This window comes from Legionella lytica (assembly GCF_023921225.1).
GTDB classification, from domain to species: Bacteria; Pseudomonadota; Gammaproteobacteria; order Legionellales; family Legionellaceae; genus Legionella; species Legionella lytica.
Window position 1 is genome coordinate 2980515 of the sequence record NZ_CP071527.1, and the last position, 115343, is coordinate 3095857.

Sequence of the window (115343 nt, forward strand, 5' to 3'; positions counted from 1 at the left end):
AAAATAACCAACAAAGAGCAAAAGATAATCGTTTGTTTCATTAGGGTATGTCCTAAAATAAATAGCGTTCGCTTATAACCAGATGAATTTAATCAAGTTTTGTTCTAAATATTTTTCCCGTTAAGAAAACTAAAATCACGGCGATTATAATAATTGGTAAAATATTTGGCACAATTTGGCCTATAGTATTGCCTTTCAATAAAATCCCCCGCGTTATGCGCGTAAAATAAGTCATCGGCATGCAGGACCCAATTACTTGAGCCCAGCCCGGCATGCCATAAAAAGAAAAAATATAACCCGACAAAAACATAGAGGGTAATTGATAAAAAACACTAAGCTGCATCGCTTGCATCGGTGTACTGGCAAGAGTGGAAAAAATCATCCCGACCATTAAGTTAGCAATAATAAAGGGCGCTGCAGCAATATAAAGTAATAAAATACTGCCTTCTGTAGGAATATTAATGAGCAACTTACCAAAAACTAAAATACTGGTTAACTGCAAATAACCTAAAACGATATAGGGTATCACCTTACCCAGAATAATCTCCGTTGGTTTTAACGGGGTACTCAACAGCATTTCCATTGTGCCTGCTTCTTTTTCCGAGGTAATGGCAGTGGAAGTCAGCATCACCATTGTTAGAGTAAGTAATACACCTATCAGACCTGGAACAATATTATAAGAACTAATATTGGCTTCATTATAAAGCCGATGGATGGTCAGATTCACACTTCTTGATGATTTTGTCGGTGAAGGAGAGCCTAAACCTTGTTTATTAAAAGAATCCAGCGTTTGATTCAGTATAGGCAATGCATTACCCAACGCGCCGGCACTACTTCCCGGATCAGAACCATCAATTTCCACCAATAATTGTGGGTTTTCATTACGAATGTATTTTCGGGTAAAATTAGGAGGGATGGTGAAAGCCAAACTGATTTTACTGTTGGCAAAATCTTGGTCTTTTTCATACTCACTAGATGCTTTGGTCTGCACCTTAAAGTAACCGGAGGCCTCAAGCCCACTCACATAACTTCGCGTTAGTGGCGTGTTGTCGTAACTAATAATGGTGGTCGGTAAATGCTTAGGATCAAATTCAATGGCAAAGCCAAAAAGAATGAGCAACATAATAGGTAAAATGACCAGCATCGCAATCGTGCCACGATCCCGAGTGATCAAAATAAACTCTTTGCGGATTAAGCCCGTCAGACGTGCTAGTGAAATACCTTGAAAATGCTTTAATTTCATCGCATTAGCCCAATAAATACCTCTTCAAAAGAGGGCGTTACTTCTTTAAAGGATACCTCAGAGTGCTCCTCGATAAGCTTCCGCAAGGACTCATAATTCCGGGAGGAGATGCGTAATTCATTATTAACAATTGAAACTAGAACGTTAGGATAACTGCCATTAATTTGCTCCATTAATGCATTTTGCTCTTGTCGTGTTATCTCCGGCACGTAGGTTTTAACATGGGATTGCGGAACCAAGTCGTTAGTGCGCCCGGCGTACAATAATTTCCCAATGTTGATGTAAGCTAAATCCGTACACTTTTCCGCCTCGTCCATATAATGGGTAGTCACCAAAATGGTGGTGCCATCGCGTGAGGAAATCTTATGTAAATAATCCCAAAACTCTTTGCGAGCTTTAGGGTCCACACCGGCTGTAGGCTCATCTAAAAAGAGCATTTGCGGTTTATGCAGTAAACTGCACGCCAAAGCCAGACGCTGCTTCCAACCACCAGATAAATTGCCAGCCTGTACTTTACGATAACGCTCCAGTTCCAAATCCTCGATCATTTCCTCAATTACTTGCTTTGAGTTTTTTACTTGGAAAATATCAGCGACAAAACGTAGATTTTCATAGACGGTTAACCCGGTATAAAAACTGAATTTTTGTGGCATATAGCCAGTGTGCTTTTTGATCTCATCGCTTTGCGTACGAATGTCATAGCCTAAGCAATACCCCGAACCATCAGTGGGGGATAATAAACCACAGATCATACGAATAGTCGTCGTCTTACCACTACCATTGGAACCAAGAAAGCCGAATATGGCCCCCTTCTCTACTTGTATCGAAATATGATCAACCGCCAGTTTTTTATCAAACTCTTTAGTTAAATTAGTTACATCAATGGCAAGATCATTCATCGGTTAATTCCAGCGTTACTGGCTGTCCAAGACGGATTTTTTCTAAATCGGGGGTATCAATTTTCACTTCGACTCTAAAGACTAAGCGCTGACGTTCCTCACGTGAATAAATAATAGGCGGCGTATATTCAGCAATGTTAGAAATATAGTAAATGTGACCAGTCGCAAAATTGTCATTGGCACTCGTTTTAATATTAATTTTTTGATTAAGCCGTACTCGGTTTAATTGAGTCTCTGGAACAAAAAAGATGGCCTTGATATTCTTGGTGGTAACCAGCGAAAGGACTGGGTAACCTGGCTGCACAAACTCTCCCCGGGTATAGTAGGTATCAAAGATAATTCCGCGCTCGGTAGCAAAATTTTCTTTACGGGCAACTTGCCATTTCTTATCGGCAGTATCTACCTGGCTACTTTTAATTCGCGCATCAATATCAGCCAATTGTTGTTTGGAAACATTTAAATCTCTTCGTGCTGCATCCAAATCATTTTGGCTCGCAGCATTTTGTTTGCGCATATCCACTATACGACGATAGTTCACTTCATTATAGTGAATTTGGCTTAAGGTTTGCTCACGTTGAGCTTGCAGTGATTTTTTGTTTAATTCACTCATGTCTACGCGATAAAGCTCGCTGGTTTGCTCCAGCCTAAATAAAAATTGATCCTTGGGGACCAACTGACCTCTGAGTACGGCAAGCTCGGTAAGTCGCCCTCCAAAGTCTGCGGATAAATAAACAAGATCGGCATCAACATAGCCGCTAAACAAGTTATCTTCCTTTTTGCAAGCCGTCAGTGATAGAAAAATCAGCCCTAAGAACCACAACTTACGCATATCACACCCGTCCTGAGTTTTATTACTTCACCGCAAATTTTAAGCTTTCTATCATATGCTTAAGAAGAATGCCTGTCAAAATAGAAGGTGTTCACAGCACTCATAATCTCCTGGTAGCAAGCAACCAGGCTACATTTAGAAGTAGTCTGGGGCAACGCAGCGAAATCCGGGAAGTCATGAGTACGGCGAATTCAGCTAGATGTTTTACGCTTTCCACTTAATATTGCAGCCGATACTTGGCTTTTGTTCAGCATTTACTGGTTTTCCTGCCAAAATACAATCCAACGCAGCGTGCAAGTGCTCCCCAGTTAGAGGCTTATTATTTCCAGGAGTCGAGTCGTCAAGACAGCCACGATAGACACATAACAAATCCTTATCAAACACATAAAAATCTGGGGTACACGCGGCCTGATAAGCCTTTGCTACCTCTTGGCTTTCATCGTACAAATAAGGGAAGCTGTACTGAGCATCCTGTGCTTCAAGATGCATTTTTTCTGGGCTATCCTCAGGATATTTTTCCACATCATTAGAGCTAATCGCAATAAAGCGTATCCCTTGGGGTTGATAGAGATTGGCTAATTCAACCAGTTTAGGTTGCACATGTTTTACATAAGGACAGTGATTACATAAGAACATAATTACAGTGGCAATGGAGGATTTGCCTTCCTGGAGGCTCAACATTTTATTGTTGCGGGTATCCATTAAATTAAAATCTGGTGCTTTGCTACCTAAAGGCAGCATTGTGGATGGTGTTGCAGCCATAAAAATTCCTCATTAATTAGCGAAAAGGTATAGTGCTCCTGTTTATTTATTAAGTAAAGGCCGTGAGTCCTTGACTTTATTCAAGCGAACAGTGTTATACTTAAACTAACCCGGTGGGGAGTGATTTTCGAACCAATGCTAACAGCATGGGAGACATCCTGCAGTCGGTGTTGTGCATGCCCACCTTGTAGTGGGAAGCCTGAGCCGATTCAATCGTCACCCACTTGAACCTCAGGGTTCAAAATCCATGCCTATCGGGCTACCTTTATACCTTCATACACGCGCTTGGCTTGATGCCATGCTCTTCATAAGACCGCTGCACAAAGTTCTTAAAAAAAGTATCCGCAGACACACCACAACGATTAAATAAATACTTTTTCGGTAAGGTGTGAGCGTAATCGTCCCCAATATTAACAACTGATGCTTCCATTTTGCGGTTTCGCGCCTTTTCCTTTGCCTCGTGCTTCGTCTTTTTTAACTTATTTAAAGTGTTTGCATCAATCAGCTCTTCATCTTCCCATTGACGAAGTTGTGAATCAATATCCCCCTTTATCTGCCTACGCTCCTCTCTTAAACCAAGATGCAAGGAACTTTCATGTGGTATAGCCAAATCATCTAGGGTTTCTGCAGTACGCGTAGCTCTAGAAGTACGTACCAGCATGTAATCCCGAAATTCCTCAGGAATATCCTGAAACAGTTCTGAAATAGAGACATACCATGCCGAATTGAAAATGATAAGCGCACAGAGAAAACCGAGTACTCCCCCCAGAATAGGTATGCTTTCAACATGACTCAAAACAAGTTTTAGACTTGAAGCGAAAGAACGGTCATTAAACAAATTAACTTTCTGACCCTGCTGATGAAAATACCAAGCAACACAGGTAGCAATGCCGCCGCCAATCGATAAGCCATTTAAAGTAATATTCTCGGGAGAAACACCCTGATCTAATAATCGTTGAACCTGAGCAATGCCATCGATAATTAAATGACACATAAACTGAAGTTGGCCTTGGCTTCGACCAACATTGCGATAGTTAAAACCAATAACATTCGTTTGCAAATCACGCGCATTGTCTTGCATCTCAATTAGCGATTGCTCATAAACTTTAAAATTGCAATTAAAGTTTATGATAAAGGTTTGATGTTGAGGCTCAAGTTCTTGTTGCGCTCTATGCCTTATTTCCAAAGTATCGAGTTGTGCCTCATCAAAGGTTACTATTGTATGGTGTTCATGCCGTAATACGTCATCATCGAATTGACTCGCCTCATTAATGAATAGGGCGCTAAAGTCTCCAGCTTGCGATGGTAGCGCATAGCGGCCTAAAAAAGAGTCCATCCAACCTGGAGCAGCCGTGAAATTAAATAGAGGATTATGCTCATGGGAGGAAGGTAATTTGCTGGGTTCTGGGGCATTATAAAGCACGATACAAACCTAAATCATATAGAGATAAGACCGCGATTATTCCTATTTTATATACCAGTTGTCAAACTTTAGTTCACTTGAACTGTAGCCGGGATGGAGACGCCGCCGCAATCCGGGAGCGAAGCATGATTCGAAAACCGAACCCAGATTACGGCGGCGCCTCCATCTCTCTTAAGTTGCATCGCCCTTAATCAATTGCTCTTTCAATAAAAGATACTGATCCCGAACCTTAGCCGCAGCCTCAAACTCCATATTTTTAGCATGCACATACATTTGCTTTTCTAAAGTATTTATATGTTTTACCAACTCTTGAGTAGACCAATGTAAATACTCAGGAGTCGGCTCAGCCACAGCCTCCTTGCGTTTACCAACATAGGCACCTTCCATAATATCGGTGATGGATTTATTAATCCCTTTAGGAGTAATCCCGTGTGCTTCGTTAAATGCCTTTTGTTTGTCACGACGCCGGCTCGTCTCATCCAAAGCGCGTTGCATGGAACCAGTAATCTTATCTGCATAAAGAATTGCACGTCCATTCACATTACGTGCCGCACGACCAATGGTTTGGATTAGGGAGCGATCCGAACGTAAAAAGCCCTCTTTATCCGCATCCAGAATGGCAACCAATGCCACCTCAGGCATATCCAAGCCCTCACGCAATAAGTTAATTCCCACCAAAACATCAAAAACACCTAAGCGTAAATCACGAATGATTTCCATACGCTCTACCGTGTCGATATCTGCATGCAAATAACGAACTTTTATCCCATGCTCGTTTAAATAGTCGGTCAAATCCTCGGCCATACGCTTCGTCAAGGTCGTTACTAATACCCGTGCCCCTTGCTGGATGACTTGACGTGCTTCGGACATTAAATCATCGACCTGAGTACGTACCGGCCGAATTTCTACCTCTGGGTCAATTAATCCAGTAGGACGTACCACCTGCTCGGCCACATTATCAGAGTTCTCTTTTTCATAAGATCCAGGAGTTGCCGAAATATAAATCGTTTGTGGTGAACGTCCTTCAAATTCTTCAAAACGTAAGGGACGGTTATCCAGCGCTGAAGGCAGGCGGAAACCATATTGCACTAAAGTTTCTTTGCGAGAACGATCCCCACGATACATCCCACCAATTTGCGGTACGGTTACGTGGGATTCATCAATAACCAACAATGCCTCTGCAGGCAAATAATCAAACAAGGTTGGCGGTGGTTCTCCGGCATTACGCCCCGATAAATAACGCGAATAGTTTTCAATCCCCGAACAATAACCCAATTCCAACATCATCTCGACATCAAAACAGGTGCGTTGTTCCAAGCGCTGCGCTTCCACCAATTTATTTTGTGCATTGTATTCCGCCAAGCGCTCTTGCAATTCGTCTTTTACCCAATCCACCGTTTGTAAAATACGCTCTCGCGGAGTCACGTAGTGGGTTTTAGGGAATATAGTAACCCGAGGTAATCGTTGAATAACCTCACCGGTCAAAGGATCAAATTGGGCAATATTTTCAACTTCATCGTCAAATAATTCAACGCGGATGGCAATCCGTTCCGAATCTGCCGGAAAAATATCAATTACATCGCCATGCACCCTAAATTGCCCCCGCTCTAGGGCCATATTCGTACGAGTATATTGCATTTCGGCAAGACGTTTTAAAATTTTACGTTGTTCAGATTGTTCTCCACGGGAAAGATGTAATACCATACGCAGATAAGAATCAGGGTCGCCCAAACCATATATTGCCGACACCGTAGCAACAATAATTGCATCTTTACGCTCAATTAGCGCTTTCGTCGCTGAAAGCCGCATTTGCTCGATGTGCTCATTAATGGACGAGTCTTTTTCTATAAACGTGTCAGAAGAAGGCACGTAGGCTTCAGGCTGGTAATAATCGTAGTAGGAAACAAAATACTCTACTGCATTATCAGGAAAATAGGCTTTAAACTCGCCATAAAGCTGTGCGGCCAAAGTTTTATTAGGCGCCATAATTAAGGTAGGACGTCGCATCGCCTGAATGACATGGGCAATGGTAAATGTTTTACCCGAGCCAGTAACCCCCAGGAGGGTTTGCTTGGCCAAACCGGATTTTAAGCCGTCAATTAACGAGGCAATCGCTGTGGGCTGATCACCTGCAGGCTGATAATTGGCATAAATTTTGAACAAATCTTTCATACGTATAAGTATATCTCATAGGAGTAATAAATGGATATCGTATTAGCAAATCGCGTGCAAAAAGTGAAGCCATCACCAACGTTAGCTGTAGCAGCTAAGGCTACTCAATTACGCGCACAAGGACATGATGTGATTAACTTAGGCACTGGTGAGCCTGATTTTGACACACCCACGTACATTAAGGAAGCCGCGATCAATGCGATTAACCAAGGGTTTACCAAATATACTGCGGTAGATGGTATTCCTGAATTAAAAGAAGCCATTAAAAACAAATTCAAAAAAGATAATGGCCTAGACTACCAATTAAATCAGATTTTAGTTTCCGTTGGTGGCAAGCAAAGTTGCTACAACCTTTGCCAGGCTTTATTAAATCCAGGCGATGAAGTAATCATTCCAGCCCCTTATTGGGTTTCCTATCCCGATATGGTGCTATTAGCTGATGGTGTGCCAGTAATTATCTCGACTACACCTGCGCAACGTTACAAAATTAATGCGCAGCAATTAGAAGAGGCGATTACGCCAAAGACCCGTTTATTGTTCTTAAACAGCCCATCCAATCCGTCTGGAGTAGCCTATACTTTAGATGAATTTAAAGCATTGGCAGAAGTACTGAAAAAACATCCACAAATTATCATTGCGACTGATGATATGTATGAACATATTATTTGGAGCCAATCCTTTGTAAATATCCTAAACGCCTGCCCTGAATTGTATGAGCGCACCGTAGTGTTAAATGGCGTATCCAAAGCTTATGCAATGACGGGCTGGCGCATCGGCTACGCAGCAGGTCCTCTCCCCTTAATGAATGCAATGAAAACCATTCAATCACAATCCACCTCAAACCCCTGCTCTATTGCGCAACGTGCCGCTGTAGCAGCCTTAAATGGTAGCAATGAAACTGTTTTATCTATGGTTGAAGCCTTCCGTCAACGACATGACTATGTTGCAGACCGCTTACAAAAGATTCCTGGGGTTGAGGTAATTCCCGCCGATGGCACTTTCTACATTTTTCCAAGCGTACAAGAAGTCATCAACAAACGCGGCTACGCCAATGATCTGGAGTTTTCCGAGAAATTATTAACCGAAGTAGGCGTTGCCTTAGTACCTGGTTCTGCATTTGGAAACGAAGGCTGCATCCGCCTCTCATTTGCAACCAGTATGGAAATACTCAAAGACGCGTTAGATAGACTAGAACGTTTTTGCAAATAATCTCTATAGGTTAACACTGAGCATCACGAAGCCCAACATCGGTGTAAAATTGAAGCCGGTGGTTGGGCTTCGTTGTACTCAGCATCAACCCACCATCACACAAAAAAACCTTAAATAGGGCCTTTGATTGCAAACAACTAGAGCATCCCCGCTTGCTCCCCCTCTGCAAAAGAACGATTTTTTTCCTTTTTGAAAAACAAAAAACCAAAAATAAAAATATCCATAAATTTATTACAATATATGCTTGACCAATGCACAGAATCGTTTTAAGATTCGCACATATTCCCCGGTAGCTCAGTCGGTAGAGCGGATGACTGTTAATCATTAGGTCACAAGTTCGAGTCTTGTCCGGGGAGCCATATCAAATAGTTACAATTTTTCACTGAAGAAATCCCATATAAACGTAAATTTTAGGAATGCAGCGGAGATCTTTAGGCAGAGCAATTCTAGTTTTTCCAATATTCTATTTAACAGCAAATTTTAGTCAAAATGGTACATTACATCGAAGGAAAGGTGAAAATGCATAAGCGAATTAAGACTAAGCTGATTTCTTTGGTAGAGTTTTTTCTTTGTATGTGGATTCTCTGCGGCTCTTTTCTAATGCTGCTTTTAAATCAGCAGTATACAGTTTTCCCCACCCTCTACACTTTCTTCAACCAAAAACCAACATTCCAAATCGTCTATACGTTTATGTATTCACTTTTGTTTAAAACAAACATTTGGGGAGGCTAAGGTTGCTATGCTGTCGTTGCTCATTGCGTTATGGTATGCCTTAACAAACCTTTTATTGGGATTAGCCTGTCTGAGATTTTGTTCACCTGCCAGCATTAACAATCGAGCAATTTATTCAACTTCCTTTATGCTTGGTCAGGTCATTTTTGTTAATTTATGGTTGATTCTGGGTTTGACATCTCATTTCAAAATTAACTTAATCATGGGTTTATCTGCATTTATTTTTATAACCAGCCTTTATTTTACTAAAGATTGTTATAGACCATTAATACATACCCTACAAAATAGATATCAGAACATTGTTAGGCTTCGCTTGTTTTGGAAAATAATGCTTATTGCCCTACTTTGTGTATTGTGTCTTCTGGGTATGGCTTCTGTATCATATCCGCCAATTGGAGATGCTGAAGCTTTTTATATGGTTTTACCTAAGCTCATGGCTGCCACGCACCGGCTAAAACCAGTAAATAATTACTATGCTTTTTCACAAATTGGGCTTTTTGGAGAGTTGCATCACGCAGCCTTAATGGCGATGAATAGTGAGCAAGCCGCAAAATTTTTTGTCTGGCTCACAGGCTTTGCTGTCATAGGTTTTATTTTATCTCTTTGTACTGAGGCCGGAGTTCGAGCAAGAGGAAAAATTATTGCATTGATCCTATTAATGACCTCTACTACTTATACGGCCTATCTTTATGATGGTAAAGTAGATATTTTTGCCACGGCTTTAGGGCTAGCTGCTTGTTATTGGGCCCTTCAAACGAATAAAAACTCTGGGTTGCTGCCTTATATTTTAACGGGATTATTCGCGGGACTAGCTTGTATAGCTAAATTTTCTTACATACCGATGATGTTAACTGCTGTCTTTTTAATTGTCCTCTGGAATCATTGGAAGTCTTTGTTCCAACTAAAAACATTACGTTCTGTTGCAATACTAGGAGCTGTATTTTTGGTAGCTATGCTACCTCATTTTATTAAAAATGCTATTTTATTTAATGAGCCCTTCGCCCCTTTTTATTTCTTTAAATCAGCAGGAAGTAATTGGACAGATCAGATTTGGTATACTCCTGAGACGATACGTTATATTTTACTGACTTATCCCTTTGCTCTTACTTTTGGAAAATATTCTCTTCTAGGAGGAAATCTTTCACCGTTGGTTCTCTTATTTATTCCGCTGTTTCTTCTAGCCAAGAAAGAACAATGGAAATTAACAGAACCACTGGTCCAGATGATAGTGGTATCAATCAGCTGCTTGGTGATTTGGATGATTTGTAGACCCTCTGTACTTTGCCCGAGATGTATTTTACCTACATTACTACTCTTCATTCCGGTTTCTTCCTGGTGCGCCGAGAAGGTAATTCTTACGAAGAATTATAATTCATTAAAAATAGCTATTTTTTTCAGTCTCATTATAGCGCTATACACCTGTCTACCTGCTGGAGTTTTGCCAGTTCAAACTCTCGCAGCAAAATTCTCTGACTGTTTAAAAAGCAATTTTCATGATGCTAAATGTTCCAAAGTATATCCCCCTGAGAGCGAGTTACAAGAACTTGCAACGGGCATACAACATGTCAATCAAATTGCAAAGAAAGGAGATCGAGTTTTTGTGATGGGGTGGTATACCTACCATTTGCGTGAAGATTTATTACAATGCATTAACGGTGCAGGCAGAAAAGACTCGACGGTTTACTCTGCTGAGAATAAACGCTGGATTCATTTATTCGAAAATGGTTTTAAATTTCTCGTAGTTCAAGATAACAAGACGTTTGAAGTAGGCGAAATTCCTCCTTGGTTGACAATAAATGAAGTGTACAAAGATCAGAGAACAAAGGTATACGCTATTCTCGCCAAAGATTCTTTACATAAACCTAAATACTCTAGCCGCCTGAAAAATCATGCCCCAGAATGGGAGATAGTCCCATTAACTTAAAAAAAATACTGCCGTTATCTGGTTTTGTTTTAGCCCCATTATTTTTGTTCTATACCTGTTGGCATATGGATTGGAACGAATTTATCTCCATTTTAAAGAATATCGAGACTAAATGGGCCCTGGCAATGATGTTTGCTCTTTTGGCTTCTATGTTTTTAAGAAGCTTACGTTGGCAAATCATTGCAGCCTTACCATGGAGCGATACAGGCAATGTTTGGAAAGCTTCTTGTGCAGGCTATTTTGGCTCGGCCGTTTATCCAGCGAAGGCTGGCGAAGTTTTAAAAATTGTCCGCATACAACAGCTTACGGGTATAAGAGGCGGAGAAGCCGTTGTAAGCGCGTTATTTGATAGAATGATTGATGCGGCAACTCTTTTTCTCTTACTTGTAATTATGGTGGGCACAAAAAGTGGGTATTTTAATATATCACCTACCACAGAAATTGCCGTCTCCGGTTTCGCTGTACTCGTTACAGGGGGAATTCTTTACTGCATAGGTGGCCACCGCTTGGAAGTATTTTTCCAATGGATTGCATCTAAAAACAAAGTGGGCAATTGGCTATGTAAGATGTATCAAGAATTTTTAGTAGGCATGCAATTATTAAAATTAAAGCGCTTTATAGTGCCGTGCCTAATACTCCAAATTATAATCACATTTTTGGATGTTTTTGCTTGTTGGCTTCTTTTTTACGCTCTTGGGTGGACGGAGCTACCTATCATTGCAGCAGTGACCGTGTTGGTTTACTTGGCCGCCGTTTTTTGCGTCCCAGCGACCCCAGGATACATCGGAGTTTATCAAATCGCGGCTATATTTGCTTTGGCTAGTTTTGGCATTAATAAATCAGAAGCAGTAGTCTATGGCACCGTATTTCAAATCATCGCTTTTCTTCTAGCTGTAGGAGTAGAGATGGAGAGAAAACTTAATCAATTTTTACTTAAATTTTTTTAAAGAAGGGATTGTAATGAAAGAACAATTAGCTGTATTTGGAGGAACGCCCGTGCGCGAAACATTGCTTCCTTACGCGCGTCAATCCATAGATGAAGCAGATAAGGAAGCCGTAAACACGGTCTTAAACGGAGATTGGCTGACAACAGGCCCTATGGTAAAAAAATTTGAGGAGACTGTTTGCACGTATACAGGTGCAAAAGAAGCTATTGCAGTTAACACGGGAACTGCCGCACTACATGCGGCTGTTTCTGCCGCAAACATTGGCCCAGGAGATGAGGTGATTGTTCCTGCAATCTCTTTCGTAGCCACCTCTAACTGCGTTTTATATAGTGGTGCCACTCCTGTTTTTGCTGATCTATCCCCTGACACTCTAAATATCGATCCAATTGATGTTGAAAGAAAAATTACATCAAAAACTAAAGCCATTATTGCTGTAGATTTTGCCGGTCATCCCTGTGATCATGATAGCCTGCGTGCCATTGCTCAAAAACATAATCTATTAATCATAGAGGATGCCGCTCATTCACTTGGAGCCGTATATAAAAATCAAAAAGTAGGAAGTCTACAAGATATGACCATCCTTAGTTTCCATCCAGTCAAACATATCACGACTGGAGAGGGAGGCATGGTTTTGACGCAAGATCCCTTGCTTGCTAAAGGCATGCGGTCCTTTCGTCATCATGGTATAGATTTAGAGATCCATAACCGTAACTCCAACCAGTCTTGGAAATATGATGTGGTTAGCCTGGGATATAATTACAGAATTCCTGATATTAATTGCGCATTAGGTGTTAGTCAGATACAAAAATTGGATCAGTGGCTAGAACGCCGACGTTTTATTGCAACTGTTTATCAAGAGGCACTCGGTGACCTCACTGCATTGGAGCTACCATTCGAACGACAAGATTGCCAATCAGCCTGGCATCTTTTTGTAATCCGCCTGCGCCTTGAGCAATTACAGGCAAGCAGAGAGGAAATTTTTACCGCATTACGCGCCGAAGGCATAGGTGTTAATGTTCATTATATTCCTATTCCTTGGATGAGCTATTATACGCAGTTAGGATATAAGAAAGGCAATTGGCCGGTAGCTGAAGCAGAATATGAAAGAATAATAAGCCTCCCCATATTCCCTGCGATGAGTAATCAAGATATGGAGGATACTATCCAAGCAGTAAGAAAAGTACTCTCAGCTTACCAAGTGGCTTAGTATTTTATTATGATGGAATTACCTATTAAAATGCGCTGTGCCAATGAGGCAGATTGTTCTGACTTATTGTGCTGGCGTAATGATCCACTGACCAGAATGATGTCGCGCAATCAAGACCTAATAGAGCCTACTGTACATGAGAAATGGTATCAACGGGTGTTAGCTGATTCTAAATCTCTTTTGCTAATTGGTGAGTTATCAAGCCAATCGATAGGGATGGTGCGCTTTGATGGTTTGCAGGCAACAAAGTCCTGGGAAGTGAGTATCATGTTAGCACCAGCGCATAGAAACAAGGGGCTCAGTAAGCATCTATTACACGCAGCTATATACCACCTTCGCCTATTAAAGAATGAACAATTATTCAAAGAAAATGAATTAATTAATTTAATCGCAGAAATAAAACCGGATAATGCGGCAAGTAAAAAATTATTTGAAAATACGGGATTTAAATACATTTCAGAAAACACTGATATGCTTAAATATTTTTATTCAATAGCACCTTTAAATTAAGAGAAAATGATTTATGGATGAAATTAGCCCTCAACGGGTAGATAAGTATTTTAAAAATATCAAGTTTTTGTTTAAGGGGTTTTTAGGATACCTTGCATATGTTGCTGTTATTCCGCCCTGGCTTCCTGCGTGGATTCATAAGAGACGGGGAGTTAATATAGACAAATATCGCACAGTTTACATTGCACCTAATGTTCTTATTGACACCACGTTTCCAGAGCATGTCTACATAGAGGATAATGTGTACATTACTCGTGGAGCCAAAGTGATATCACATACAAGTTTCTCTCCACCCACTCAACTTGAAACAGGTGTGGAATATACCGTGGGAGATGTTGTGATCGAATATGGTGCCTATATAGGAGTAAATGCGATAGTGCTGCCTAGCGTACGAATTGGTCGTTGTGCTATTGTTGGAGCCGGAGCGGTAGTCACAAAAGATGTACCTCCTTACGCCATCGTTGGCGGAAATCCTGCGCGTCAGATAGGCGATGTACGCGACATCAAAAACAAAAACAAAGGAGATTCTCGTGAATAAAAATAATGTTCTGATCATTATTCCAGCTTATAACGAGGAAGAAAATTTAATCTCTCTTTTACAGGAAATACAGCTGTTAGGATATGATATAGTCGTTATTGACGATGCATCTCGTGATAGAACAGCGCAGGTTGCCAGGCAACAAGGTGTTAAAGTACTTTCCTTGTCAGCTAATCTTGGTATTGGTGGCGCGGTACAAACGGGCTTTAAATACGCCAGCAGGAACGGTTACAATATCGTTGTGCAAATAGATGGAGATGGCCAGCATAATCCAGCGTGGATAGCGTCCGTTATCAAGCCAATTTGCGATAACCAAGCAGATTGCGTGATTGGTTCTCGCTATGTTCCTAATTATCAAGATAAAGCCTATAAAACCTCTCTGCCAAGACGTATTGGCATGTATTTTTCAACCAGCATATTATACCTCGCCACAAGACTCTACATTTCTGATACCACTTCTGGTTTCCGTGCATTGAATCGCGAAGCCTTTGAGTATTTTGCAAAATTTTATCCAGTAGATCATCCGGAGGCAGAAGCTCTATTTATGCTACAGCGTAAAGGCTTTAGAATACTCGAAATACCTATCACCATGCGAGGACGTGTGCACGGCCAATCTCTATTTAATTTTACCAAGGCATTTTTGTACCCGTTTCGTGTTCTCATTGGTTTTATGGGACTTTTTCTAAAAACGAAAAATGATTTTTAAATAAAGAGGTTTCTATGACAGCAGGTTTATTAGGTTTAAGTTTAATTTTCTTCGTTTTTATATATACAGTTTCGCTGATCCGTTCGGGCAAGCTCAGTGCTCATATGGCGATAAGCTGGATAATTGTTGAAGTGGCTTTTTTAATCATTATGATAAGTGATAACCTACGTGGCACCATTCGCAGTTTCCTGGGAGAGCAAAATGCACCCTATAGCCTGTTTTTACTGGGGGCTATTGGAATGGTATTCCTCATGCTTGAAAGTCTTACCATCATCTCATCTCTTACTTCAAAACTTAAGCAAATTAATCAAGACCTAGCACTAGCGACAGAGAGAATAGAGTGCCTTGAAAAACAACGAGACTCGACACCCTAACTTCGAGAAGGCTCATCAGGATATAAATAGTAGGCCCTATTGCTACTGTTAGTTTTCAGATTATTAAATGTTTGTAGAAAGAAGTAGTTATGAAATTTTACATTGTCGTTGCGCCCATAAATCTCTTTGAGGAAGATAAAGGACCGATAGAAAAATGGCTCCCATCGTCGTTATTTTATGTTATTACTCCTTATCCTAAAATGAAACCAAGAGAAATTAATGCAAATTTAATGGAAGAACATTTAAGAGCAGCTCGTTGCTGGGAGCGCCGACGCTTTGACTCTCTCGAGGATGCAACAGTATATGCAAGACAAGTTTTTTGCAAAGATCATGAAGCGGTACCCATTTACTATTGTTCTATTCCGGTTGATCCACCATCCCTTGTAACGAATAAACCTAATGCATTACCCTTAAACACTGTTTTTCTTAGTTTTGATGAAATTGCAGTTGATAAGGTGCAACTGCACAATTATAAAAATGGATATCATTTAGACATTGATTTTGATTCAAACTCAACCTTCGGGTATCACAAATAATTAAGCAAGCATCGATTGGGCCCAGGGCCTGAGGTATCGACTCGTTTTAATTAAGAGGAGCATGTATTATACTCCTCTAAAATTATCTCCCAATGAGTCTCAACGTTTATTTTTTTCCTAATCAGTTGGCATCCCAGATAAAAGAAAGACAAGACCCTCCGATGTTTATAAGAGTTTGCTTGAAAATCATAATGTAATTTTAATTTCTCCGCGGAAGCCCCCGTAATCAGGCAATGAGGCTAGCAATGGCCGCGAGTAGTAACCAAACTGTATATCGTTCTGGTTTGAAGGTGATGTTGTTATCGAAGCTAAAGCCATAGCGAGTCGACTTAGTATCTCTAAAGTTTTCTTCAATGGTCATTCTTCGTGTGTATTTAATGCGAGCGAGATTAGGGTGCTCTTTAACTTCCTCTAAAGAGGTCACAAGGAACCAAGGTTCTCTCCATGAGGCACTGTATTTCCTAGAGTCCTTGCCTTGAGCAGGTTTTTTCGTTTTGGTCATTTGATAACGCCCTTTAGGCGTTCCTTTGTAAAGGACCACATGATGAAGGAGGACATTGGTTTTCGCGATAGCCCAAAATCCTAAGTAACGTGCTTTATTCGTGGCCTGGGAGAACACCGTTTTAATCGCATAAAATCCACCTCCTGCATCATACTGAGTGATTCCTCGTACACGTCCTACATAATCCCACCCCATAGCTAATACCGATTTAAACCACGGGTTTTTAAATCCGGCATCAGTAATAAGGCAGGGCTTGCTTTCTGGAGGCAATACCGATTTTAGATTGTTTAAGAAATTGCGATGGATGTGCGGATTGTTTTCTTTCGATTTAGGATGAATTTCTTCATAAAGAGTAATACCTCGACCTGGTGCAGGAAATACCGCGCGCAGTAGGCACTGCTCTTTACCCTCACAATAATATTGGCTATTTGGAATACTTGACCAATCCACAACTATATCAGGAGTTGCGGTATGTTTAAGAACTCGACTACATATACTTCGATAAATTAGGAGCGATTCACGCTGATAAAACTGATTACTTAGAAAACGGTCTATTAAACGAATACCGGAGCGCTCTTTCGCTTGCCCATTCAAACATCGGCCTAATTGACTTAATTGAAGCTTCTTACTCTTTATTACACCGTTTACTATCGTAATTAAGCTTTTTAATCGTGTTTTATGAATTGATGAAGAGAATAGTTCATGTAAAATAGTGCTTACTTGCATCGTATGGCCTCAATGAGGCTTTGGTCGGAATCAATGAGATCACGTTATACGATGCAAGTCCAGATTTTTAAAAACGAGTCGATACCTCAGGTTCCAACCCCTTTGATTCTTGGTTTGTGTGACGCTTTGCCATCCGGGGCAGGTTTCAACCAGCCAGCTTGTAATAGAACTCTTGTCACTGTGCGTTGATCAAAGCCTTTGCACAGTTCGTTTTTGTAGGCTTCAGTTAACACCATGTAAATTCGAAAGCCTTCGGCATCTATTTGATAAAATCCTGCTCGGTTGAGAATCTTATCGTTGTTAAGTGAGTTGGCATTATCAAAACGGCTGGCACCATGAGATTCAAAGAACACACGCACCTGCGCCATGATGGTGCGATCTTCGCGCTGACCATCACCCCCAAAAGCCTCCTGCCATGCAAGGAAACAAACCTTTGCTGCATGAAATGCCTCGCCTTTTTGCCATCCCGTCAGACCAAATTGACTGGCCAATTCTCCGGCAGCAGCAACCAGTACAAAGCGTCTGGCAACACGGATTATCTGACCCGTTGCATCGGGTTGAATGACTGCATCAACAAAGGTTTGAATGGTGTCGGTAATATATCGACTGATTGATTGCCGGCTGGCAACTACTTGACTCAGCCACGCTAGACCGATTGCGCCATGATATCGGCTGCTGTATTTCTTTAGTGATAAGGCCATGCTGGCTGGGCTTAGTTGAGCATGAATTATTTCAACGATCCCCATTCCACAACCTGCATCCACCTCAATATCAGCAAGCCTGATTTCCTGACCTGCGTTAATGCGCTGTCCTGATTTTGCCATGAGTGCTGTCAAAGACTCTTCACCAGCAGATAAGAAAAATAGCGACCATCGAGATGATTGCCTGACAGTGCCAGTTCGAGAGGCGCGTTTTTTTCCCTGGCCATTAGCCAGTAAATAAGCCGCCTCCCCTGCGTCTCTGGGAGCCATTTGACTAGGTTCATCAAGAATGAGCAAGCCATCATTGTGTAATGCAGCCAAGCCTTCAAGCCCATTGTTGGTGCTGCGCCATAAACGACAATAAGATTGTGGGTTTCCCCAAACAGAGGCAGCCAGACTCAATGCAGTGCTTTTCCTTGATGAAGATGCACCTCTGAAATGAAAACCGCCTGAGTCTTCACCCACAATCTTTGTCAGTACAGGTGCAAGAGCTACAGATATGGCAAATACCAGTCTTGAGTTGCCTGATGCCAGCCGACCTATTGAATCTCGCCATTCTTCAACACTCCCCTTAGCGGACGTTGCCGGTTCAATGGCATTGGTATTCTGGAAGACAATTTTCTTTGTTGATTGCCCGATACATTGGGTATGCTGTCATTCCTGTGAATAGAAAAAAAACCATGTTTCAGTTTCTTCATCATATAAACAGCGTATTTTATTTTCTTCAAAAACAGCTGGACTAATATCCATAAAATTTCTCCTGATAATTTTTATTATTAGGGTGGAGGCAATTTGCCCCCCTTTATTTGATCAATTTATTGTCACTCTTAGTTAGGAGCATTTTTTTTATGAAATCGGCACTACATTTTCTTGCAATAAATCTTCAACAAAATCCGCCCATTGATCCGATGCCTCTTTACGTTGCGATTGCATTTCATTTTTATTATACGTTGCCATAATGCGTGGCATTTTATGTCCCAGACATTTTTCAATAACTACAGGCTCAACTGTCACCGGTTCCGATTCTTGATCATTGATACACTTCGTAGTAAATAAGTTTCAGCCAACGTTGACTCTATTCATTAATGTTCCGATTTACCAACATTTTTAATGAAATGTGTCTTGATATAGAAACAAATAATTTCTCAAACAAAGGCGCGTGATTGACCAAGATCAAGGAGAAAAAAATGAATGTACAACCAATCATGATCTGCTGAGAAATTGTTTCATGCAAAAATATCACCCCCATGATAACTCCTGTTATTGTCATAAGGTAGGTAATCATTGACGCAAAAACTGCACCTGCATTTTGAATTAACGAACAATAGAGATACAAACAAAATCCTGATCCAATAACTCCTAACCATAACAAAGCGATTATTTGAGGTATATCCTGTGGCATTCCCCAGTAATTCAGTGAAGATTCCGTTGCACATTTAAACAGGAGCATGGTCATTGCAGAAACGAGTGCCGATACTGCTGATACAAGTATTGGATCTTTAGTACGGGCATAATATTTGAAATAATTAGCAGTAATACCGTATGAAATGGTTGTTGCTAAAAGAGCCATAAGTTCAACAGCCGAACCTTGATAAATACTCACGTCTGAATTAATAATAATGATTCCAATAAATCCAAGCACAATACTCAATAGATTCAATACACCTAATTTTTGTTTCGAAGAAAAAAACACCATACCCAATATTAAAGTACACAGTGGTGTAAGCCCATTAATCACAGAGGCTAATGAACTGGATACGGTGTTTACTGCAAAGGTGGTCAGATAAAATGGCAGCGTCATGTTGAATGTCCCAACTATTATTCCATCCAGAATCAACCCGCGAATATTATCCGTTTTTAATTTAAGTAGTTTCGCCAGGAGAAAGAGAGAGGCGGCACCAATGGCCATTCGATACAAAACAATTTCCGTTGGAGTTAAAGACACCAGTAATATTTTCATTAAATAGAGTGAAATACCCCATCCTAATGTTCCAAGAAACAAAAAACTAAATACATTTGCCATGATCGATACCTAATAATGTTTTTAACTGAATAAGTAACTGCGGGAATGACGAAAATCCTGCCGCTTCGTTGAGATGCCCACCTTGAGAAATGATAATTTTTCTGGCCTGTAGATTGTTTGCAATAAAGTCAAAGTTACTCTTTGATACATAAGGATCGTTAGACCCATGGTAACAAAAAAACTGTTTGGATTTATTGACTATCGAATGCCAATCAAACGAATGTTCAAAAAAACTCTCATTAATTTTATCGAATTTCTGTATTCCGACAGTTCCTATAAATGAACCAGCTAAAATGGTGTTCGATACAGACTGTTTGGCTTGCTCAAGCCACCTCAATAAGAATGCTGCGCCCAAGCTATGGCCGATTAAAATCGTATCAGGCGTAATCATTGGTGATACGGTAGAATTAAATACGTAAAGCCAGTTCTTTAATTCTTGGCCATTTGGCGTAGGCAGTTGTGGAACAAGACATTCAATACCTAGACTCTCTAATTCAGTCTTCATCCAGTTGAACCAATTTTCAAATGGATGACCATAGGCGCCATGAACAATGATAACATTAGATTGAGACACTCGATTCTCCCTTTTATTAGTTAAAATGAATGTCAGAATCAATATCATGAAGCATTTTAGAGAGCTTATTATAATCATCACTTTTAGCAATGACATGCCCCAAGCGACGTAAGGGTTTAGGAAACTCAGGAATTGCTTTATTCGCTTTATAGTAAATAGCAATATCTTCAATAGCCTGCAACTTCGCGGCATCCACACCTGTTACTGTTGTAAACATATCCGTATGCGGACGATAAAAAAAACGAATACCCGCATAATTATTTTTCATTTCACTCAAGGGCAGTTTTATACCCAGATAGGCCGCGTAAACATAATCAAAATAATTAATATCACGAGATAAACAAAGCAAATCGCCAATCTTATCACCTGCTAAACGGGCTGCAATTTCCATAAGGACTGGTTCCCCATCACGTCGTAATCGCACTTCAGCATGAAAGGGGCAATGGTCCGCACCAAGGACTTTTATCACCTGATCAATGTAACTTTGAATTTTTGTATGCAGCGGCTGTTCAATAGGTGCATTAACAATATGCCCTATTTCGATGAACTCAGATTGATCTGAAACAAATTTTTCTGTAGTACTAAAATGAACAACAACACCATTCTGTACTATTCCTTCCAAGCTGTATTCTTTGCCATCAATATACTCTTCTAATAGTAAAGAATTTGATAGTTTATGCCCCCAAAGAACATCATTGCCATTTAATATCCGGCTAGCCGCTTCGAGCAATTCTTTTTTATTTTTAACTTTCTTAACATGAACGCTTCCTGCGGCATCAATAGGCTTACAGATGGCCGGAAACCCAATATAATCTATGGCTTCATTAATATCATCCGGAGAAGTTACTAAGTAAGACCGTGGACTACTCAAACCCGCTTTATTTAAAGCAGTACGCATGAGGTCTTTTCTTCTAAGATTCAATACGTGCTTACAATCAATCCCAGGTACGTTCAATAAGGTACTGATCTTTGAAGCAATAGGAACAAAATATTCAAAACCAGGAATGACCGCATCTATAGACATATGCTGCTGTAATGTGTCGGAAAGCTCCAATACACTATTATTATTTGCAGTATCTATATTGATACTCAGTGCAACCTGATTTAAAAGCTCATCAGGTACCACTCTAAAATCACTGTTAGCTGTTAAAACAATAATATTATACTTTTTTTCAAGCCCTCTCTTTAGCAATGAAATAACAGCACCATAAGGCTCGATAAAAAGAATTGTTTTCTGGGTCAAGTCAAAATTTTTATATCTTTGTACGATTAATTTAACGAATTCTGGTGGTGTCGTGTAGTTAATTAAGTGAGTACTCATTTGTAATTTCCTTATATTATTTTTTACGCAATACATAAACGGGTTCGAACTGACAATACTCATGTTCATGTGGATAAAATAGTTCCTCAATGTGGAAATAGTGATTGAGCAAACGCTCAAATGCATCTTGGGGAGGGCAATAAAACTTGCTATTACATCGTCCAAATGTACCTACAAAATCAAAACTTGGCTTGAATTGATCCAGCTGATTGATTCCTAGCTGTTCAATAGTATTTTGCCACCCCATAGCATAGGAATTAGTGTCATAGCAGATAAAATTTAATCTACTGGCCAAGTCATATTGAGTTCTAATCATTTCCTCTTCATACTCACGTCTCACATCATCTATTGTATTCGTTATGAAGCATTCCGCAGGTTTCACTAACAAATGACAAATGAATAAACCATCACGCTTAAGAACACGATGAGCATTAGATAAGAACAAGTCAAATTGAGTCCACTCCACCATATTAATCGCGTCATCACCAATGAGGAGATCACATGAATCATCAGCAACACCCTCTAAATTAAGCCAATTGGTTACAATGAGCTCCTCATTTGCAGCAATAGGTGTCGCTGCGTTTGTTAAGTAGCCCATGGCATGAACGATTAACTCAGACTGATCCGTTAAGGTGACCTTTAAATTTGATTTCTGAAAGAGTGATCTGATTTCTGGTGTCCCACCATAAATTAAAAAAGATCCCTCATTAGAGTTAGATTGAATTAGCTCTTTATAATAAGCACAGGTACTAGGTAAAGGCCGCACCGTGTATCCTGCATATTTTTTCCATTCTTCTGCAATTACTTTTTCATTTGAATCAAGCATGTAACTCATCATCCACCTCACGCAGCTTTTTTCATGAGTAAGCTATTTAATAACTGATCATAATATTTTTTAGTCGAATCCAGTCGCATATAAAAACCCAACCAAAAATCCGGTGTTTTATAAGGTTTACGTGCTAACTCTGGTATGACGACATGATTAAGCCAGCCACTGGCATGTTCAACATCTACTAATTCATGTTCCGTGTAATAGGAATGATCGATATTATGAGAACTAAATATTCTCTTAATGCCTTTTATTAATTTGTTATAATGAGGAGGATCAAGCATCTCTGTTGCCGCAAGCATCCCAAAGTACTTGGTTTTATTAAAAGGATAAATAGAAAAGTAATTGAATAAATTAATTCCGGCCACGCCTTCCCAGGACATGTTCTCTAAAATTTGTTTTCGATCATAAGTTATCCCCAAATCATTCAAAAAATTTTGAAATAATACGGTATGAAACTTTTCAATACGACCTTGACCTGCTTCATCCCAAAGATTTGACATAATTTCGACCTTTGCTTGATCAGAAACTCCTATCACTGCCAATGCGAGATAATCAAAAAACTCCAAATTCATAATGGATTCGCTATAGGCAAATTGTTTGAGTTTCTCAAGGCTGGCATCATGCATTAAATAATCAAAGATAGGATGATTAAATACCTCATGTTTTTGTAACATGTCTCGAACAAGAGATTCATTTTTTACATCAACATTACAATCATAATGCGTTAAAAAATGATTCTTTTCACTTGCTATCCATGAAGACTCACATTTTTTAAATTCATGAAATAGTTTATTGTCTATCGGTTTTTTCCCAAATAATATTTGGTGATAGATTTCATTCATAAACAGGTGTATTTTTTTTAATTCATTTCCATTGTAATATTGGAAATTTTTTTCTTTTGGGGCTGCTATATAATATTCATTTTTTAACCTGTTCATAATTACTCCTTAATTCAACTAACAGTATTTAAATTTATTGTTTTGGATAGTTAATTCATGACGTTATCGCAGCATTCACACGGATTTTTTAATCTAAAATGTGATTTGATCTTGGTGTATTTGTTGTACCCTAGCCGTGCAATAAGATTGAGTTTGTTTATATCAATACGCTTATCTTGAGTTAAAATATTTGGATCAAGATGAATTCCTACAACTTCGCCAAGTACTATTCGATTAATTAAATGAGCATTATTTGACGTTGGTAATTGTATTGATTGATGATAAATACACTCTAAACTAATGGGCGACTCCTTAACTCGATGTGTTTGAATCAACTCTCCTGGCAAATGAGCCACTTCAGCCATATCAAATTCATTAATTCCGCGTGAAAAACCAATCGAAGTGATATTCATTGCTTCTCTACTGTTATAACTGACTAAATTCACAGTAAACTCTTTCGTTGTTTCCACATTTTTTAAGGTATCTTTAGCCCCACCACTCTGATGAGCTCCCGTTGTGGCAAACATAATCATTGGAGGATCTTCACAGACAATATTAAAATAGCTAAATGGTGATAAATTATGGTTGCCATCAATATCTTTCGAGCTAATCCAAGCGATGGGTCTTGGAATAACACAGGCTTTAAATAGTCCTTTAGGTAATTTTTTTGATGTGTTTAAAAACATAATGATCCGTCCTCAAATCCCATTTGTAATTTGTTATTTTTATTTGTCATCATCCAACTCCTTATTATTTACATCAATCCAAATACAATCTTAAATAATAATCGATCATTTAAGTTGCTATTAATTGTAACTTAAAATTACATAAATACAACTTAAAATAAATAAATCTTATTTGTTGTATAATTTATGGTTTATTGCTGACATGAAACTTTAAATGTATACTCACTAGCACCTATTTGCTGGAGATTAATTTTGGAGAGAGAACATTTTGTTCATGGTTTTGCGCGCAGGTTAACAATGCTCATGAAACAAGCCAATTTAATTTCATCTGCATCTAAGGCTGGCGTAAAAATTAGTGTCCTTGCAGAAGTTTGTGGGTGTTCACATCAGATGGCTCGGCGCTATGTATTAGGTGAAGCATTACCTGAAATAGATGTGACTTATAAGATAGCCAAATGGCTCAAAGTATCGCCAGGATGGTTGTTGTTTGGCGAAGATACAGAAGTTCCCAATAACATTAATCAAAATAATTTAATTCAGATTGAACCTGATTTATTTGAATATATTTTGACAAAAAGTAGTATGCTGTTTGAGCTGACCAAAGATACGAAGGAATTAGTACACTTTATTATGGATAGTGTGAACGACGCGACTCATATTAAGGCAGATAAAAAAGAGCTGATGAAAATCATCGATATTTCTGTAAGCTCTGCTATGCGTTTTAATGGAATTAAAAATGATAGAAAAACTAAAGTTAGTTAATAACAGCCAAGAGAACGAATACTCTATTACTCTGCATCCAGAGGTAACTGATATTCTATTCAAGCACAGACGTCATGTAAAAAATACCTTTTTGCAAATCAAAGGGCATTATGAAATTGCTTACTTTGGGATAAATATTATTAATCCGTCAAACGAGCTTGTTTCATTTTCATCAATGCCACATATTGAATACAATCTGATTAAAGAGCGATTATGGAAGTATGATCCTTGGTTTTTTTCAAAAACACTCCATAAGAATACATTGTTCTGGTGGGATGATATCAGTCTCGATACTCTATTTGCAGAGCAAATAAAGCAGATAAAATTGACCAGTAATCATTTTAGCGCTGGAATGACTTTGTGCAGAGAGATTAATGGTTTTTGTTTTCTATATTCTTATGCAACAGGATCAACTAAAAAAGATCTACACGAATACTATGCATCACAGATTTTTGGGTTAATTGATATTGGCGATTATTTCTGTAACTCTGTTTTGGATATATATTCGGAGTATTGCGGTAACCATTCATTACCTCAATTAAACCAATTAAATTCAAAGGCGACAGAGCTTAATACACGATCTATTCTTAAACTTATAGTGAATAATTCTTAATCGTAGGTGACTCTATGGATTCATATACAGTAATACAATTAGGCAATCCTTTGCTTAGAATGCTCTCGGAACCAATTACAAACGATCTTTTTGGTTCTGAAGAATTAAAAAATATGGAATCAATTCTTTTTAAAACCTTGGATGAAAAAAAAGGATTAGGGCTTGCTGCTCCTCAAATTGGTATTAACAAACGTATTATTATATTTGGGATGAAACAGCATCCAATACATACACATCTTGCTCCTATTCCATTCACGACTTTGCTTAATCCTTCATTTGAGCCACTGTCTGATATTATGGAAGAAGAATATGAAGGGTGTTTAAGTGTTGGGCAATTGCGAGGTAAAGTTCCTCGTTATAAATCGATAGGCTATCGTGGCTACGACATAGAAGGGAATTTAATCGAAAGAGAGGTATCTGACCTACACGCTCGTGTAGTACAACATGAATTGGATCATTTAGATGGGGTAATCTTTTTGGATAAAGTTACTGATTATGGCTCCCTAGGTTTTCATGAGGAATTAATCCGCTCTGGAGCATTGCCTTCCAAAAAGACTGATTAATTAATGGTTATTGTATCCAAAAAAACTATTATTGGTGGTGCTATTGGCAATGCCCTTGAAATGTATGATTATGTTATGTGGGGGCTATTCTCTGTTTATCTTTCTAAAGAGTTTCTTCCTCCTCAGTCTAAATTGTCAGATATTTTCTTTTTATTTCTAATTACATACATCTTACGTCCTATTGGTGGTTTGGTAGGAGGTATACTTGCAGATCAAGTGGGTAGGAAGAATATACTGACACTCAGTATTTTTTTAATGGGGATTTGTACCAGTATTGTTGGCATTTTACCTTCATATGGGAGTATAGGCGTTATTTCAGTTTTTCTTTTATTATTTATACGCCTCATTCAAGTTTTTGCAGTCGGAAGTGAATACATTAGTTCTATAGCTTTACTCATAGAGAGTTGTGACAAGAATAAACGAGGTTTTTTTGGTTCATGGGCTGCATTTGGCGTCAATGCAGGGGTATTAGCTTCTTCATTATTTGGGTCATTAATCCTATATCTCATAGATATAAAAGCGCTTCCCGATTGGGGATGGAGACTGGCGTTTATACTAGCATTAGTTACGATGCTCATAGGCTTTTGGATCAGAAACTCTCTGCCAGAAAGCCTTGAGTTTATTACTGAGAATGCTCGAAAAGAGAAAAAAACATTTTTTGAAGTACTGCACGAAGCTTTAAATGTCTTTAAATCGCAATCGTTTGATACTCTGCTTGTTTTTTCTTTAGTGTGTTTTGGTGTTTCTACAACTATATTGATATTTGTTTATGCACCAATACATATGACCACGGTAAATCATATACATGATACACAATCCTTCACAATTAATTCATCAAGTTTGGCATTGCTGACTCTGCTAATCCCCTTATTCGGCTTTATATCTGATTATTTTGGACGAACAAAACTGATTCTTATGGGAAGTGTAACTCTTATATTATTAAGCTTGCCCTATTTTAACCTGCTCTCCTCAGGAACTTTTTATCAAGTTCTATTAGCGCATACGTTAATGGCTATTCCTTGTGCTAGCCTTTTTGCAGTTACTCCAGTGTTAATTACGGAGATATTTCCTTTATCAATCAGGTGCTCTATCACTAATTTAATCTACTCTCTCGCTGCCTGTATTGGGGGCGGAATCACGCCATTAATCGCATTCAGATTGGAACACTATATCAACTATTTTCCTGGCTTAATTCTCATGATTTTAGGGACAATCAATATTCTGTTGCTTCAAATCTATATGAAAAGAAATAATCAACTACCATCTACTTTAATACTTGTTAAAGAATAAAGCGGTTTTTTGTTTGCGCAGTAAAGCAAGATATTTTTCTATACTTATCTCGTTCATAAATTCCCTACTATTTTTATATTAATACAAGTCTCTCCACTGCTGTGTGAATTTCTTCAGCTCTTTGAACTAAATGGCTGAGCAATAGAGAAGGCTCACAACTGTAGCGATACCTATCAAACTCTTTTGAAACAACATTGTCTTATCTGCTCGATGAGCGGTAAGGGCAATTGCTATGATAATGCGGTGATGGAAAGCTTCTATCACACATTGAAAACTGAATTGATTTATGGAGAGAAAATTAAAACCAGAGCAGAAACTCAATTACTTGTATTCGATTACATTGAGGTGTTTTATAATCGACAGCGACTACATTCTACTCTAGATTTTATCAGACCCCAGATGAATTTCAGTTAGCGGCATAAAGTTGGTGCCCGAATTTTCGAGGCAAGATCAGTTTTTATTAACTTTTGGAAAAAATTATATCGCTCATAGTGGGGAAAAAGCAGAACTTTATTGTGATGAATATGATCATCAATTTGAAAAGAGAATAGAAACCCATGCCTATCATGATTATTATTACATTAATGCAAATATTTTATCTCTTTTAACGCATCTTCCTTTTTTAAAAGCTAAAAAGAAACCTTTACTTATCAATGAAGCAATTTTAAATCCAAGTACAACTTCATCATTACAAAAATTATTAGCTCAGCACGATATTGATTATGTTATTGCCTCTGAATCTGATATTGGAAAGAAATTGGATGACGAATGTGCATCAGTACTAATAATAGATGATGCACTCGCTCATGAGCAATTTTTACAAACACTAAATCAAATCATACCATCCAATATAAAAGTAACACTGATTACGGACGCAGGTTTTCGCACACCTTGGTTTAGGCAAGTCATCGGTTATGGATGGGATGTTATTGGTCGTATCTATGATGGGTTTAGCTTTCAAAGAGAGGGAGAGAAAAACTGGTTTAGTCTAAAAGAGATTGATTTTGGTGGCAGGGGTAAAGCGCGTTTATTAGGTAAGGGGAAGATTAGAAAGAAAACAAAGCGTGTATCGGGGTACGTATATACTTATAAAGAAAAGCTTTCAGAACAACCTCATAAAAAAATCGCTACCCTACCCACGAAAGGCAACATAGCCACTCTTATCGAAATGGTTGGATTATATTCAGTACTATTGAAAAAAGCCCCCTTGCTCTCGTAAAGTATTATAAGAAAAGAATGCAAATTGAGCAGAATTTCAAAGACATCAAAAATCGAGAATCAGGTCTTGGGCTTAGGCAAAATAGATCCCAAACAAAAGAGCGAATGACGATGTTATGGTTTCTTGCCTGCCTCATTATCATTATCTCTTGGTGGGTAGGATTAATGGTGGAAACCACCAACAGACACAGAGGTTATCAAGCAAACACAGTCAAAAATAAACGGGTACGTTCCTTTATTCATCTTGCGAGAATGGTGTATCGGCATGAGCCTGAATTGTTAGATTGGATAAAGTTTACAGAAATCATTGCTCGCGTAAAAAACACATACCATACCTTCATTGAATTGGGTATGGTATGTTGAGTGAGCAAATATATGTCAGGATCACTGAGCGCGTAGCTTTATGGGGAAAATAACTTCTGAAGCCTATCACTTGGAGTGAAGTTAAACTATTTCGTTTAATTTGATGTAATATTTCACGTATTTCTTTTTTGAATTTTTTAACATCCGTTGTGGAATAGCCATACTTAAGTTCGTTTTTATTGCCTTTTTGCCCGCGGCTTCTTATAGAACCTCCGTGAATACGGCAGCTATTTTTTCCTCTGACAGCAGGTGAGCGGCAAGGACTACCATTATTACGCTTAGTTTTAGCCCCACAGTGGAGCGTTGTTAAAAGTATAGACAATTTTTAACTAGGATGAGTTATGCAAATGACGATTAAAGATCAAAATAAGTTAATAGTTATTTATGCACCGCTGCTTGTATTAATTGCCTGCTTTATTGTGATTGTCCTCTCAATTAGTCCATCTGGTTTTTCTACCACAGAAAATTCAGTAGTCATCTTTTAACCAAGCATGGTAAAGATAAGCTCTAAGTCTGTCATATGATCCCGTAAATTAGCGTTTTGATTTTGAAGGTAGGTTTTTATATTGCTTATACTCACTGGGTGTCATACCGAATGTTGCTTTAGAAATTTCCGACGTTAAAATGGCATAGTCTCTTTGACTGGTCATGCCACATTCTAAATAGCTATAAAAAGACAAATTGATGACTCTGCTTCAGTAGTGAATATGGCATGTGGTTGCCTATGTGAAATAACAGCTCCCACTAATAGCTAAAGAGCGCATATACATATCTGCTTCATGCAACTCCAATTCATTGAATACTTTAATTCCATTGTCATTTAATAATTGGGCTGTAACCCCAGATCCTGGAATAATTTTCCCACTAAAACTACCATCATATACTGTAGTGTTCCCGCAAGATGGGCTATCCTTTTTAAGGACAGCTATTTTTATATTAAACTTTTTTGCAAGTGAGAGTGCATTAAATGCACCTTTAATAAAGGCATCAGTCCTATCAATACCCTTGTGAGTAGATACTTTTGCTTTGCCCCTCAATACATCGTTTGCAGTTCCATAAATTATTTCACTAGAAGGCCTTGGAATAGGGAGCCCTGCTGATACCTCAGGACAAATAGATACAATCCTGCCTTCTTTGGCCCATCTATCAATTATTTGGCTATGGCATGGGGCATCACCTCCATGATATCGAACTTTTAGCCCAACTAAGCATCCACTAATCAAGACTTTCTCAATTTCCATACCAACTCCTGATTAAATTGAATGTTCAAATAAATTCTTTACGTACTGTATGGTTTAGGCGTCATGATATACCGGCATTCTAAATAAATATGATACTTTTTAAACTCATTAAGTTATAACAACTCCAAGTATCCTACGAGTTTGCCATAGTGAATATCATAATACACTTAATCATGAACTATTTCTTAGAGGAGAGCTGCAGATCATAGTTTCAAATTATCAATTAAATTTTCTACTGGCAATCCCTCGCATTTTCATTCAATTCTGATCCTGGCTGATATTTTTAAGATTCAGAATCGTTTGGCCAGCCATTAATTTTAATATTTAAATGATTCAACAACCCGATAACATCTGGAAATGAAAAACTAGCATTAGTTAATGTATTATGTTGGATATCATGTTGTAATTCACTGCATTCGTAAAAATCAGCTTGTTTTAGATTCGTATGCATGAACAAGCTATTTACTCAGAGTCAGGAATTGCATTGAGGCCATTACCTAACGACGCTCATAAGAAACATCAGGCCATGGGTTCCACCTACTATTGCTTAATCTAGTCAACACATCATAAAATTATTTAACCAATAGTAATAACATGTACGAGAATCAGCATGAGTTTTCTTTTTTCAGCTAAACGATACTTATTTCTAATTATGATGAGTCTCTTTTTCGTTATTAATGGATTTGCAGCAACCTCGACTGATCAAGCAATAGCTCTTCAAAAAAGATTAGCAGAACTTGAGGCTTCATCCAAAGGGCGAATAGGAGTTTATGCAATTAATACAGCAAACAATACCTCCATTGGCTATAGGGAAAATGAACGCTTTCCTACAGGTTGTACTTCCAAAGTAATCGGTGTGGCCGCTATTCTTCGTCAGAGTATGGATGAGCGTGCTTTGTTGTCGCAAAAAATAAACTACACAAAGAACGATTTAGTCAATTGGAATCCCATTACTGAAAAATATCTCTCCTCGGGCATGACCGTTAAGCAATTATGTGCTGCTTCCATTAGCTACAGCGACAATACCGCAATGAACCTTTTAGTTAAAAAAATGGGAGGATTAGAACAAATGACTCTCTTTGCTCACTCTATTGGCAATACGTCCTTTCGTCAAGATAATGGCTGGCCAGAAGAAGCCTATTCTGGCGGAAAGGGTAATTTAAAAGATAGTTCAACGCCCAAAGATATGGCTAAAAGTTTACACAAGTTGGCATTTTCTGGCGCGTTGGCAAAACCTCAAAAAGAGATGCTAATTTCCTGGTTGAAAGACAATACAACAGGTGATTTACGGATTAAGGCAGGCCTTCCGAAAGAATGGATTGTGGCAGATAAAACGGGAACTGGTGGCGCGTATGGTACCACCAATGATCTTGGAATTATCTGGCCGCCAAAATGTGCTCCAATTATCATGGCAATTTATTATACGAGCGATGCGAAAAATGCAGTAAAACGAGAGGATATTGTCGCCTCAGTTACACATTTATTAATCAATCAATTGGCCCAAAGTGATCGATGCATCAGAAAAAATATCGGGCAAATTAAGAAAGTTTAGCTCCCGACTACCTTTAAAACTCTCCCCAAATTACCGCGGCTTAACCGCGGTAATTCAGCTTTCCCTATAAGCTGCAAGATACATATTTTGGTCTAGCTAGAGCCATTAAGGCGTTATCCTACCAATAAAAGTCATGAGCTCAACCTATGCTGGTTTTTAGCAAACGCTCTTTTTATTTGATAAAAAACCCACACCATTGTACAATATACCCCCATTAAGTTAATTAGTTAAACTTAACGCGCAAAAGCACTTTTGCTCTTTGATTTAAGAGGATTGTTATATATGAAAAGACGTGTTTGGGTTATTCGAGTAGGCGATCACTGGTTTTTAAGACATGTTCGTGATCTTTATGAAACCTTAACATCCACGTATAGTTCTAGTGATCAGCCTCGAGGAATTTTATCTGTCTTTCCCAAAGAGATGCCATCCCCTTTTTGGTTTAGAAAACAGCAAAAAGGCGTAGATAATTTAGCATGTTATTTAAAGGATAGGGAATCTGAACGCTCATTTAGCGAAATACTCAATGAAGACACCGACTTAAAAATTTATATTGCCGGACATTGTTCGAAAGGTTCGTCTACACTTCAATCTCTGGAAACAGACATTAAATTAATTTTTGATGTTCAAGTGCAGACAATAGCAAGACAGTTGCATGAGTTATTTCTTAAGACTCAGGTTAATCCAACCGTAGCCAAGCCAATAAAAATAAGTTTAATTAGCTGCTATGCGGCAACACCAGGGGATGGAAAAGATTCCTTCGCGGTCCAATTACTAGAGCAGCTTCATCGCTTAGGCCATGAGCATATTTTAGTAAAAGCAAGAGAAGAAGCGGTTTCTGCTCCTATCTTTGGTAAAAAATACACCTCAGGGAAGAAAGAGCATTTCTACCTTGATACAGCAACCATTTACCAAGTAGAAAAAAAGAATGACTTACATAACTTAGTTTTAAAAACCCTTAAATCATGTCATTCAAAAACCAAAGTTTCCTCGAAAAGAGCTTATCTTGAATCATGCTTAGAGGAAATAGAGAAAATTGGATATCCGAGTAAAGAAGAACAAATTACCGCGTTAAAAACAATCATCGCGAAGGCCTCCAGTAATGCCGAAGTACAACAATACCAATATGGTACTGGGTGGTTTATGCGCTTATTTAACTTGCAGTCTAATACAGCGAAAACCTTAAAACATCTTGAAAATGAGTTAAATGACAGGGCTGATCTCTACTCTGAAATTAAAAAATTATAAGGTCGTAGGTCGGGCCCATGACCCGACACTGCCTATCACAAGTCAAATCGTTATCGTTCCCCAGAACCAAGTCGTATTATGCATTGAAGCCATTGTAGCTTGTTGTGAGCTAATGCACCAAAATATAGGGGTGTTGCTTCTTATCAAGCCAATGGAGCATCATTAATAAAGGTTTTTTATCCAACGCAACACATCCCGCTGTTGGCGTATTTGGCGAACGCCACAAATGAATAAAAATGGCGCTACCAGCTCCTGCGGTGGTTGGATTCATGTTGTAGTTAACGATGGCACCATAAGTGTATGGTTCTGTTAACATTGTTTCATAACTTTTCGCATCAGTTGGACCCAAAACCCATGCGTTATAGTCTTTATGATGGATATCATCGATGAATTTGTCATCTTTGGTGATGTATTTATAATCCATTTTCAGAGCTAAGGGATGCGTTCCAAATGCTTCACCAATCGGGTATAAACCTATAGGGGTTTTTAAATCGCCCTCTTTTTTCTCTCCAGGCAAAGCAATCCCATTTTTTCCAATAACAGCATGAAAGGATGTGCGGAACTTTGGCTTCCACAAAGCACCTTGTCGTTGGCATAAGGTCACCTTCGCGTTAACGCCCCCTAATGATTTAACCACAATAATTTGTGACGGGCGTGGCAGTATTTTTTTTACCTGTTGAGATGTGCTCAACATTTGGCAAGGAGCACTCGCCGCGATTGAAACCGTGCTGATTGACACTAAAATAGGAAAAATTACTAAGGATATCTGATACTTATAGCTCATTTACAATCACCAAAAACTGACCAACAAATTGACACATAGCTCATTTAACGGTATCCTGCAGCTCTTTTATTGTGAAGCAGAGTGTTATGAACTATAGCATGTTTAGTATGCGGCATTTAATGAAATTTATTCTTGCACCATTCTTATTCTTCAAATTTGCCTTAAGCTTTGCAATGGAAATACCCATTTATGATTTTCCCCTCACGGCATACTCTCAAAATGCTAATGACTATTTATCTCCAAATGACGAGAACTACAATAAAGCCCTATTAAACTCTGAATATCAAAATGCACAATTGAAACAGTTTTACGCGCATTATTACTCAACTGAGACTCAAGGATTGTCACCATGGAGTCAACAAATGGTAATGTCCACATTACCCTTGGTGAAAAAAATTGAATCCGAACTATTAGACGATTTTAACAATCAAACCAAAGCGAATGAAGACAAGCATTATGCTGAAAACTTCAAAGAGCACGACCAAGCTTGGTGGAGTAAAATTAGAGATAACATGGATTTATATGCTCTAGCCCTAAGTGAGTTCAAAGAAGAAAATAGAGCGATTGCCGTTGCAAATACTTATGCACGTGCCTTGCCTGATACCGCACCTGATTTTTTTCATGCCAGTCTACCTGGTCAAGGATTCCCTTTTGATAACTTGCAAGAGTCAGCAATTTGGGCTGGTACGCCACTCTACGTTTTTAGTGTATCGAAAGACAAAGCTTGGTCATTAGTTTTAACACCCGATGGCTATTTTTGCTGGGTTAAAACTAATGATATAGCCTATGCTTCTCCTGAGTTTATTAAGCATTGGCAAACTGCTGCACAACGCCAGCTGATTGCGGTCACCCAAACAGAAACAAGCATTGTTGATGCGCAACAGCAATTCCAATTCACTGGATATATTGGCGCGATATTCCCCATGCTTGAACAAAATAGTCAACAGACCACTATTTTAATTCCCGTCAAAAATCAACAGAATCAAGCCATAATAAAAATTGGCCTTATCAATACCAACGCATCCAGCCTAATGCCATTAACCGCCACTCCTAAAAACCTAGTCAAAATCATTAACCAATTACAAAATAGACCCTATGGCTGGGGTGGGGCCTTTTTCTTTAATGATTGCTCTCAAGAACTTAAAAGTATATTCACCCCTTTTGGTATTTGGCTTCCTAGAAATTCAGCGCAACAAGCTCGACTCAGTTCAACCCTAGACTTGTCAAAAAATACGGTTGATGAACGCATCCGCTTGCTCAAAGAAAAAGGGCATCCCCTGATGACCATTATTTATATTAATGGCCACGTAATGCTGTATCTTGGTACTAAAGATATAAATGAGAATAAAGCCACTGCCATTACCTATCAAAATGTATGGGGCTTGTCTCCTGAAAGTCGTGACAAGCGCTATGTCATTGGCCAGTCATTATTTTTCCCGCTGTTGAAGCAGTATCCAGAAACCCCAGATGCAGGCTCTCTCGCGAGCAAAGCTCATTTTAAATTAATTTATCTTGATGAACTTAATTTAAAGGCAAATTCACCCCAGGGTTTTGTGAGTAGTTTTTTAAAACAACGAACGGTTGCAAATTAAGTACCCAAGTTTATTAACGCCAGATGGGGAAAGCCTGGATTACGCCTGCGGCTGCATCAAGGCTACAGGTGACTAAGATGGAGAGTTGGAAATACGACTGGTTATGCATAAATTAGCTCACAAACTGTTTTTCTGCTTGTTCTGCGCACTAATTTCTTGTTATGAAATCCAGTCTTATGCAACAGCCCCCCTTTTCCAGCGATTATTCCCCTCTTGATGTCCTAAGCTACCGCTTAGGAATTTAAGTGCCGGAAGGAGTCCAAATATCACCTTGTAAATACAATTGACTGTATCCCGATAAAATAACTCGATCCTCATTTAATTCACACCAAAGCTCTCCCTGACGCTCCCCACCTTGGTAGGCATGAATTTTTTTCTTATTAAGACGAGCACACCAATAAGGAGCAATAACACAATGCGCAGAACCGGTCACCGGATCCTCAGGAACATCACAGCCTGGATAAAAACATCGTGAATACACATCCGCATCGGTTGCAGGAGCAGAAAAAATAATGCCTCGACATGCCATATTCGCTAATGCATTTAAATCAGGTTTTGCCTGTTTAACGAGTTCGGCATCATTAAAAATACATAAGGTATCAAATGTACTTTGATAAACCTCATTTGGGGCTATTTTTATGGCGTCTATGAGTTCAGGACTGGGCTCTATCTTCACCAAAGGTAGTGCCGGAAAATCCATCCGTAATAAGTTCCCATCGTTCCTTACGGTTAAAATGCCGCTTTTGCTTTTAAAACGGATTTCTTTTCCTTGATATCCTAACACCTCAAATAAGACAAAAGCGCTGGCTAAGGTCGCATGGCCACATAAGTCAACTTCGGTATTAGGCGTAAACCAGCGTATTTGATAATAGTCGCCATCAGGAACAATAAATGCCGTTTCAGACAAATTGTTTTCTCGAGCAATAAGCTGCATTAAACGGTCATCTAACCAAGATTCTAATGGACAAACAGCTGCGGGATTTCCCATATATAAGGTAGAGGTAAACGCGTCTACCTGAAAAATTGGTTGCTTAATCATTACAAACCTCTTAAGTAGTAAACCTAGATTAATCTTACATAGCTTGCTAATATATAGCAAGCTATGTAAATAATTATGAGAAAAAATGTATCCATCAACGTTAATCAAAAAGGCTAGTCGCCTATTAATAAAAAGAGCCAATGAACTGTTAAAACCACACGGCCTTACTGATGCCTATACTTATTTTTTAATGGCGCTTTATCAACACGATGGCTTAACTCAGTCTGAAATGTATAAGCAAATCGGCATCGAGCAGCCTACAGCAGTTAGAACGCTAGATCGCATGGAGCGTGATGGCCTGATTACAAGAACCCCGAGCACGACAGATAGACGAGCCATTGAAATTAGACTGACCACAAAGGGGCGAGATTGCCAACACATTATTGAGCAATGCGCTGATGAGCTAAATCAATTTGCTTTAAATGGTTTTAAAGAAGATGAAAAAAACACCATAAAACAGCTTTTAAAAAAGTTAAATGATAATTTTTAAGCATAAGCTTGATAAAGCAAGGCGCAATCAAAGTTTTCATTATCCAAGCCCGCCTAAGTGATACGACTTTGTCCGTGACCTAGGCGGGAAATAATGAGTACACTGTTCCCAATTAAAATTTAATTTCAACCGGTTTAATATCTGGAATAGGAACATCTTCAAGTACTAAGGGTTGGTGATATTGATGCATACGTGCGGCAACATTCGAGGCTCTCCTACTAATCCATTAGAGCTGTTTGCAATTATAGCCCGAAAAATGAGAAATAGTTTTATTTTGCTCTTGCAATAAAATTGTCTGAATGATAGCCTGAAAGACCACTATAAATACGTTAAATATTTTAAATGACCAATTCAGCTTTTAACAATAACATCGCTGTCTTGCCTTTGCAGGTACCTGGTCTTTTATTATCTATTTTTTTTGTGATCCTTCTCTACGAGTCGTTCGCCTGGTAGGAATTCCATCTGCGCCCTTCCAGGCGTAGATCTCTGTCAGATGAACAATTTTCTCGTTTTAATTTTTGAGGACAGGATCATGAAAGAAAAAACCGAACAAATAACCCCGTTCTTAGCAAAAATTGTTGAATCTCCCTGGATAAAAGGACCTGTTTTAGGAGCGGGGGTAATGGCACTGGTTACCCCTTTCTTAAAGTGGACAAACCATGTATACAAAAGTGAGAAAATGCCGCGCGGAAATTACTTCTCCGGTGCCGGTACTTACGCTTTATCAGCAGTACCTGGATATGCAACCACCTTTGCTTTTAAAGCATTGCTGAACCAAAAACCAGGCGAAACCTCCCAATGGTATGAGTTATTTAGTTCATTTGCCGCAGGGAGCCTGTCTGGGTTTGTATGTACGCCATTTGAGGCTTTGGCACAAAATAAACAATTAACCCATAGCGCATCAACAAAAGAAACCATCCAACAAATGCGTACCCATCATGGTTATAGCTCTTTCTTTCGTGGTGCAATGAGCGTGATGATGAGAGAAGGACTTTGGTCAACTGTTTATATGACCGCAATCCCAATGTTGTCCTTATCGTTGCAAAAACAAGATGTTGACAAGCAATACGCTCAACCTTTGGCAATGTTGATAATTGCGGGAGCCTATGGCTTGTTTAGTTCGCCCTTAAATCAATTGCGTTATCGTAAACAGGAAGGGTTAACTAATCCGGGGATAAACAAAAGTTATCTAGAACATGCCAAGGATATCTTTAATCAAGATCTGAAAGCCAGTAATTTGACTCGCATGGGATTTTTCTTTAGAGCAGCGGTCCCACGGGCAATTACAACCACTGTAGCAGCCGGTTTAATGGTAAAAGGAACAGAGTTCTATAATCAAGCTGTTGACTCCTGCAAACTGTAGCCTTTCTTGGGTCTGCTGGGGAAACCCAGTGGATCTTTTTTTGACAAGCCACCGATTTGCTTACCATTTAAGGAAAAACCTGGTTGCAAGCAACCAGGCTACATTATTTAGATGTTAAAACTGAGTTGCATGTCTTTATGAGGGATATTTGCATCGAGATATTCATCACTGCACACTACAAATCCTAGTTTCTCATAAAATGGAATAGCATAGGATTGTGCTCCAAGTTTTGCTTTTTTAACCCTTGGGTCTTTACGAATCGCTTCAATGATAAAGTTCATCAATGCATGCCCCAGCCCCTTGCCTTGATGCGCATCTAAAATAGCTACGCGCTCAATTTTAGCAAAATCATCGATGTAACGAACACGTGCAGTACCTGCAGGCTGTTGATCGAGAAATAAAAGGAAATGTTCACTTTGGGGATCAAGTCCATCGACCTCTTCGTGGGCCGGAACATTTTGTCCTTCCACAAAGACTTGATAACGGATCTCAAGGCACGTTTGGAGCTCGGTGGCCTCAGAAGTTTTCTTTACCGAAACATTCATTTTCTACATCTCCTGGAGTGTTGGGCCCCCATTATATACCTCTGACAAAGGCAAGCGTAGCCTTAATGCAGTCCTATTTTTTAGGATTCAAAATCGTCTGGCCAAGCAGTAATTTTAATATTTAAATGATTGAGCAAGCCGATGACATCAGGGAATGAAAAACGAGCGTCAGTTAAGGTATTATTTTGAATATCAATATCGTAATTTATTGCGTCTGTAAAATTAGCACGCTTTAAACTAGTATGCATAAATAAACTATTCTGTAAGTCTGTATTCACAAAGCTTGCGTGATTTAAATTAGCTTCCCTAAAATCAACATCATGAGCTTTGCATTCCTCTACAATTAAATCTGCAAGTTCTAAGTCATAAAAACTGGAATGGCTAATATTGCTGCTATAAAAATACAAGGAACTGGCAAGTTTCACTAAGGGCCAGCTCAATTCAGTCCAGTTGATTCCCACAAGCTTCGAATCGTTAAATGTAACCTCTGAAAATTTACAACCTGGGAATTTTGACAGCGAAAGATCACAGGAATCAAAATTGCAGTCAGTAAACTTTACTTTACTAAAAATGACCCCAGAAAATTTACATTGTTTGAATTGGCAATTTTGAAACTCAATCTGCTCCAATTGAGTTTCTTCTAAACTGAGATTAGTAAATGTTTTATCAACGTAGAGCTTAAGATCAAGAACAGACATAATTCGCATATTCCTTTCGGTTAATAAGGCATTATTGTCTCATAAATAGAGTAGCAACCTTTGACACTCAGGAAGAAAAACCTTGATTTCGCCTGCGGCTACATCAAGGCTACGCTATCCTATTCAAACTTGGGGATGACCGGTTGATCATATTCGGTATTAATATCTACACCATAAGTCGTTTGCCCAAAAGCCCTTAATGATTCCCAGGAACTAGGGAATTTATGAGGATCAAAATAGTGGAAAAAACGATACGATAAAGAACCGTAACTCACTACTTCGCCGTTAGCATCTCGATTAACGTCAAAATGAAGTTGCAATGGCTGCTTAAATTGCTCTACGCGCTCTAAAAAGTCTTGCAATGACTCCGCTTGTTTAACATAGTCCACCATTGCTTTTTTCAGCTCTTTCCAATCCTCATGGTCTTTAGATTCTCTTGCATCAAGTAATCTATTTTTAACCGTATTTGGATCAAGGCCTGATACAAAACCATCCTGTGAACCTTGGCTCTTTAAAGCTAATTGCTCCATTTTTCTTACATCCGGCAAACCGGAGTAAACCAATGGTTTTTCTCCAGATAAAACACGTTCCAAATTTCTAAATTGGTGAAATTGCTTGTGCAGCTTTATTTGTTCATTTCTACTTCTAATCTCAATATGTTGTAAAAACTCATTTTCATCGCGATACGTTTTAATCAAATACGCATCAGAATCGTGACTAATCACTTTATCTGCTATTTGTCTAAGATATTCGGCCGCGGTAAGCTCCCGACTTATTTTAACTTTTTTCGTCTCATAAGCTCCCTCCACTCGTTCGTTTTTAGTATAAGTAAAGGTTGCGGTTGCCTTAGGATCAATGCCATGCGCGATTAGAGCTTGAATTACTTCAAGGCGCTTATCGAGCAAAGGAAAAAAATCATCTCTATTATTATGTGTCAAATTATCTACATAAAAATGCAATAACGACATATGAGAAGCAAATATCTCTCTTCGCTCCCCATATAAACGATTATTAAAAGGATCTGCCGGGGAACTGTAATTAATAGTTTTATCAAATTCTAAACCTTTACTTTTAAGCTCGGGTAACAGTTTTAGAATATCTAAGTCCACTAATCTATTTTCATCGAAGAATTGAAAAAGTAAATAATTAGGTTTTGAGGTAGCCCGATGATTTAACGTGGCGGCATCCGCTGTTTCTAAAAATAAATCAAACACTGAGTGATAGCCCATACTCATCGCGGTCATCAATGGAGTACTACCATCATTAGGATTGGTCACATCTAGTCTTGCGTCATGTTCAAGAAGCCATTTCACCATATTAAATACAAGTTTTTCTTCCACCTTAGACTGGAGGAAAACTCGCTCCGTGAGCAATTGTATTATGGGCGGTAGTTTTAACCCATTCGATAGCTGAGTGCTTGCTCCTTCCCTCAACAAATACAGAAATATTTCTATAGCATTTTCCTTCCCTAAACACACTGCCCGAATCGCGGAGCTAAGAATACTCATCTGATTAATATCACCTGCGGCTTGCATGCTACCTGCAGCCTTTAGCACTTCTTGCACTAGGTCGAGACGACCTGCTTGAATAGCTACATGTATAGGTAACTCATCAATTTGCCACTCCCGAGGAACCAACCCTGCGGTTACAAACGCATTGAATAAGGACTCTTTTTCAGCTAACTTGCTCCAAGTAAATACAGGGCTTTCTTTATCCGTCATTAACCATTCAAATATTACTCGTTCCTCAACGTTACAATAGCCAGGAAAATACTTATAGGCTAAAAGATTGATTGGAGAGTCTCGTTCTGATTTTCCATTAAAAAAAGGATTCGCGCCAAGGCCCACTAATAATTTGAATACATCAGAAGAAACCATTGCAGCTTGTAAAAGATTAACTGGCAAAAAGGTTACAGGATCCCTATAAGCTAAATCGAGTGTATTATACTTTTTAATTACGTTCTCAGCCTTGCTTTTAATTTCCTTCAGCTTCTTTGTTTTGTTCTTGCTTCCGTGATATTCATTAATGGCGACAAATAAACTTTCTAAACTCTTAGACTGACCCATGAGGCTCTCCATTTTACTCTATATGTATATTTTATCACCATTTCTTGAGGCACTCAAATTCAGACCCTCCCTAGATTTGACAAATGAAACATCTTTTTTAATGCTTCTTAAATAACTTTGTGAAAAAATTGGTAAATTCTGCGGCTCGACACTAAGGGCCTATTCGATCCAATAAAGGTATAAAATATGTCTATTGATAAGATAGTTTGTGTAGGAAAAAATTACCTTGAGCATGCCAAGGAACTTGGTGAAGCAATGCCCGAAAAACCCGTTTTATTCTTAAAACCAGCCAGTGTTTTGCACCAAGCCACCCACTGGGGCGAGCAGTTAGTACTTGACTTCCCTGAGGAAGACAATGCAGTGCAGCCAGAATGTGAAATAGTACTACGCATAGCCCATGATGGATATCGCATGAATAATGAACAGGCTAAAAAGGCTATTTCCGCTCTTAGTCTTGGCCTGGATATGACCTTAAGATCTCGCCAATCTTTATTAAAAAAGAATGGACATCCCTGGACTACCGCAAAAGTATTTAAAGATGCCGCGATCATTGGCCCCTGGATTCCCTATCAGCAATTTACTGATTATATGGAAACAGCTTTTCAATTAAGCATTGATGGCTCACTACGGCAATGTGCTAAAGCGAGCGAAATGATGATGTGTCCCGAAGATTTATTAGTTTATATTAGTCAATTTTTCCCCTTAAAAGCTGGCGATGTTATTTATACAGGAACCCCAGCAGGAGTAACTTCGATATCAAAAGGCAGTCAGGCGGAGCTACGTTGGCGCGATTATTCCTACCTGGTTAAATGGGAGTAAAAAGATATGTGGTACCAACAAGATGGGAACCTAATTACCATTAATGTGTACGTCCAACCTGGTGCCAAGCACAGCGATATTGCGGGTCTTCATGGGGAGGCATTAAAAATTCGCTTGCAGGCCCCCCCAATAGAAGGGCGCGCCAACGAGGCCCTAATAAAATTTATTGCACACCTCTTTGATGTTCCAGCCCGGCAAGTACTTTTAAAGCGCGGTGAAAAATCACGGCACAAAACACTGATTATCACGGGAAGTAATCGCCCCCCCAGCTGTATCTATCCCTCATAGCGCTCATCTGGTAAAAAATCACCATTTAGAAATAATTTACACGGGTACTTCACTATTTATACAGGCTCATTATAATCAAGTGTACTAATGCAAAAAAAACACAGGGTTATCTTTGCTAGAAAATTGAGGATGTAAGAAATGCCGAGTGTAAAAAAACATCATGGACAACTTGCTCAAAATGAGTATGTTGAGTCAGAGACCATCTCATTGACCACGGTCAGCCCCACTCTGCAGAGGCGAACCTCTTTTTCTTTCCTTGTGGACACACCTCTCTCGTATAATAGACCATCTTCCCATGCATTAGAGTCCAAATTATTAAAAAGGAGTTCGTCAGCCCCTCCAATAGAATCTGATGATTTAGACCTTCCCGAAAACCAAGAAAGCACCTTTTTACCACCAATGTTTTCTTCCTCCTCTCAATATTCTCCTCAGGATTCGTCGATTACAATGATTCGCAACACAGGGGAAGTAAAAAAATTTTATCTGCGCTCCACTCTATCTCCTGAAGAACAAATAGCGTTACACGATGCCCATCCTTTAGTAGCAAAAAGAATTTTAGGCCCGATTATGGATACGGGCATGGCCCAGATCTCCCTGCTAGGCCAAGGCACCTTTTCGTCTGTAAGTTTAGCCACAGATGAACAAGGAGCGTTTTTTGCTGTGCGCGCCATATTAAGTAAGGAAGAGCTAATCCAAAGCATGCCGAATAAATCATTGCCGCGAGGCAAAGTATTATTCGATACCATGACTGAATTAGAAGCTCATGCCTTATTAAAAACTCAAAATCTTCATGATTCGGTCCTCTTAACAGAAGATGTAGCCATACTCAAAACGCTTAAAGGAATTCAACTTTATCAATTTTTACCTCTTGCCGATTTAGGCAATGGCAACAGCATAATAAATAAAATGGGTTTTTTAAATGATACCGAGAAAAAGCAATTATTTGACTACATCGCCCAGCAATTGCTCCAGGCATTAGAAAAAATTCATGCGCAAAATATTGCAATTAATGACATAAAACCGGCTAACATTTTATTTACTAGCGCAGGATTGGTCTTTTTTTCAGATCTTGGCGCCGTAAGCTACTTAGATGCACAACATAAACTAAAAAATGCCTCCCCCCTAAAAGATCAGCGCTATTTAGCCCCCTACCCCCCGCTTGCAGAAAATACATCTGATTATGAGCAGTTAAAAAAAAATCAACGCGCTGACTTATGGTCTTTAGCGTTAACATTATTGGAATTCTGGGATCAGTCCATGGTTACCGTATTTATTGATCGCGTTTTAACTCGCCGTTATTTCGAGCCAGCTCCATGGATTATTTCTGCTTCGACCTCCGTTGCTGGCGTAGGTTATTATGTGGAAGATCCTAAAATACAGCCCCCTATAACAAGGACTACAATAAGCCCTATGCCCTCGCCCTCGAGTCCACTTGCAGCAAAAACACCAGAAGAACTGCAGGATCTCTATCAAGAGGAATTAGAAACAAGCCTTTTTACCTCCGCTTCATTTGCAACCCTGCCTTTGTCCTATCAAATATTATTTAAAGCCATGTTGAATTTAGACCCTGCCCCAAACAATATGACCACCACCTTAGCTTCACTACGTAATGAACAGGATGGTGTATCAATAAACACCCCCAATATTTTACCCTCATTTGCAAAATTCTTAACAGTTCCTGATGATAAATTTAACGTCGACTTGCTAAAACATATCATCCAAAAAATTGATGAATTATTAAGCCAGCTTGCAGGAAACACGTTGGTTAGGAGCCAAATCATCAATAATTTAACCATCCATGCTCCCGCTGATTTCGCAACATTTGTTTTGCCGTTAATACAAAATCTTCACTTTGAAGCAACGAGTCCCAATCAATTTTTTTCTCTGCGTCCTAATCCTTACGAAAAGCCAAGCTCCCTCAAAGAATCGTTTATCAATATTATGGAGAAATTATGTAAGGGAGAGCTACCTCATTATATGATACTCAATAATTTATCAGCTCTTTTGTATAGGGATAGTCCACGCAACATAGCCCCATAAAAAATTGTAGATACTGTTTTTATTTAATCGAGGCCAAAGTAATCAATACTTATCTTAAATGGCTATTTTCAATTCATTTAAGGCATAGAATAGTATCTACTTGATGTCAAAGAGGCTGGCTTTTTATATCAGTTATCTCGCGAAGCCTCCTTTTTTATTCCACAGTTCTGACTTGAACAATGTGAAGTTCATAGGTCAGACTCCTTAAGTTACAGTTCCGTCAAATAGTGGCACTTTATAACCACCACGTACCCCATGCTTGGATAAAACAATTTGCCATAATTGCATGGAACGGGCGCGGAATCCCCCAGCGCAAGATAATAAATAATAACGCCACATGCGGTAAAAACTTTTGTCATACTGAGCGCTCAAAGAAGGCCAATGCTGTTCAAAATTTTCATGCCAAGCCATTAAGGTTTGATCATAATAGGCACCAAAATTAACCCAGTTTTCCATCACAAACAAACCTTCAACTGCTTTGCTGATTTGGCACATAGAAGGCAACATACCATTAGGAAAAATATATTTATTGATCCAAGGATCACAAAAGGAGGTAGTTAAGTTATTACCAATAGTATGCAATAAAAATAAACCATCATCTTGCAAACAATCAGCGGCCTTTTGCATGTAGGCTCGGTAATTCAAATAACCCACATGTTCAAACATACCTAAGGAAACAATGCGGTCGAATCGCTCGTGTATGTCTCGATAATCCTGAAAACGAATATCAACGGGAAGCCCCGCACAATTTTTTTGTGCATACTCCTGTTGTTCTTTAGAAATGGTAATGCCAACAACAGAAACACCATAATTTTCTGCTGCATATTTAGCGAAAGAACCAAAGCCACAGCCGATATCCAAAACCCGCATACCGGGTTTAAGCTTTAATTTCTGACAGCTCAACTCCAATTTATTGCGCTGTGCCATATCCAAATCAGTGGCATTATGCCAATAGGCGCAGGTATAATTCATGCGGCGATCGAGCATAGCCTCAAACAAATCATTACCCAAATCATAATGCTTTTGACCAACAATAAGTGCTCGTTTTTTCGATTGATGATTAATAAGTCGCAATAATAAGATCTTAGGCCATAACCACTGATTCAATTTCACTTTATTATCAATATCAGCAGTTAGGATACGATCAAAAAACTGATCCAATTGGCGGCAATCCCACCATCCTTCCATATAGGATTCGCCAAGCCCTAATGAACTATCATTAAGGACACGGACATAAAATTCTTCATTATGAATTTGCGGATCCCAAGGCTCTGTACCATTGGGAATAATCCCTGCTAAAAATAACAAATCATCAATAACTTTCTGAGCAGATTTAGAGTTCATAAGTAGCCTCTTGCTACTGTAGGTACTAAAGATTATGGCTCATAATTTTGAAATAGTGCAAATTTAATCAAGGATAGCCGATGGACGGTCATAGTTACCCTTGATTAGATATGTCATTCCCGCGGCACGGAGATGACAGGACGTTTTTGAGGTCTTAACGCGAACAGGACTGATGTCCGAGCTTAATAACGAATTAACGGAAACAACAGAAAAGAGAGGATTTATTTTCCGGGTTAACTTTATCTTCTCCACTAGCCTTGGCTGCTTTCTCTGCATCGCTAAATAAAGAGCATAATTCTTGTAAATTCTCCGGCTTAAATTCAAGGTCACTGATATCAGCACCATGAGCAATCAAACTAGTTTTTAACTTTTTTATAAAAGTATAAACTTCACCCTGCTTCTCATCAGAAAGCCCCTTTAGTGAAATATCTGCTGGCGCAAAAACACCATGAGCCATGTGAGGTAATTGAATCCCCTGCTTGAGAGCGACCATCTCTTTTCTTAGGCTTTTAAGTTCGTCTTTAGTATAAGGTGTAGTTTGTTTGGGTTCTTGCTTAGTATATGCCATTGTAAAATCTCCTTAGTTATATCCAGCGCGAATGATAGCATAAAATGCAGTCGAGCTCAAAATAAAACATTAAGATTCTTTTTAAATCAATAAGTTATCTTGCAGCAAGTTAGAAACAGCGGTATTGTTCCATTAATTCAGTGCAGGTGATTAAGGAAGAGGATTATGAAAATTTATCCATCTAATTCAATGCCTTCGTTAAAATTATGGTTGGCCAGGCATGGGGAAAGCAGTATTAATGCTGGAATATGGAGTACCAACCCGGCTGATGCGCGACTGACCCTTTTAGGCCAAGAGCAAGCGCAAACAGCAGCAGCGCACATTATCGAAACACCCGATTTAATTATTTGCTCCCCCTTTATTCGTGCCCAAGAAAGTGCCAACTACATCAGCCAAATTTGGCCTACGGTTCCACTGAATATCTGGCCAATTCAAGAATTAATCTATCTTTCACCGGCAAAAATGTTTCCCTTAAGCCCTGCAGAGCGAAAAGCACGAATAACAGATTATTGGCAAAAAGCGGATCCTTGCTACTGTGATGGTGACGATGCGGAATCATTTGCCAATTTTTTAGGGCGAGTACGCCTATTTCACACGAAAATAATTCAGCAACAAGGTTTCGTGGTTGTAGTAGGACATGGACTATTTTTCCAAGCCTTTCAACTAGGATTGACTCATGGATTTCAGCCAACAGCAGATTGGATACGCCTATTTCGTCAATCCGAAACCAGTCAACCAATAAAAAATAGTGAATGGCTAAAAATAATGCGCAATAGCGCGGGCAACTTGGAGATTATACCATCCACCCCATTTAAAGATTAATCATTCGCGTGCCTTGCTGTAAGACTCACATTGAGTTTTTCTGGGTCTTGCAGCAGCGCAACCTATGTCACTGCGAACGATTTAGCGTATGCTGAACCATCACCGTAAAATTGTTTACCGCCTTTTCGCTTTCCTGTTTAAAAAAAATAAATTTACTGTTTTGCGGCACATCCTTGACCCTCGTTTCGGTTTGCTTCAACGTATTAACTAATTGTGTCTTCAATATTTTAGTATCTGGTTCTTCGCTCGCTTTGGCCGTATCAATAAACTCATTAACTTGCTGTTCTAATTGTTCAGCTTCCAACACCAATAATATCGCGTCAAACATTAAGGGACGTAAAAATGAATGGCTCAATAATTCAGTGATCGGTTTTAAGACAGTCGAGAGTGAAAACTTTGCAAAACCGGTTGTATGTTCTATTTGATAAATGGCCAAACATTGTTTTAAGGTAAGCAAATGCTGTACTAAAGACAACTTATCAACCAGACCATTGACTTCGGTTGCACTCAATCGTTTAAAATCATTGGCACCAATTTGAGCATCTTGTTGTGGATTTAATGAGGAGGCAGAAGCAGCAATGATTTGCTCGGCATGCTGAATTAATAAGGTTTTGCGCTGCTCTAAAGTCGACGTAGGTGTTATGGCTGAAGTTAAATTATCCACCGCATTTGCAGCACTCGCGGCCAGTTTATTTACATAATGCGGAGTAAAATGCCCTACAATGGTCTGCGTTAGCGAGCTAAAAATTCCCACAGCAAAACGTGCCGCACTAATCACGGTACGTACCCCAGTAATACTCAATGCTTTTTTCTTACTGATCGAAGGAATAGATTCATTCAAAGCCAACCAATATTCCGCAAAATCTGGATAATTATTTTTTAAACTATTAGGCTCGGTTAAGTCATTAGGTAACAGTGTATCTTCATTCAATAATTCAATGAGTTTTTTATAGGCCGTAATTTCCTTTAATGTGGCAACCTTCCCCTCTAATAAATCACCTATTTTTGTAAACAGCGTGTTGATGTTTTCGCGCTCGGCATCAAACTGGCCTACTATTTTTCCGGTAGCCTGTTCCAGTTGTTTCAGTAATTTGTCTACCACAGGTTCTGTAGCAAACCATTGCTCTACTTGTGCTAATAAACCCGGTCCTTGCAGCAATGCTATTTCAGGCCATATCGTTTGGACGGCAACAATGTGTTCAGGAGCCAGGCAATACTCGTCGAGGCGTTTTTTTAATACATTTGCAGCATATTGAACACCCGGCTGTTCTTTAAGAATCTGAGCAAGAACTAAAGAATTACCTTGATCAATCGATTGATAACGCAGTAAATGATGATAATAAGTTAACGCAAATAATAATGATTCAGGAGAGCCAATACTGGGTAAATGCATCCGTTTCCCTGCCACTTCATTATAAAAAGGAGCTCCCAGTTTTTCTGAAGCAGTATTGATCTTGGCTGCGTAGTGTAATCCCCAAAGAAAATTAGTCTCGATCTGCGTTCCTTCGGCGATCATAGTCCGTGCAGCAACCCACGATTCGACCTGAGAATTGCTAACTTTGGACGCTAATCCATCAAGATCTGTGGCCCATGCTAACCACCATTCTGTCAGATTCATTTTGCCTTCCTTTAGGAAATCACCTTCAAGTTATTAGCCTAACAGCAGCCACTCATGAATATACGAATTTCATTACCACAAAATAAATAAGTATATACTAAGATACAAATGAATAAATGCCGAAAAATAAACCAAAGTGTCCTGGAAAAAGAAGTTATCTGCCTAAAGCGTCTTAGAGTTAAGCTACGTCACCCCACTTAAGATTCGGGATGACGTGCGTTTAATTACTTATTAATAACAACCCGAAGCGCTTGCAGCTGCAAAGCCGTGCTATCGATATAATGCTCACTGTCGTTAAGCTGCTGTTTGAAAAAGTCAATTTCATCCTGCCGAATTGCCGGATTAATCGCTTGTAATGCTTCAAGTCGTTCCACTTCATACTGAACACTTTTGCGCATCTGTACTTTTGCCTGCTCAACTACCTCAGCTAACTCTCCCTCAGCTACCAGCTTCGTCTTTGCCAAAATGCCTTCCACCACCTCATGTATCTGCGTAATGATGGGATAACCTAAATGACGTTTTACTGATTGGCACATCTGATTCAATTGAGTGTAATCCAATACTTTAGACAGGTTTTTACCGGAAACATCCATAAAGATTCTAATGGGGGTTAAAGGTAAAAAACGATCTAATTGCAAGTGTTTTGGTGATGCGCAATTGACCGTATAAAAAGACTCTAAAAATACGGTACCCGGCGCAATACTTTTAACCGAAATAGTTGCTAAAGTCGCATTCCCCATTTCCGAATCCAGAATCATCTCCATGCTTTCACTTACCATAGGATGCTCCCAACTCAAGAACTCCATATCTTCACGTTGTAGCCCCTTAGACCGAGCATAAGTAACCGTTATCCCTTCTTCCTTTAAGCCAGGGAAATGGCTGGTTTTCATATGATCCGTTGGGTGCAAAACCTCTGTGCCTTCAGAATGATATTCGTGATCAATGCCATATTCATGAAATACTTGGGCCATATAGTTTTCCAAATCCAAACAGTTCTCTTCTGCTTCGATATCCGCGATCAAGGCCTGAGCTTGGGGAACATTACATGAGTTCAACTCCAATAAACGATCGCGCCCTTCCTGTAGAGCTTGATTGATTTGTTCGGTACGGACTTGCGTATCCACAATAAGCTGGTCGAGCAGAGCATCATCAGTAGAACTCATGGCCTGATCTAAAATAGGCAATAAACGTTCCGCAAACTCTTCATAAAGTGAAAAACCAACTGAACAACTCTTAGTGAACAAATTAATCCCTTCATGATACCAGCGGAATAATTTTTCCTGGGCGGTATTCATTAAGTAGGGAACATGAATTTCAATGTCATGCTGCTGGCCTATGCGATCCAAACGACCAATACGTTGTTCTAATAGATCAGGGTTTATTGGCAAATCAAATAAAACCAAATGATGGGCGAATTGAAAGTTTCGTCCTTCACTACCAATTTCCGAGCAAATCATTACTTGTGCGCCCTCTTCTTCCTCCCCAAAATAGGCCGCGGCACGATCGCGCTCAATAATTGATAAGCCTTCATGAAACGCAGTGCTACGAATGCCTGCACTTAATTTAAAGTGCTGTTCCAAAGCAATTGCGGTTTTCGCTTTAGCACAAATCACCAATACCTTTTTCGGGAACAGTTCTTTGATCTTATTAACCAGCCAGTTAACGCGGGGATCTCGCCCTAACCAGAGCTCTCGATTCAAGAAATTTTCTGGCGATAAATTGGTAACCCCAGATTGCCCAGCAAGAGACGAATACAGTTCTGGCCGCTCCAAAGGATAAACATGTACATGGCGCTGCGGAAAACCTTGGATTGCTGCACGAGTGTTGCGAAACAATACCCGTCCAGTGCCGTGGCGATCCAATAGATTTTTAATCGCCTCCTGGATGTCTTCCCCTTTAATTGCGCCGAGGTAGGTATCCAACTGCTGCATTAATTGCGGTTGCAATTGGCTTAATGGGGTATTGGTATCGTAAGCTAATAATTCCTGAACCAGCTGATTAATTTGTTGATACCCTTCTTCTTCTTTCTTAAATGCGGCAAGATCATAAAATCGCGAAGGATCAAGTAAACGCAAGCGAGCAAAATGACTGGCAATCCCTGCTTGCTCAGGAGTTGCAGTTAATAATAATAATCCCTTACTTTGAGCAGATAAGGCTTCAACACATTCATACTCAGGGCTTGCATCTGTTTCAGACCAATGCAAATGATGCGCTTCATCAATAACCAACAAATCCCAGCCGCTTGCAATCGCTTGTTCCCGAGCCTCATCATGCTCCATTAGAAAATCCAAACTGCACAAAACCAAAGTTTCAGTTTCAAAAGGATTAGCCACATTGGGTGTTACATCCTTTTCATCCAACTCATCATCATAGTCGTAATCGTCTTCACCGTAAGGCTCTAGCGACTCTTTATAACGACCGGCATCGATGATGGAAAAATACAAATTAAAACGGCGGATCATTTCCACAAGCCATTGATGGATTAATGATTGCGGTACCACAATCAATACTCGCTTAGCACGTCCAGTAAACAATTGGTAATGCAAAATCATTCCGGCTTCAATGGTTTTACCCAGCCCCACTTCATCCGCAAGTAAAACACGCGGTGCATGACGTTGTGCTACTTCACTGGCAATATAAACCTGATGTGGCAAATGGCTGGTACGCGAGCCCAATAATCCACGAACTTTAGATTGCTGTAATCGACTGGCATGATTTAGGGTATCTATTCTTAAGCGGAAGGAACTTTGCTTATCCAACAAACCACTAAAGAGTCTTTGTTGAGGTGTATTCAAGTTAATAAAGCAATTTAACGAAACCTCGCTAATGTGAATCTCATCCCCTGATTCATCGATACCGCTATAAAAAAATAACCCCTGACGCTCTTCAATGCGAGTCAGCCGTATTTTTTGCTGCTTACTGGTGACAACTTCTTCGCCTTCCTTAAAAATAATGCGGCTCAACGGCGCATTATCCGTCGAATAAATACGCTCCTCACCCGCTGCCGGAAAGCTAATATTTACTTGCCTGCTACTTAAATCTGTAATAATTCCCAACCCCAATTGCGATTCGGTATTACTTATCCATCGTTGACCAATGCTAAATGCCATAAAAAATACTACCTTTTCTTAAAAACCAACTTGAATAAACACAACAAATCAGTATATCTCTTTTTAGAACATCTGTCCTAAAATTAGGGCACAAAATAATTAAAAAATACAAATAAGAAGTTCTTTAATCCGTAATTTTTGTGCTTTTTTGATAGCAAACCTATAAAAATCATTGTAAAAAGAAGGCAATATCCTGATAATGGCCGCCCTTATCATTGCAGCAAGCACTAAAGATGATCGAATTTTGAACTTAGTGCTTACATTGCCTATAATTTATTGAATTTTAATGAAAATTAATTACTTGTTTTATCGTATTTTTTGGTTAAAAATAAGAATTACAGGGAAATTCTTAGTCAAAGGATCTGAATATGGCTACCAGAGAAGATGAAGTAATAACACATGATGTGGAACAGGAAGCACTTATCCATGTAGAGACTGCGGAAGCTCCTCCAGAGATACTCGCTGGAGGAGAAAGGGAAGTAGTGGTAAAAATACCCCATGCGCCGTCGGCGACTCTCGATATTGAAGCGTTAATCCAAAAAGCCCAGGCTGATGAGAAAAACAATATAGAAAAATTACTCATCACTGAAGATGTTTTTAAAAAAATCAAAGAAAGTCTCATTATTACCATCAAAAGCATGGAAAAAAATCCCAGTCTTTTCTCGCAAGCGGCAGACTTCTGGGGAGAGCTGCCTCTATGGCAAAAAATTATGGGAGGACTCACAGTAACCGTACCCACTTTAATTTTAGGCTTGGTCGCTAATGTTGGTTTTTTACTTGCACTCTGTGGGATAACCACACTTGCTTATGCTGGTGGAGGTATTATTCTTGATGATCACCATAATCACACAGTAAGCATCACAGACAGTTTAACTAAAGGGGTGCTCGGGCTTGCCAATCTTTTAGAGTTAATGATTACTGCATTGGATAACATACGCCTAGGTTTAGCCGTAGAGGTGGAAAAATTTAGCTCTGAAAATGCCATCTTGCACAACAGCAACGAAAAACTAACCGAAGAATTAGAATCACTTGGCCAGCAGGTTCAGGCTGCTGCAAGATTAACGGAATCCCTCAAACAAACCAAGAAATCCCTTGAGGAAGCGGCCATCACGCTGAATGAGCAAATGCAGGAGAACGCTGAGTTATTACACTGCAACCAAGAAAGACTGGAGCAAGTCACCAAAGATTATCATACTAGCCAACAAGATCTGGCAGATAAAATAGTCCAGTTTTCGTTGGTAGAAAGCATGTTGGGGCTAGAACTTGAAAAAACAAAGAAAACCGTGCTGACCCTGCAAGATACTGTAACTCAACTGGTTGATACAGTTATTGTTGGAGAAAGACAACAACAAGAGTTTAAAGAATACATGAGTTCGTTTTTTGAAACTCAAGGAAAAAGATTTGATTCCATCGCTGAGCGTATCGGTGCAACAGAACAAAAACTTGCGGTGTCGGAAGTCAAATTAAAGCAAAACAATGAGGAATATCAATCACAACTCGTTGAACTACGCCAGCAAATAGAACGGCTTACTCTACTCGGAGACCGACGCCAACGGCAAATAGAAAACGTCAACTCATTACCAACAGAAGTATTAATCAACGTATTGCTGACAAGAGGCTTTTTTGCAATAAAAAATCCTCCGCAAGAAACACCAAACAATACTCTCGAGGCGCAAGCAAACGCCCCCGTAGCAACCTATTAATCCCCTCAAAATACGGTAGCCTGGTTGCTCGCAACCAGGACTTCCAGAAATGGCAACTAAATCAGATTCATAGGGCTTGAATTATTACCATCAAAGCCGCAGACTAACTCTAATGCTCCAAACTACTTAACAGAGGAAGATAATGCCAAAATCAATTGAAGAGCGCGTGAAGCAACTGCAAGAAACCATAGCGCAGCTGGTTGATGATATAAAACAAGGCAATTTCGGAAAAGAAGAACTACAACAAAAGAATGATGAGCTTCAAGCATTACTCACAGAATTAACCCAAACAATCCAGCAAGAACACCAAGAACGTGAACTTCGCATGGAGGCAGCGCTGAGTACTCTACCTGTTCCTGTTCATCATCTTGAGATAGAAAAAAAATTTACGCTAACAACAAATGCATTGAAACAAGTAAATGAGCAATACCAGGTACTTATTGCTAAACAGTATGAGCAAATAGATAAATTATCCAGGATTGTGGATAGAGTAGAAACAATTAAAACATTGAAAGAAAAAGGATTTTTTGCACAAGACACGACTTCAACCCAAGAAATCCAAGACAACAACCACAAAGCCCAACTATAATCTGTTTTGTAGCCTTGATTACGCTGCACTGCATCAAGGCTACTGACTACACATGACCTTATTGATTAGAAAAATAAGTTTCATAAAGCTTGAGATAACTACTATCTTGCTCCATTTGCAGTAACACTTTATTAATTCGCGTAATTAAATTCTCGTTCCTAGGCGTCGCCATAACCGCAAAGCCTTCACCTAACGTCACTACCGGCGCAATGGTCTTGAATGAATTGCTGACATTATGATTCCAATAATTAACATCTGAACGGTATAAGAAAACAGCCGCAATACTTTTATTGCTTAAAGCAGCAAACAAATCTTCTACAGAATTATACTGATTAATCTTGAATGTTCCCGGAAAGTTATTGATGATGTATGAATATAAAACACCCCCGCTTAATTCATCTTTGATAAGCCCTATGGTGGAACCTTTTAGCTCGGCCAAAGAATTAATTGTGCTTTTGTTTTAATGTTAAGAACTGACCTTGACTCAGCATATAGGGTAAACTAAAAATGAAATTCTTCTGGCGTGCTGAGGAAATAGTAATACCAGAGAGCGCCAAATCCACCTGACTATTTTTTAACGCCTCATAGACTTGTTGTGAATCTTTTAAAAAGACAAACTGGCACTCAAGCTGCAAATGCTTACAAAGCATATTCGCCAAATCAATATCAAAACCTTCATTGGGGGAAATAACAAAAGGAGGATCATAGGTCAAAAATGCAATTTTAGTATTACTAAAACTTATGTTGGTAAAAAAAAGACACAGAATACTATCGAAATAATCCTTATCCGCTTCATTTTTCACCCTCTTATCGTTTGAACCCCTTAAAATTCCAAGATTTAAAGTATAGCCCTCTTTTTAGGCTATGCTAAATAAGATAAAAGGAGAAATCATGAACATGACTAAAAAAGTCGCTATTCTAGGGAGCTCCCGTACCCCCTTTGTTAAATCGCAAACGCTTTATACCGGTAAATCAAACCAAGATTTATTAGGGGCTGCTGTTGCCGGCCTTATTAAAAAGAGCAAAATAGAGGGAGAGTGTTTAGGGGATGTTATTGCTGGCGCCGTTATCAATCACCCTTTTGACTGGAACCTATCCCGCGAAGTAGTGCTGGGAAGCAGCCTATCTCCAGAAACGCCCGGACTCACTATCCAACGCGCGTGCGGCACCGGACTTGAAGCCATCAATCTTGTAGCCCTCAAAATTGCCAACGGACAAATGAGCAGTGGTATTGGCGGTGGTACTGATACCAATTCGGATATACCGTTAATTGGCCAACGCCAATTAACACATTTTTTAATTGAATTTCAACAAGCGCAAGGCTGGAAAGAAAAACTGCGCACCTGTAAGAAATTTCGCTTCAGTATGCTGAAACCCTTGTTACCCACCGTACGTGAACCGCGTACCGGCTTATCGATGGGGGAACATTGCGAACTGATGGTAAAAGAATGGAAAATTAGCCGCGAAGCCCAAGATGAACTCGCCGTCAGATCACATCAGAATGCCGCCAAAGCTTATGATGAGGGGTTCTATGATGATTTAATTACCCCGATGGAGGACTTAACGCATGATACTATTACTCGCAAAGAAACAAGCCTGGAAAAATTAGCTAAATTAAAACCTGCCTTTGATAAATCAGCCACTGGAAGTTTAACCGCAGGTAATTCGACTCCGCTAACCGATGGGGCCTCTGCCGTCTTATTAGGTTCTCCCGAATGGGCCCAAGCACATCAGTTAGAGGTGTTAGCTTATTTTGTCGATTGCGAAGTAGCAGCTGTGGATTATGTCCATGGCGCAGGGCTTTTGATGGCACCAACAATTGCTGTAAGTCGTCTCTTAGAACGAAATAATTTAACCCTACAAGATTTTGATTTTTATGAAATTCATGAAGCCTTTGCCGGTCAAGTATTATGTACTCTAAAAGCCTGGGAGTCTGCCGAATATTGTCAAAAAGTGCTGCGCCGTGATAAGCCTTTAGGAAGCATTGACACGCAAAAAATGAACATTAAAGGTGGAAGTCTGGCGCTAGGACATCCTTTTGCGGCGACCGGCGGGCGTATTGTCGGCGCTGCCGCCAAAATACTGGCGCAAGCAGGCAAAGGACGAGCTCTTATAAGTATTTGTACCGCCGGGGGAATGGGAGTCGTTGCTATATTGGAACGATAACCTCCCCCGCAATTTCCTTCTTTTAGTCAACGACTCGGCTGTCTATATCCCGCGGACAAACCACGGGGTGTAGACAGATATATAATATATCAGTTTCAAGCAGCCACGCTACGCCCAATACCCCACGAACTTCTTGCTTAATTTTTCAGTTTAGTTGATGATAACAAAAGATAAATGGACCTTCTTCCCAACAATAAAATTAGGGTCAATCGATAAACAATATAACAAAGCTTGGATTTATGGACATTCATTCATTGATTTCGACCCCACGCGCTCGCTATAAAAAATAACCCCACCGCCAGCAAAGGTTAGTACAGATCACAGTGGCTCTTTTGTTCCTAGTACTCATATTGATTTACACCTTGATGCGAAATAGCCATAGCAAGCATCCAGACCATGTGCCAATGCTCGTTCGTGAAGGCAATCTCATCAAAATTCCTGAGCATTCACCACTTCGCTCACAATTAAATGTGCAAACCGTCAAAGCTTCTAACGCACCACACATTATTAAGCTTGCTGGAGTAATTGAAGCAGAACAAACACGTAATATACCCATTTTACCCCCATTAACAGGGCAACTGCTTAGCTTAAATACTCAACTTGGGGATGAGGTAAAAAAAGGTCAAGTTTTAGCGGTTATGCAATCCCCGGCCATGGCTCAGGCCTATGCCGATAAAATTAAAGCTCAAAGTGCATTAAAACAAGCGACGGAAGCCTGGGGCCGAGCACAAAAAGTCAACCGCGCCGGAGCAAACGCTGTTAAAGATGTAGAGCAAATAAAAAATACATACCTGCAAGCACAGGCAGAGATGCAACGTGCACAAGCAACGTTGGAAGCCTTAGGCCAAAATAAAGAGAATTTATTGCAAATAATGGCCCCTATTGACGGTAAGATCACTATTTTAAATTATGGTAGTGGCGCTTATATCACCGATCAAACCACACCTATTTTCAATCTCTCAAATATTCATGCGGTATGGGTTACTGCATGTGTCCCAGAACAAACCATTCCCTGGGTCAAAAAAGACCAAAAAGTAAAAATACATGTAGCAGCCTATCCGCAGCAACATTGGGATGGCACCATTACCTTTACCAATAATTTCCTGGATCCGGACACTCGTTGCAATAAATCACGGATTGCTCTGACTAATCCCGATGAGCGTTTACAGCCCAATATGTTTGCGACGGTCAATACCGAAATACCTCAGGATAAACAACCTATAATCCCGCTATCCGCTCTACTCATGCATAATGACACAACCTCCGTTTTTATTGAAACCGTCCCGTGGACCTTCACCCAACGTACCGTAGTACTCGGTCCTGAAGATAAAGAACATGTTCGTATTCGTTCAGGGCTAAAACCAGGCGATCGCATTGTGGCTGCGGGAGGGATACTTATCAATGATTGATAAGCTGATTGCGCTGTGCTTTCGACGTCGCCACATTGCTTGGGGCGCCGCCATTTTGATTGGTATTTATGGTTATATTTCTAGCACCCAGATGACCATTGAAGCCTATCCTGAGCTCGATGACGTACGTGTTTCCATTGTTACCCAATTACCCGGATTAGCAGCCGAAGAAATCGAACAACAAGTGACCGTTCCACTCGAGCGCGAGCTGGTTAGCGTACCCTACTTATCTGAATTACGCTCCAGCAGTACCTTTGCCCTCTCATTAATCACCATGATCTTCAAAGATGAAGCAAGTGAGTATTTTGCCCGTGCCCGCGTCTTAGAAGCCTTAAGCTCATTGAGCCTTCCTGCTGGTATTCAACCAACGATGAATCCCTTAACTGGCTCTGGCAGTGAAATCTACCGTTATACCTTAGAATCCAATACCAAAAATCTGATGGAATTATCTGAAATACAACGTTGGATTGTCATGCCCGCCCTCAAACAAGTACCCGGGGTTGCCGAAGTCAATAATTTTGGAGGATTTACCAAAGAATACCAACTCACCCTAGACCCCATGAAATTACGGCGTTTTAATTTAGCCCTAGCGGATGTCACCAATGCGATTAACAATAATTCTGCCTTTGCTGGAGGCGGCCGTGTTTCTCGAGGGGAACAAAGCTACATCATTCGTGGTATTGGACAAATTCGCACTCTAGACGAACTCGGTGCAGTAGTGGTTACCCAATATGAGGGAACTCCCATACTTATTCGTGATTTGGGACAGGTCGAGTTTGGGCATAAAGAGCGTGAAGGGATCCTCGGAAAAAACCACAATCCAGATACCATTGAAGGGATTGTCTTGATGCGTAAAGGACTAAATCCAGGAAAGGTTCTGGAAGGCTTACATGCAAAAATTGATTCCTTACAAGAGCGGCTAAAGCCAATGGGAGTATCCATTGTTCCTTATATTGATCGAGATGACTTAGTCCATTTAACAATTCATAAAATAACGCATACAGTTGTTGAAGGGATTGCCATCGTCTGCATTGTGCTTATGCTTTTTCTAGGAAGTTTCCGTAGCGCCATCGTCGTTACCGTGGCCATTCCCGCAGCTCTCGTATCCGTGTTCATTTTTATGAATTTAACGCGAATGCCCACCAATCTTTTCTCTTTAGGTGCGATTGATTTTGGGGTTATCGTTGATGGAGCCATTGTGGTAATGGAAACCATTTTGCGTCGCCGAGAAGCTCTCCCTAATACACCTTTGTCTGTAGACGATACCTTAACTGCAACCAATCAAGTAGCACGTCCTATTTTCTTCGCCACCCTCATTATTATTTCTGCCTATTTACCTCTATTTGCCTTTGAACATGCCGAAGGAAAACTCTTTAGGCCGATGGCATACACGGTAAGCTTTGCACTTTTAGGTGCATTAGTCTGTTCTTTTGTCTTGATTCCTGGATTAGCTTACACTGCCTTACGTAAACCACAGAAAATACCCCATAATCGTGTGCTCATCTGGCTAACCATACGCTATCGCGGCCTCTTACGTGATTTAATTAAACGTCCTGGCATTACCTATGCACTGGGCATCATTACTTTAGCTTTGATCATTGTACTTGGTGCCACTGCAGGCCGTGAGTTTTTACCCGAGCTCGATGAGGGAGCACTCTGGTTGCAAGCGGACTTACCCTCTGGATTATCCCTGGAAAAAGGCAATGAAATGGCCAGCATTCTGCGGGAAACCCTATTAAAACATCTGAGGTTTCTTTTGTCGCGACCCAGCTGGGTAGAAATGACGATGGAACTGATCCATGGACGCCCTCACATATTGAGGCTCCAGTAGGTTTAAAACCTTATGGCGAATGGCCTAACGGGGAATCAAAACAACAATTTATTTCCAGGCTTGCACACGAGTTTTCTCAAATGCCTGGATTTACGATCGGGATTAGTCAACCCATTGTCGATAACGTCAATGATCTGGTCGGTGGTGCACATAGCCCGCTTGCATTGAGGATTTATGGCACCGACTTACATGAAGCTCGTCGCATTGGCCGTGAAATCGTGAATGTGTTAAAAAGCATTAAAGGGACGGCGTCTGCGTCTATATTCCAAGAACCTCCAATTCCGCAAATTACGATTAAAGTCGATCGCGATAAGATTGCACGTTATGGAATCAATGTTACAGATGTAACCAACTTAATTCAAACCGGATTAGGTGGGGCCCCCATTACCCGAATTTATGTAGAAAACCGTAACTATAATGCAACGACGCGTTTTCCCAAGACAGAAAAAAACAGCATCCAAGCTCTAGGTAATTTATTTATAAACAGTGCTAATGGAGCAAAAATCCCCTTAGCCGAACTAGCCACCTTAGAATATCGCACCGGTGAAAGTAATATTGCGCATGAACAAGGTGAGCGTGAAGTCACGGTTCGCATGGATAATCGTGGGCGCGATCTGACCTCCTACCTTAATGAAGCCAAACAGAAAATTGCTGAAAAAGTACAGTTTGATAAGAAGCAATTCCGCTTAGAATGGGCTGGGCAATTTCAAAGCCAAGAACGCGCAGAAAAACGTTTGGTCTATATTCTTGGGCTCATGCTCATACTGATGGGTTTGCTTTTGTTCTTCGAATTTCAAAAATTACATTTAGTATTTCTCATTCTTGGGGTCGTTCCCATGGCAACCTTGGGTGGACTTGTTACCCTCCACTTCACCGGTGAAACTATCAATGTTGCAACTGCCGTAGGCTTTATTGCCTTATTTGGCGTTTCGATACAAAATGCCATTATCATGGTTGCCAATATCCGCCGGGTGCGCAAACTAAATCCCTCGCTTAATCGTGCAGTAATTGATGGGGCCGCTGAACGTCTGCGTCCAGTGCTCATGACAGCAACCGTCGCCTCTTTTGGCATGCTGCCTGCAGCCTTGGCTACTGGGGTGGGAACGGATGTGCAGCGCGGCTTGGCAACAGTCATTGTTGGCGGTTTAGCTGTATCGACCTTGTTAACCCTATTTATTTTACCTACCTATTATTACGCCTTAGCTCGTTATTTTGAACACAAACATCCTAAAGTACGTCGCAGGGGAAGACAACCATGATGCATGGTCTAATACGCATAGGATTATTGCTATTCTTACTCAATAGTTGTGCCGTGGGGCCAAACTATAAGAGGCCGGCAACTCCACTGCCTCAAAGTTATACCAAACCCGCCCCAGTTACTAAAACCGCTGCGAGTAAAACACAATTTGGTGCAGCACAATCGTTTATCGCCAATCAAGAATTACCCGCACAATGGTGGCGATTATTTAATTCCGAGCCATTGAATGAATTGGTCGCGGCAAGTCTGCACAACAATCCCACCCTTAGTGCAGCCCAAGAGGCTCTACATTCGGCGTTAGAAAATGCTTACTCAGAACGAGGAGCACTTCTACCGGTGGTGGGCTTCTCATTTAACCCCACCACACAAAAAACGGCTGATATTCTCACCAGCGTACTGGCCAGCAATCAATATCGATATTCGCTGTATACCGGACAAGTGTTTGTCTCCTATACCATTGACGTCTTTGGTGGAACCCGGCGGCAACTGGAATCATTAATGGCACAGGCCGAATTTCAACACGTCCAACTAGAAGCCACTTATCTAACCTTAACAGCCAATGTAGTGAGTGCCGCCATCCAAGAAGCCGCATTACGAGAGCAAATTACTACGACCGAAAAAATTATTGCCGAACAAAAAAGAATCTTAGCAATTACACAACAACAATTAAGATTAGGCGACACCGCCCTTGCCAATGTAGCCGCCCAACAAACAGCTCTAGCCACATCAATAGCAAGCCTGTCTCCGTTGCAAAAACAATTGGCTATTCAACGGGATTTATTAAATTCACTCACTGGCCATTTTCCTGATGATCAACACACACCCCAAGTTTATTTGAGTTCATTACATTTACCCACGCAACTGCCAATCTCCATTCCCTCAACCCTCATTGAACATCGTCCAGATATTCGTGCAGCAGAAGCACAAATGCATGCAGCAAATGCGTTGATTGGCGTTGCCATCGCCAATCGCCTACCCAATTTTACAATTGATGCCACCAACTTAGGAACGGCAGCAACTACACTTGCCACGTTACTGCGACCAGATACTCGCTTTTGGGCTCTAGCAGGCATAATTACACAGCCAATTTTCAACGGCGGAGCACTGCGTCATAAGCAACGAGCAGCAGAGGCGACCTACAGACAAGCAGCAGCACAATACCGTTCCACGGTGATCAACGCCTATCAAAATGTAGCTGATACATTAAAAGCGTTGCAGGCAGACGCCCTTGCCTTGGATGCAGCCAATAAAGCAGAGCAGGCTGCGCAGACTAGTCTTAGAATTTATCAACGTCAATTGGCACTAGGAGATACTAGCCAAATAGCCTTACTCCTTAGTCAGCAAACATATCAACAGGCTAAATTCAATTTAATTCAAGCCCAGGCAAATCGCCTGTCAGATACCGTCGCTTTATTTCAAGCTCTGGGCGGTGGATGGCAACAAAGTCAGAATCAGAAAAAATAATCAAATCAATTGTAGCCTGGATGCAACGCAGCGAATTCCTTACGCCATTAGTTGCAAGTAATCAGGCTACCGCGAATAGATGTCTACACCCCATACGGAAGTAATCTATCCTCTTCTTCATCTTGAATCGATAAAACCGGTGTTCTTACGGCCTTAATTAGCCTGCGATCACGCGCTTCTAATTCTTTTTTCGCAAAAAAATTACTTAGCAAATACGCGCTCGAACCACCTAGAGAGCTGGCTGTTACCGAAACCGGAGGAGCTATGGGAGCAGGACCGTTTTCTTTAAAGAAAAACCCGCCGCCGCCAGTAACATTGGCAGCACCTTTGACTGCCATATCCAAAAATAAAGACACATTGCCAATGTAAGGTATATCCACGGTTATTTGTTGAGGGTCTAAGGTAACGTCTACTGGATAAGTAGTGGTTGTAAGCGGTCCATGATAATAAGTACTGTGTGCATGCTGCTCTCCTTGAATCGGATATGTCAGCTGCAACGCGGAATTCAATAAGCTAGAATAATAAGCCAAACAAATTCCTGCATTATAACTTAGCATGGCAATCATAAGTGAACTACTCAGAGAGGTTATCTGCGATTGCAAAAATTCACGAGCCACTGGTCGTTCAATTTGTGTGCCATAATTTAGCTGTGTAAATTGATCATCTTCACGGTATTGTTGGACTTTTTTAAGCGTGCTCCCTAACCCCTTAAGGACAATCCCCGAACTTAGAATCACGGCACTAGCCGTGTAGATCATCCCCGATTCAACATAATCGCTTAGGTGATACAGTTTCTCGCCATCCATTGCCTTGCTGACCCGCAGTGGCAAGGTATAGTTAATACCAAATAGATGGTCTAAATTCCCTGATATTTCTAATCCACCCCAACCAACCGCTGAACCCGCATATGAGGCCTGAAAGGTCTTATCAATCGCTTGAGCTGCGGCAAACCCCATCCCCCCGACACTACACGCAATCGAGCCTGCGGTATCCAATACACTTGCTGCCGTATTAATTGCAACATTGATAATACTCCCCATCCATCCCATAGCATAAATCCTTGTACATACTATAAAGTCCCTTGATTTGTCAGTATCCATAGACAAAGAGAAATCAAACCAAACCGGAAACGGTCCGTTGTATCAAATCATAAGTATTTCATGCCGTCAATGAGAAGGGATTGATCTATGTAGATAAAAAAAGACCCAGTCGTAAAACTTTTACACCTAATAATGCACCTTATTGCTTTAATAATGGACTTATCCTATTGATCTGATTAGTAAAAATCCACGAAATACCTCGATTTAATTCACGATATAAGCTGTTTTTGGAATCAACAAAACCCACCCCGACAATTTGTTGTGCGGCAACTAAACGATGAACGGATTTATTCGTGATCAATAAATAATGTCCGAGCACTCCTCCATAATGCTGACTCAGACTCAAATCACAAAAAGTACCCACATTGTTATGTACGGCTACGAGTAATAAAGCCTGCTTAGGAACGTGTGATAAGCACTGAAAGCATTCATCCTTTAAACTAAGTAAGTGATAATCCGTTACTGGCGTCAGGTCATGCAAACTGGCAAGCAAAGCGTCCTCATTAGGCAATGGTACTTTTAATTCGATAAATAAATGCAGTCGCCCGCCAAATTCAGCAACCACTTCGGCAAGAGTTGGTATTTGAGGAACGTGAGCACGTAACTCGGAAAAAGATACCTCGGCAATAGTTAGATCTCGACCCCATAAGCGTTTTAAGGTTGGGTCATGATTCACCACCAACACTTGATCGGCCGTTGCATGCACATCCAACTCAATGCCCCAGCATCCAGCTTGTGCTGCCAAACGAAACGCCGTCAGCGTATTTTCCATAACGCCATGTGCATGATCATGAGCCCCTCGATGCGCGATTATACGTGCAGCGGATACCTGCTCCAGTTGTGGTTTTTTTCTAGGAAGCAAAGCAAAATAAGCATCGAGCATTTTTTCCAAAAATATAAGCGACATGAGCCGACCTCAAGTGGGTGATTATTCCATTCTATGCAGGGCACTTTAAAAAGGCAAAAATAGCGGATAATAATGAGAATTTTCATGAAAACTATTCCATTAATAGGCCTAATTGTGTAAAAATAATTAGTTTTTTAAATCTACACACGAGGGTAGATTATTACTGAGACTTGGATATGCCCTTAATTACCACTGATGTCGATCTCGCCGTCCGCGATTTACGCGCGGGAAACCCCGTTGCCATACCTACAGAAACAGTCTATGGTTTAGCTGCTCCAATTGATAACGAACACGCGATTAGGGCTGTTTTTGCGATGAAAAATAGACCCCTAAATCATCCATTGATCGTCCACGTAGCTCCTAATTGGGATTTATCCTCGCTCGTTGAACACGTTCCGGATTATGCCAAACAACTTATTAACGCATTTTGGCCTGGCCCCTTAACCTTAGTTTTGCGCTGCAAGCCAGAGCAAGTAAACCCGATTATTACGGGAGGGCAAAACACCGTAGCCATTCGCTGCCCAGCTCACCCTCTTGCTCAAGAACTATTAAGCAAATTACAAACTCCTGTGGTTGCACCTTCAGCAAACCCTTTTGGCAAAGTAAGCCCAACCACTGCAATGCATGTAAAAGAATCGTTTTCTGAACAGGAATTAACGATATTGGATGGTGGTCGTTGCACAGTAGGAATCGAGTCCACAATAGTGGATGCCAGCACCCCAGAAACCTATCAAATATTGCGCCATGGGCTTATCGATGAACAGGCCATTGCCACCGTTATTACAACACTATCAACTAACCAGCAAAGTACTCTTCGTGTTCCAGGCAAATTAGATAGCCATTATCAGCCTCATAAAACCTTATATTATTTCGCTGACTACGAACATCTTGCGCAATTTTGCCAACAAAGCAACGAGGCCATCTATGCGATTGCCAGCAAACAACCACCAACGATTGCTGCACAGCATTATCATCAATTGGCAGATAATCCCGAACAAGCGGCCTTTGATTTATACTATCAGTTAAGGCAAGCAGATGCCTCCACAGCACAATGCATTGTCATCGAGCTACCTCCAGCAACAGGTATGTGGCAAGGAGTCCGAGAACGAATTTTAAAAGCTGGTGTTCCTTACTCGCAAGAATAAAGCACGTAGCCCGTATTACGCTAATACGGGCTACGACGATGCATCCCGTAGACAAGCAACACCACTTCGAAAAAATGAGCTAAAAACCATTGACAGTATCTCAAAATATGAGTAACTTAGCCGCCAATGCCGAGGTGGTGGAATTGGTAGACACGCTAGCTTCAGGTGCTAGTGGGGGTAACCCCGTGGAGGTTCGAGTCCTCTTCTCGGTACCATTCAAAGAAATAAAAAACACATCCTAAAAACGTCTTCCCTGCTTAAACCAAATAAACGTCCCTTAGACACACTACATAAAAACTATGCTTCTTCACAGTTAAGTCTGCGTTAATAAGAATATGTTAAACGAACGTCATAAAACTAGCGATCCTGACGCGATCAAACAATAACCTCCATTTTTTGGACTTAGCACTGAGAGGCAAAGAAGCGGCAGCAATGTTGCATACTAAGATAAGTTCAGGAAATTCGGCTCGTACTTTAATTTAGCAGTGGCCAGCAATCCGATAATACAATACACTTTTGAGGATACTAACTACTCAAGGATTGTGTGATGACGGTGCAATTGCTTTCTCTTAATGACGTTAAGCAAAGTATTAATATGCTCCAAGCTATTGAGGCGATGGAGCGCGCTTTTATTCAATTAGCAGAAAACCAAGTTAAATTACCTTTACGAACAGGAATCACTATTGATAAAGAGCAGGCGCTCACGCTCACCATGCCCGCTTATCTTGCCGCAGATAACGCTTTAGGTTTAAAAGTTGTTTCCATTTTCCCGAATAACTCCACCCGAAATAAACCCTCCATTACTGGTTTTATCATGCTACTTGATGCTCAGACCGGAGAGCCCAAAGCCTTAATGGATGCGGGATTTTTAACAGCCCTGCGAACTGGAGCAGTCTCTGGTTTAGCTACAAAATATTTTGCGCCAGAGAATGCCTCCCATGCAGCAATTATTGGCTCAGGCGTGCAGGCAGAAACCCAATTAGAAGCAATAACTGCCGTACGCGATATAACTAAAGTATCCGTATGGTCTCGTGACCTGAAAAAAGCACAGAAATTTGCTGATAAATTTGCTGATCGTTACGAGATTAAGGCTTATGAATCACTATCCGTAGCAGTTAAACATGCTGATATTATTTGTACGGCAACGGGCAGTAACGAGCCATTAATTCATCTTAAAGACCTTCAAGATCATGCACATATTAATGCAATTGGCTCTCACACAGTGAATATGAAAGAAATCGATAATAACGTATTAGGAACAGCATTGGTTATTGCCGATCAGCTGAGTGCAGTCTTGGCAGAGTCTGGGGAAATTATGAGCGCAATTGCGCAAAAGCAGCTTCAGCCTGAATCAATTATTGAGCTTGGCTCTTGGTTGCTGCATAAAAATGCTGAAGATAAAAATCGTCTTACAGTTTTTAAATCCGTGGGCTTATCCATCCAAGATGTTAGTGTGGCCTCTGTGGTGTATCACAATGCAATGACAAAAAACCTGGGTACTGCTTTTGCGTTGAGTTAAAAGAAAACTATATGGTATCTCATAGGCTGGGCTGGCAGCATGACTGGTATTGGGAATCATTCAAGCTCAGTTTGCGGGGCTTCTCAGCCCAGCCTACAGAGGAAGACCCAATCCTAACTAATACGACCCATTGCTTGCCCAAAACGAATTGCACTTTCAGCCTTTAGATCGCCATCCCATTGCACTTTATTACCATCAGCGAATAATAAAATTACCGTAGAGCCCAGTTTAAAATAGCCAACCTCACAGCCCTTACTCATGTGCTTAGTCATCGTCGAATCCTGACGATAATCAAACGAAGTAATTTGTTTACTGCGTACGACATCACCATGCCAACTCGTACCAATAGCCCCAACAATAGTGGCTCCCACCAGAACCATCTTCATCGGGCCTGCAGCAGTTGCAAAAGAAATGACTAAGCGCTCATTGCGTGCAAATAATTTAGGAACCACTCGTGCAGTAGTAGGTTGCACTGAAAATAAAGCGCCCGGCACATAAGTCATTGAAAGCAATTCGGCATCCAAAGGCAAATGTATGCGATGATAATCTTTAGGAGATAGATATAAGGTAGCAAAACGCCCACTTTCAAATTGCTGTGCTTCCTCATCCGAACAGGCTAGAAGTTCGGTAACGGAGTACTCTCGCCCTTTCGCCTGAATCAATTGTCCTTGGTGGATCGCCCCAATTTCACTAATACAACCATCAACCGGAGAAATAATGTCTGCCGCTGCCAATGGCCGGCATTCTGGTTTTAAATGACGAATAAAAAACTCATTAAAATTGGCATAGGCGGTTGGATCTTCAATTAATGCCTCACTCATGTTCACATTATATTTTTTAATAAAACGTTGAATGATAAAGTTTTTAACTCTGGGCACGTTAACTTCAGCCAAGCAGCCGGCTAAAGTAGTGAGCCCATGTTTTGGAATAACATATTGAGGAAAGGTTTTTAATAAATCTAAAGACATGCAAAGAACTCACCGTAAAAAAGCAGAATCATACCCCATACTGTATCCAGTCACAATTTATGCTTCTACATGGTTACTGCATTAACTCTTTTTTCCGTAGGCGTTCTTACCAAGGTATGTTTCCCTTGCAAATATTGCAAATAAAAATCTTTATGCTCCGCCTCATTAAACAGCCCAATTAATGCATAACCAGGATCCTTTTTTAACTCCGCATTCTTTTTAATATCGTCCTGTATTTGTTGTATTATATCCAAAAATAATTGCGAACTAGCCGTTGATGTAAGCGTTCCCTTCATAAAGGTCATAGCCAACGCAGTAGGCGCATCGTATTTGCGAAAATAGCCATTAATCTCGTCTTTCCGAGATGGCGTTGACCAAAAAAAGAGTGCATTTACCTTAGATAGTCCATTTTCATATTTACCTAATGCAGCATTTTTTATGAGACGTAATCGCTCACGATTACTTTTGGAAAGGTTTTCCACCCATTCATATACTGTATTATAGATTAGAGAAACCCCTTCCATATTGTGTAAATGCACAAAAGAACGACTATGCTTTGCGCAACTGATAGCGGCTTGAGTAAAGACATCAATATTGGATTCAAAACTACCAGTTCGTAAAGCAGTTGAAACACTGGCAATGTAATTTTTCTGCAACATAAGCGGGGTAAGCTCTCGAATAATACATTTATTTAATGCTCCATCATCTGACTTACCGGAGCTTAATATATAGGCCAACTTGTTGTGATTACTTTCGGTACTTTTCTCTAAATAGTCTTTAGTAGGTTTTGCTCGTTTCCGGGTGAACTCAAAGGTCGTACTGTATTTTGAATCAATGATTTCGTGCATGTAAAGCTTGAAGGTGTCTGGCGACAGAGTATCAACCCAAGCAAATAATTTTTCGTTAAATTCCTCAATAACTTCTTCATGAGTAAGTGGCAGTATCTCTCTTTTAATTGAGGTAGGTACTGTTAACATTTCTTCATCAGTAGCACGCAAATGCTTGCTAAATCGAGCCTGTAAAGCAAATTGCTCTAACTGATTAATTATAGGGGCAAATTTATCCTTAGCATAACTCGTAGTATGAGCCAAAGCATCGTTAATTTTATCAGAATATTCGGAGCAAAGTTTGAGGATATTTTGTGTAAACTCCTGATTGTCTGCCTCAAGTAAAACATCCCCCTTCTTTCCATAATATTGAGTGATAATATTTTGCAGCTCATTGGTAAAGTGAGCCAGTAATTTGAATGCTGTATTCAATGAAGCACCATTACTATTAGGCGTATTATCCTTATCAGAATCTTTTTTTACACCAACTGCGATGTTTTTTAGTGTTCCAAATAATTGCCATACATCCGTTAACTCACTATCGGTGACCTCTAGAGCATCTGAAGTCTCAACGATCACCACATCATCTTTTTCAGCAACTAATTTGGCTAATGATTTAGTTAAATTCCGCGCATCGCGTAATAGGGCTCTTAATCGGGGCGCATAAGCATCACGCCAAACCTGGTGGTAACGTTGGTGCAGCTCTTCCAGATTATATTTGCAGGCAGGATCGATAATCGACTCATTTTGTTTTTCCATCCATTCTTGGATATTTTTATAAATAGACGGTTTACGGAACAATTCTTCATGGGTCGGTAAAAGCGGAACACCAAAACCATTATCTTCACAGCCCATATAGAAAACAGCAGTCCGATAAAAGCTATCGTAACGTGCCTGGAATACCTTCATCATGAAGTTAATAAAAGCTTTTCTATTGGTTTGCTCATTGTATAACTGTGGAAAGGCCTGTTCACATTCCGCTCGAATAGTCTGGCCTAAAGAAGTATAATCGAGAGGCCTTGTTGTCAGGATAGCCCTCTCTTTGGAACTTGTTTTCGTTTTAGGACTTTCATTTTCGTCCGAGTGCTCAGCCCAATTTATTAAACTCCCGTGTTGCTCTATTATTCGCTGGTACTCATTTTCATCTAAAGACTCAAATTCATCAAACAAGCGTTTACACAAAACCTCTGGTTGAAAAGTTAATAAAATTTTTAATGCCGCAGCAACCTTTTGTGCTTGTGCGTTCGGATCTGCTGCCAAATTCGCAAATTGCTCTGAGTCTGCATACACCTTGGGGAGAGCACTCGGTAAAACCGTAGTTTGCACCATTTCAGGCACAGGAATAGTAATACTCCCTTGACCAGGATGCGCATAAGTAGGTGAGTGGTAGGGTTTAGCATCCACACAACAGGGATAACGCTCATAATCACGAACGCTAAAATCAACACGTTTTTTCGGGAGCTCAATGCAAGTACGCGGCCTTTTGATAAAATTGGAAAACTCTTCGTACCAAAACATGTCATAGTCGATTCCACCCTTTAAACTCAAATTATGTGGATGGGGATCATTATCCCCAAAAACCTGACGAGCCATTATAATTTCAATCGTATTTTCACGAACTAAGGTTTCTGTCGAAGGGATAACCTGTTCTCTTTCAATACTATCACTAGGGATAGGCTCACCTTTTATATTAAAGGGCTTAAACCCTTCCAGTTTCAGTGAAAAAATACCGAGCACTTGACCTTCCTCACCACACACTAAATGCTCTTCTGCGGTTCGTTCCTGAGATAACTTTAGAATAGTTGACGTAGCTACGCTGCCATTAGCAAGTAACTCGGGAAAATTTCTTTCCGGTTCAAGTTCCTTGAAAAACCCCTCTTTTAACGCCCCATCTTCAATATACTTAGCATGCCAGACTTTATGAGAGCCATCTCCAACTCTATCACCTAAAGTCAACTTTGATCTTGCCAACGCTTTTTTGGGAATACTTACCATGTCTCGTCCATTAGATCGCAATAATCCTTAAAGAATAGTTCATATTAAGCAGAAATATTGAAGAAGTTCAAGAATCTTTGGAACTATTTAGCACAATATTGGACAAAATTTCGCAACAAAGGAAGCTTGGTTGGACAAGATAGTCCAACCAATTAATAAGGTGAAAAAATAAGGGGCAGATACTCGTTTAAGGATTAGCTCCTAGTATCGCTCCTTCAGGATCTAAAGAGTCAATCATTTCTTTACTAAACATACGTACAGCCTCTCCGGAACGAGTTTGATTGAAAAACCAATAATTTCCGGTAGCATTTCCTTTGATGTAGTTGAATATACCCGCGCTAAGGAGACTAATAACCGCATTAGTGATCACAATGAGGGCGTCTGAGAGAAAAAGAAGTATCTTTGAGGTTTCCGGATTTGGGGCAGGATCAACCGTAGCTAACATCTGTTGCTCAACATCGTGTATCTGTTTTTTAGCTTCATCAAAGGCTGCTTGAGCATTGTCCCCAACACTTATTAGCGCCCTATAAGCTATGCCATATAAACTTTTCCGGTAATTCCCTTCATCTTTTTCCCACTCTTTGCCCATCTCTAAGTAGAAATAAGATTTAGACAAACGCGAAGAAATTTTCTTACATTCATCTTCAACAGATAAAATAATTTTGCGAAAACATTCTGCGTTTTTATCATGTTCACGAGCCGCAAAGGCAATCATATCAAGTTCAAAACCTAAATTCTGCAATTGCGTTACACAGATGAAGCGCTCACGTAATTTTTCCGCAACAGCCTGATGCTCTTGGTTTTTTATTTTAAGAACGACATCGCCTTGTATGGGAATATCCGATTTCACACCCGCATAAAGAACATCGACGAGTACCCGTCGTTGTTCGCTGTCTTTAATTGCTGCGAGTGACGGTAAGAGAGTGCGCAGTGTAATCCCTGTCTTATCGGCACCTAATACCCTGCGATAATCGGCTTGGTCGCTAACTCCCGAACTACGCAAAACTTGCAAGGCTTCACTCACTGCCTCTAATTTATCTAGAGCCATCGAATTTAGACTTTTAGCATATTGTGATTCGGTACTAGCCAAAAAGAAATGAGCAATGATTGATTGTTTTAAATGCAGATCCGGCGTTAATGCCAACTGCCTCAAGCCCTCAAAACCACCAGGAGACGTACCATTTTTCGCCATGGTAACCAAGGTTGACGCCATTAAAGGATATTTATGTGTCGCTGCAACAATTTCCTTGTAACCGTCTATTGTTAAGGGGTTTGTAGCCCATACGATTAAACAGAGATCTTTAGCATGCACATCAGAAATACCATTAATAAATTCTAAGGCGTTTAATTTTTCTGGTTCTTCAAAAAATTTGGGAACATGCTGAGTAAATCCAATACTTGGCACATTCTGAGTATGTCCATTATCTGGCTTTAATTGAGTTAAGCGGCTTACCGGTCGGAAATAAAAGTCATTCGACAGAATTTTATGGATAAGCTCTTTAGAGTACTTTCTTTGCCACAAAATTGGCAGTAAGGTTATTTGCTCTCTATCCCACATAAAACCACTATATTCTTTAATAAACTCAGGGCAGAGCAACTGCCGATTCGCAGTTAAAGCACCCTTTTTCTTATTGATAAATTCCTCTTCATACAGAACGGCCGTCATTGTCAATAAATTACGGCTAATTTTCTCATTATTACTGAGGACGACACGTTCCAATTCCTGGCATAACGGACTATTGTCTGATAGGCAGTCTTGTAACATCGCCATCGAAAAAGGCACGTTATATTTCATGATTAGATCTAATGCCGGGTTTTCTGCAAAGAGTCGTGGTAAATCAATTTTGGATAAATCAACGGGATCTGCGATTGTCGCCCTTTTCTCATTGATTTTCAGGAAACGTAATAGCAGACTAATACGCTCAAAACGTGGGTTAATTTCATCATTTTCTGCATTAAACGCCAATTGCAACAATTCCTGCGGGGCAGCCGCATTAAGTTGCGCCAGAAACTGATTCTTTGTTGTTGGTTCAGAGCTCGAAGCCAGCTCAAATTTAGCGTCTTTAATATGTGCGTTTAAATCAAAGCTGGAAAGAAGGGTAACCGACCGAGTTCTTGGATTCATATGTGGTTTACGGGTAAACCCTATCATCCATTGTCCTGGTTCATCACGCCGATACATAATTATCATACCGCAATTTTCTTTATTCTCATCAATGAAAGCTAAACGCTGGCAGACAAAGTTTTGTTGGTATTGGTCCTCATTTTCCTGTGCTTTTTTTAGCGGCCGAAGACCTAAAAGAATCTTTAGAATTTCAGCTGACTGGTCGCCCTGTGTATAATATTTAGCGGCAGAATCCTGACTCCATATATTGAGATGCTGATTTGCTTGGGTTTCGTTACCTAAAAAAGGAGTTCGCGGCAAATCTGCAACAACCACATTCTCTTGCTTCCCAGTCGACATAACAAACTGTGGGCAGCCAAAAGCGGAGAAAAGTTGAAGCGCATTTCCTTTTACCAAATAAGGCATAATTCAATTCCCAAAATGACAATTTGTGGCTATTATAACCAATAATACCAGCAAAGGGTGATAAATTTTTGAAAAAACTGCATTATAAATGCGTTTTTTTGCAACAAAATTTAAAAAGGTTGTAATTTTATGCGATGTAACATAATTGGGGCAGGGCGTTTAGGGAAAAACATTGCACGAGCATTAAACTCAGCACAAATTATTTCCTCTCTAACCGTGTGTAATCGCAGCCTCGACAGCGCCCAACAAGCCTGCGAAGATATTGGCGTAGGTCTTGCGATTCCTCAGCTCAAACAACTCCCTGAAGCAGAAATTACCTGGCTATGCTGTAATGATGATGTTATTCCACAGGTAGTCGCGGACCTTCTTCGAGAAGCCAATTTAAAACCAGGAAGTTTTGTCATCCATAGTAGTGGTGTATTAAACTCTTCATTGCTAGCCCCGTTAAAACAGTTAGGATGCTCCGTTGCCAGTTTTCATCCATTAAAAGCATTCAAGATGGGCTATGTAGATGCCGCTGCCTTTTATCAAGTTGATTGTGTCTTAGAGGGGGATGCGGCCGTATGCGACTGGTTAAAAACCTCTTTTAGCCAATTAGGCGCTTATGTATCGAACATGCTTCCAGAAAATAAAGCCGTGTATCATGCCGCGGCATGTATCGCCTCGAATTATTTAGTCACCCTTGTTGCCTATAGTGAAGAATTACTTTTAAACGCGGGTTTACCCTCAGAGCAAGCACGAAGAATGTTGATTAACTTAGCACAGGGCAATATCAATAACCTACAGCAAGTAACCGCCGTTAATGAGGCACTCACCGGTCCGCTAGCCCGAGGCGATATCAATACCATTACTTTGCACTTAGATGCGCTAGAAAATCCTCAGCTACGCCAATTATATCAGGCAGCCGGACAAGCCACCCTCGCGTTAACTGGATTAAACGCGGAACAAAAAGAACAAATTGGCGCGTTGCTAGTAGAATAAGCCATTGTTTCACGGGAAACATCTATTCAAAGTCCAGCCTGGTTGCGAGCACCAGGCTTTCTTTATCCTTAACCTACAAAAGCCAAGGTCCGAACCCCTGAATTAACTGCATTCGCAATGACGACGCAGAGATAAGATTAATTATGTGCACCAGGCCTGTTTCCTACAACTTCCTGTTGCTGCTCTTCGTTTTTCCTAAGCCTATCACCAATTTTTTTAATATCACCCAACGCGTCTCTAAAATCAGCTGAGTGTTTTTGTAGTGAATCTTTACGTGTCGGTTCAAGACTGCCATCTGTAGCGCGTACCCCACCCTTGCGCCACTGAACAGGTTCAGGACCGTCCTTTACAACCTCTTGTTTTTCGCCCTCAGCAATAAGTGCCCGCTCATCTTTAAGCTGAGCATCGACTACAATATGTTCTTCATGACTTACTCTTTCGCCAAGCCCTTCTTCCTGAACCTTAAGCTGTTCTTGCTCAGACTTAAGTTTTACCTGCTCTGCCTCGATTTCAATGCGAGCATCATAACTGGCATTTACCATGCTGGCCAACGCTGTTTCCTTAGCTTGCTGATAATCCTCTTGTGCTTTATGCAAGTCATTCATAAAGGCATCATGCTCCGCTTTTACCTCGCTTTTATGTTGGAAATAGCTCGGGGCAGCAAAACCAAGGAGAGCCCCAATAGTTCCCAAAACTCCACCCCATTTTTCACGAGCAAAGGCAAAATACCCTTTAGCCTGGGGCCCCTCCCAAGCATCTGTAGATTCTTTAGTCAGATTTTTATGAGCCTGCATTTTGCCAGCTTTAGCTTGCTGCAAATGATCTAAAGTTGATTCCTCAGCGTAGTTACGATTGAAAAGCCCTGCAAAGCCTCTTTTCGCATTAACTTTCGCTGCAGCCCCCTGGTCTACATCACTAATAATTGAAGCACCGGATTGTAAATGATTATCGTATTGAGAATCTAAGGCCTGCTTTAAGTTCGCTGTAGCTTTAGTAACCTCTTTAGATGTTTTTGCCTGAGCTACTGCATTAATCGCCTGAACAATCGGATCATCTTTTTGAGAGGCAACGCTATCCAAAACGGCAACCCGCCCATTAATCGCCTGAGCACGTTCATTACCACTCTTACAACCCGCAATTGAAGCCTGCTCCACAAAGATACTCATGGATTGGAACAATTTCGCATGCTCATGAGATTGATGTAAGTTATTAGCCATCATCGCCTTCATGGCTAATTTCGCGGACTCAAGCGTTTGCTCTGCTGAACTCAATTGATCATCAACCACACCACGTTCCGCAGTTTTTGCCCATCCGGCTTTTACATCCTTGATTGCTTGTCTCGCTTCTTTTGCCTGTGAGGATTGTGAAAAGTAAGGTCCACGCTTATCATCGGTTAAATATTCTTTATACGCATTAAATGCAGCTTCTACATGAGCTCGTTGCGGATCATCTTCGGCAACCAAATTATACATCATCGACATTTCAGCCATTAAGGTTGCTTCATTTCTTAACGCGTTCCAGCCATAGCCCAAACTGTCACCAAAACCATTAACCGATATATTCTGCACCAAACAAAAAACAGGAGGTTCTTTGTCTAATTGTGCTGCGTTATAATTATGTGCTCCAGTTAATATATATTTAGCCCCTTGAGATTGCTTATTTTTACCACCTTCTAAACTGTCATTAAGCGCCGTATGCAAATTATAGGTAAACGCTTTAATGCCACCAGGCCCCTCATTAACACTCTCGCCAATGTGGTATTTCTCACGAATATGATCCAGTTTTACCTCAACATCAGCAATCGCATCCTGAGGCTTAATTTTTTCTTTCACATCCAGAGAAGGCACCCGAACCTGAATTCTTGGTAGCCCTTGATTCGCCTCATCATGAGCGATAGTAATCAAGCGTCGGTCGGCAAGATGCTCTGCGCCTACCCCACGATCATGGGCAGTCACTTGTGAGCCTGCGATTAAGGTTGTTTGCCCCATATCTTGATCTATATGCACCACGTCATTCGGGGTAGCGGTAGTAATCTCAGCGGTATGCTTCAAATGAAGATCTTTGATTTCTTTTTTGGTTAAAATAACCCCTGTAGCTCGAGTGATTTCTTCGACTAAAATCCTATGAGCATCAGTAGAAATTTTCTTACGTGCTTTATCAAGTGCTTGCACGAATTTTACATCGTCAACCTCACCATTTTTGGTGGCCTTTTCCATTGCATCCTTTACTGCCGCGGTAATTAGGCCTTGAACTCGAACCATAGCGGCTTCATGAGCCTGTTCCATTTGAGCTTCCGTAAAACGACCTGCCGCAGCATAGCTTCGTGCCGTTAACGCTAAATGGAAATGATATTCTTGCTGCAAAGGAATAACGCTACCGCGAATTCCCATTAGGGCATTTTCTTGCTTCTCTTTTACATTATCATCGTCAGTTAGCCCATCATGAGCCAAATCATATTGTTCACGATATGCCCGTTTTAAATCATCATAATCATGCGAGGGATTGCCAAGAACATCCAAGCTTACGGTAGTTACTGGGGTAGGTTTATGCCCAAGATTATCAAATGCAGCCAGATCGTCGCTGCTCAAACGTACATTAATTAATACACGTCCCTGCGGATCAAAAAGTAATGGCCCTTTGCGGGGATCAGCCAATCTTGCCAATGCTTCTTGTTTTGCTCGCTCCGTCAGCAATTCAATATAGGCTCGTTGTTGTACTTGTTGCTCTTTCAACATATTTCAATCCCCAGGTTGCCTTCATAACTATGATTTTAGCAGAATTTGTAGCCAAACTAAATAACTTTAGCCCACAAAGGCATTGATTTACACCTAATTGAATAAAAAAGAATCTTATCCGGCTTGGGATCCTAGCCAACAAGGCATCGAGCCATAGCAAAACGCCGTGTTGGGACAAGGGGCCCAAACGGCAGTCATTAAAAAATATCATTAACTTGAAGGTTAGAAGAGAGGCTTTTCAAAATATCCTGTTAATGTGGGGTATTTAAAGGCTCAGGGCTTCTTTTAGCGGCCTTTTTCTCCTGGCGACGCTCTTGCCAAGTTTGTAGCATCACATAAAAAGCAGGTACAAATACAACGGCAAGACAGGTTGAGGCCAGCATCCCACTGCAAACTGCAATCCCAATCGAACGTCGCGCATTAGCCCCAGCCCCGGTTGCGAAGACCAAAGGCATCACCCCTAAAATAAAAGCAAACGAGGTCATCAAAATAGGACGGAAACGAGTTTTTGCGCCAAGAACGGCTGCTTCCATGATAGATTTTTTATGAAAAAGCCGTTGTTCACGAGCCACTTCTACGATTAAAATCGCATTCTTGGCCGCTAAGGCAATTAACAATAATATACCGATCTGGGTATACATATTATTCGCCAAGCCCAGAACAGATAAAGCTAATACTGTACCAATCAATGCCAAAGGCACACTTAATAAAATGGCCAATGGTGTCACCCAATTCTCATATTGGCCTGCAAGAATTAAGTAGATCAAAATAAGCGATAAAATGAAAATATAGTAACTCATATTACCCGCTGTTTTTTCTTGATAGGCAGTACTGGTCCATTCAAAAGCAACCCCTGCGGGTAATACTTGCTTCGCAACGCGCTCCATTGCCGCCATTGCCTGTCCCGAACTGTAACCTGGAGCAGCTGATCCATAAATATTGCTGGAAGGATATAAGTTATACAAGGATATTAAGGAAGGACCTACGGTCGGACTAATATCCGTTAACGTACCTAAAGGCACCATATCTCCAGATGCATTTTTAACATAATAATTTCGTACCTCTTCAACGCTCATGCGATAAGGCGCATCCGCCTGCACATAAACTTGAAACACTTGTCCAAACTTGGTAAATAAATTCACATAAGAAGAACCTAGATAAGTTTGCAAGGTATCGGAGGCATCACCTATTTTTACTCCTAGCGATTCGGCTTTAGTGCGGTTAATGGGTGCTGCAACCTGAGGTACTGAGGCACGGAATGAAGTCATTAAACGTTGTAATTCCGGTTGCTGACTCGCATAACGAATCAATTGATCGGTTGCTGCCTGCAATTTGCGATAATCAAATGAGCCATCCTGCAATTCCAGCTGCATTTGAAAACCGCCTGACATACCTAGTCCTTGGATGGGAGGAGGTACCATCACTAGCACTTTAGCGTCTAAGGTTTTCTCCGCAATATCATTAAGCTTGTTATAGAGCGGTAATAAGCCTTCTTCCTTACCGCGAACACTCCAATCTTTAAACATAATATATAAGACACCAGCATTGGCTAAACTGGAACTATTATCCAATAAGGAAATCCCATCAATAGCAATCACATCGGCAACACCACCGACTTTGGAAACCTGATCACTTAAGCGATGTAATAAAGCTTCCGTTCTTCCTAAGCTTGCACCATCAGGCAACTGGACGTTCATCATCATATAGCCCTGATCTTCTACCGGAATAAATCCGGTTGGAATACGGCTTAGACCTAAAATCGCTAGTAAAACAAGGATAATTCCTACGAAACAAGCAAGCTTATAACGATGCACTAAGCGATCCATAAAACCAATGTAGGTTTCCTCAACGGGGTTATACAATTTATCAAAAAAACGAAACGCCGCATTTTTCTTTTTATGGGGGTCCACAGGTTTAAGCCACAAAGCGCATTGAGTTGGCTTTAAGGTCATCGCATTGATCGCACTGATAAACGCAGTAGCCGCAATCACTAAGGCAAATTGTGCGTACATTGCCCCTGTTAAGCCTGGCATAAACCCAGCAGGTACAAATACCGCCATCAATACTAAAGTAATACCAATAATGGGGCCAAGCAATTCCGTCATTGCCTTAATCGCTGATTCTTTAGGCGGGCTGCCATGCTCAATATGTTGACTAACCCCCTCAACAATAACTATCGCATCATCAACCACAATACCAATCGCTAAAACCAAAGCAAATAAGGTCAACAGGTTAATCGAATAGCTCATTAATAGCAGGGCAAAAAACGCACCAATGATGGTTACCGGTACGGTTGTCGCCGGCACTAAGGTTGCACGGAAATTTTGTAAGAACACAAGAATAACAATGAGGACCAAAATACCTGCTTCGTATAGAGTCTTATAAACTTCCTCAACAGAGGCCTTTACGAAAATAGTAGTATCGAAAGGAATGGAATACTTCATTCCAGGAGGGAACTTCGTCGCCATTTTCGCAACAGCCGTGCGCACACTCTCAGCAACTTGTAGCGCATTCGCACCAGGAAGCTGATAAATTCCAATTGCAGCTGTTGGTTGATTATTCAATTTAGCCAACTGATTGTAGCTAGAAGACCCCAACTCCACCCGTCCTACATCGCGAATACGAACAATCTTGGCGCTGCTACTGCCATTGGCACTTTCATTCGTTTGGGTGGCTACGGTTTTTACAATAATGTTGGCAAATTCGTCTTGATCGGCAAGCTGCCCCGGCACGTTTACCGTAAACTGATAAGGCTGCGCCCCTTGAGTTGGTTGCCCACCAATTTGTCCGGCAGAAACCTCTTGGTTCTGGCGGCTAATCGCATTTAACACATCACTAGGGTTTAACGCATAGGAGAGCATTTTTTGCGGATCCAGCCATATACGCATGGCATAGTTTCCCGTACCAAAAATAAGCACATTACCGACACCAGGTAAACGTGCCAATTCATTTTGCATGTTAATGGTTGCGTAATTATTCAAAAAGAGGCCATCGTACTCGCCATGTTCTGAGGTTAGAGTAATAAATTGCAAAATAGCGGTCGACTTTTGTTGGACAACCACCCCTTGCTTCTGTACTGCATCTGGAAGCTGGGCCATCGCAGCTTGCACCCGGTTTTGTACCAAAACTTGCGCAAAGTTCAAATCGGTGCCAATTGCAAAGGTAACAATGAGTGTATACGTACCATTGTTGGTGCTGGTAGATTGCATGTACAGCATTTTTTCCACCCCATTGACCTGTTGTTCAATAGGGAGACCTACGGTATTAATGAGGGTTTTTGCATCCGCTCCAGGATAAGTAGTCGTCACCTGAATCGTGGGGGGTACGATCGACGGATACTGCGTTATCGGTAAAGCCATAATGGCTACCAAGCCCAATAAAACCAGCAGAAGGGCAATAACGTTCGCTAAGATAGGCCGTTCAATAAAAAATTTGGAAATCATTTGGCTTTGCTCTCACTAGATGAGTCTGCTTGCTTTTGTGGCTGCACTTTATTACCTGGAGTCGCATTTTGCACACCATCAACAATAATATTGTCCTGTGCATCAATCCCCTTAACAATTCCCCGCACTCCTTGTTTGGCACTCCCTAATGTAACCCGCTTCAAAACAACCTTATTCTCTTTATCAGCGACTAATACATAAGGGCCGATCTGATCGTAAAGTATGGCCGTATCAGGTACGGTTAGCTGCTGTTTGGGCTTCGTCACAGCAATACGTACTTGTACAAAAAGGCCAGGGAGAAATAAGTGATCTTTGTTGGGTAATTTGGCTCGTAACTCCATCGTTCCTGTGGCAGCATTCAAGCCTGTATTGACGAAGTCCAATGTCGCTTTATATTCCTTATTAGGATCACTTTGTAAACTAACGTAAACCGGAACCTTATCAAAATCTTTAGGAGAAATACCCATTTCTTTTGCTGCAGCTCTTAACTTAAGCAGATCCAGTTCATTCAAGTTAAAATAAACATAGAGTGGGTCTATTTGCTCCACTGTTGCTAAATTAGTTGCTTGTCCGTTACCGACTAAATTACCAATATCCACTAAATGCCGACCAATACGACCATCAAAGGGTGATAAAACGTGGGTATAACTGTAGGTGATTTGTGCATTGACGGCTTCGGCGGTGGATTTATCGATTTCAGCCGCTACCTCCTGAGTTTTAGCGAGCCATTTTTCCACCTCATTTTTGGAGGTAGCATTTTGTTTGAACATGCGTTGTTGGCGTTCATATTCGTTTTTGTTATAAGCATTTGCAGCCTTTTGCGCGACAACCGTGGCTTGAGCCGCTTTTAATTGCTCCATATAAGGTTGAGGCTGAATTACAAATAACTCTTGTCCTTTTTTTACAAAGGTTCCATCAACGAACTCTATTTTTTCCAGATAACCTGCAACCCGTGCTACTAAGTTAACCGAATTAAACGCAACCGTAGAACCCGTTTGAGTCACATACTCAACCATTTCCTGACGTATAGGCTTTTGTATCACCACCGAAGGGGGGGGTATTTCCGCGACTTTAGGTTTAGAAAATAAATGAGCGATTAAGTAGATAAAAAATAAAGCCGCTACGGCAATCCCTGCATATTTAACTGATTTCGAATTTTTATTAAAGTTCATACTGGCTACCATTTTGGCAAATAAAGTTCTTTAATCTTCTGTTTTCTTGTGGCCGGTGGCTGATGGTTTTGTTGTTTCAACAAGCCCCCCCAATTGGTCCGTGCCGCCATTTCAGTTTTAATTTGTTGTGAGACAACATCGTCACAACCACGAATATCCCAGCCGCCACCAAGTGCTCGATACAGCGCAACTAAGGCCTGCGGAATAGTTCCCTGAGCATTAACAAGTGAGGTTTGTACACTTAATTGTTGCTGTTCTGCATTCAGTACTGGGGTAAAGTCTGTTTCCCCTTCTTTATACCGAATTAAGGCTAATTGTAAGGATTTAGTCGCAGAGACATTCGCTTTTGCTAAATAACGTTCGGCTTTTTTGGCTTCGATGTATGCAGTAATATTATCTTGTACTTCTTGTTGAGCTTTTAGTACCACATTGACATAATTTAATAAGGATTGCTGGAATGCTGCATCCTGTGCCCGCACTCCATTGGTAATCTGCCCATAATTTAATATTGGCCAGGTGAAACTGGGACCTGCAGAGATGTTACGATTTGACCAATGGAATAAATCACCAACGGACGATTGGCCAATGCTATTAGAAGAAAAGGCAAATGCGCCATTTAATGACAGTGATGGGAATAAATTCGCTTTTTCAGCACCAATCGCTGCCGATTGCCCAATCGCATCTAAACGAGCTTGTTGTACATCAGGACGTCTAGCCATTGTTTCTTTAGGAATACCTACAGCAATTGAACGCGGAGCTTTGGGAATGCCTCTGCTTTTTTGAATGAGAGCATCGATATTGTTGGGAATAGTCCCCAACAAAACTGCAAGTGCATCTTTTTGTTGTTGTAAATTAGTCACAATTGACGGAAGGCTGGCTTCGGTTTGTGCCAATTCGGTCATCGCTTGTTCCACATCAACAAGACTTGCTTGTCCTGCCGTATAACGCGCACGCGCGATATTTAATCCCATTTTTTGCACAACGATGTTGGCTTTAGTGATTTTAATTTGAGATTCATACGTGCGGATTTTAATATAGGTAGTCGCCACATCCGCTGTCAGTGTGGTCAAGGCATTATCATATGCCGCCAAGGAACTTAAAAAGGCGGCGTCTTTTGCTTGAATTGCGCGACGGTATTTCCCCCAAAAATCAATCTCCCAATTCGCGGAAAACCCCATTAAAGCCGTATCAAAAGATTGCGGTAAAATTTGCTGGAGGGAGGTGCCACCAATTCGGTTGTAGGTATAATTTCCCAACATCGCTTGCTGTTGTGGATATAACTGCCCCACGCTCTGCGCCAACTGGGCTCGGGTCTGTAATACCTTCACGCCCGCCGCTTGCACGGATAGATTGCTATGATAGCCTTCATAAATAACTGCGGTCAGAACTGGATCGCGGAATTCTTGCCACCATTTAGTGTATTTAAATGGCTTTTCTTTAACGGAAGCATCTTTTTTTGCCCAATGCGGTGCGACTTGTTTGTTCGGCTCTTTATAATTAGGACCGACCATACAAGAACTTAGAAACAGACAAACTAAAACAATAAAAGTCTTCAACATGGAGCTAGTATTTCCCTATTGCAACTGTTTTCCTTCACTCCACGTGATACGTCATCCTAAACGCAGTGAGTTTTTTAAGGCCAAGACCTAGTACCGTGGGGATAAGCGATTACCAATATGTAGCATATACAAGACTTTATCATCACTATTTCTAATTTGGTAGTGAATTTTTTTGAGGAGGAATCGCACCATATTGGTGCCCATGGCCCAATATGGTGTTCTGGTACGGTTCAACGCGTTGTTGTTGGGCCATGGACCTAACCTACTTTAATTTTCCTCTAACCAGCCTCAGTCACCTGCAGCTGGGTTACATTCTGCAAACCACGTGGCAGGCGATTGCCTCGACGTCCACGTTCGCCTAAATAATGTTCCAAATCCCCTCCTTTCAGCGTGAAGTGGCGCTTTCCAGCATGGACAGTAAGGGAGTCATTCTTAGTGAGGACTTGCACATCAATAACATACTCCTCACGTGACGCAGCTTTAGCGGAAGGAATGCTAATTAACTTATTACCTTTACCACGAGATAACTCCGGTAGCTCCTTAACAGGAAATACTAACAATCGTCCTACACTAGTCGCACAGGCCACTAAAAGCTCTTCATGATTAGGCACGATGCGTGGTGGCAAAATGAGGCTGGCTTCGGGCAATTTAATGCAAGCTTTACCATTACGATTTTTCACATAAAGATCGCTAATGGTGGCAATAAATCCATAACCCGCATCGCTTGCTAATAAAACCTTTTGTTCGGCTTCACCGCCAACAACCGTTTCAAACAAAGCTCCCTCAGCAGGATTTAATTTTCCAGTGAGTGGTTCGCCTTGCCCACGGGCGGAAGGTAATGAGTGTCCAGGTAAGGAATAAACCTTCCCCTCACTATCAAAGAAAATGATTTGCTGGTTTGAACGACCAGCAGCTTGCGCCTTAAACTCATCTCCTGCTTTATAGCTCAGTTCGGTGCCATTGACATCATGCCCTTTCGCGGCACGTACCCAACCATTCTTGGAGAGAACTACGGTGATTGGCTCATTAGGCAGAATGTCTTCTTCTTTTAACGCTTGTGACTCTTGGCGCACGATAATAGGTGAGCGTCGAACATCACCGAACTCATCACGATCGCGAATAATTTCTTCTTTAACTAAGTTTCTCAACTTAGTCTCGCTAGCCAAGGTGCTTTGTAATTGATCGCGCTCAGCAGATAAATCATCCAACTCGCCACGTATCTTAAACTCTTCTAATTTCGCCAAATGACGCAATTTCATTTCTAAAATTGCTTCAGCCTGTCGTTCGCTTAAATTAAAACGCGCAATGAGCCCTTCTTTAGGATTGTCATGCTCGCGAATAATGGCGATTACTTCATCAATATTCAAATAAGCAATGAGCAAGCCTTCTAACACGTGAATGCGTTCGAGAACTTTTGCCAAACGATATTCTAAACGGCGAGTTACCACGCCAATACGATAAACCAACCACTCATTGAGAATGGTTAATAGATTTTTTACTTTAGGCTTACCATCAAGACCGATCATATTAAAGTTCACGCGATAACTGCGCTCTAAATCGGTGGTAGCAAATAAATGCGACATTAAGCCATCTACATCGACACGATTGGAACGAGGAATAATGACCAGACGTGTGGGATGTTCATGATCCGACTCATCGCGGAGGTCCTCAACCATCGGCAATTTTTTTTGCTGCATTTGTAATGCAATTTGCTCCATCACTTTCGCACCAGAGACTTGATAGGGTAATGCAGTGATGACGATGTTTTGCTTTTCCAAGTTGTAAATAGCGCGCATTTTAATGGAGCCATTACCAGTCTCATACAGCGTTGAAATCATTTCTGGTGGCGTAATAATTTCCGCTGCCGTAGGAAAGTCAGGGCCTTTAATATATTGATTAATAGTGGCCAAATCGGCTTGTGGATTCTCCAACAAATGCACACAGGCATTCGCTACTTCCGTTAAGTTATGCGGCAAAATATCCGAAGCCATACCTACCGCAATCCCGGTAGCACCATTTAACAGGATATTAGGTAAACGAGCGGGAAGTAATGCAGGCTCTTGCAAAGTCCCATCAAAGTTATCTACCCAATCAACCGTTCCTTGCTGTAACTCTGAAAGTAATACTTCCGCATAAGCAGACAAACGCGCTTCTGTATAACGCATAGCTGCGAATGATTTTGGATCATCGGGAGAACCCCAGTTTCCTTGGCCATCAACAAATGGATAACGATAGGAGAATGGCTGAGCCATTAAAACCATTGCTTCATAACAAGCACTGTCGCCATGAGGATGGAATTTACCTAAGACATCCCCCACAGTACGCGCGGATTTTTTATGTTTGGCTGTGGCCTTTAAGCCTAATTCGGACATCGCATACACAATACGTCGTTGTACCGGTTTGAGTCCGTCAGCAATATGCGGTAACGCTCTATCGAGAATGACATACATAGAGTAATCAAGATAAGCTTTTTCTGTAAATTCAGTGAGTTCTTTTCGTTCTGTAGCTTCGTTCATAATTTTGTTTTCATCGTTATCTATTAAGACTATTTAACCATTGCTCTGGGCCCTTGCATAGCTATTTTACCAGAGGAAAGGGAATGTTAGATATATATACAGCCTGCAAATTGTGAATAACTTTATCTTTTTTTTCAAGCACAGCGGTTATATCAACTTAACTTATTGATTTTTAAATATATTTATTGAGTTCGTTCTTTGCCCCTTATGAACAACCTGTGGATAACCTTGTGTATGACGCAGGAATAAATCTGCTAAGTTATTGTAAGTACCGAAGTTTATATTGCTACGCCTAAATCACGACATCAAAATGTTGGGCTGCTGCACGCCCAACCTAGGTTGCACCACAAATAATTTTTGTTGAGCTTGACCAAGCAATTCGCTCATTCGTATTCGTGAACATCGGCATAAGAAAAACTACATTTTTTGCAAATAGCAAAAATCGGAGGACTCTATAGAAAATAATAAGTCCGCGGATAAATCGAAAAGAAATGATACTTGAGAATCGAAGAAGAAGCCGAGATAAAGCATTCGCTTTTCTCGGCATAAGAATCTACTTAACTGTTTTTCTGACTTTTTGAATAGCACGGATTTGGGCAACAGCACGGGCCAACTCAGCAGCTGCGACAGAATAATCCATCTCGCCACTCTTGTTCGCCATATCAGCTTCTGCTTGTGCTTTTGCAGCTAGAGCAGCAGCCTCATCAAGATGATCTGCGCGCTCAACCACATCGGCCAGAACGGTGACACAGTTTGGTTGTACTTCTAACATACCGCCCTGAACATAGTAAATATCTTGATGACCGCCAGGTAAAGTCAATCTGACTTCGCCTGGTTTCAAGACAGTCAGTAAAGGGGCATGACCTGCAGTAATACCCACTTCACCTAATTCCCCAGTAGCAACGACCATCTCTACTAAGCCAGAGAATATTTCCTGTTCAGCACTAACGATATCCAAGTGCGTTGTTATAGTCATGTCATCTTGCCTCATAAGGTTTTCGCTTTAGCAACCGCTTCCTCAATGCTACCGACCATATAGAATGCTTGCTCAGGTAAATCATCGTATTCACCAGCAAGAATGCCTTGGAAGCCTTTAATAGTATCTTTTAAAGATACGTATTTACCTGGAGAACCAGTGAAGACTTCAGCAACGAAGAATGGTTGTGACAAGAATCGTTGAATCTTACGAGCACGAGTTACTACGCGCTTGTCTTCTTCTGATAATTCGTCCATACCTAGAATTGCGATAATATCTTTCAATTCTTTGTAGCGTTGTAAAGTTTGTTGTACACGACGCGCTGTATCGTAGTGTTCTTGACCTACAACTAATGGATCTAACTGACGTGAAGTCGAGTCTAATGGATCCACCGCAGGATAAATACCTAATTCAGCGATTTGACGTGACAATACAACGGTCGCATCCAAATGCGCGAAAGTAGTAGCTGGTGATGGGTCAGTCAAGTCATCCGCAGGTACGTATACTGCTTGAATTGACGTAATAGAACCAGTCTTAGTAGAAGTAATACGCTCTTGGAGCATACCCATTTCTTCTGCCAGTGTAGGCTGGTAACCCACCGCTGAAGGCATACGACCTAAGAGAGCGGATACTTCAACCCCTGCTAAGGTATAACGGTAAATATTATCTACGAACAATAATACGTCACGGCCTTCGTCACGGAATTTTTCCGCCATGGTCAAACCAGTTAATGCAACACGTAAACGGTTACCTGGTGGCTCGTTCATCTGACCGTATACTAGAGATACTTTATCCAGTACGTTTGAATCTTTCATTTCATGATAGAAGTCGTTACCTTCACGAGTACGCTCTCCCACACCGGCAAATACTGAGTAACCGCTGTGCTCAATCGCGATGTTACGGATTAATTCCATCATGTTTACGGTTTTACCCACACCCGCACCACCGAACAGACCAACTTTACCACCTTTAGCAAATGGGCAAAGCAAGTCAATAACTTTAATCCCAGTTTCTAAGAGCTCTTGGCTACCTGCTTGCTCTTCGTAGCTTGGTGCCTTACGGTGAATCGCCCAGTGCTCATCAGCACCGATTGGGCCCGCGTCGTCTACTGGACGGCCTAATACGTCCATAATACGACCTAGAGTCTTTTTACCCACTGGAACTTGAATTGGGTAGCCAGTATTTTCAACTTTTAAACCACGCTTCATACCGTCAGTGGTTCCCATAGCGATGGTACGCACAACGCCATCACCTAGCTGTTGTTGCACTTCGAAAACCAACTCACCATCAACTTGTTTCAATGCATCATTGATTTTGGGAACGTTGTCGCGTGGGAATTCAACGTCCACAACCGCACCAATAATCTCTACGATTGTCCCGATATTTTTAACTGCTACTGTATCTACGCTGCTCATTATATACCCTCTTATAAAGCGGCTGCGCCACCGACAATCTCTGCCAATTCTTGAGTAATTGCAGCTTGTCGAGCTTTGTTATAAGCCAATTGAAATTCTTTAATCAAATCACCAGCGTTGTCGGTTGCGCTTTTCATTGCAATCATTTTTGCCGCTTGTTCACAGGCGATGTTTTCCACAACAGCCTGATACACTTGCAATTCGATATAACGTTCTAAAAGATTATCCAACAAGTCTTTAGCATCTGGTTCATAAATGTAGTCCCAGTGATGTCCCATTGTCTTGCTGTCATCTTCTGATTTTGGCAATGGTAGTAATTGTTTCACCAATGGCTTTTGCGTCATGGTGTTAACAAACTCGTTGTATACGATATGTAATGCATCAATCTTACCGGTGTAAAAAGCATCTAACATAACTTTTACGATACCGACTAAATCATTAATGCTTGGTGTATCGCCTAAATGATCTTTTGACCCAAGTACATTGCTACCAACACGCTTGAAGAACGCTTGTCCTTTGCGGCCAATAACCGCAATATCAACTTCCTTACCATTGGATTTCCAATCACGGATCGTACGTACAGTTTCACGCAATAAATTTGCATTTAAACCACCGCATAAACCGCGATCTGAAGTAACCACAATAAGACCTATGCGATTAATCTCGCGCTGCCCCATGAATGGATGATTGTATTCAGAGTTCGCGCGAGCAATGTGTTTTACCACACTATAAATTTTGTTGGCATAGGGCTTGGATGCGCGCATTCTGTCTTGTGTTTTGCGCATTTTACTTGCAGCCACCATTTCCATTGCACGAGTAATCTTTCGAGTTTTATTAATACTCGAAATCTTAGAACGGATTTCTTTTGCTCCAGCCATATCTTATCTCGCCTTAAATTGACTACCAACTAGCTGTACGTTTAAAGTCTTCAACAGCTTTCTTCAATTGTGCTTCAATATCGTTATCGTAAGCACCTGCTTCATTGATTGAATGCATCAATGCAGCTTGAGTAGTACGCATGTAGTCATGTAAAGAACCTAAGAATGATGAAATTTCATTTAATGGAACATCATCTAAATAACCTTTTTCAACAACAAACAAGGCAACACCCATATCTGCTACAGAGTATGGAGCATATTGTTTTTGCTTCATAAGTTCAGTAATACGTTGACCACGCTCTAATTGCTTACGGGTTGCATCGTCAAGGTCAGATGCGAACTGAGAGAAGGCCTCTAATTCACGGAACTGAGCTAATGCTAAACGAGTACCACCACCAAGCTTTTTCATGATCTTAGTTTGTGCCGCACCACCCACACGCGATACTGACAAACCTGAGTTAATCGCAGGTCGAACACCGGAGTTGAATAAGTCAACATCAAGGAAAATCTGACCGTCAGTGATCGAAATTACGTTAGTAGGTACGAATGCAGATACGTCACCCGCTTGCGTCTCAATAATTGGCAATGCAGTTAATGAACCTGTTTTACCTTTTACTTCGCCTTTAGTTAATTTTTCTACTTCATCAGCGTTAATACGCGCAGCTCTTTCTAAGAGACGTGAATGTAAGTAGAAAATATCCCCTGGATACGCTTCACGACCTGGTGGTCTACGTAGTAACAAGGAAATTTGGCGGTATGCCCAAGCTTGCTTGGTTAAATCATCATAAACGATTAATGCATCTTCGCCACGCTCCATGAAGTATTCACCCATGGTGCATCCTGCGTAAGGAGCAATAAACTGTAATGCAGCTGTATCAGAAGCACCCGCAACGACAACAATAGTGTGCTCTAATGCGCCGTGCTCTTCTAATTTACGTACGATTGCGGCAACTGAAGAAGCCTTCTGGCCAACAGCTACGTATACGCACTTAACGCCAGTACCTTTTTGGTTAATGATGGCATCAATAGCAATCGCTGTTTTACCAGTTTGACGGTCACCAATGATCAGCTCACGCTGTCCACGGCCAACTGGTACCATCGCATCAATCGCGATTAATCCAGTTTGTACTGGTTGATCTACTGATTTACGAGCAATAACGCCAGGAGCTACTTTCTCGATTGGCGCCATAGCAGTTGCTTCAATTGGGCCTTTTCCATCAATTGGGTTACCTAATGCATCAACTACACGACCTAAAAGTGCGTTACCTACTGGCACTTCAAGAATACGACCCGTACATTTAACTTTTTGGCCTTCAGCTAAAGATGAAGCATCACCAAGGATTACTGCACCTACTGCATCGCGCTCTAAGTTTAACGCAAGACCATAAACTCCGCCTGGGAACTCAATCATTTCCCCAGCCATTACGTCTTTAAGACCATGAATTGTAGCAACGTTGTCTTTAAAGCTTACTACAGTACCTTCATCGTTTGCTTCAGATACTACATTGAACTGTTCTATTTTCTTTCTGATTAATTCACTGATTTCAGAAGGATTTAATGCTACTTGTTCTGACATGAAAATTATCCTCTAATTTAAGCGGCTAAGTTGGTATGAAGCTTTCTTAGCTTGCCCCGAACTGAACCATCGATAACTAAATCGCCTGCTCGAATAACAGCCCCACCAAGCAGGGTAGGATCAATACTGATATTTAATGTAACTTTACGCTGTAAGCGCTTACTTAAAGATTCTATTAATCGCTCTTTTTGTGCTGCAGATAAGTCAGAGAAACTGCTTACGTCCACATCCAGAGTTTTTTCTTGCTCTGCGCGAAGAGCTTCGTAATGAGCACAAATCTCCGGCAACAGCATTAAACGTTTGTTTGTAGCCAGTAAGGCAACCAAATTATTTATTGATTCGCTCTTTTTTGACCCAGCATTGACTATGCCTTGCAGCAACTCAATTTGCTGAGCAACAGTTGAAGCAGGATTTTCAATAAACTGAGCAGCTTCAGGATGCATGACAGCCTGGGCAAGCGTTGTCAAATGTGCTGACCACCCGGCTAATTGATTCTCTGCTAAGGCTGATTCAAAAATAGCTTTGGCATAAGGTCTGGCAATAGTGGTGCTATCAGACATTTTAAATCTCTTCTATCAAGTTATCTAACAGTGCAGCATTCGCTTTCGCGTCTACTTCACGCATTAAAATCTTCTCAGCGCCAGTAACAGCTAAGGTAGCAACTTGCTTACGCAGTTCTTCTTTAGCATGGTTTACTTGTTGCGATAATTGCTCTTGTGCTTGCTTAAATTGCATTTGCGCTTCTTGCTTCGCAGCTTCTTTTGCTTCTTCAATGATTTGAGCAGCACGCTTGTTTGCTTTTTCAATGATGTCAGCTGATTGAACTTTAGCTTGCTTTAACTCATCTTTGACGCGATGTTGTGCTAATTCAAGTTCTTTACGACCACGCTCAGCGGCAGATAGACCATCAGCAATTTTGTCTTGTCGTTCTTCCAATGCTTTCGCTAATGGAGGCCAAACTAGTTTCATGGTAAATAAAACAAAAGCTGCGAATACCAGCATTTGTACTATTAATGTTAAGTTAATATCCACCGTAATTATCTCCTGCAACAATCAGGGCGCTTAATAAGCGCCCCAATCATTTGTTATCAAGAACCTAGGTTATTTAGGAAAGGGTTTGCGAAAGTGAAGAACAATGCGATACCCACTCCAATCATTGTTACCGCGTCAAGAAGACCTGCAACGATGAACATTTTAACTTGTAACATTGGAACCATTTCTGGTTGACGAGCAGAACCTTCTAAGAATTTTCCGCCTAGCAGACCAAATCCTATAGCGGTACCTAACGCACCTAAACCAATCAATAAAGCAACCGCAACAACGGTCATACTTTGAACTTGTGCTATTAGACTAGCAGCTTGCATATTTAATCCCCTTTAAATGGATGATGAAAATAAATCGATTAATGTTCTTCGTGTGCCAAACTAAGGTAAACAATAGTTAACACCATGAAAATAAATGCTTGCAAGGTAATTACCAAGATATGGAATATTGACCAGCCAAGCGCCAATATAAATTGGGCAAGACCTAGAGTCGCTGTACCGACAGGTGATGACATTGAAGCATTTAAGGTTAGCAAGGCAATTAAGATAAAGATTAATTCGCCGGCGTATAGATTTCCAAATAACCGCAGTGCTAAAGAAATAGGCTTAGCAATTAAACCTACTAATTCAAGCAACAGGTTAAAAGGTATAAATCCAGGATGATTAAAAGGCTGTAACGTTAATTCTTTAACAAACGTTTTGGCTCCTTTAATTTTAATACTGTAAAAAATGATCAGAAGGAAGACGGTAATTGACAAGGCAAAGGTCAAGTTTAAGTCATTCGTGGGTACAACTTTCAGGTAATGCAATCCACCTGCTTGAGCCATTAACGGCAATACATCCACAGGGAAAATGTCCATGAAGTTCATCATGAAAACCCACAGGAATATAGTCAACGCCAAAGGACCAATTAGTTTATTTTTGCCATGGAAGCAGTCTTTAACCTGATTGTCAGCAAATTGCAGCATTAATTCAGCAAAGTTCTGCAATTTTCCAGGAACACCAGTGGTTACCCTGCGTGCGCCGAAATACATAAGGCCGCATACAAGAATCCCCATAGTAATCGAGAAGAATAATGTATCAAGGTTTAAGGTCCAGAAGCCACCGCCTGGTCCCATTTTCATATCACTAACGTTGTATGTCAGGTACGTTAGATGGTGTTTAATGTAGTTTGTGCTAGATACCATTTCAGTCACTTTCAGGCCTATTCTGTTTATTAACAATAATCAATGGAGCAAACCAGTGCGTCATCAGAATCATGATGTACGATGCAAAAAAAGCCAACGGGGTAATCTTAACCCACATAAATACGGCAGTGAAAAGCACGATCGATAAAATTATTTTCATCGCTTCGCCCTTATAAAAACTATTCACTATCTTTTTTGCTGATCGCGCGCCTTGATACTTAAACAACTTTCTTGCGAAATACGCATTAGGGATAACACAGACCATACCACCGAGCAATGCCGAAGTCGCTGCATTTGCACCATAGGCCAGCGCACATATAGCCGCTAAGACCAATGTTATGCCTAACTGCATCAACCATAATCGCACAATTCCGCGCTTACTCAGCTGTTTGTTCACATATTCACCTAAGTTTCACCGCGCGGATTATAAAGCAACCAAATTAAATGATCAACGATCCCTGCGGTTTTAATCAATTTTATTGGTAAATTATCACTCACCTATAGTTGAGTGCCGGTTTGAAAATCAAAGTCTGCACTCATGCTCATCAAAACTATAACATCAACTTGCCAGGCGCTACGCCAAAGCACAGTTTGATATGGTAACCTAATACTCATTATCATGCTGATATACTCACCGATGCTTCCTCTGTGCACTGTACGCACAAATTTTCCAGGAACTGCGTGTATGCTTTTAAAATATACTTTAGAGCGATTATACTGAAATTTATTTCTTGCAAATTGAGAATCTGCTCAAGCTCTGTTTGCTTTATCGTATCCGCGAGCCTAATAAGACCATTTATCGCAATATCATAACCAGGGTGGTCACCTAAAATGTGGAGTAATGCATGTTGTTCATCCGCTAAAATTTGAATGAAACAAGAAATTATCTGTTGTACTCCATCGTTTGTGGCATAGGGAGCAATGGCCAATAAAGTTAAGCATGTTTCCCGGCATACCTTGTAATTGGTATCCTCAGCCTCTTTAAACTGAGACGTTAAAACCTCTTCGAGAGAATCTTTTGTTATTAAATGAGCAATATTGCGCAGATATTTAGCAGTAGACACGTCTACTTTTCCTGCCAATAGGATTATCAATGAGTTTAATTCCTCATCCTGCAAACATTGGGCTATTCTAGTTAAAACAGCAAATACCTTAGGATTGCGCTCATCCAATTTCTCAATTAGATGTATTTTCATCATCGTAATTTGTTCTTGACTTAGCCTGGGAACTAACTTAGCTAGCCCGTTCAAAGCAGCATTCATTAAGTCACTGGAGCCTACATTGCTAGTTATTATTGCGATGAATAATTCATAAACCTCATTCACATATTCATCTGCAACCAAATGCATCACTTGGGGTATGACTTCCTCTACCCCATAAACAAAATCTTCATCCTTTAACATCTTGATACAATCAATCAGAACCCTTCCTGACGGGCGTATCGGAACTGCAGAAAAAATCATTAAAAAGCCCCAAAAAACCTGCTCACGGATATCCACATCTGGACTTTTAAGAAGCTCTTCATGTTTTTTTATAAAGGCGTCTAATTGACCGCTGAACATATGAACAGGAATGATGCTTAGCCATTTCATATTTTGCAGCTCTTGCAAACAAAGTGCCACATAAGCGTCTAGCTGGGACTCACTAAATTTGGGAATCAATAAAGATAATGCTTTTACCTTTAATTCAGCATCGTCGTCATGATCTATCGCTGCATTCATTAAATTAGGAATTAAGTCACCTGCACAGTCAGTCGTAGACATTAAAGGAGCCAATTCAATAAGCGCAGTAAATCGGTAATCATCATGACCCGACTCTAGCATCTCGTTAATCAGGCCCTTTTTAAGTAGAAAGAGGTGCGGTTTTAAAGACTTTAATGCAGTACGTGCTGCGAAAGACACCTCACCATCCAAATTTTTGCTTAGCGTAATCAATTTTAAAATAATGTCATCGGGGCAGGGGGATAATGGCGCAGCTAACTCCGCAATGATATTAATCGCCTTGATTTTTTCATCTTTATTATCACTAGATAGAGCAGGGAAACACCTCTGTATATATTTTGCTAATTGCATGACGGATAACTTTCTGACTACCGATTTTAAAGCACTTTTCACGCTGTCACCATGCGTTTGTTCTGCTATTGCCAGCATTAGATTAGTAATTAACTCTTCTGGTATTTCCGGTAAGCCTAATACGAATAAATCAAGCTCATCAAGGCAATAAACGCTGGCTCGCACCTTGGGATCCGGATGTCTCATTCGCGAAAATATTATCTCAGTAAGCGTATTTAACAAGATTGAATTGTTAGAGGTAAGTAAAATCAATGCATTAAAAGAATGGCGATCAGTGATCCGCTCATTTTCTGTGCTTAGATGAGTATCATTAATCGTATTAAGAAAACGTTGCAGTAGAGCCTCTGGAAAATGCCTCTTATGCGCCCTTATCAGGGCAAAAAATGCATCACTTGCAAGATTCGGAGTATACCTCTCGATGGAAGCATTGGTTAAACATAAAGCAAGGGCTCTATTTAATTGTTGTTCATTCAACTTTGCAGCCATGAGCATTAAGCCAGTATAGTTGGATTTTTGCATCACCGTTTCCGATTCGTTGTCCGCCTCAATTTGCTCTAAAACTAGTTCAGGAGAACTAGGAATAAAAGTAAGCGCCCCCTCCCACATATCTTTTCGTCGCTCATATGCGTCTTTTAAAAGCAAGTTAAGCCCTATAGCATCATCTTCATTTTCGTCCAATTGGACTAGGGCCAGGGTCTTGAGTTTCTCCACAGCCTCCCAAAGATCATTTTTTATTTCGTCGGACACATCCCCAAAGCATTGAAGAATCCGAATGCAATGCACTTTGGAGATCAAGCTTGTTTCAGACCAACTTAAACAATTTTTTATTCTATTTATCCATTGTTCCCTTTCCTCTGATGAATAAGGAGCTAAAATATTTTCTTCATTGCCCAACTGCTGAAACCAGCTCTTTAATGTCTGAGCTTGAAAACGTAACGCTTCTTTATCTTGCCGTTCGAACAAAATTTCTAAAATATGGGTATAAAAAGCATTATTGGTTGAGATTATCTTAATTAGATCTCGAGAAGGAGTAGTTCTCAAAATCACTCCTTGCGCGTCACGATGATTATCTGGAGCAAAGAAATTTACGGCTCCCGTGATACGAGAAGCATGCGTCACTTCGAGTATGTTTTGTAAGTATATTTCGCTAAAAAGGTCTTTCTCTGTTTGAGAAAGTGCAACACATTTTAAGCTTTTCTTTAATTCTTGTTTTTGAAAAATAGAGGGGAGTGCTATTTTAAATGCTAATGCTGCTTGGCTATCACTAGGTTCTAAGAAGTTATGTATGAGGATGGAGGCCAATTGTGATTCAATTATCGTATGATCAGCATAATTTGACGTGGAATCTACCCACTTTTGCAGTTGTTGAATGACTAAGGGCGAGCCTGGATCGCTATTTTCTCTAGTATATTGTTGTAATAGTACCTTTATTTTCTCAATTTTATCCAAAGAGATCATAATTACCCTCTCCTTACCATTTTATATTCATGGTCGCCATTATAGGCTCATTTTGTTCAAAACAAAAACTATTCTTATAAGGGCGACAAAGGGCTGCGTCACGTTTCATAGGCCGGAAACTTGATGAAAATTATTTATAATTAATAGGATACGTATAGAAAATATTTTTTCGCTACTGGCTAAGAAATGATCATGTTATTTATCCCTATCCCAGCCTATCGCGTAATGATAACTACAATTTACTGAGAGAAAATGGATAGAAAAACGTAACCTCATGTTTGTTATAAAACAGATTCGTGGTGTAGGAGTTAGGAATTGCTTGAAATTGTTTAATGATGGATAAATCGATTTCACCTTGTAATTTAATAGTGAAAATCATCTGTTTTGCTTTTCCAGAGGCAATCCACTTCGTGATAAGTGTGTAAGCACGTTCTGGGTAGCAGGCAATATCCGATAAAACCCAATCAAAACGCTCTTTAAGCGTTGCAGGCTCAATGGCAAATGCACTTTGTTGTAGGCAAGTTATTCGCGGTAATTTTGCAATTTTGGGATCTAACGGCGCTTTATCAACTGCGGTTACTGCGGTTCCTAAGGACTGCATTACATAAGTCCAGCCTCCAGGTGATGCCCCCAAATCCAGAGCGGTCTCCCCTGATTTGGGGTAATCTGCTAATAAGGTTAAAGCTTCCCATAATTTTAAATAGGCGCGGTTGGGTGGATTAATTTTATCTTCAATAAAATAACAGTTCCCTTGTGGCCATTTTTTTAAGCGTTTAGCACTAAAAACCAAGGTATTTTTATCTAAAAGGCTAAATGCACCTAAGGGAGGCATAGCTTCGCTCAGAGGGAAATGCTGCATTAATGGCGAATATTGGCGTAATTGTTCTTCGATCAAACGAGAGCGTCTCACATTCTCAATAGGATGTAGGTACCAATATTTTCCTGCTTGACGAAGAATTTTTACTGCTTCAGAGATCGATTGAAAGCTAACGATTTGCGGTTCTAACCAAATATCTTGGGCAAAACAAACGTCAACTTTTTTATGAGGAGAAAAAACTAAATCCGCAACTACCTGGGTGATTTCGCCTAGCTCATTGCAAAGTTCTGTGCGAAATTCGGGTTTTACCACATAAATTGCCGCGAGTTTTTTTTCAGTTTCCATGAAGCTAACTTAAAATAGGTTTTCAACAAGTGCTTATAGCATATCATTGTGACTGCATTTAATACAGAGCGTACGCAGTCACTGATTGGTAAGCCGTATAACGGCACGCGCATATTCAATACTTTCAAAATAGGCATTAATTAAATTTTTATTACCGTATGAGGTGTTCTCTAATTGGCTAAAGTTACCTTTCTCATAGTTAATCGTGTCTTTTAATATTTCCCCAAGTTGCCCGCGCTGATAGAGCAAGGCTTCATTGAGTGACTCACTTAATTGGATTTTGCTTAAAATTAATGCCATTGGCTCATTAAGAAAAACATCCAACGATGAAAAGATACCCATAGTAAAAGCTTGATGTGGATTGACGTGCTCAGAAGATAATTTCGCTAGACATTCACACATTTTGGCACGGATTAAGGTACGTTCTACCAAATCAGACATTAAATCATTCTGATTTGCCAGTAAGAAAAGGCGCAACCAATTGCGAACCTGATTTAAACCCAAACGTTTAAGCGCATCGATTAACAAATCAATTTTGCGGCCATTGTAAGCTGCGGCAGAATTGGCCAAACGCAATAAGCGATAACTTAATTTAGGAATGTGTAAAATGTATTCTTCAACCCGTTCTAAAGGAATATCGTCATTATTCAGCTCGGCTAAGACGCGAAGAAGATATGCCTTATTTTCAGTAATATGCTGCCCTTTTAACGGGCGAGGTTTATTGAGAAAAAAGCCCTGAAAATAATCAAAGCCTAAATCCACGCAGTCTTTAAATTGGTTGTGGCTTTCGATTTTTTCGGCTAACAATTCACCGTTAAAATGATTTAATAGTCGCAATTGCTGGGCAATTTGTCGCTTATTTAGATTGAGTACATCGATTTTAATAATATTAGCCAAATCGATAAGAGCGGAATTTTTCTCACTTGGAATAAAATCATCCAAGGCAATACAATAACCTTGCTCCCGCAATGACATTAAACTATCAATTAAGGGTTTATCCACAATTACCGATTCTAATACTTCAATAACGATACGTTCCTTTGGCAATAAAGTAGGCACTTTCTGCACAAGATGGTTATGAGTAAAATTAATGTAGGCCAATTTGTCACCAATAATGGTATCAATATCCATACTGGCGAATAATTGCGTGATGACTAAAGAGGTGGCCTTATCCCCCAACTCACCGTTACCTAAATTCACATTAGCAAGCTCAGGATTTCGATACAGCAATTCATAAGCATAAACAGAACCGTCCCGAGTATAGATTCCTTGTCTTGCCAATAATGTTGGTAGCTGAGAGTTCAATTCATCGCGCATCTTTTAGACTATATGCCCTTATTATAGGCCATAGACAGCAGGTTTATGATCATTTTTCTTATGCATTCCTACGAAATATAATTTCAGTGCTACAATGAAGGAGTTGAGTTGAGGTGTATGAGTTTTTTTTTTCATATTTTTTACTTAAATTCATGCAGTTAAATGGAGTAGGCGCAAATGAAAAAATATTCTCTGATTTTGTTCTTGTTAATTTGGGTGTTTAACTACAAAAGTTTTGCAGATAATAAATTCACACTTGAAAGCTCTGCGTTTAAATTAAATTCAATGATTCCTGCAGAATTCACTTGCAGCGGAATCGATCAATCTCCCCCATTAACTTGGCACCATGTTCCGGCAAAAACCCAATCATTTGTGCTGGTCATGGAAGATCCAGATGCCCCTAATGGTACATGGACGCATTGGCTTATTTTTAACATTCCACCGAATGTAACTGAGTTAGGGGCTGGGGCCCCAACTCCAGAAGGAGCTGCAAATGGGGTAAACAGCTGGGGGGGGAAAGGTTACCGTGGCCCTTGCCCACCACTAGGGGCTCATCAGTATGTCCTTAAATTGTATGCCATTGATAAAATACTCGACTTAGGAGAAGGCGCCACGCGCGATACGGTTTTGCAAATGATAACTGGCCATGTGCTTGATACAGCGGAATTAATAGGACTTTATCAAAAACTCTAAGCGTAACCTGGTTGCCTGCAACCAGGTTCACTATTTATGTAAGCGACTCGCATGAAAACGCAAATGATCATCAATAAAACTGGCAATGAAATAATAACTGTGATCATATCCCTGCTGTAAACGCAACTGCAGCTTAACCCCTGCTTGTGCACAAGCTGCTTGTAGTAGCTCTGGTTTTAACTGTTCATGCAAAAAGTTATCCGCGCTTCCCTGGTCCACTAAAATATCTTGATGCTGCCAACCACGAGAACGAATCAGCTCACAGGCATCATATTCATGCCACTGCAGTTTATCAGTTCCCAAATAGCCGGTTAATGCCTTCTGCCCCCAAGCACACTGGCTGGGCGCACAAATTGGGGCAAAAGCAGAAACGGAGCGATATTGTTGCGGATTTTTCAATGCTAAGGTTAGTGCCCCATGTCCGCCCATCGAATGCCCAAAAATACCGCAGGCTTGTGTATCCAAAGGCGCTTTTGATTCTAAAAGAGCAGGCAATTCTTCTTGAATATAGGTGGCCATACGATAATGCTTTGCCCATGGCATTTGAGTTGCATCGACATAAAATCCCGCACCAAGCCCAAAATCATAACTGTCATTATCCCCAGGCAAAACGACCCCGCGCGGGCTGGTATCAGGAATAACCAAGGCTAAACCTAATTCCGCAGCGACTCGTTGCGCCCCTGCCTTAGTAATAAAGTTTTGCTCCGTACAGGTTAATCCTGAAAGCCAATAGAGAACAGGAACATTCTGCTGCTGCGCTTGGGGCGGTAAAAAAAGACCAAAACGCATACTACACTGTGTCGCCACCGATAGATGAGAATAAACACGCTGTACTCCACCAAAACAGGAATGTTCTTCAATAAGCTCCATTGTTTAGCTCCTATGGCTCCCGCACCCGCAGTAAGACCACGGAAGGTCGAGAAATTGTTCTAATTCGCAAAGCTAGATGCCTTAAGTTAGCGTGCACACCTGCCTAAAAAGTAACGACAGACCGGATTGACTCCCCCTTATGCATTAAGTCAAAAGCGTCATTAATTTGGTCGATGGGCATCACATGGGTAATTAAATCATCAATATTAATTTTACCATCCATGTACCAATCAACAATCTTCGGCACGTCAGTACGTCCACGGGCCCCACCAAAAGCCGATCCCTTCCAAATTCTTCCCGTTACCAATTGAAACGGTCGGGTAGAAATTTCCTGTCCAGCTCCAGCGACCCCAATAATCGTCGATACCCCCCAGCCCTTATGGCAGCACTCCAATGCCTGGCGCATCAAAGTAACATTCCCCACACACTCAAAGCTATAATCCGCGCCCCCTTTGGTTAACTCCACCAAATGCGCCACTAAATCGCCCCCAATTTCTTTAGGGTTAACAAAATCAGTCATTCCCATTTTTTGCGCTAGAGCTTGGCGTGCAGGATTAATATCGACCCCAATAATCTGCTCCGCACCAACCATACGTGCGCCTTGAATCACATTGAGTCCAATACCTCCTAAGCCAAATACCACCACTTTAGATCCCGGGGTAACTTTTGCGGTGTAAATTACGGCACCAATACCGGTAGTAACACCACAGCCGATGTAGCATACCTTTTCAAAGGGGGCATCTTGGCGAATTTTGGCCAGCGCAATTTCAGGCAATACGGTATAGTTAGCAAAGGTCGAAGTTCCCATATAATGAAATACAGGCTTACCATTTAAACGAAAACGACTACTGCCATCAGGCATCAGCCCCTTTCCTTGGGTAGAACGAATGGCTTGGCAAAGATTGGTTTTTTGTGACAGGCAGTATTCGCATTGGCGACATTCCGGCGTATACAAGGGGATAACATGATCACCTGGTTTTAACGACGTGACTCCAGACCCCACTTCCACAACCACGCCCGCACCTTCGTGGCCTAAAATGGCAGGAAAGATTCCTTCAGGATCATCACCCGAAAGAGTAAACGCATCAGTATGGCAAACCCCTGTTGCTTTAATTTCTACCAAGACTTCACCAAGTCTAGGTCCTTCTAATTCCACCATTTCAATTGCCAATGGTTTTCCTGCTGCATACGCTACCGCTGCTTTCACCTGCATGAGCATCTCTCCATAAAATTTAAGGCATTCCACTGGGGTTATTGTATTGAAAAAAATAATAAAACTCACGAACTATGCACGCATAAAACTGTTTTATTTAAACGATTTTTTAATGTGTCCCCAATCTACTAAGAAGTATCCCAACCACTCTAATCAACAGCCACATAAGCCTTTATTCTAAAAAAAATCATGTGCTTATTTTTTGGTCTATAATCACTAAATAAATACTGTTTATGCTTATTATGGACAACCGTGTGATGAAAGAAGATAAACCAACCAACGCAGTCAATAAGCCATTAGAGAACTCCGCTGAGGTACGTGACTCCCTATTATCGTCCATGTCTCGGAATGCTCGCCTTAGCAAAGGGGCCATGAATTATTCAGATACTATGGAGCAAGGCGCTCAAATTAATAATGAGCTGGTTATTCTTAGGCAATTTAATCTCGTGGCATTTCTTACCATAATGCGTGAATTCCAGGAAATTAACCGCCTTTATAATAATGATGATGAACGTTTCTCCCATAGATTCAGAATGCTTCTGGAAATGGAACGAGAACGTGAAGCAAAACAACAGCAAACTCAATTTTTATACGCAGAAGAAGAGCGTCATCGTTTATCAAAAAACCAAGAACAAATAAATCAGAAAACACATGATCAGGATGCAAAACACAAGCAGCTGATGCAGGATTTAGATATGCTACGCCAGCTTCAACAAGAATTACAGCATTTACGCGAAGCCCATTATGCCCGCCAAAACGTTCTCTACGATGAACTGACTACTCTTCGTGAAGAACAAATGGATGAAATGCTGAAAATTGCACGTGAGACTAAGGATATTTCTCCTGACCAACTTACACGTTTAGAACAAATACATGAAAACCATCGCAGACGTAAAGAACAGATTGATAGAATGCCCACCATGGATGCCCATGGTAAACACGATTGGCGACTGGCTCAACGGAAGATGGAGGCTCAGAAAGAAGTACATGAAGAACACTCACGAAACTTAAAAAGTTGGGCACATGATAACCGCCACCATGAAAAAATTTTTTCATGCTTCAACGACCATCAAAAGAAAATTGAAAACAAAGAAAAAATAATCACCAAAAACGAGCGTGAATTTAAAGCTCAAGAAACAAAATTGGAAAAACAAATTATCGATAAGCTGAATACAACAAATACCGCGGTTGCAGAACAAATTGAAAAAATTTCAAATGATCTTATACAGCTCTCCTTAGAAAGCAATTTTAACTCCGAGCAATCTAAAGCACTTCAAAGCGAAATTAGTCAATTAAAAAAATACCAAACAGCCTTAATATCTTCTGAATCAATTGAAGAGCAACAACAGTTATTAAATGAATGTAAGAAAACACTAGCAAAAATAGACCGAATAATTGCACCTGTAGCAGCAAACACAACATCTTATGAACTATTTAAGGAGGAAATCGCTAAGCTTCATAAGCAAACAATTATCGCCTCACCAAAGCCTGAGCAATCAATACCTAAAAACCAAAACAACTCAGTGCATTCGACCTCATCCGTGCATTCATCCCATGAGAATACAACGAATGGAAAAGCATTTGAACAATTTAAATCCGTATATATAGCGCAACGCTCTGAACATAATCACGAATCAGGACATCATGAAGAAAATGAAGTAGTGATGCAATTCAAACAATCAATTACTGAGTTTCAAGGAATATTGGACCTTGTAGGAGAGGATAATATTCTAATTGAAGAACTACAAAAACAAGCTAGTGATTTACAAAATAACTCTCAAATATCTCCAGAGTTGATTGAGTCCATCTGCGAAACATGCCATGAGTTAAGTGGAGAACACGAAGAATTACAGGCTATTCTAGAGACCATGAAAGATTTGAGTCAACGCATATCTTCAGAGATGGAGTTAGACGAACCTCAAGGGCCAAGTCCTGGACGCCGAATTTAAAACATTATGTTTAAACACTAATATTTTAAGTGTTAAAAAAGCGTAAATTTTGCTACTATGGATAACTTTATAACAGTTACGGAGATAAAAATGCCAGCAATTGATGATATGTGGGACGCATATGATGCAAAGCAACATGACAAAGTTATTAGCCTGATTGAAAAAAATCCATCATTGGTGAATGCCGTGAATAAAAAATTACCGGTATCTTTATTACAATGTGCGATTCTTGGAAAACGTCCAAACGAATTTATACAATCTCTTATTACCCACCCCGATTTTAACTTTAATTTTATGCAAAAATATGGGAGTAACCGGGCTGTATTTGTTGGCTATGCAAAAATTGAATTAATTACAAAGGTACTAGAAGACCCCAAGTTTTTATTTTCAAATACTGAGTTAGCCTATTCGGCTGCAGTCATTGCCCAAGCAGAATTCCGAAAGAGCCTTAAGCAATATGAAGCCAAAAACCCAGGTACTGCGGCTGCTCTATCTTTACAAGAAAAAATAAAGAGCTTAGATACAATTATTCCCATGCTGCGGAACGCTACGCTAAAATATGCAATCCAAAAGGACGATGTTGATTTACTTCTTCGCCTCAAAGAGGCAGGTGATAATGTAACTTCTCCATTGGGAGAAGAAGATGAATTTATTTTCCCACACAACATGGCAAAAGATGGTTCTAAGGCAAAAACCTGGATTCTGGATGAACTGAACCAGCAAACCCAAAAATTTAAGTCAACCCCTACAGCCATGGATAATCGTTACAGAATGTACCAGCAAACCCAAAAAGACTTAGATGAATTGCGTATTAAGCATGCAAAAGAGCAAGGACGACTTTATGATGAAATAGAAAAAGAACGTGAGGCTTTCAAGAAAGACGTCGAGTCTATGACTAGTAAACGACACTAAGCGCTACGCTAATCATATCAATATAAAAATCTAATGGTAATCCGGGAGCGGCTTTTGATTCGAGCGCCTCAATCCCGGATTACGCGATGCTTCATCCAGGCTACGTCTCTTCCCCAAACTCACACCGAAAAACAAACTATACTTCCAGAAATAGTATCAAAATTCCATGGAGGTGCTTATGAAAACTGCTTTGATTACTGGAGCTAATAGAGGTATTGGTTTGGAGTTTGTCCGCCAATTAAAGAAGAAGGGATATTCTATTATTGGTTGTTGTCGTAATCCCGCAGATGCCCAAGAGCTCGGTGGATTAGCCAATGAAGTGATTCAATTAGAAATTACTCGTGATGATGACATTGCCGCCTTGCAACAAAGCTTAAATCATCGCCCAATTGATTTATTAGTCAATAATGCCGGGATTACTGGCGAACAAGGGGTAACGGTTGGTAATGTGGACCGAGCTAATTTTCTTGAGGTGCTTAATGTTAATTGCGTAAGCGTAGTTAAGCTAAGTGATGCTTTATTACCAAATATCCAAGCCAGTCAGGAAAAAAATATTTTAGTAATTAGCTCACAAATGGGTAGTATTTCCGATAATGACAGTGGGCGTTCTTATGCCTATCGAACCAGTAAAGCTGCAGTTAATTGTGCTATGCGTAGCTTTGCTCTAGATGTGAAGGATAAAGGCGTTCATGTCATGCTCATTCATCCAGGCTGGGTGAAAACAGATTTAGGTGGGGAAAATGCCTTAATGGATGCCCATACCAGTGTTGCGGGGATGCTAAAGCAAGTTGAGCTGCATATCGCGCATAGTCATGCAGAGAAACTTTATCGTTTTGATGGTGGGATAACCGCTTGGTAATCAATTTAGGGTAACCTGGATGCGAGCAACCAGGCTACACTTATGCTTTTATTGGCATGTATCAACGTTTACTTTGGCTGTTTAGCTGGGGCTTTTTCTGGAACAAAATCTATATTTTTTACAAAACATTTTGTTTCACCACTCCAGGGTAATGTATAAGCATCGCAGTGGTAAGTAACAATAACATGCTTGTTATTTTCCATTGCATAATCAGCTTTCTCTACTAATTCCGATTTAAATTGGCCTAGGGTAAAATAAAATGCACGTCCACTCACACCACTAGCATTTTCAAGTCCACCTAAAACCATTTCTCCTTCATAGGTACCCCAAAACTTACCTTCCTTCGCTACTTTAACAATAATTCCTGATTTCTGCCCTTTTTGCACGCTCCAGCAACCAGTTAAACACGCACTCAAGATCAGTAAAAAAGCCATCACCATTATTTTTTTCATTCATTCATTCCTTGCTATAAATCGGTTGTAATAATATATCCTTGTATGATTTCACTAGCAAATAAACTTAATATTTTAATGCGGCATCCCAAACTTATTATCCTCCCCTGCAACGGGAGGAGCAGATCCTGCTTTTGACAATTTAGCCACATCCGCCTTGTATTTGTTACCCAAGCATTCATGTAAAAGACTTTCTGCTTTAGGTATTATATCTACCCACACGATTCACGTTACTTGCTCGAATTCACCTTGCTTAGTCATTACTCTAAGGAGCTGCGTCAGGAAAATAATCGTCGATTAAAATAAATTCTCCAGTTTTATTCACGATTGCCTCAGCGCCATATTTGAGGTTATGAAAATAGTTATGCAACAAATCGGCCGTTTGGGATACCAAACGATGAGATGACATCACCGATAGATGGCCATGTCTGTCTAAAACACTTAATGAGTCTTCATGGTTAGCGACATATTCTTCAATATACCCGGAGGATCCTGGCACAATGGCATCTTCTGTGGCAATAAAAAAATGATAGCGGCTGGATGAGTTTTTTATTATTTGCTCTTTAAGCTGCGAAAGAAACTCACTGTTAATTTCCATTTCTCTTACGGAATCAGAAAACCACGACAATGGTTTCATCGCAAGATAAGATCCATTGAAGGGAGTACCCACGGTAATAACCCAGGGAACGTCAATACCGACAGCTGCTGCTAAAAACTCAGCAAAATAAGAGGCAACCAATCCTCCTCGCGAATGAGCCATGAGAATGACTCGCTGATGTTGGTTAGTTTTTATTTTGTCTCTTAATTCTTCAGCAAAAGACTCAATACTTCGTCCATGATAGCGTTGCTCAAATGCAATTAAATTTAAAGAAGAAATTTCTTCTGGAAGTCCGACTTGCAACAGACGTTCGGCCACTCGTTCAAAGGCAGAAGAATGATCCGCGGTGCCATGAATAAAGTAAATTGCTGTTTCTAACTCTGGATTTTGCGCTTTTTTTTGATAGGAAGGGTTTTCATAGTATTTATCCCCGGAAGACGATGTTAGCCAATAATAGCTGTGCGCAAAAACGCCGGTGAACGCAACTGGTTGTTTTATCTTTGCTGTATCAATAACACTTTTTAGCATAGTAAACTCCCTTTTAAATTTTCAAATTAATAATATCCTTATTCATTCCCTAAAAACCTGACGTAGCCCGTATTAGCTCAGTGTAATACGGCTACGAAATTTTACTTAAAGTTTAAAATTACTACTGCTCGCAATAGCCATCACTTGTGGCTCATCGTTTGCTTCTGTATAAGGAGCGATAATGGGCAAAAAGGCTTTGTAAAAACGCGCCAAGGATGGACTTACCTTGGAAGAAAACAAGTTCATATAAGGTTCAATGGCCTCATAACTAGCCCTACCCAAGAGCACACTCTCTAAAGCACGTGCCGCCTCAGCCTTTTTATCTCTATGCTCGGTCTCCGTATCTTTTCTATATCTTAAACATTCAAACAAACAAATCAAAATGTTGTTACCACTCTTTTTGGCATAATGTTCTGGTAGGTAGTTCTTTTTGTTACGTACACTAAGCGAAGCATTAGCATTTAATAAATACAATACAATACACCGCTTATATTTCCTGCGCCAGCTGCTAAATGCAAGGCAGTAGCTGTCAACAACTCGCCTACGCGGGGTACTTTAATTAAAAATACAAAACATAGCATTTTGTATCAAATTACTATATTATTCGTTTTTTTGGAGAATAATATGGGCATTGTAAAAATTTCCACCGAATTACATGAAGCAACTAAGCTCATGGCACGAGCAATGAGCCGTTCCATTAATTCGCAAGCAGAATATTGGATCAGAATAGGAAAACTGGCAGAAGAAAATCCATCGATTACCTATCCTGAAATTCTCAAAATGTTAATAACTCAAGCATCCCTAGGTGAAATAAACGATGTTAGTGAAGACTGCTGAAGCAATAGATAAAATGCGCGTTGCCGGTAAATTAGCGGCTTCCGTACTGCATATGATAGAGCCGTATGTTGTTGCCGGTGTAAGCACGAATACGCTTGAGCAATTATGCAGGCACTATATTCTTGAGGACTTGCAAGCAAATCCCTCTACCTTAAATCATTATGGATTTCCCGCCTGCATTTGCACCTCCATCAATCATGTGGTTTGTCATGGCATCCCATCTGATAAGCTGCTTAAAGAAGGCGATATTATTAACATTGACGTTACCGTGCAAAAAGATGGATACATCGGTGATACCAGTAAAATGTTTCTGGTGGGCGCGGTCAAACCCTTTGCTAAACGACTGGTAAAAGTTAGCCAAGAATGCTTGTATAAAGCCATTGCCATTGTACGTCCGGGAACTCAGCTTGGCGATATCGGCAACATCATTCAAAAACATGCTGAACAAAACGGGTATTCAGTGGTACGGGAATATGGTGGGCATGGGATTGGTAGATCTATGTGGGAGGAGCCAGAGGTCTTGCATTATGGCAAAGCTAATACTGGGCTTGAGTTACAAGCAGGAATGACGTTCACAATTGAACCCATGCTTAATCTGGGTCGAAAAGAAATTAAAACCTTGGGGGATGGTTGGACAGTAGTCACTAAGGATCATAAATTGTCGGCACAATGGGAACATACCATTTTAGTAACAGATGATGGGTATGAAGTGCTTAGCTTAAGGCCAGAGGAATGTTTGTAAGAAATCCCGTTCTAATCAATACGCAAAGAATTTTCCCCTGTTCTTTGCGTTCTAGCATGCTCCAAACCCATGGCGGCTCGAATAAGACTATAAACTTTATTCGCATTATTCTGAGCAGCAACAATGAGGTTTGTGCCCGCAGCATCACCTGCTTTATACACATTCTTTAAATGATGTTGTTCAACCGCTGCAATTAAAGAGGACTTATCTCCTCCTTCAAAACCTAAAGCACAGATAATAAGGTCAATATCTTGGATCGTTTTTAATTGGCTACTTTCTGGGTCTATCGGTTTAAGCTCACGTGGTAACGTGTCAAAAAGCGATACCAAATGGCTATCATTTTGTATTTGCTCCGCGTATTTGAATTTAGACTCTTTAATTTGCAGAACTAACTTGCCATTGCGCGAATTCATGTTAATTTTTACGGGTTCAACCAAGAATAATTCCGTACCATGGACAAATTCCACTTCTATTTTTTTCAGTAGATTCTCATCGCTAAGGGCGGCGGAAGGCATAGGATAGCTATTGGGTATAAAATGTTTAGGTGGTTGAGGGCCGCGTACTAAGATATTTAATTCCCCGAATGTATTTTGTGCTTGATTGAAATAGCGAGCCAACCAACGAATCACATCTTGCGCGGTATCCCCACCCCCAACCACCACAATTTTTTTATTGCGTGGGTCCATGGGACCTAAATGTTTTTTAATTAATGTGTCTTTAGCATCCGGACTCATCATCGGGTCGATTAAGAGCGAAGCAATATGATTAGCCTCCTTGAGAAAATCAACTGCCTGCACTAATTTGCTATGTTGTATTTGTGGAAGATCTGCAATAATAGCCGAACTTAATTGTCTAGGCTGTCCTGCACCAATGCATGCGGCAACAAACTGATGCTCATTATGGCTACTGGCAATAATTTGCTCGCTACCCTTAATGCGAAACTCACCTGTCGTATACTCATAAAAAACGTCGCTGTTTAAATACAGCTTCAGCCCCATGTTACATAGGTATTGGAAATCCTCCGCCAGGTAAACTTTATCAAATTTATGCGCAGGAATACCATCGACCAGCAAGCCGCCGGCTTTATCAGATTTTTCATACATGCGTACCTGAACCCCATCCAATAGGGCTTTATAAGCCATTTGCATGGCGGCAGGGCCAGAGCCAATAATAATCAGCTCCCGCTCCTTTTTTCTAACATGCTTGGGAACACAAAATGGCGGACTATACGTCGCCATTAACTTGTCATACTCATATTTTGCAGCACAGCCATCTGAAATTCCGCCTCCAAACACTAAAGCTATTTCTTCTTTAGTCCATATTTTTTTACCATCAAACCATCCTAAAGCACGACCCAGCTGATAAAGTGCGTATTCGATGTCTTTGATGTGTACCGCATCTCCCGTCAACTTACCGCCTCGTTGGTTGTTTGCAGCTCCAGGATTGGGAATAGTTTCCGTACAGGCGTTTTGACATGGGGCAGGACAGGCGGCCCCCGTATAAGAAATAAAGGGAGATTCTTCTATTTGTACTGCAAAGGCCTGGCGTAAATAACTCCATTGTGCCGTACTCAAGGTTCCCTGCTCATTAACAGGAGCAATTCTTTTTAATAGCGCGTTAATGGTATTAATGCCTTTTCCACTAGGGCATCCGCTCTCTATTTTTTCATTCCCAGAACAGGACTGCGCACGACAACCTGAGCATCCCTGTGCATGTTGCGTTAGTTCACCAACATAGATCAGTATATCTTTTAACGGTTTTAAAAGCTGATAATCCAAGGTTCCACGGATATCGCTTAAACGTATTTCGACTGGATTTAATTGTTTAAGTACTGGTTTTTTTAATGCGGAGATGGGGATATGGTATTCAACTTCTGGTTTTAGCGGAGAAAGCTGGCGTAAAAATTCTTCGGCTTCGGGGGTAAACACGGTATGAATATCTTGCTGCAACAGGCTTTGTAGTTCATTAAACTCTGTCGTTGTTGCCTGAGGAAGGCTGAGTATTTTTTCAATGAGCCAAACCTGCATGCCTTGGGTTAAGGTGGTATCTCTTAAATAGTAGGTCTGAATTACATCTAATACCTGTCGCCAACTTTGAATTTTATCCATTTCGATGGGGATCAATACCTTAAAATGCGCCAATTTAAACTGTTCAATTATTTGTTTTGCAATAACTGAATCAGTCTTTTCCCAATGTTCGCGAAGCAGCGTTAAAATAACCTTTTTATAAGCACGGCGCTCTTTGGGTGAAATAATGCGCACAGAGGTGGAAGCTTGCACGCGATTATCCGGATCATAGGCAAAAATAACGCCCCCTGAAGCCCCCGTTCCCAAACCTTGGCCTACGCGTCCTAAAATCATTCCCGTACCTGAAGTCATGTACTCAAAAGCAAAGTCACCAACCCCTTCGACCACTACTTCCGCACCTTTAAGTAAAATAGCAAAACGATGCCCTGCTTGACCATTAACGTAAATTTTTCCACCACTGGCGCCATAAAGCATGGCATTACCGGCAATGCTATTTAGGCTCGCTTCCTGCGCATTTATTTGCGTAGGACTGCAAAGAATTAATTCGCCCCCCGTCATACTTTTGCCACAGCCATCCTGGACAGAACCAATATGCTTTAAGTGAATCGCATTGAGAAAACCATAACTTTGCCCCGCATTCCCTGTGGTAGTTATGCTTACTTTTTTCAGGGGATTTTCTTGTAAATAGGGGGTAAGCACTCCCATAATTCGTGCTCCGAAACTACGATTATGGGTAGTAAGCGCTATGGGTTCGGAAACAAATCCATCGTTGGACTGACTCAACTGATGCGTTATGCGGTTTATTAATTCATCCTCTTGAGGGCGAAGCAATTTTTGCTGTATTAACTCATTAATTGACTCATGCCTTGTTAAAACTGGGGGAAGCTCCTCACGTGAAAGCAGTGCCGAAAAATCATAAGAACCGAGGGACTCAGGAGAAATAAGTTGTAACAAGTCGGTTCTATCTCGAAGTTCACGCAGTGAATGAAAGCCCAACTCCACTAAACGCTGTTGAATAGATGCCGCAAGGTTTACAAAATAACGCTCGGTATTTATTTGATCCCCTTTAAATAAATGCCCATCAGTTGCCACTCCGGGCTGACAACTGAGATTACAAGTACGCTGCATTTTACAACCTAGCGTAAGCATCGCCATGGAACCAAATTCAAATAGATCGGCGCCTAAAACCGCAGCAATTAGTACATCATCTGCCGTTTTAAAACCACCGCTAACGCGTAGTTGCACTAACTCTCGTTGGTAGGTTTGGCGTAGAGCCTTATTCACTTCGGCCAGCCCCAATTCTGCAGGAAATCCAGCATGTTTGATGCTGGACTGTTGTGCCGCTCCAGTGCCACCAGAGTTTCCGGCAATATTAATAATATCTGCTCCCGCTTTAGCAACACCGATGGCAATCGCACCAATTCCTTGTGAAGCCACTAACTTAACAGCCACTTTGAGGTCATTCTTTACTGATTTCAAGTCATAAATGAGTTGCTCTAAATCTTCGATGGAGTAAATGTCATGGTGTGGTGGTGGACTAATAAAACTAAGGTGTGGAAGCCCACCTCGCTGTGCTGCAAATCGTATAGAAACTTTAGTTCCTGGTAATTCGCCCCCTTCACCAGGTTTAGCCCCCTGGGCAATTTTAATTTCTATTTCTTCAGCACTGAGAATTTGCGCGGCACTCACACCAAAACGTCCTGAAGCAAACTGTTTACTACGAGTCGAGGTTAATGAACAGCGCAGATCATGGGGGGCTTCACCACCTTCCCCTGAAGCTGATTTTGCTCCCACAGCATTCATGCCACGGGTTAGGGTTTCATGAGCTCCGAGTTTACCCGGGTTTGTCGGATCGGTGACTGTTAATGCTCCCTGGCTCATGCTGCCTGCGTACAATAAGCTACGAATTTCTTGCTGGCTTTGGATTGGCAGCTCATGGTCTTGCATTTTATCGCTTCCTCCTCCAGCTTCAATTTTAAAATAATCACGTAATGACGTAGGATTTTCATATTGATAGCTCTGTACTGCTTGGGTAAATTTTTTAAATGCTGCGGAGGGCTTAAATTGCTCCAAATAATCTATAGGATAAAATCCCTCTTTGTCTTTAAAGCGAGGGTCGAGAAAACCTGCCGTTACAGAAAAGGAAGACACATCGGCAATGAAATCAGGATATCCTTTTTGATGCAGGCTTAGATGCATTTGATACATGCTAGCAGCTAGATTTTCTTCGTTCATCCATGCGGTAAAAGCATTAACTATTTGCGGACCAAACCCATGTTTTACGCCATTTTTTTCTGGCATATAATAGCCTGAGCGCGGTAGAAGAATAAAATCCTGATCGGGATTATTGGCTTGCTGATGCCTGATTAAAACCCCTTGAGCAACCTGCCCGAGACTCACGCCCTTTAACGGCGAATAAATTTTTGTAAAAATAGCAGATAAGCTTAAGGAGTCACCTTCATCAGTCATGGGGCTCAAATCCAACCCTAATGCAGCAATCAATGAGCCATTGATGTAATTATTCACATCCGTAATCCCCATTTTCCCCATCGTTTTGAGCAAACATTTTTGCAGTGCCTCACCATAATTAGCACAATAGACATAAGGGTTATCAGGAAAAAGGGCTTGTATTTTGGCATAAGCGCCACGGGGATAGACTGCCTTTGCACCAAGAGCTAATAAAGTAGAAACTTGATGAGGACCGGTGATTTGGTAGGAATCAATAGTAATTGATACGTTAAAATCCAAATGCTTTCTCTCGAGAAACTTCCTTATTACTGCAACTGCAATCAAATCGGGAATAACGGCTCGTTGTGGGCCTGCGTGACGATCACTTAAGATTAAATTTGTTATTTTGCGCTCATAAATTACTTCTTCTACATGCTGTAATAAAGTTTGGATGGCGGTCCTTAAAAGCTCATTCGCCTGTTCCAGGGTGAACGAGGTTTGTCCAAAGTACACAGCAAAGCTGGTATCAATAACTTGTGAATTAACCTGAGGGTGATGCTCAATATGAGTCAATTCATCCACGTTTAAAATAGGAGAAGAAAGTTCAATGAATTGCGAAGGCACTGTAGCATCGCCCCAGCCACCAATGAAGGTGCTTAGAGAAAAGCGCGAACGCTCTTTAATGGAATCTAAGGGTGGTGCGGACACTTGAGCAAATAATTGATGGAAAAAATAGGAGATGTGAGGGGGTAAGGCATGGGTGTATAAGATATTGGTATCATCCCCCATGGCGGCAGTGCGCTCGCAACCAGTTTCCGCCATAACCCGCACCACTTGATCTTCGGTTTCATAATCCCAGCCAGCTGCATACAAAATACGCTCTAAATCTGAGCCAGTCGGAGTTTTTAAGTAATGTTCTATTGCAACAACATGCTCCCTTGGAGAAAGAGGGAATACTATTTTTTGCACTTGCTGCTGAAAATAATCTGGGCGATTTTGGTGATAACGTGCGGCAATATACTCCAGGATTTCCTGGGTTTGTAACAGTTGCCCTTCAGCGGTTAATAATAACATCCCACCCGGCTCAAGATGTCCTTTTCTGAGCAAAACACCTTCTTCAACGTTAATGAAATCATCTGAAGCTGCATACAGGCGATGGCGGCCTTGTCGGTCTTCAACTAAAGCCCAGCGCGATGGTCGAAGCCCCATGCTATCTAGTTTTGCAATAAAGTTTCCGCAAAAACCAGCAACGATAAAGGCAGGACCATTGTATGAGGTTCGTTCCAAAGCCCAATATTTTAGCATGGCGCTAATTTCATCAGAAAACCCACCTTGATCCGGCGCCAAAAGTCGAACTACTGCCTCATCTAAAGGGATTTGTTTCATCACAATTTGATTGGCCAAATCAGCATCTAATTGCATCGAGTCAGACAGCGTCTCATTGGGATAAATGCCCTTGAATTGTTGCGCATTTAACTCATAAGTCATTTGTTTGGCATTACTAAATGCAGAATTTAATTCACCATTATGAGAGGTAAAATTAGGGCAAGGCTGCGCATTAGACCATTGTGGACTAGTATTCGTAGCAAACCGCGCATGCACATCACAGGCATGAGCCGTAAAATCCGGATCACGCAAATCGAGGTAGACCTCTCCCAATAGGGGGGAAGGTATCATTCCTTTATAGACAATTTTTTCGCTACTTAAGCTGACAATATTGAGCGGAACTTGTTGTTCACGCGCGTGATAGTAAATCGCTTGGTTCAATTTAATAAGAGTAAATTCGTGTAACTCCGAAGGTATCGGGGTATTGGCTATTAGAATAATTTGCCAGATAGCTGGCTTTTTAGTTCGCGCACGCTCAGATAATACGCTTAAATTCATTGATTTATCTAAATTACGCCAACCAATGATTTTAAGGCCGTGATTTTTAGCACAAATATCAATAAGCTTTGTTGCCTTGGTGA

The 115343-nt window shown here is 40.6% G+C and carries 93 protein-coding genes, 2 tRNA genes, 1 other RNA gene and 5 pseudogenes (2 of these 101 cut by a window edge); 44 read left to right on the forward strand and 57 right to left on the reverse strand.

The window, feature by feature from the left end; all coding sequences use genetic code 11:
• The 5 genes from J2N86_RS13105 to J2N86_RS13125 all read right to left on the reverse strand — a co-directional run.
• Nucleotides 1–41: the 5' end (the start) of a TolC family protein gene (locus J2N86_RS13105; RefSeq protein ID WP_252579906.1), read on the reverse strand. 1384 nt of this gene lie to the left of the window's left edge; only the first 41 of its 1425 coding nucleotides appear in the window; its start codon is at nt 39–41; its stop codon lies off the left edge, out of view.
• A 47-nt stretch (nt 42–88) separates the two neighbouring features.
• On the reverse strand, nt 89–1243 hold the full coding sequence (locus tag J2N86_RS13110; protein WP_252579907.1) for an ABC transporter permease: 1155 nt from the start codon (nt 1241–1243) through the stop codon (nt 89–91).
• Nucleotides 1240–2142 (reverse strand): ABC transporter ATP-binding protein, encoded by a 903-nt coding sequence (locus J2N86_RS13115; RefSeq protein ID WP_252579909.1) that lies wholly within the window; start codon nt 2140–2142, stop codon nt 1240–1242. The genes J2N86_RS13110 and J2N86_RS13115 overlap by 4 nt, the downstream gene beginning before the upstream one ends.
• Nucleotides 2135–2971 carry an HlyD family secretion protein gene (locus tag J2N86_RS13120; RefSeq protein ID WP_252579910.1) on the reverse strand — a complete coding sequence of 279 codons (837 nt, stop codon included), beginning with the start codon at nt 2969–2971 and terminating at the stop codon, nt 2135–2137. Before J2N86_RS13120 ends, J2N86_RS13115 begins: the two co-directional genes overlap by 8 nt.
• 204 nt (nt 2972–3175) lie before the next feature.
• Nucleotides 3176–3733 (reverse strand): thioredoxin family protein, encoded by a 558-nt coding sequence (locus J2N86_RS13125; RefSeq protein WP_252579911.1) that lies wholly within the window; start codon nt 3731–3733, stop codon nt 3176–3178.
• Between the two features lie 104 nt (nt 3734–3837).
• Between J2N86_RS13125 and ssrS the strand changes: the two genes are divergently transcribed.
• Nucleotides 3838–3998: non-coding RNA, 6S RNA (ssrS, locus tag J2N86_RS13130), on the forward strand.
• Here ssrS and J2N86_RS13135 read toward each other — a convergent pair.
• Together J2N86_RS13135 and uvrB are read right to left on the reverse strand one after the other, a co-directional pair.
• Complete coding sequence (locus J2N86_RS13135; protein ID WP_252579912.1) at nt 3999–5156, reverse strand: alpha/beta hydrolase family protein; 1158 nt, start codon at nt 5154–5156, stop codon at nt 3999–4001. It abuts the RNA gene before it with no gap.
• A gap of 171 nt (nt 5157–5327) precedes the next feature.
• Entirely contained in the window at nt 5328–7328 is a 2001-nt protein-coding gene (gene uvrB, locus J2N86_RS13140) for an excinuclease ABC subunit UvrB (protein ID WP_252579913.1), read from the reverse strand.
• Nucleotides 7329–7358: 30 nt separating this feature from the next.
• Here uvrB and J2N86_RS13145 point away from each other — a divergent pair, with 30 nt between their 5' ends.
• The 10 genes and pseudogenes from J2N86_RS13145 to J2N86_RS13190 all read left to right on the forward strand — a co-directional run bounded on the left by J2N86_RS13145 (nt 7359) and on the right by J2N86_RS13190 (nt 16011).
• Complete coding sequence (locus J2N86_RS13145) at nt 7359–8537, forward strand: pyridoxal phosphate-dependent aminotransferase (protein WP_252579914.1); 1179 nt, start codon at nt 7359–7361, stop codon at nt 8535–8537.
• 283 nt (nt 8538–8820) lie between these two features.
• Nucleotides 8821–8896 (forward strand) — tRNA-Asn (locus J2N86_RS13150).
• A gap of 380 nt (nt 8897–9276) precedes the next feature.
• Complete coding sequence (locus J2N86_RS13155; RefSeq protein WP_252579915.1) at nt 9277–11193, forward strand: ArnT family glycosyltransferase; 1917 nt, start codon at nt 9277–9279, stop codon at nt 11191–11193.
• Between the two features lie 65 nt (nt 11194–11258).
• The gene (locus tag J2N86_RS13160; RefSeq protein WP_252582456.1) at nt 11259–12140 is read left to right on the forward strand and encodes a lysylphosphatidylglycerol synthase transmembrane domain-containing protein; all 882 of its coding nucleotides are present in this window, start codon (nt 11259–11261) and stop codon (nt 12138–12140) included.
• Nucleotides 12141–12153: 13 nt separating this feature from the next.
• On the forward strand, nt 12154–13347 hold the full coding sequence (pseC, locus tag J2N86_RS13165; protein ID WP_252579916.1) for a UDP-4-amino-4,6-dideoxy-N-acetyl-beta-L-altrosamine transaminase: 1194 nt from the start codon (nt 12154–12156) through the stop codon (nt 13345–13347).
• 9 nt (nt 13348–13356) lie between these two features.
• Nucleotides 13357–13857, forward strand: coding sequence for a GNAT family N-acetyltransferase (locus J2N86_RS13170; RefSeq protein ID WP_252579917.1), 501 nt, complete (start codon nt 13357–13359; stop codon nt 13855–13857).
• 328 nt (nt 13858–14185) lie between these two features.
• Nucleotides 14186–14338, forward strand: a pseudogene (locus tag J2N86_RS16355) (CatB-related O-acetyltransferase); the annotation flags it as partial.
• Nucleotides 14339–14387: 49 nt separating this feature from the next.
• A complete protein-coding gene (locus J2N86_RS13180) occupies nt 14388–15101 on the forward strand; it encodes a glycosyltransferase family 2 protein (RefSeq protein WP_252579918.1) in 714 nt (237 codons plus the stop codon).
• Between the two features lie 14 nt (nt 15102–15115).
• A complete protein-coding gene (locus J2N86_RS13185; protein ID WP_252579919.1) occupies nt 15116–15475 on the forward strand; it encodes a DUF2304 domain-containing protein in 360 nt (119 codons plus the stop codon).
• 89 nt (nt 15476–15564) lie between these two features.
• Nucleotides 15565–16011 (forward strand): hypothetical protein, encoded by a 447-nt coding sequence (locus tag J2N86_RS13190; protein ID WP_252579920.1) that lies wholly within the window; start codon nt 15565–15567, stop codon nt 16009–16011.
• Between the two features lie 226 nt (nt 16012–16237).
• On the opposite strand, the gene J2N86_RS13195 is transcribed toward J2N86_RS13190, so the two are convergent.
• From J2N86_RS13195 to J2N86_RS13235, 9 genes and pseudogenes are all read right to left on the reverse strand, one after another.
• The gene (locus J2N86_RS13195) at nt 16238–17239 is read right to left on the reverse strand and encodes an IS4 family transposase (protein WP_252579921.1); all 1002 of its coding nucleotides are present in this window, start codon (nt 17237–17239) and stop codon (nt 16238–16240) included.
• An 86-nt stretch (nt 17240–17325) separates the two neighbouring features.
• Nucleotides 17326–18588: pseudogene (locus J2N86_RS13200) on the reverse strand (DUF927 domain-containing protein); the annotation flags it as partial.
• Between the two features lie 198 nt (nt 18589–18786).
• Nucleotides 18787–18969, reverse strand: a pseudogene (locus tag J2N86_RS13205) (site-specific integrase); the annotation flags it as partial.
• A gap of 46 nt (nt 18970–19015) precedes the next feature.
• Entirely contained in the window at nt 19016–19963 is a 948-nt protein-coding gene (locus J2N86_RS13210) for a DMT family transporter (protein ID WP_252579922.1), read from the reverse strand.
• Nucleotides 19947–20537 carry an RBBP9/YdeN family alpha/beta hydrolase gene (locus tag J2N86_RS13215; protein ID WP_252579923.1) on the reverse strand — a complete coding sequence of 197 codons (591 nt, stop codon included), beginning with the start codon at nt 20535–20537 and terminating at the stop codon, nt 19947–19949. The genes J2N86_RS13210 and J2N86_RS13215 overlap by 17 nt, the downstream gene beginning before the upstream one ends.
• Before the next feature lie 16 nt (nt 20538–20553).
• On the reverse strand, nt 20554–21858 hold the full coding sequence (locus J2N86_RS13220) for an ATP-grasp domain-containing protein (RefSeq protein ID WP_252579924.1): 1305 nt from the start codon (nt 21856–21858) through the stop codon (nt 20554–20556).
• Nucleotides 21859–21874: 16 nt separating this feature from the next.
• On the reverse strand, nt 21875–22693 hold the full coding sequence (locus J2N86_RS13225) for a class I SAM-dependent methyltransferase (protein WP_322790923.1): 819 nt from the start codon (nt 22691–22693) through the stop codon (nt 21875–21877).
• 8 nt (nt 22694–22701) lie between these two features.
• Complete coding sequence (locus J2N86_RS13230) at nt 22702–23628, reverse strand: iron-containing redox enzyme family protein (RefSeq protein WP_252579927.1); 927 nt, start codon at nt 23626–23628, stop codon at nt 22702–22704.
• A gap of 50 nt (nt 23629–23678) precedes the next feature.
• Entirely contained in the window at nt 23679–24314 is a 636-nt protein-coding gene (locus tag J2N86_RS13235) for a flavin reductase family protein (protein ID WP_252579928.1), read from the reverse strand.
• Between the two features lie 303 nt (nt 24315–24617).
• On the opposite strand from J2N86_RS13235, the gene J2N86_RS13240 reads away from it, so the two are divergent.
• The 8 genes and pseudogenes from J2N86_RS13240 (at nt 24618) to J2N86_RS13275 (ending at nt 29608) form a co-directional block, all read left to right on the forward strand.
• Nucleotides 24618–25076: a helix-turn-helix domain-containing protein gene (locus J2N86_RS13240; protein ID WP_252579929.1), complete on the forward strand. Its 459-nt coding sequence runs from the start codon at nt 24618–24620 to the stop codon at nt 25074–25076.
• Complete coding sequence (locus J2N86_RS13245) at nt 25051–25689, forward strand: hypothetical protein (protein WP_252579930.1); 639 nt, start codon at nt 25051–25053, stop codon at nt 25687–25689. Before J2N86_RS13240 ends, J2N86_RS13245 begins: the two co-directional genes overlap by 26 nt.
• A 14-nt stretch (nt 25690–25703) precedes the next feature.
• Complete coding sequence (gene def, locus J2N86_RS13250) at nt 25704–26252, forward strand: peptide deformylase (protein WP_252579931.1); 549 nt, start codon at nt 25704–25706, stop codon at nt 26250–26252.
• A 3-nt stretch (nt 26253–26255) separates the two neighbouring features.
• Nucleotides 26256–27542 carry an MFS transporter gene (locus tag J2N86_RS13255; protein WP_252579933.1) on the forward strand — a complete coding sequence of 429 codons (1287 nt, stop codon included), beginning with the start codon at nt 26256–26258 and terminating at the stop codon, nt 27540–27542.
• A gap of 162 nt (nt 27543–27704) precedes the next feature.
• Nucleotides 27705–27956 (forward strand): annotated as a pseudogene (locus J2N86_RS13260) (IS3 family transposase); the annotation flags it as partial.
• A 13-nt stretch (nt 27957–27969) separates the two neighbouring features.
• Nucleotides 27970–28761, forward strand: a complete 792-nt coding sequence (locus J2N86_RS13265) for a transposase (protein WP_252579935.1) — start codon at nt 27970–27972, stop codon at nt 28759–28761.
• Between the two features lie 17 nt (nt 28762–28778).
• Nucleotides 28779–29123 (forward strand): hypothetical protein, encoded by a 345-nt coding sequence (locus J2N86_RS13270; protein ID WP_407658960.1) that lies wholly within the window; start codon nt 28779–28781, stop codon nt 29121–29123.
• A 341-nt stretch (nt 29124–29464) separates the two neighbouring features.
• Nucleotides 29465–29608, forward strand: a complete 144-nt coding sequence (locus J2N86_RS13275) for a hypothetical protein (protein WP_252579937.1) — start codon at nt 29465–29467, stop codon at nt 29606–29608.
• 237 nt (nt 29609–29845) lie between these two features.
• Here J2N86_RS13275 and J2N86_RS13280 read toward each other — a convergent pair whose 3' ends face one another.
• The gene (locus J2N86_RS13280; protein ID WP_252579938.1) at nt 29846–30364 is read right to left on the reverse strand and encodes a DUF523 domain-containing protein; all 519 of its coding nucleotides are present in this window, start codon (nt 30362–30364) and stop codon (nt 29846–29848) included.
• Nucleotides 30365–30647: 283 nt separating this feature from the next.
• A complete protein-coding gene (locus J2N86_RS13285) occupies nt 30648–30815 on the reverse strand; it encodes a hypothetical protein (protein WP_252579940.1) in 168 nt (55 codons plus the stop codon).
• 159 nt (nt 30816–30974) lie between these two features.
• On the opposite strand from J2N86_RS13285, the gene bla reads away from it, so the two are divergent.
• Both bla and J2N86_RS13295 read left to right on the forward strand, forming a co-directional pair.
• On the forward strand, nt 30975–31916 hold the full coding sequence (gene bla / locus J2N86_RS13290) for a class A beta-lactamase (protein WP_252579942.1): 942 nt from the start codon (nt 30975–30977) through the stop codon (nt 31914–31916).
• 282 nt (nt 31917–32198) lie between these two features.
• The gene (locus J2N86_RS13295; protein WP_252579943.1) at nt 32199–33161 is read left to right on the forward strand and encodes a hypothetical protein; all 963 of its coding nucleotides are present in this window, start codon (nt 32199–32201) and stop codon (nt 33159–33161) included.
• A 109-nt stretch (nt 33162–33270) separates the two neighbouring features.
• On the opposite strand, the gene J2N86_RS13300 is transcribed toward J2N86_RS13295, so the two are convergent.
• Nucleotides 33271–33945, reverse strand: coding sequence for a L,D-transpeptidase family protein (locus tag J2N86_RS13300; RefSeq protein WP_252579944.1), 675 nt, complete (start codon nt 33943–33945; stop codon nt 33271–33273).
• Nucleotides 33946–34031: 86 nt separating this feature from the next.
• Between J2N86_RS13300 and J2N86_RS13305 the strand changes: the two genes are divergently transcribed.
• Nucleotides 34032–35537 (forward strand): SH3 domain-containing C40 family peptidase, encoded by a 1506-nt coding sequence (locus tag J2N86_RS13305; RefSeq protein ID WP_252579945.1) that lies wholly within the window; start codon nt 34032–34034, stop codon nt 35535–35537.
• A 241-nt stretch (nt 35538–35778) separates the two neighbouring features.
• Here the strand turns inward: J2N86_RS13305 and J2N86_RS13310 are convergent, their stop codons facing one another.
• Nucleotides 35779–36576, reverse strand: coding sequence for a PhzF family phenazine biosynthesis protein (locus J2N86_RS13310; RefSeq protein WP_252579946.1), 798 nt, complete (start codon nt 36574–36576; stop codon nt 35779–35781).
• A gap of 85 nt (nt 36577–36661) precedes the next feature.
• Here J2N86_RS13310 and J2N86_RS13315 point away from each other — a divergent pair, with 85 nt between their 5' ends.
• Together J2N86_RS13315 and J2N86_RS13320 are read left to right on the forward strand one after the other, a co-directional pair.
• On the forward strand, nt 36662–37066 hold the full coding sequence (locus tag J2N86_RS13315; RefSeq protein WP_252579948.1) for a MarR family winged helix-turn-helix transcriptional regulator: 405 nt from the start codon (nt 36662–36664) through the stop codon (nt 37064–37066).
• A 532-nt stretch (nt 37067–37598) separates the two neighbouring features.
• The gene (locus J2N86_RS13320) at nt 37599–38429 is read left to right on the forward strand and encodes a solute carrier family 25 protein (protein ID WP_252579949.1); all 831 of its coding nucleotides are present in this window, start codon (nt 37599–37601) and stop codon (nt 38427–38429) included.
• Between the two features lie 107 nt (nt 38430–38536).
• On the opposite strand, the gene J2N86_RS13325 is transcribed toward J2N86_RS13320, so the two are convergent.
• The 3 genes from J2N86_RS13325 to J2N86_RS13335 form a co-directional block, all read right to left on the reverse strand.
• Nucleotides 38537–38974 carry a GNAT family N-acetyltransferase gene (locus tag J2N86_RS13325; protein WP_252579950.1) on the reverse strand — a complete coding sequence of 146 codons (438 nt, stop codon included), beginning with the start codon at nt 38972–38974 and terminating at the stop codon, nt 38537–38539.
• Nucleotides 38975–39054: 80 nt separating this feature from the next.
• Nucleotides 39055–39672 (reverse strand): pentapeptide repeat-containing protein, encoded by a 618-nt coding sequence (locus J2N86_RS13330; protein ID WP_252579951.1) that lies wholly within the window; start codon nt 39670–39672, stop codon nt 39055–39057.
• Nucleotides 39673–39791: 119 nt separating this feature from the next.
• Complete coding sequence (locus J2N86_RS13335; protein ID WP_252579952.1) at nt 39792–41738, reverse strand: ankyrin repeat domain-containing protein; 1947 nt, start codon at nt 41736–41738, stop codon at nt 39792–39794.
• A 186-nt stretch (nt 41739–41924) separates the two neighbouring features.
• On the opposite strand from J2N86_RS13335, the gene J2N86_RS13340 reads away from it, so the two are divergent.
• The 3 genes from J2N86_RS13340 (at nt 41925) to J2N86_RS13350 (ending at nt 44885) form a co-directional block, all read left to right on the forward strand.
• Nucleotides 41925–42557, forward strand: a complete 633-nt coding sequence (locus tag J2N86_RS13340) for a fumarylacetoacetate hydrolase family protein (protein WP_252579953.1) — start codon at nt 41925–41927, stop codon at nt 42555–42557.
• Nucleotides 42558–42563: 6 nt separating this feature from the next.
• Nucleotides 42564–42845 (forward strand): DUF167 domain-containing protein, encoded by a 282-nt coding sequence (locus J2N86_RS13345; RefSeq protein ID WP_252579954.1) that lies wholly within the window; start codon nt 42564–42566, stop codon nt 42843–42845.
• A 138-nt stretch (nt 42846–42983) separates the two neighbouring features.
• Nucleotides 42984–44885, forward strand: a complete 1902-nt coding sequence (locus J2N86_RS13350) for a protein kinase domain-containing protein (protein WP_252579955.1) — start codon at nt 42984–42986, stop codon at nt 44883–44885.
• A gap of 204 nt (nt 44886–45089) precedes the next feature.
• Here J2N86_RS13350 and cfa read toward each other — a convergent pair whose 3' ends face one another.
• Together cfa and J2N86_RS13360 are read right to left on the reverse strand one after the other, a co-directional pair.
• Nucleotides 45090–46229: a cyclopropane fatty acyl phospholipid synthase gene (gene cfa, locus J2N86_RS13355; protein ID WP_252579956.1), complete on the reverse strand. Its 1140-nt coding sequence runs from the start codon at nt 46227–46229 to the stop codon at nt 45090–45092.
• A gap of 193 nt (nt 46230–46422) precedes the next feature.
• On the reverse strand, nt 46423–46797 hold the full coding sequence (locus J2N86_RS13360) for a hypothetical protein (RefSeq protein ID WP_252579957.1): 375 nt from the start codon (nt 46795–46797) through the stop codon (nt 46423–46425).
• Between the two features lie 165 nt (nt 46798–46962).
• Between J2N86_RS13360 and J2N86_RS13365 the strand changes: the two genes are divergently transcribed.
• Entirely contained in the window at nt 46963–47619 is a 657-nt protein-coding gene (locus J2N86_RS13365; RefSeq protein WP_252579958.1) for a histidine phosphatase family protein, read from the forward strand.
• Nucleotides 47620–47686: 67 nt separating this feature from the next.
• Here J2N86_RS13365 and J2N86_RS13370 read toward each other — a convergent pair whose 3' ends face one another.
• Both J2N86_RS13370 and rapA read right to left on the reverse strand, forming a co-directional pair.
• Nucleotides 47687–49237 (reverse strand): hypothetical protein, encoded by a 1551-nt coding sequence (locus J2N86_RS13370; RefSeq protein WP_252579959.1) that lies wholly within the window; start codon nt 49235–49237, stop codon nt 47687–47689.
• 224 nt (nt 49238–49461) lie between these two features.
• Complete coding sequence (gene rapA, locus J2N86_RS13375) at nt 49462–52347, reverse strand: RNA polymerase-associated protein RapA (protein ID WP_252579960.1); 2886 nt, start codon at nt 52345–52347, stop codon at nt 49462–49464.
• A gap of 368 nt (nt 52348–52715) precedes the next feature.
• On the opposite strand from rapA, the gene J2N86_RS13380 reads away from it, so the two are divergent.
• Nucleotides 52716–54050, forward strand: coding sequence for a hypothetical protein (locus J2N86_RS13380; protein ID WP_252579961.1), 1335 nt, complete (start codon nt 52716–52718; stop codon nt 54048–54050).
• A gap of 142 nt (nt 54051–54192) precedes the next feature.
• Complete coding sequence (locus J2N86_RS13385) at nt 54193–54639, forward strand: hypothetical protein (protein WP_252579962.1); 447 nt, start codon at nt 54193–54195, stop codon at nt 54637–54639.
• Nucleotides 54640–54697: 58 nt separating this feature from the next.
• Here J2N86_RS13385 and J2N86_RS16255 read toward each other — a convergent pair whose 3' ends face one another.
• On the reverse strand, nt 54698–55078 hold the full coding sequence (locus J2N86_RS16255) for a type 2 periplasmic-binding domain-containing protein (RefSeq protein WP_407658961.1): 381 nt from the start codon (nt 55076–55078) through the stop codon (nt 54698–54700).
• A gap of 4 nt (nt 55079–55082) precedes the next feature.
• Nucleotides 55083–55442: a transporter substrate-binding domain-containing protein gene (locus J2N86_RS16260; protein ID WP_407658962.1), complete on the reverse strand. Its 360-nt coding sequence runs from the start codon at nt 55440–55442 to the stop codon at nt 55083–55085.
• Nucleotides 55443–55530: 88 nt separating this feature from the next.
• On the opposite strand from J2N86_RS16260, the gene J2N86_RS13395 reads away from it, so the two are divergent.
• From J2N86_RS13395 to J2N86_RS13410, 4 genes and pseudogenes are all read left to right on the forward strand, one after another.
• Nucleotides 55531–56805 (forward strand): acetyl-CoA C-acetyltransferase, encoded by a 1275-nt coding sequence (locus J2N86_RS13395; RefSeq protein WP_252579963.1) that lies wholly within the window; start codon nt 55531–55533, stop codon nt 56803–56805.
• A 365-nt stretch (nt 56806–57170) separates the two neighbouring features.
• The gene (locus J2N86_RS13400) at nt 57171–58214 is read left to right on the forward strand and encodes an efflux RND transporter periplasmic adaptor subunit (RefSeq protein ID WP_252579964.1); all 1044 of its coding nucleotides are present in this window, start codon (nt 57171–57173) and stop codon (nt 58212–58214) included.
• Nucleotides 58207–61304: pseudogene (locus J2N86_RS13405) on the forward strand (efflux RND transporter permease subunit). The gene J2N86_RS13400 and the pseudogene J2N86_RS13405 overlap by 8 nt, the downstream one beginning before the upstream one ends.
• Nucleotides 61301–62767, forward strand: a complete 1467-nt coding sequence (locus tag J2N86_RS13410) for an efflux transporter outer membrane subunit (RefSeq protein WP_252579965.1) — start codon at nt 61301–61303, stop codon at nt 62765–62767. Before J2N86_RS13405 ends, J2N86_RS13410 begins: the two are co-directional and overlap by 4 nt.
• An 83-nt stretch (nt 62768–62850) precedes the next feature.
• Here J2N86_RS13410 and J2N86_RS13415 read toward each other — a convergent pair whose 3' ends face one another.
• Nucleotides 62851–63816 (reverse strand): hypothetical protein, encoded by a 966-nt coding sequence (locus J2N86_RS13415; protein ID WP_252579966.1) that lies wholly within the window; start codon nt 63814–63816, stop codon nt 62851–62853.
• Nucleotides 63817–64006: 190 nt separating this feature from the next.
• Nucleotides 64007–64774 carry a glycerophosphodiester phosphodiesterase gene (locus J2N86_RS13420; RefSeq protein ID WP_252579968.1) on the reverse strand — a complete coding sequence of 256 codons (768 nt, stop codon included), beginning with the start codon at nt 64772–64774 and terminating at the stop codon, nt 64007–64009.
• A 176-nt stretch (nt 64775–64950) separates the two neighbouring features.
• On the opposite strand from J2N86_RS13420, the gene J2N86_RS13425 reads away from it, so the two are divergent.
• From J2N86_RS13425 to J2N86_RS13435, 3 genes are all read left to right on the forward strand, one after another.
• Nucleotides 64951–65919: an L-threonylcarbamoyladenylate synthase gene (locus J2N86_RS13425; protein ID WP_252579969.1), complete on the forward strand. Its 969-nt coding sequence runs from the start codon at nt 64951–64953 to the stop codon at nt 65917–65919.
• Nucleotides 65920–66047: 128 nt separating this feature from the next.
• Nucleotides 66048–66134: transfer RNA gene (locus J2N86_RS13430), tRNA-Leu, on the forward strand.
• 332 nt (nt 66135–66466) lie between these two features.
• Nucleotides 66467–67438: an ornithine cyclodeaminase family protein gene (locus tag J2N86_RS13435; protein WP_252579971.1), complete on the forward strand. Its 972-nt coding sequence runs from the start codon at nt 66467–66469 to the stop codon at nt 67436–67438.
• Nucleotides 67439–67551: 113 nt separating this feature from the next.
• On the opposite strand, the gene asd is transcribed toward J2N86_RS13435, so the two are convergent.
• The 3 genes from asd to J2N86_RS13450 all read right to left on the reverse strand — a co-directional run bounded on the left by asd (nt 67552) and on the right by J2N86_RS13450 (nt 73758).
• Entirely contained in the window at nt 67552–68406 is an 855-nt protein-coding gene (gene asd / locus J2N86_RS13440; protein WP_252579973.1) for an archaetidylserine decarboxylase, read from the reverse strand.
• Nucleotides 68407–68471: 65 nt separating this feature from the next.
• Nucleotides 68472–71228, reverse strand: coding sequence for a hypothetical protein (locus J2N86_RS13445; protein WP_252579975.1), 2757 nt, complete (start codon nt 71226–71228; stop codon nt 68472–68474).
• A 187-nt stretch (nt 71229–71415) separates the two neighbouring features.
• Complete coding sequence (locus J2N86_RS13450; RefSeq protein ID WP_252579976.1) at nt 71416–73758, reverse strand: hypothetical protein; 2343 nt, start codon at nt 73756–73758, stop codon at nt 71416–71418.
• Nucleotides 73759–73887: 129 nt separating this feature from the next.
• Here J2N86_RS13450 and J2N86_RS13455 point away from each other — a divergent pair, with 129 nt between their 5' ends.
• Nucleotides 73888–74739, forward strand: coding sequence for a Rossmann-like and DUF2520 domain-containing protein (locus J2N86_RS13455; RefSeq protein WP_252579978.1), 852 nt, complete (start codon nt 73888–73890; stop codon nt 74737–74739).
• 137 nt (nt 74740–74876) lie between these two features.
• On the opposite strand, the gene J2N86_RS13460 is transcribed toward J2N86_RS13455, so the two are convergent.
• The 17 genes from J2N86_RS13460 to J2N86_RS13540 all read right to left on the reverse strand — a co-directional run bounded on the left by J2N86_RS13460 (nt 74877) and on the right by J2N86_RS13540 (nt 99248).
• Nucleotides 74877–77474, reverse strand: coding sequence for a hypothetical protein (locus J2N86_RS13460; protein WP_252579979.1), 2598 nt, complete (start codon nt 77472–77474; stop codon nt 74877–74879).
• Between the two features lie 251 nt (nt 77475–77725).
• Nucleotides 77726–80917 carry an efflux RND transporter permease subunit gene (locus tag J2N86_RS13465; RefSeq protein WP_252579980.1) on the reverse strand — a complete coding sequence of 1064 codons (3192 nt, stop codon included), beginning with the start codon at nt 80915–80917 and terminating at the stop codon, nt 77726–77728.
• A complete protein-coding gene (locus J2N86_RS13470) occupies nt 80914–82089 on the reverse strand; it encodes an efflux RND transporter periplasmic adaptor subunit (protein ID WP_252579982.1) in 1176 nt (391 codons plus the stop codon). Before J2N86_RS13470 ends, J2N86_RS13465 begins: the two co-directional genes overlap by 4 nt.
• 5 nt (nt 82090–82094) lie before the next feature.
• Nucleotides 82095–83648: an efflux transporter outer membrane subunit gene (locus tag J2N86_RS13475; protein WP_252579983.1), complete on the reverse strand. Its 1554-nt coding sequence runs from the start codon at nt 83646–83648 to the stop codon at nt 82095–82097.
• Nucleotides 83649–83926: 278 nt separating this feature from the next.
• Entirely contained in the window at nt 83927–86164 is a 2238-nt protein-coding gene (gene parC / locus J2N86_RS13480; protein ID WP_252579984.1) for a DNA topoisomerase IV subunit A, read from the reverse strand.
• A gap of 553 nt (nt 86165–86717) precedes the next feature.
• On the reverse strand, nt 86718–87140 hold the full coding sequence (locus tag J2N86_RS13485; protein ID WP_252579985.1) for a F0F1 ATP synthase subunit epsilon: 423 nt from the start codon (nt 87138–87140) through the stop codon (nt 86718–86720).
• Nucleotides 87141–87151: 11 nt separating this feature from the next.
• The gene (gene atpD / locus J2N86_RS13490) at nt 87152–88555 is read right to left on the reverse strand and encodes a F0F1 ATP synthase subunit beta (RefSeq protein ID WP_252579986.1); all 1404 of its coding nucleotides are present in this window, start codon (nt 88553–88555) and stop codon (nt 87152–87154) included.
• Between the two features lie 11 nt (nt 88556–88566).
• Nucleotides 88567–89433, reverse strand: coding sequence for a F0F1 ATP synthase subunit gamma (gene atpG, locus J2N86_RS13495; protein ID WP_252579988.1), 867 nt, complete (start codon nt 89431–89433; stop codon nt 88567–88569).
• A 22-nt stretch (nt 89434–89455) separates the two neighbouring features.
• The gene (atpA, locus tag J2N86_RS13500; protein WP_252579989.1) at nt 89456–91009 is read right to left on the reverse strand and encodes a F0F1 ATP synthase subunit alpha; all 1554 of its coding nucleotides are present in this window, start codon (nt 91007–91009) and stop codon (nt 89456–89458) included.
• 17 nt (nt 91010–91026) lie between these two features.
• Nucleotides 91027–91569 carry a F0F1 ATP synthase subunit delta gene (locus J2N86_RS13505; protein WP_252579990.1) on the reverse strand — a complete coding sequence of 181 codons (543 nt, stop codon included), beginning with the start codon at nt 91567–91569 and terminating at the stop codon, nt 91027–91029.
• A 1-nt stretch (nt 91570) separates the two neighbouring features.
• On the reverse strand, nt 91571–92041 hold the full coding sequence (locus tag J2N86_RS13510; RefSeq protein ID WP_252579991.1) for a F0F1 ATP synthase subunit B: 471 nt from the start codon (nt 92039–92041) through the stop codon (nt 91571–91573).
• A gap of 56 nt (nt 92042–92097) precedes the next feature.
• Nucleotides 92098–92373, reverse strand: coding sequence for a F0F1 ATP synthase subunit C (gene atpE / locus J2N86_RS13515; protein WP_058534289.1), 276 nt, complete (start codon nt 92371–92373; stop codon nt 92098–92100).
• A 38-nt stretch (nt 92374–92411) separates the two neighbouring features.
• On the reverse strand, nt 92412–93239 hold the full coding sequence (gene atpB, locus J2N86_RS13520) for a F0F1 ATP synthase subunit A (protein ID WP_252582458.1): 828 nt from the start codon (nt 93237–93239) through the stop codon (nt 92412–92414).
• A gap of 1 nt (nt 93240) precedes the next feature.
• On the reverse strand, nt 93241–93636 hold the full coding sequence (locus tag J2N86_RS13525; protein ID WP_252579993.1) for a F0F1 ATP synthase subunit I: 396 nt from the start codon (nt 93634–93636) through the stop codon (nt 93241–93243).
• A gap of 220 nt (nt 93637–93856) precedes the next feature.
• The gene (locus J2N86_RS13530; RefSeq protein ID WP_252579994.1) at nt 93857–96769 is read right to left on the reverse strand and encodes a hypothetical protein; all 2913 of its coding nucleotides are present in this window, start codon (nt 96767–96769) and stop codon (nt 93857–93859) included.
• Between the two features lie 232 nt (nt 96770–97001).
• Nucleotides 97002–97931 (reverse strand): SAM-dependent methyltransferase, encoded by a 930-nt coding sequence (locus J2N86_RS13535; RefSeq protein WP_252579996.1) that lies wholly within the window; start codon nt 97929–97931, stop codon nt 97002–97004.
• 78 nt (nt 97932–98009) lie between these two features.
• Nucleotides 98010–99248, reverse strand: coding sequence for an EAL and HDOD domain-containing protein (locus J2N86_RS13540; RefSeq protein WP_252579997.1), 1239 nt, complete (start codon nt 99246–99248; stop codon nt 98010–98012).
• Nucleotides 99249–99425: 177 nt separating this feature from the next.
• Here J2N86_RS13540 and J2N86_RS13545 point away from each other — a divergent pair, with 177 nt between their 5' ends.
• Nucleotides 99426–99941, forward strand: coding sequence for a YbhB/YbcL family Raf kinase inhibitor-like protein (locus J2N86_RS13545; RefSeq protein ID WP_252579998.1), 516 nt, complete (start codon nt 99426–99428; stop codon nt 99939–99941).
• A gap of 30 nt (nt 99942–99971) precedes the next feature.
• Here J2N86_RS13545 and fghA read toward each other — a convergent pair whose 3' ends face one another.
• A complete protein-coding gene (gene fghA, locus J2N86_RS13550; protein WP_252579999.1) occupies nt 99972–100811 on the reverse strand; it encodes an S-formylglutathione hydrolase in 840 nt (279 codons plus the stop codon).
• A 103-nt stretch (nt 100812–100914) separates the two neighbouring features.
• Entirely contained in the window at nt 100915–102024 is a 1110-nt protein-coding gene (locus J2N86_RS13555; protein ID WP_252580000.1) for an S-(hydroxymethyl)glutathione dehydrogenase/class III alcohol dehydrogenase, read from the reverse strand.
• A gap of 254 nt (nt 102025–102278) precedes the next feature.
• On the opposite strand from J2N86_RS13555, the gene J2N86_RS13560 reads away from it, so the two are divergent.
• From J2N86_RS13560 to J2N86_RS13570, 3 genes are all read left to right on the forward strand, one after another.
• Nucleotides 102279–103973, forward strand: coding sequence for a hypothetical protein (locus J2N86_RS13560; protein WP_252580001.1), 1695 nt, complete (start codon nt 102279–102281; stop codon nt 103971–103973).
• Between the two features lie 90 nt (nt 103974–104063).
• Nucleotides 104064–104885, forward strand: a complete 822-nt coding sequence (locus J2N86_RS13565; protein WP_252580002.1) for a hypothetical protein — start codon at nt 104064–104066, stop codon at nt 104883–104885.
• Nucleotides 104886–105063: 178 nt separating this feature from the next.
• Nucleotides 105064–105744, forward strand: a complete 681-nt coding sequence (locus tag J2N86_RS13570; RefSeq protein ID WP_252580003.1) for an SDR family oxidoreductase — start codon at nt 105064–105066, stop codon at nt 105742–105744.
• 68 nt (nt 105745–105812) lie between these two features.
• Here the strand turns inward: J2N86_RS13570 and J2N86_RS13575 are convergent, their stop codons facing one another.
• From J2N86_RS13575 to J2N86_RS13585, 3 genes are all read right to left on the reverse strand, one after another.
• Complete coding sequence (locus J2N86_RS13575; RefSeq protein WP_252580004.1) at nt 105813–106196, reverse strand: hypothetical protein; 384 nt, start codon at nt 106194–106196, stop codon at nt 105813–105815.
• Between the two features lie 265 nt (nt 106197–106461).
• Nucleotides 106462–107322, reverse strand: coding sequence for an alpha/beta hydrolase (locus J2N86_RS13580; RefSeq protein WP_252580005.1), 861 nt, complete (start codon nt 107320–107322; stop codon nt 106462–106464).
• A 105-nt stretch (nt 107323–107427) separates the two neighbouring features.
• Nucleotides 107428–107796: a hypothetical protein gene (locus J2N86_RS13585; protein WP_252580006.1), complete on the reverse strand. Its 369-nt coding sequence runs from the start codon at nt 107794–107796 to the stop codon at nt 107428–107430.
• A 150-nt stretch (nt 107797–107946) separates the two neighbouring features.
• Between J2N86_RS13585 and J2N86_RS13590 the strand changes: the two genes are divergently transcribed.
• Entirely contained in the window at nt 107947–108159 is a 213-nt protein-coding gene (locus J2N86_RS13590) for a ParD-like family protein (RefSeq protein WP_252580008.1), read from the forward strand.
• The gene (map, locus tag J2N86_RS13595; RefSeq protein ID WP_252580009.1) at nt 108140–108901 is read left to right on the forward strand and encodes a type I methionyl aminopeptidase; all 762 of its coding nucleotides are present in this window, start codon (nt 108140–108142) and stop codon (nt 108899–108901) included. Before J2N86_RS13590 ends, map begins: the two co-directional genes overlap by 20 nt.
• Before the next feature lie 11 nt (nt 108902–108912).
• Here the strand turns inward: map and J2N86_RS13600 are convergent, their stop codons facing one another.
• Nucleotides 108913–115343, reverse strand: the 3' portion of a protein-coding gene (locus J2N86_RS13600; RefSeq protein ID WP_252580010.1) for a glutamate synthase-related protein. 358 nt of this gene lie beyond the right edge of the window; 6431 of the gene's 6789 nt are visible here — the last part of the coding sequence; the start codon falls outside the window, past its right edge; its stop codon occupies nt 108913–108915.

What these genes read in the sequence shown, in the direction of transcription:
- J2N86_RS13110 (WP_252579907.1), bottom strand. Translation starts at nt 1,243, where the DNA reads ATGAAATTAAAGCATTTTCAAGGTATTTCACTAGCACGTCTGACGGGC.
- J2N86_RS13115 (WP_252579909.1), bottom strand. Translation starts at nt 2,142, where the DNA reads ATGAATGATCTTGCCATTGATGTAACTAATTTAACTAAAGAGTTTGAT.
- J2N86_RS13120 (WP_252579910.1), bottom strand. Translation starts at nt 2,971, where the DNA reads ATGCGTAAGTTGTGGTTCTTAGGGCTGATTTTTCTATCACTGACGGCT.
- J2N86_RS13125 (WP_252579911.1), bottom strand. Translation starts at nt 3,733, where the DNA reads ATGGCTGCAACACCATCCACAATGCTGCCTTTAGGTAGCAAAGCACCA.
- uvrB (WP_252579913.1), bottom strand. Translation starts at nt 7,328, where the DNA reads ATGAAAGATTTGTTCAAAATTTATGCCAATTATCAGCCTGCAGGTGAT.
- J2N86_RS13145 (WP_252579914.1), top strand. Translation starts at nt 7,359, where the DNA reads ATGGATATCGTATTAGCAAATCGCGTGCAAAAAGTGAAGCCATCACCA.
- J2N86_RS13155 (WP_252579915.1), top strand. Translation starts at nt 9,277, where the DNA reads ATGCTGTCGTTGCTCATTGCGTTATGGTATGCCTTAACAAACCTTTTA.
- J2N86_RS13160 (WP_252582456.1), top strand. Translation starts at nt 11,259, where the DNA reads ATGGATTGGAACGAATTTATCTCCATTTTAAAGAATATCGAGACTAAA.
- pseC (WP_252579916.1), top strand. Translation starts at nt 12,154, where the DNA reads ATGAAAGAACAATTAGCTGTATTTGGAGGAACGCCCGTGCGCGAAACA.
- J2N86_RS13170 (WP_252579917.1), top strand. Translation starts at nt 13,357, where the DNA reads ATGATGGAATTACCTATTAAAATGCGCTGTGCCAATGAGGCAGATTGT.
- J2N86_RS13185 (WP_252579919.1), top strand. Translation starts at nt 15,116, where the DNA reads ATGACAGCAGGTTTATTAGGTTTAAGTTTAATTTTCTTCGTTTTTATA.
- J2N86_RS13190 (WP_252579920.1), top strand. Translation starts at nt 15,565, where the DNA reads ATGAAATTTTACATTGTCGTTGCGCCCATAAATCTCTTTGAGGAAGAT.
- J2N86_RS13195 (WP_252579921.1), bottom strand. Translation starts at nt 17,239, where the DNA reads ATGCAAGTAAGCACTATTTTACATGAACTATTCTCTTCATCAATTCAT.
- J2N86_RS13210 (WP_252579922.1), bottom strand. Translation starts at nt 19,963, where the DNA reads ATGGCAAATGTATTTAGTTTTTTGTTTCTTGGAACATTAGGATGGGGT.
- J2N86_RS13220 (WP_252579924.1), bottom strand. Translation starts at nt 21,858, where the DNA reads ATGAGTACTCACTTAATTAACTACACGACACCACCAGAATTCGTTAAA.
- J2N86_RS13225 (WP_322790923.1), bottom strand. Translation starts at nt 22,693, where the DNA reads ATGAGTTACATGCTTGATTCAAATGAAAAAGTAATTGCAGAAGAATGG.
- J2N86_RS13230 (WP_252579927.1), bottom strand. Translation starts at nt 23,628, where the DNA reads ATGAACAGGTTAAAAAATGAATATTATATAGCAGCCCCAAAAGAAAAA.
- J2N86_RS13235 (WP_252579928.1), bottom strand. Translation starts at nt 24,314, where the DNA reads ATGTTTTTAAACACATCAAAAAAATTACCTAAAGGACTATTTAAAGCC.
- J2N86_RS13240 (WP_252579929.1), top strand. Translation starts at nt 24,618, where the DNA reads ATGAAACAAGCCAATTTAATTTCATCTGCATCTAAGGCTGGCGTAAAA.
- J2N86_RS13245 (WP_252579930.1), top strand. Translation starts at nt 25,051, where the DNA reads ATGATAGAAAAACTAAAGTTAGTTAATAACAGCCAAGAGAACGAATAC.
- def (WP_252579931.1), top strand. Translation starts at nt 25,704, where the DNA reads ATGGATTCATATACAGTAATACAATTAGGCAATCCTTTGCTTAGAATG.
- J2N86_RS13255 (WP_252579933.1), top strand. Translation starts at nt 26,256, where the DNA reads ATGGTTATTGTATCCAAAAAAACTATTATTGGTGGTGCTATTGGCAAT.
- J2N86_RS13270 (WP_407658960.1), top strand. Translation starts at nt 28,779, where the DNA reads ATGCAAATTGAGCAGAATTTCAAAGACATCAAAAATCGAGAATCAGGT.
- J2N86_RS13275 (WP_252579937.1), top strand. Translation starts at nt 29,465, where the DNA reads ATGCAAATGACGATTAAAGATCAAAATAAGTTAATAGTTATTTATGCA.
- J2N86_RS13280 (WP_252579938.1), bottom strand. Translation starts at nt 30,364, where the DNA reads ATGGAAATTGAGAAAGTCTTGATTAGTGGATGCTTAGTTGGGCTAAAA.
- J2N86_RS13285 (WP_252579940.1), bottom strand. Translation starts at nt 30,815, where the DNA reads ATGCATACGAATCTAAAACAAGCTGATTTTTACGAATGCAGTGAATTA.
- bla (WP_252579942.1), top strand. Translation starts at nt 30,975, where the DNA reads ATGAGTTTTCTTTTTTCAGCTAAACGATACTTATTTCTAATTATGATG.
- J2N86_RS13295 (WP_252579943.1), top strand. Translation starts at nt 32,199, where the DNA reads ATGAAAAGACGTGTTTGGGTTATTCGAGTAGGCGATCACTGGTTTTTA.
- J2N86_RS13300 (WP_252579944.1), bottom strand. Translation starts at nt 33,945, where the DNA reads ATGAGCTATAAGTATCAGATATCCTTAGTAATTTTTCCTATTTTAGTG.
- J2N86_RS13305 (WP_252579945.1), top strand. Translation starts at nt 34,032, where the DNA reads ATGAACTATAGCATGTTTAGTATGCGGCATTTAATGAAATTTATTCTT.
- J2N86_RS13310 (WP_252579946.1), bottom strand. Translation starts at nt 36,576, where the DNA reads ATGATTAAGCAACCAATTTTTCAGGTAGACGCGTTTACCTCTACCTTA.
- J2N86_RS13315 (WP_252579948.1), top strand. Translation starts at nt 36,662, where the DNA reads ATGTATCCATCAACGTTAATCAAAAAGGCTAGTCGCCTATTAATAAAA.
- J2N86_RS13320 (WP_252579949.1), top strand. Translation starts at nt 37,599, where the DNA reads ATGAAAGAAAAAACCGAACAAATAACCCCGTTCTTAGCAAAAATTGTT.
- J2N86_RS13325 (WP_252579950.1), bottom strand. Translation starts at nt 38,974, where the DNA reads ATGAATGTTTCGGTAAAGAAAACTTCTGAGGCCACCGAGCTCCAAACG.
- J2N86_RS13330 (WP_252579951.1), bottom strand. Translation starts at nt 39,672, where the DNA reads ATGTCTGTTCTTGATCTTAAGCTCTACGTTGATAAAACATTTACTAAT.
- J2N86_RS13335 (WP_252579952.1), bottom strand. Translation starts at nt 41,738, where the DNA reads ATGGGTCAGTCTAAGAGTTTAGAAAGTTTATTTGTCGCCATTAATGAA.
- J2N86_RS13340 (WP_252579953.1), top strand. Translation starts at nt 41,925, where the DNA reads ATGTCTATTGATAAGATAGTTTGTGTAGGAAAAAATTACCTTGAGCAT.
- J2N86_RS13345 (WP_252579954.1), top strand. Translation starts at nt 42,564, where the DNA reads ATGTGGTACCAACAAGATGGGAACCTAATTACCATTAATGTGTACGTC.
- J2N86_RS13350 (WP_252579955.1), top strand. Translation starts at nt 42,984, where the DNA reads ATGCCGAGTGTAAAAAAACATCATGGACAACTTGCTCAAAATGAGTAT.
- cfa (WP_252579956.1), bottom strand. Translation starts at nt 46,229, where the DNA reads ATGAACTCTAAATCTGCTCAGAAAGTTATTGATGATTTGTTATTTTTA.
- J2N86_RS13360 (WP_252579957.1), bottom strand. Translation starts at nt 46,797, where the DNA reads ATGGCATATACTAAGCAAGAACCCAAACAAACTACACCTTATACTAAA.
- J2N86_RS13365 (WP_252579958.1), top strand. Translation starts at nt 46,963, where the DNA reads ATGAAAATTTATCCATCTAATTCAATGCCTTCGTTAAAATTATGGTTG.
- J2N86_RS13370 (WP_252579959.1), bottom strand. Translation starts at nt 49,237, where the DNA reads ATGAATCTGACAGAATGGTGGTTAGCATGGGCCACAGATCTTGATGGA.
- rapA (WP_252579960.1), bottom strand. Translation starts at nt 52,347, where the DNA reads ATGGCATTTAGCATTGGTCAACGATGGATAAGTAATACCGAATCGCAA.
- J2N86_RS13380 (WP_252579961.1), top strand. Translation starts at nt 52,716, where the DNA reads ATGGCTACCAGAGAAGATGAAGTAATAACACATGATGTGGAACAGGAA.
- J2N86_RS13385 (WP_252579962.1), top strand. Translation starts at nt 54,193, where the DNA reads ATGCCAAAATCAATTGAAGAGCGCGTGAAGCAACTGCAAGAAACCATA.
- J2N86_RS13395 (WP_252579963.1), top strand. Translation starts at nt 55,531, where the DNA reads ATGAACATGACTAAAAAAGTCGCTATTCTAGGGAGCTCCCGTACCCCC.
- J2N86_RS13400 (WP_252579964.1), top strand. Translation starts at nt 57,171, where the DNA reads ATGCGAAATAGCCATAGCAAGCATCCAGACCATGTGCCAATGCTCGTT.
- J2N86_RS13410 (WP_252579965.1), top strand. Translation starts at nt 61,301, where the DNA reads ATGATGCATGGTCTAATACGCATAGGATTATTGCTATTCTTACTCAAT.
- J2N86_RS13415 (WP_252579966.1), bottom strand. Translation starts at nt 63,816, where the DNA reads ATGGGATGGATGGGGAGTATTATCAATGTTGCAATTAATACGGCAGCA.
- J2N86_RS13420 (WP_252579968.1), bottom strand. Translation starts at nt 64,774, where the DNA reads ATGTCGCTTATATTTTTGGAAAAAATGCTCGATGCTTATTTTGCTTTG.
- J2N86_RS13425 (WP_252579969.1), top strand. Translation starts at nt 64,951, where the DNA reads ATGCCCTTAATTACCACTGATGTCGATCTCGCCGTCCGCGATTTACGC.
- J2N86_RS13435 (WP_252579971.1), top strand. Translation starts at nt 66,467, where the DNA reads ATGACGGTGCAATTGCTTTCTCTTAATGACGTTAAGCAAAGTATTAAT.
- asd (WP_252579973.1), bottom strand. Translation starts at nt 68,406, where the DNA reads ATGTCTTTAGATTTATTAAAAACCTTTCCTCAATATGTTATTCCAAAA.
- J2N86_RS13445 (WP_252579975.1), bottom strand. Translation starts at nt 71,228, where the DNA reads ATGGTAAGTATTCCCAAAAAAGCGTTGGCAAGATCAAAGTTGACTTTA.
- J2N86_RS13450 (WP_252579976.1), bottom strand. Translation starts at nt 73,758, where the DNA reads ATGCCTTATTTGGTAAAAGGAAATGCGCTTCAACTTTTCTCCGCTTTT.
- J2N86_RS13455 (WP_252579978.1), top strand. Translation starts at nt 73,888, where the DNA reads ATGCGATGTAACATAATTGGGGCAGGGCGTTTAGGGAAAAACATTGCA.
- J2N86_RS13460 (WP_252579979.1), bottom strand. Translation starts at nt 77,474, where the DNA reads ATGTTGAAAGAGCAACAAGTACAACAACGAGCCTATATTGAATTGCTG.
- J2N86_RS13465 (WP_252579980.1), bottom strand. Translation starts at nt 80,917, where the DNA reads ATGATTTCCAAATTTTTTATTGAACGGCCTATCTTAGCGAACGTTATT.
- J2N86_RS13470 (WP_252579982.1), bottom strand. Translation starts at nt 82,089, where the DNA reads ATGAACTTTAATAAAAATTCGAAATCAGTTAAATATGCAGGGATTGCC.
- J2N86_RS13475 (WP_252579983.1), bottom strand. Translation starts at nt 83,648, where the DNA reads ATGTTGAAGACTTTTATTGTTTTAGTTTGTCTGTTTCTAAGTTCTTGT.
- parC (WP_252579984.1), bottom strand. Translation starts at nt 86,164, where the DNA reads ATGAACGAAGCTACAGAACGAAAAGAACTCACTGAATTTACAGAAAAA.
- J2N86_RS13485 (WP_252579985.1), bottom strand. Translation starts at nt 87,140, where the DNA reads ATGACTATAACAACGCACTTGGATATCGTTAGTGCTGAACAGGAAATA.
- atpD (WP_252579986.1), bottom strand. Translation starts at nt 88,555, where the DNA reads ATGAGCAGCGTAGATACAGTAGCAGTTAAAAATATCGGGACAATCGTA.
- atpG (WP_252579988.1), bottom strand. Translation starts at nt 89,433, where the DNA reads ATGGCTGGAGCAAAAGAAATCCGTTCTAAGATTTCGAGTATTAATAAA.
- atpA (WP_252579989.1), bottom strand. Translation starts at nt 91,009, where the DNA reads ATGTCAGAACAAGTAGCATTAAATCCTTCTGAAATCAGTGAATTAATC.
- J2N86_RS13505 (WP_252579990.1), bottom strand. Translation starts at nt 91,569, where the DNA reads ATGTCTGATAGCACCACTATTGCCAGACCTTATGCCAAAGCTATTTTT.
- atpE (WP_058534289.1), bottom strand. Translation starts at nt 92,373, where the DNA reads ATGCAAGCTGCTAGTCTAATAGCACAAGTTCAAAGTATGACCGTTGTT.
- atpB (WP_252582458.1), bottom strand. Translation starts at nt 93,239, where the DNA reads ATGGTATCTAGCACAAACTACATTAAACACCATCTAACGTACCTGACA.
- J2N86_RS13530 (WP_252579994.1), bottom strand. Translation starts at nt 96,769, where the DNA reads ATGATCTCTTTGGATAAAATTGAGAAAATAAAGGTACTATTACAACAA.
- J2N86_RS13535 (WP_252579996.1), bottom strand. Translation starts at nt 97,931, where the DNA reads ATGGAAACTGAAAAAAAACTCGCGGCAATTTATGTGGTAAAACCCGAA.
- J2N86_RS13540 (WP_252579997.1), bottom strand. Translation starts at nt 99,248, where the DNA reads ATGCGCGATGAATTGAACTCTCAGCTACCAACATTATTGGCAAGACAA.
- J2N86_RS13545 (WP_252579998.1), top strand. Translation starts at nt 99,426, where the DNA reads ATGAAAAAATATTCTCTGATTTTGTTCTTGTTAATTTGGGTGTTTAAC.
- fghA (WP_252579999.1), bottom strand. Translation starts at nt 100,811, where the DNA reads ATGGAGCTTATTGAAGAACATTCCTGTTTTGGTGGAGTACAGCGTGTT.
- J2N86_RS13555 (WP_252580000.1), bottom strand. Translation starts at nt 102,024, where the DNA reads ATGCAGGTGAAAGCAGCGGTAGCGTATGCAGCAGGAAAACCATTGGCA.
- J2N86_RS13565 (WP_252580002.1), top strand. Translation starts at nt 104,064, where the DNA reads ATGCCAGCAATTGATGATATGTGGGACGCATATGATGCAAAGCAACAT.
- J2N86_RS13570 (WP_252580003.1), top strand. Translation starts at nt 105,064, where the DNA reads ATGAAAACTGCTTTGATTACTGGAGCTAATAGAGGTATTGGTTTGGAG.
- J2N86_RS13575 (WP_252580004.1), bottom strand. Translation starts at nt 106,196, where the DNA reads ATGAAAAAAATAATGGTGATGGCTTTTTTACTGATCTTGAGTGCGTGT.
- J2N86_RS13580 (WP_252580005.1), bottom strand. Translation starts at nt 107,322, where the DNA reads ATGCTAAAAAGTGTTATTGATACAGCAAAGATAAAACAACCAGTTGCG.
- J2N86_RS13590 (WP_252580008.1), top strand. Translation starts at nt 107,947, where the DNA reads ATGGGCATTGTAAAAATTTCCACCGAATTACATGAAGCAACTAAGCTC.
- map (WP_252580009.1), top strand. Translation starts at nt 108,140, where the DNA reads ATGTTAGTGAAGACTGCTGAAGCAATAGATAAAATGCGCGTTGCCGGT.